This is a genomic window from Streptomyces sp. NPDC107581, assembly GCF_055657175.1.
This window is the reverse complement of record NZ_JBVKBH010000018.1, coordinates 1-115,343: the sequence shown is the minus strand read 5'-3', so window position 1 is coordinate 115,343 and position 115,343 is coordinate 1. Positions and strand designations below refer to the sequence as shown.

Below are 115,343 nucleotides of genomic sequence, written 5' to 3'. Positions count from 1 at the left end.
GAGGCGTCCGGTCTGCTGAGGGGACTCATGGACGCGGCGGAGCACTTCGGCCACCGGCTTCCGGAGATGTACGGCGGGCAGCAGCGCTCCGCCGGGAGTGCCCCCCTCCCGCACCCGGCGGCCTGCCGCCCGGCGGCGACGGCTGCGGCCTCCGCCGTCCTGGTTCTGACCACGCTCGCGGGTATCCGCCCCGACGCTCCCGCCCGCACCGTCACCCTGCGTCCTGTACGCGGCGCCCCCCTCGGCGAGATCACCCTGACCGGCCTGCGCGTGGTGGGCGCTCCCTTCGCCGTGCGGGTCAGCCGGCTGGGCCTGGCCATGGTCGAGGACGCGGCGGACGGCCTGCAATTGGGGGTGTGACCTCGTACGACGTAATCGGAGTCATGGACGGGCGCCGCCCCTGCGCTCCGTTCTGGACGAAGTGGATCCGCCATCGATGCGGACGGCGAAGGGAGTGTTTATCGTCAGGCAGACGACTATGATCGCCGCATGCCCTACGACCCGTCAGCCTTTCCGCCCTTCGCCGTCACCGTGGATCTGGTCGTGCTGACCGTGCGCCGCCATGCCCTGTGCGCGCTGGCGGTCCGCAGGGGTGAGCCGCCGTTCCAGGGGCGCTGGGCGCTGCCCGGCGGCTTCGTGCGGGCCGACGAGGACCTGTCCCAGGCGGCAGCGCGTGAGCTGGCCGAGGAGACCGGGCTGCGTGCCCACGATCCCTCGGTTCCCGTCCAGGACAACGGCGCCCACCTGGAACAGCTCGCCACCTACGGCGACCCGAAGCGGGACCCGCGGATGCGTGTCGTCAGCGTTGCACACCTAGCCCTCGCCCCGGACCTGCCCGCGCCCCGGGCCGGAGGCGATGCGAGCAATGCGCGCTGGGCACCGGTCGAGGAACTGCTCCAGCAGGGTGGATACGGGCGTGACGGCGAGCCGGTGGCACCCCTCGCCTTCGACCACGCCCAGATCCTCGCCGACGGAGTCGAGCGGGCGCGATCCAAGATCGAGTACTCCTCGCTGGCCACCGCGTTCTGCCCGCCCGAGTTCACCGTCGGAGAGTTGCGCAGGGTCTACGAGGCGGTGTGGGGCGTGGCTCTCGACCCGCGCAACTTCCACCGCAAGGTCACCGGAACCCCGGGATTCCTCGTTCCGACGGGCGGCACGACCACCCGTCAGGGGGGTCGGCCGGCCCAGCTCTTCCGGGCCGGCGGAGCCACTCTGCTCAACCCTCCGATGCTCCGTCCCGAGGTCTGAGGGGTTCTGCCACCCGCGGCACCTGGCTGCCTGAGCCGAGGGCATGCGCCGGTGCCCGATCCGTCGAATGGCGGACATGAGCCCTCCTGGCTCGGACGCCACCGCGCAGCAGGTCGGGTTATACCGGAAAAACCGGACATTGCGCGCTATCTTGCTGCAGGTGATCCAGGCCTTCGGACTGACCAGCAACGCCCGCAAGGCGCACCCGCCCGCTGTCGACGACGTCTCCTTCGAAGCGCGCGCCGGCCGTGTCACCGCGCTCCTCGGGGCGGCGGGCGCGGGCAAGACGGCCGTGCTCAAACTTATGCTCGAACTCCAACAAGGTCGAGGCATCACCCATTTCAGGGGCCGGCCCCTGCACTGCATCCCGCATCCGTCGCGGGAAGTCGGCGTGCTCCTCGGTGACGTGCCCGGTCATCCGGCCCGCTCGGTCCGTGGTCACCTGCGCATGCTGTGCGCGGCGGCGGGCGTCTCCGCCCGGCGCGCCGACGAAGTCCTCGAAGTGGTCGGCCTCGTCAGCCTCCGCGAGGAACGCCTGGGCACCCTCTCGCGCGGCATGGACCGCAGGCTGGGGCTGGCCTGCGCCCTGCTGCCCGACCCGCACACGCTCGTGCTGGACAACCCCACCGGTGGACTTTCGGCCCGCGAGGCGCGCTGGTTGCACGGCATGCTGCGGGCACACGCCGCCCAGGGCGGCACCGTGCTGTTCACCACGGCCGACTCCAAGGAGGCCGCTCGCACGGCCGACCGGGTCGTCACCCTCGGCTGCGGCAAGCTTGTCGCCGACCAGGCGGCCAGGGAGTTCGCCCGCACTCGCCTGCGTCCGCGGGTGGCCGTACGCAGCCCCCACGCCGCCCGCCTCGCGGCCCTCCTTGCCAAGGAGGCACGTACCGCCCAGCGCTCCGTCGAGGTCGTACGGGAGGGCGGCAACCGCCTCTCCGTGTACGGCAGCACAACGGCCGACGTCGGCGAGACCGCGTTCCGCAACGGCATTCTCGTCCACCAACTCGCCGACGAGGTGGGGGACATGGGGCCGGGTGCGGGAGAGGGGTCCGGGGACGAGGCGGAGGTGTGCGACGAGGCGATGGCGGCCGGACGGGAGCAGCCCGCTCCGGACTGCGTGCCGGACGGGGCTCCGCACAGGGCAGGCGGGCGCCTGCCGGAGGAATGCGCCTCGGAATCCCCGGAGGCGGCGCCCCACCACTCGGACGAGCAGCGGGAGCCGGTGCAGGCCGTGTCCGGCGTCTCGGCGCCGGACACGGAGGAGGCCCTCGGTGGCGAAGGGCCGTCGCGCGGTGGTGCCCGTCTCCGCCTGTCCGGGCCGGACCACGAGGAGATCACTGGCGGCGCCGTCGCCGCAGAGACGTCCAAGGCCGGCACGGCCCCGGAAACCGACCGCACGTCCTCTGACACCGCTGCTCGTGCCGACGCGGCAGACGGCGACGACGGTGCTTCTCCCGTCGGCGCAGCGGTCGCCGTCGGCAGCCGGCCCGCCGCATCCGCGGCGGAGGCCGGTCTCCCGGGGGCCGCTGAGCCGGAACCGCGGCCCGGGGCGACGCGCACCGCCGTCGATGCCAGGGCCGCCGGTGCGACCGTTCCCGGTGCCCGCGTTCCGGATGCCCGGAATGCGGGCGACCGTCAACCTCAGGCTGGGCAGCCCTCGCGCCCCGAAGCCACACGTATCCTCGACGACCTGTCCCCCCTCCCGCCGCCCATCTCCGTTCGCCCGGCCCACAGTCCTCTCCGTCCGCTGCGCTACGAACTGCGGCGTGCCACCGGAATCGGCGCCGGATTTCTCACGTGCGCGGCCGTGCTGGTGGTGTCCGCGATCACCGCCGTAGTCCTGGCGCGGGTCGGGCACACACAGCAGGCACGGCTGTTCGCGGCGTGGCCACGGGAGCTGCCGCTGCCGCCCGCGGCGCTCGCGGCGGGGCTGCTCGGGGCGCTGGCCTTCGGGGACGAGTTCCGCCACCCCGCGCTGGCGGCGGACCGCGGCACCGTGCCCCGCCGGCTGGGGCTGCTCACCGCCAAGCTTCTCGTCTCCGGAGCCACGGCCGTGATGCTGGCCTTCCTCACCGTGGGCTGCGACGCCGAGATGCTCTACCTCGTCTACGGACGGGAGCTCACGCAAGTTCCCTCGGACTGGCTTCCACTGAGCGTGAGTTGGTTCGGGCTGGTGGTCGGCTGTGCCTGGGCCGGGGTCCTCGCGGCCGGCGTCTTCCGGTCCACCACGGCGGGCCTCGCCGCCGTCCTCGCCGTACCCGTTCTCGTCGTTCCCCTCGTGCACGAGGCGCTGCAAGGGCAGGCCGTGCCCATGGCGGCCGGCCTGCCCCTGCGGATGCGGGAGGTGTTCCTCCTGCAGTGGCCCTTCGGAGGGGAGCGCTACCTGCTCGGTGTGGCCCGGGTCGTCGCCCAACCCGTCGGAGGTGCCATGACGTTGTCGCTCGGCGCGCTGCTGTGCGCGTATGTGCTCACGACACTGCGAACCAGGGCCCGATGAAGGCTGTCCGCACGCTTCCGGACCCGCTGTGTGCACAACTCCCCGGAGAAAGCCCGTTTCTTTCCGATAAGGCGTCAATTGCGATGCGGTGAGCGATCACCCTTTCGTGTGCTTTTCACCAAAGACCTCAAGGGAGTTGAAGGGGGCGCCGACAAAGGATCCGTGAGTACCCTTGCGCACACCATGATGACCGCCGCCCGCTCCGCAGACTCTGGTCTGTCCGGCCCGGGCGAACTCGACCGCTACCCCTACGCCGAGGCCCCGGTGGCCGACCGCGTCGGAGCGCCCGCCTGGGAGGGAGCGGACCCGGAGCTGGGCCGCGTGGGCCGGCGTGCCGCGGGCAGCCGCGGACGCGGACTGCACGGCCAACTCGTCCAGCAGCTGGGTCAGATGATCGTCTCCGGCGACCTCGGGGCGGACCGCCCGCTGGTACCCGAGGAGATCGGCCAGCGCTTCGAGGTCTCCCGGACGGTCGTCCGCGAGTCCCTCCGCGTCCTGGAGGCCAAGGGCCTCGTCAGCGCGCGCCCGAACGTCGGCACCCGCGTGCGGCCCGTCAGCGACTGGAACCTCCTGGATCCGGACATCATCGAGTGGCGGGCCTTCGGGCCGCAGCGCGACGACCAGCGCCGCGAGCTGAGTGAGCTGCGCTGGACGATCGAGCCCCTCGCCGCCCGCCTCGCCGCCGGGCACGGACGGGAGGAGGTGCAGCAGCGTCTCTCCGACATGGTCGAGATCATGAGCCACGCCATGGCGCAGGGCGACGCACTGACCTTCTCGCGCGCCGACACCGAGTTCCACACCCTGCTCATCCAGATCGCGGGCAACCGCATGCTGGAGCACCTCTCCGGGATCGTCTCGGCCGCCCTCCAGGTGTCCGGCGGCCCGGTCACCGGCTGCGACCGACCGAACGAGAGCTCCCTCGCGCATCATGCGCGGATCGTCGACGCGCTCGGCACCGGCGACGGTGCGGCTGCGGAGACGGCCATGCGCCAGCTGCTGACGGTCCACCCTGAGGTGGAACGAGTGGTCCCCGCCCCGCGCGAGCACTGAGCCGTACCGAAAGCGGTGTGGTCGCCGGTGTGCCGCGTTGTGGTGGCTTCTCGTGGCGGCGCCGGGCCAGGGAACCGGCCGTCGCCGGGCCCCACCGGATCCTCGGAATCCGGTGGGGCCCGGCGACGCGGCAGGCCGCCGCGGTGGGCGGAGCGGCTTCGGTCGATCCATTGGTGATCTATTTTGTCCACACCTGACCGTTTATGGCCGCTTACGGGGTGTGACTCGGGCCACGCAGATTGGGCGTAACGCTCGTGGGAACAACGCGATGACCTAAGAGGTGACAGCCGCGGAGGGAATACGGACGCCATGACAGGCGCTGTGAATCTCCCCGGCCCCGCCCGTTCCGTCGGCCCATCCCCAGGCCGGTGGTCGGCTCCTGTCCGCTGTGGACGGGGCCGGAAGCCGTTTTCCAACGTTCCGAGAGGTTGTTCGTGTCGGCCAGCACATCCCGTACGCTCCCGCCGGAGATCGCCGAGTCCGTCTCTGTCATGGCGCTCATTGAGCGGGGAAAGGCTGAGGGGCAGATCGCCGGCGACGATGTGCGTCGGGCCTTCGAAGCTGACCAGATTCCGGCCACTCAGTGGAAGAACGTACTGCGCAGCCTCAACCAGATCCTTGAGGAAGAGGGTGTGACGCTGATGGTCAGTGCAGCAGAGCCCAAGCGCACCCGAAAGAGCGTCGCAGCGAAGAGCCCGGCGAAGCGCACCGCCACCAAGACGGTCGCGGCGAAGGCGGTGACCACCCGGAAGGCCACCGCCACCACGGCCGCCCCGGCTGCGCCCGCAGCTTCGCTGGCGGACGATCCCGCCGAGGAAGCCGCACCGGCCAAGAAGGTCGCCGCCAAGAAGACGACCGCGAAGAAGGCGGTCGCGAAGAAGGCCGTCGCCAAGAAGACGGTCGCCAAGAAGACCACGGCCAAGAAGGACGACGCCGAGCTGCTCGAGGAAGAAGTCCTCGAGGAGACCAAGGTCGCCGACGAGCCCGAGGGTGCCGAGAGCGCCGGCTTCGTGCTGTCCGACGAGGACGAGGACGACGCGCCTGCCCAGCAGGTCGCCGCCGCCGGTGCCACGGCCGACCCGGTCAAGGACTACCTCAAGCAGATCGGCAAGGTCCCCCTGCTCAACGCCGAGCAGGAGGTCGAGCTGGCCAAGCGCATCGAGGCGGGCCTGTTCGCCGAGGACAAGCTCGCCAACTCCGACAAGCTCGCACCGAAGCTCAAGCGCGAGCTGGAGATCATCGCCGAGGACGGCCGCCGCGCCAAGAACCACCTCCTGGAGGCCAACCTCCGTCTGGTGGTCTCGCTGGCCAAGCGGTACACCGGCCGCGGCATGCTCTTCCTGGACCTGATCCAGGAGGGCAACCTCGGTCTGATCCGCGCGGTGGAGAAGTTCGACTACACCAAGGGCTACAAGTTCTCCACGTACGCCACTTGGTGGATCCGCCAGGCGATCACCCGCGCCATGGCCGACCAGGCCCGCACCATCCGTATCCCGGTGCACATGGTCGAGGTCATCAACAAGCTCGCGCGCGTGCAGCGCCAGATGCTTCAGGACCTGGGCCGCGAGCCCACCCCGGAGGAGCTGGCCAAGGAGCTCGACATGACCCCCGAGAAGGTCATCGAGGTCCAGAAGTACGGCCGTGAGCCCATCTCCCTGCACACTCCGCTGGGTGAGGACGGCGACAGCGAATTCGGTGACCTCATCGAGGACTCCGAGGCCGTCGTCCCGGCCGACGCCGTCAGCTTCACGCTTCTGCAGGAGCAGCTGCATTCCGTTCTGGACACCCTGTCCGAGCGCGAGGCCGGCGTGGTCTCCATGCGTTTCGGTCTCACCGACGGTCAGCCGAAGACCCTCGATGAGATCGGCAAGGTGTACGGCGTGACGCGTGAGCGCATCCGCCAGATCGAGTCCAAGACCATGTCGAAGCTGCGCCACCCGTCGCGTTCGCAGGTGCTGCGCGACTACCTCGACTAGGTCCCGGTCGCACCAAGGCGAAGGCCCGGTTCTCCTCGCGGGAGCCGGGCCTTCGTGCTGCGCGCAGCAGCCCTGTGGATGACTCTGGGTGTCCCAGCACCACCCCAGAGTGAGGAGCTTGCATGCGCCGTTCCGTTGTCCGGACTCTGATCCGGCCGCTGGCCCTGGCGGCCGCCATGACCGCCATACCCCTGATGGGAGCGGCCCCGGTGACCGCCGACAGTGTGGTCGTCGGGGGGTTCCCGATCGACGTCTCCCAGGCCCCTTGGACGGTGGCACTGTCCAGCCGTGCCCGGTTCGGGGGTACGCGGGCGGGGCAGTTCTGCGGTGGCGTGGCGGTCACGCGGACCACCGTGCTCACCGCGGCCCACTGCCTGGCCGAGGAGGTCCTGGGGGCGCCACCGAACCGTGTGCGTGACCTGAAGGTCATCGCGGGCCGTACCGACCTGCTCGCGGAAGGAGGCTCGGAGATCGCCGTACAGGACGCCCGGACCAATCCGCGCTACGACGCCGCGGCCAATTCAGGTGACTATGCCGTACTCACGCTCGCCGAGCCGCTGCCGCAGAGCGCAGTCGTGGCCACGGCGCCCGCGGGCGACCCGGCGTACGCAGCCGGAACGGACGCCCTGGTCTCCGGCTGGGGTGACACTACCGGTGGTGGCGCCTACGCGCGCCGGCTCTATGGAGCACATGTCCATGTGCTGGACGACGGTCTCTGTGCCCGCGCCTACCCGGGCGGCCCGGAGGGCACCTATCGAGCCGACACCATGCTCTGCGCCGGAGAGATCGCCGGCGGTCCGGACTCCTGTCAGGGCGACAGCGGAGGCCCTCTGGTCGCCTCCGGGCGGCTGATCGGCCTCGTGTCCTGGGGGAGCGGCTGCGGACGGCCGGGCAGCCCTGGCGTGTACACGCGCGTCTCCGACGTGCTGCGCGCCTTGCCGGCAGCCGCCGCGGGTCCCCAGCGGCCCCGGAAGGAGCCCTGAGGGGCTGTACGAGGGCACGAGCACGGGCGGCCGCTCCTGGCGAGGAGCGGCCGCCCGTTCACCGGCCTGTGCCGGGGCTGGCTCGTCGTGGGTGCGAGATTCAGCGCTCTTCTTCGGAAGTGATGCCGGGAACGGACGTAAGCCGCTCCGTCTCGTCCTGTATCTCAGCGGCGATCTTCTTGAGTTCCGGCTCGAACTTGCGTCCGTGGTGGGCGCAGAAGAGCAGTTCTCCGCCGCTGAGCAGCACGACGCGCAGGTATGCCTGGGCGCCGCAGCGGTCGCAGCGATCGGCGGCCGTCAGGGGGCTCGCGGGGGTCAGAACAGTAGTCACGTCGCCTCTTCTCTAGCTCGACGAGCTGTCGTACCAGGGTCAACATCCAACCAGCCCGAAAACGTTCCCGCTCGTGGCTTTTCCTCGAAAAATCTTTCCGGGGCGGCTGTCTGCTGCCGGTTGGCGGCGAATGTGCCGTAGTACGTGTGGTGTGTGCTTACGGGTTCGCGCTGTCTTCGGTTCACATCCTCCCGGCCGGGTTGCCGGTTGTTCATGAGGACGTGCCCGGAGCCTAAATGGTTCATGCCTCCAAGGGAACGTGATATGTACTTCACTCCATCGAGGGATCGAACGTGTATACGAGTCTGGACTAGGCTGAGTTCCTGACGAGGGTGGCGTTACAACGGCTCTACCAGGCCTCGGTACCCTCTGAGCGGCGACCGAAGCCGCCCCCTTACCCACAGGGGGGTCATCTGAAATTCAGCGAGGAGCGAACCGCGTGACCGCCGATACGTCCGTGCCGTCCACAGCGCTGCTGGCAGGAGCAGACCGGGACGGTTCCAACTACACCGCGCGGCACCTCCTCGTCCTCGAGGGCCTCGAGGCCGTGCGCAAGCGCCCGGGCATGTACATCGGCTCCACCGACAGCCGTGGCCTGATGCACTGCCTGTGGGAGATCATCGACAATTCCGTGGACGAGGCCCTCGGTGGCTATTGCGACCACATCGACGTGATCCTCCACGACGACGGCTCTGTCGAGGTGCGAGACAACGGCCGCGGCATCCCCGTGGACGTGGAGCCGAAGACCGGTCTGTCCGGCGTCGAGGTCGTCATGACCAAGCTCCACGCCGGCGGCAAGTTCGGGGGCGGCTCGTATGCCGCCTCCGGCGGCCTCCACGGAGTAGGTGCCTCCGTGGTCAACGCGCTCTCCGCTCGACTCGACGTCGAGGTGGACCGCAGCGGCCACACCCATGCCATCAGCTTCCGGCGCGGCGTGCCGGGCGCCTTCCGGGGGGACGGGCCGGACGCCAAGTTCGAGTCCGGTAGTGGCCTGGCCAAGGCCAAGAAGATCCCCAGGACCCGCACCGGCACGCGCGTGCGGTACTGGGCCGACCGGCAGATCTTCCTCAAGGACGCCAAGCTCTCCCTCGAGACGCTTCACCAGCGCGCGCGGCAGACCGCGTTCCTGGTGCCGGGACTGACGATCGTCGTCCGCGACGAGTTCGGGCTCGGCGAGGGCGGCAGCAAGGGTGAGGAGTCGTTCCGCTTCGACGGTGGCATCAGCGAGTTCTGCGAGTACCTGGCGAATGACAAGCCGGTCTGCGACGTCCTCCGCTTCTCGGGGCAGGGCACCTTCAAGGAGACCGTCCCGGTCCTGGACGAACACGGCCAGATGACCCCCACCGAGGTCACGCGCGAGCTGGTCGTGGACGTGGCGATGCGCTGGGGCACCGGCTACGACACCACCCTGCGCTCCTTCGTGAACATCATCGCCACGCCCAAGGGTGGCACCCATGTGGCCGGTTTCGAGCAGGCCGTCGCCAAGACGATGAACGAGATGGTGCGCGCCAAGAAGCTGCTGCGCGTGGCCGAGGACGACATCGTCAAGGACGACGCACTTGAGGGCCTGACCGCGGTCGTCACCGTGCGTCTGGCCGAGCCGCAGTTCGAGGGACAGACCAAGGAGGTGCTCGGCACCTCGGCGGCCCGCCGCATCGTGTTCAACGTGATCTCCAAGGAGCTCAAGGCGTTCCTGACGAGCACGAAGCGGGACGCGGCGGCGCAGGCGCGGGTCGTGATGGAGAAGGTGGTCGCGGCTGCCCGCACGCGCGTCGCGGCCCGCCAGCACAAGGACGCCCAACGGCGGAAGACCGCACTGGAGTCCTCGTCCCTGCCGGCCAAGCTCGCCGACTGCCGCAGTGACGACGTCGACCGCAGCGAGCTGTTCATCGTCGAGGGTGACTCCGCGCTCGGTACGGCGAAGCTCGCGCGGAACTCCGAGTTCCAGGCGCTGCTGCCGATCCGGGGCAAGATCCTCAACGTGCAGCGGTCCTCGGTGACCGACATGCTCAAGAACGCCGAGTGCGGGGCGATCATCCAGGTCATAGGAGCCGGGTCGGGCCGTACGTTCGACATCGACGTGGCCCGCTACGGCAAGATCATCATGATGACCGACGCCGATGTGGACGGCTCCCACATCCGGTGCCTGCTGCTGACGCTGTTCCAGCGCTACATGCGGCCCATGGTCGAGGCCGGCCGGGTCTTCGCCGCGGTGCCGCCGCTGCACCGTGTCGAGATCATCCAGCCGAAGAAGGGCCAGGACAAGTACGTCTACACGTACTCGGACCGTGAGCTGCGCGACAAGCTCATGGAGTTCCAGGGCAAGGGCATCCGGTACAAGGACTCCATCCAGCGCTACAAGGGTCTGGGCGAGATGGACGCCGATCAGCTGGCCGAGACCACGATGGATCCGCGCCACCGCACCCTGCGCCGGATCAACCTCGCCGACCTGGAAGCCGCCGAGCAGGTCTTCGACCTGCTCATGGGCAACGACGTCGCCCCTCGCAAGGAGTTCATCTCCAGCTCGGCGGCGACGCTGGACCGGTCCCGCATCGACGCATAGCCACGACGCCGGCTCGGGCCGACCTGACTGCTCACCAGGCGTAGGCAGGTCGGCTGGCGGGCGTCGGAGGCGGTCCCGTGCGGTGGTCGGTCGCGTGAGCAGCCAGCGGTGCTGGGGACTTGCCGGTGGTTGAGGCCTGCTGTCGTGCGGGGCCTGCGGTGGTTCGGGCTGTGCTGACACCTTCGGGCTCGGCTTTCCCTGCACCGGTTGCGCGGCTGGCCGGGACGATTCGGCAGGAGCGGGGCCCGTCTGGCAGGCTCACGGCTGACCCGGTGGGTTCACGGCTGCCCCCATGGGTCCGCGGCTGACCCGATGGGTCCGCGGCTGACCCCATGGGCTCGCGGCCGACCATACGGGTTCGCTGCCGGCCGCATGGGTTCATGACCGAGCGCGGGGGATCGACCGCGCCGAGAGGGGCTCGGGTGGCGGGAGCCGATGCGTCTTCTTCGATCTCGAGTGTTCCGTCCACCCGTGGGTGGAGGCGTGCCGTCTCTGAGGTTCCACCCGCGATCCACCCTCGCTGCGATCTCCTGACCTGCGATTTTCCGTAGCTTCGAAGCTGTCGGGCAGCGCTCGCTCCCGACACCCCCTTCTCGCTCACGGAGGCTGTCATGTCGGGGCTCGTCAACGCGTTGGTGATCGTGGCCGTAGCCGCCATAGTGATCGCGCGCCAGTTCCGTGCGCGGGCGATCGACACCGACCGGCGCTGGTGGCTGCTGCCCCTGATCCTCGGGGCCATGGCGCTGCGCGAGCCCGGCATGCTCGACGCCCACCACCGCGTCGAATCCGCTGCGCTGCTCGCCGTGGAGGTGCTCATCGGCCTGGCCATCGGCGCAGGCTGGGCCTGGACCACCCGCATCTGGACGGCACCGGACGGGGTCGTGTGGACCAAGAGCAGCAAGGCGAGCGTGGCTGTATGGGTCGGCGGCATAGCCCTGCGGGCCGGTCTCTTCGGTCTCGGCACCGTGCTCGGCGTGCATCAGGGCAGCTCGGCACTGATGCTCGGCCTGGCCGGCACCCTGCTCGTCCGGTCCGGGATCCTGGCCTGGCGGGCGCAGTCCCTCGGCTCCGCGAGCCGTCCGGCCCCGGCGTACGGTGACGACATGGGCCCGGCGTGGAAGGAGCGCGTGTGACGGAGAACGCCTGGTCGCGCTGGCCGTCACGGGAGGCGCTCGGCCGCGCGGGAACCCCACTGCCCCGCCGCCTGCTCGCCTGGGGCATCAGGGTGCTGGTGCTCGCGCTGCTCCTCTGGGGTGCGTTCAGCCAGAAACACGTCGGCGTCTGGGGCGCGCTCGCTGCTGTGGCCGGAGTCCTGCTGACCGGTCTCCTCTCCTGGGCCTTCTTCCGCAGTACCTACGAGCACCGGCTGGTGCGCTCGATGGCACTCATGGGTGTGCTCCTGGGCATCGCGGTCGCGGCCCAGGCCACGGGGTTCAGGGGACCGGCCCTGGTGATCTGGTGCGGCTGCGGGATCTCCGCCCTGGAGCGGATGCCCCTCGGGGCTGCCGTGCCCATGACCTCGGTGGCGCTGGCCTCGTACTCCGCGTTCAACAACGACGTGTGGCTGACCACGGCCGCCACGGTGGCGGGCATGGCCCTTGCCGGATACGTCCTTCGGCTCGACGCGGAGGCCCGGGGAAGCGCGCAGCGGCTGCTCGCCCAGGAGCGGGCCGCGAGCGCCGCCGAAGCAGAGTCGGCGGCGCTGGCCGAGCGGGCGAGGATCGCGCGGGAGATCCACGATGTGCTCGCCCACAGCCTCTCGGCGCAGCTGGTGCACCTGGAGGCGGCCCGGCTGCTGATCGAGCGCGGCGCCGACCGGGACCAGATCCTGGAACGGGTGGTGGCTGCCCGGGGCATGGCCCGCGACGGCCTCGCCGAGACTCGGCAGGCGCTGTCCGCGCTGAGGGGGGAGCTGACGCCCCTGGAGGACTTCCTGACCGAGCTCGTCAGGACGGGCGACGGCGCCGAGGTCACCGTCACGGGTGAGCGCAGACCCCTGCCGGCCGAAGCCTCACAGGCCGTGCGCCGGGTGGCGCAGGAGGCGCTGACGAACGTCCGCAAGCACGCCCACGGCGCCAAGGTGCACCTGCGCCTCGACTACGGCGAGCAGGAAGTGACGCTGGACGTCAGGGACTCGGGCGGTCGGCCGGGCGAACTCACGGGAGCGGGCGGCGGGTACGGTCTGCTGGGAATGCGGGAGCGCGCCGAACTGCTGGGCGGCTCGCTGGACGCAGGGCCGGACGAGGAGGGGTTCGTGGTGACGTTGAAGGTGCCCGTATGACGGAGGCGGAGGGGGAGAAGAAGCCCGCGCGCGTGGTGGTCGCCGACGACCAGACCGTGGTCCGGGAGGGCATCGTGATGCTGCTCGGGCTGCTGCCCGGTGTGGAGGTCGTGGGTTCGGCGGGGGACGGCGAGGAGGCGGTGAAGCTGGTCGGGGAGCTCGCGCCGGACGTGGTCCTGATGGATCTGCGGATGCCCCGCTGCGACGGTGTGGAGGCCACCCGGCGGATCCGGGCGGAGTACCCGGGGACCCAGGTCGTGGTGCTCACCACGTACGCGGACGACGAGTCCCTGTTCCCCGCGCTGCGTGCCGGGGCCCGGGGCTATCTCACCAAGGACGCGGGCGGCGACGAGATCGTCCGTGCGGTGGAGAGCGTCCTGTCGGGGGAGGCGGGACTGTCTCCGAGTGTCCAGCGCCGGCTGCTGGAAAGACTGTCGGAGCCCGACCCCGGGCCCGCACCGGCGGCCGAGGCGCCCGACGGACTGACCGCGCGGGAGACCGAGGTGCTGGTGCTGATCGCCGAGGGCCTGAGCAATCAGGAGATCGCCCGTGCACTGCATGTCTCCACCGCGACCGTGAAGACCCACATCAACAACCTCTTCGCCAAGACGGGCCTCAAGGACCGGGCGCAGGCCGTGCGTTACGCCTATGGGAAGGGGCTGGTGCGGCCGCCCGCGGAGTGAGTCACCTGATGGGGTGAAGAGCCGGGGGAAGAAGAGTCAGGGATCTTCCCGATCTGTCCATCCTTGGGCATGCAGTCAAGCGATGGTCGTTCCCGTGGAGCCGGGGATGGTCCCGGGAGTTCGGGCGGCAAGAGGGAAGACCACGGCGGGGCCTCTCGTGACGCGAGGTACGAGGACCCCTGGTACGACGCGTTGGCCACCGGCTGGGGCGAGTCGTACGGCACCGGGACGCCGGCACGGGCCGTGCCGTCCGCGCGCGGGGAGCAGCACGGCGCGGCGACTGTTCGTGCCCGTGACGTGTATGTCGAGGTGCAGCGCAGTGAGGCCTTCCAGGAGGTGCGCAGAAGGTACCGGAGGTTCGTGGTGCCGGGAGTCGCCGCCTTCCTCGCCTGGTACGTGGCGTATGTGGTCGCCGCGACGACAGCACCGGCACTCATGGCCCGTCCCGTGGCCGGGGCGGTGAATGTGGCGATGGTCGCGGGGCTCGGGCAGTTCCTCACCACGTTCGTCCTCACCTGGGCCTACGCCTGGCATGCGCGGCTGCGTCGGGACCGGGCGGCGCTGGAGCTGCGCTGGGACACGCAGGAACTGACCCGCGGAGTCCAGGGGGGTGCCTCGTGACCGGTGAGCACCAGATGCTGGCGCTGCTGCTGTTCAGCGGGTTCGTGGCCGTGACCTTGGGGATCACGACATGGGTGAGCCGCAGGCGGCACGGTTCGGCGGAGGAGTTCTATGCCGGCGGGCGGCTCTTCTCCCCCATGGAGAATGGTTTTGCCATCGCGGGCGACTACATGTCGGCGGCCTCCTTCCTCGGGGTCACGGGGCTCATCGCGCTCTACGGCTATGACGGGCTGCTGTACGTGGTGGGCTTCCTGGTGGCCTGGCTGGTCGTGCTGTTCCTGGTGGCGGAACTGGTGCGCAACTGCGGGCGGTTCACCCTGGCCGACGTGGTGGCCGCGAGGATGAGCGAGCGGCCGGTGAGGATCGCCGCGGGAACTTCCTCGGTCACGGTGTCCGTTCTGTATCTGGTGGCGCAAATGGTGGGCGCGGGCAGCCTCGTGGCGCTGCTGCTGGGTCGCACGAGCGGGGCGGCCCAGGCCTGGACGGTCATCGGGGTCGGTGCCCTGATGGTGATCTATGTGTCGCTGGGAGGGATGCGGGCGACCACCTGGATCCAGATCGTGAAGGCGGTTCTGCTGCTCAGCGGGACGGTCGTACTGACCGTGCTGGTGCTGGTGCACTTCCATGGCGACGTCGACCGGCTGCTGGTGGCGGCAGCGGACCGCAGCGGTCATGGGAGGGCGTTTCTGGCACCGGGTCTGAAGTACGGCGGGAGCTGGACCGCCCGTCTCGACTTCATCAGCCTGGGGCTCGCACTGGTGCTGGGCACGGCGGGGCTGCCGCACATCCTGTCCCGCTTCTACACCGTGCCGACCGCGCGAGCGGCACGCCGTTCGGCGGTGTGGTCCATCGGACTGATCGGCGGCTTCTACCTGATGACGATCGTGCTCGGGTTCGGTGCCGCCGCCGTGGTCGGGCCGCAGACCGTGCAGGGCTCGAACGCGGCAGGGAACACCGCGGTGCCCCTGCTCGCCCTCGACCTGGGCGGCGGTGCCGGCTCCACAGGTGGAACGGTTCTGTTCGCCATCGTGGCCGCCGTCGCCTTCGCCACGATCCTCGCGGTGGTCGCCGGGATCACGCTCGCCTCTTCGGCATCCGTGGCCCATGACCTGTATGCGTCCTTGCGGCGGCCGGACGCCCGGGCGCGCAGCGAGGTGGCGGTGGCGCGCGCCGCGGCGGTCGGCATCGGGGTCGTCGCGATCGCGCTGGGCCTGCTGGCCCGCGACCTCAACGTCGCCTTCCTGGTCGGCCTCGCCTTCGCGGTGGCCGCGTCGGCGAACCTGCCGGTGCTGCTGTACTCACTGTTCTGGCGCGGCTTCACGACGCGCGGTGCGGTGTGGGCTGTGTACGGCGGGCTGATTCCCGCGCTCGGGCTGGTTCTGCTCTCGCCCGTGGTCTCCGGCAGCCCGGACTCGCTCTTCCCGGATGTCGACTTCCAGTACTTCCCCCTGCAGAACCCGGGCATCGTCTCCATCCCGCTCGGCTTCCTCGCGGGCTGGCTGGGCACGGTCACCTCGGACGAGGTCGCCGACGAGGCCAAGTACGCGGAGACCGAGGTGCGGTCACTGACCGGCGCGGGAGCCGTGTAACCGGTTCGGAGGGGCGTGTGGCCGGTTCGGAGGGGCGTAGGGGGGAGGGACCGGGCTCAGGGTGCCACCCACGCGTAGCGGTGTTCCGGGCGGCCGGTGTCGCCGTACTTCAGGGAGAGGCGGAGGCGGCCCGCCTGTTCCAGGGTGCGCAGGTAGCGCTGGGCCGTGGAGCGGCTCAGGCCGGTCTCCGCCGCGACCTCGTGGGCCGACAACGGATGGTCCGCGCGGTGCAGGACGCCGCAGATGAGGTCGGTCGTGGGTTCCGACTGGCCGCTGGGCAGGCCCGGCGCGGACGGTGCGGAGGCCGTGCGCAGAGCCCCGAAGATCCGGTCGACCTGCTCCTGGCCCGTCAGCCCCCGGCCGCCCACCCGGTCGACGGTGCGGCGCAGCGCGGCATAGGAATCCAGACGGGTGCGCAGGGCGGCGAAGGTGAACGGCTTGACCAGGTAGTGCAGGGCGCCCAGGCGCATCGCCCGCTGAACGGTCGTCACATCACTGGCCGCCGTGATCATGATGACATCGGTGCCGTGGCCCTGCTCCCGCATACGGTGGACGAGTTCGAGGCCGGTCCGGTCCGGCAGGTAGTGGTCGAGCAGGACCAGGTCGATGGCGCCGCGTTCGACGGCGGCCAGGGCCTGGGCGGCGCTGTGCGCGCGGGCGGCCACCCGGAAGCCGGGAACCTTTCCCACGTACTTGGCGTTTATCTCTGCGACGCGGAAGTCGTCGTCCACGACCAGGACGTCAATCATCAGGCCTCTCCTTCAAGGCCGGCGAGCGTTAAGCCCGTGTTTCGTGCTCCGCAGTTGTAGCGCGAGCAAAACGAGCACAACAGGCTCTTGCGAGCAAAAGAACAGCTTGTGCTCACAAGACTGCTGCTGTGGCCGGGGCCACACCTACCGTCCGGCCCATGAGCGCAGACACCAGCCCCGCCATCGAGCTACGGGGCGCGAGCAAGACCTTCAGGACCCCGTCGGGGGGTCTGCACACCGCCGTCCGGGATCTGGACCTCAGGGTCGGCCGCGGTGAGTTCGTGGCCGTCGTCGGCCCGACCGGCTGCGGCAAGTCCACCACGCTGACCTTGGTCAGCGGGCTGGAGGAGCCCACCGAGGGGGAGGTGCTGGTGGCCGGGGAGCCGGTCGCCGGCGTCGGCGGCAAGGTCGGTTTCGTCTTCCAGCAGGACGCCACCTTCCCCTGGCGGACGGTCCTGTCCAACGTCATGGCGGGCCCGCGATTCCGGGGCGTGCCCAAGGCGGAGGCCAAGCAGAAGGCCCGCGAGTGGCTGGCCCGGGTCGGTCTCGCAGCGTTCGAGGACCGTTATCCGCACCAGCTCTCCGGCGGCCAGCGCAAGCGTGTCGCCCTCGCCGCCACCTTCGTCAACGACCCCGAGATCCTGCTCATGGACGAGCCGTTCTCGGCGCTGGACGTACAGACCCGGGCGCTGATGTCGGACGAGCTGCTGGAGCTGTGGGAGGGCACCGGTGCCTCCGTCGTCTTCGTCACGCACGACCTGGAGGAGTCCATCGCGCTGGCCGACAAGGTCGTTGTGATGACCGCCGGACCGGCGACCGTGAAGCAGATCTTCGACATCGACCTGCCCAGGCCGCGCAAGGTCGAGTCGGTGCGTCTGGAGCCGCGGTTCATCGAGATCTACCGCGAGATCTGGGAGTCCCTCGGCGAAGAGGTCCGCATCACCCGTGAAAGAGGTGTCGCTCATGTCGCCTGAGGTCCTCAGCACTCCGGTCGTCGAGACCGCCAAGACCGCGCCGGACCGCGCCCGCAGCCGAGCGCAGGCCGCCCGTCGGCGCAAGATCGTCGTCATTGCCGCACGCATGCTGCTCCTGGTGGCCGTCCTCGGGTCGTGGGAGGGGCTGTCCCGGGCGAAGGTCATCGACCCGTTCAACTTCTCCATGCCCTCCAAGATCTGGGACCAGATCTACACCTGGGTGACGCACGGAACCGCGCTCGGCTCCCTCGGGGAGCAGATCTGGTACACGCTGTACGAGGCGTTGCTCGGCTGGGTCATCGGTGTGATCGCCGGTGTCCTCCTCGGTATCGCGCTCGGTCGGATCACCTTGCTCGCCGAAGTTCTTGGTCCATACATCAAGGTGCTCAATTCGATCCCCAGGATCGTCCTGGCGCCCATCTTCCTGATCTGGTTCGGGCTCGGGCCGTCCTCCAAGGTCGCCTCAGCCGTCGTGCTCGTCTTCTTCCCCGTGTTCTTCAACGCCTTCCAGGGCGCCCGCGAGGTGGACCGCAACCTGGTGGCCAACGCCCGCATCCTGGGCGCGAGCGATCGCAGGGTGACCCTTCAGGTCGTCATCCCGTCGGCGACCTCCTGGATCTTCACCAGCCTGCACGTCAGCTTCGGCTTCGCCCTGATCGGCGCCATCGTCGGCGAGTACATCGGCGCCACCAAGGGCATCGGCCTGCTCGTCGCACAGTCGCAGAACACCTTCAACGCGGCCGGTGTGTACGCCGCGATGGTCATCCTCGCGGCCGTCGCCCTGGTCGCCGAGGGGCTGCTGACCTTCGCCGAGCGCCGCATCTTCCGTTGGAAACCCGCCGGTTCCGACAGCTGACCCGCCTGCCCCGCGCACTCGATCCTTCCCCGCACCGCCCTCTCACAAGGACGTGAACCGTCATGCGCAAGACCGCCAGACACGCCGCGCTCGCCGTCGCCGGCCTGCTCGCCCTCTCCTCGCTCACCGCCTGCGCCAATGACGCGGCCGGCTCGGCCGTCGACGCCGGCAGCGGCGGGGGCGGCGGCAAGGGCGAGACCGTCAAGATCATGGTCGGCGGCCTGGACAAGGTCATCTACCTGCCCGCGATGCTCACCCGGCGCCTCGGCTACTTCCAGTCGGAGGGCCTGAACGTCCAGCTCCTGAGCGAGCCCGCCGGAGTCCAGGCCGAGACCGCGCTCGTCTCCGGGCAGGTGCAGGGGGCGGTTGGCTTCTACGACCACACGCTCGACCTTCAGGTGAAGGGCAAGCCCGTGGAGTCGGTGGTGCAGTTCTCGCACGCACCCGGTGAGGTGGAGGTCGTCTCCGGCAAGGCAGCGGGTGACCTCACCTCGCCCAAGGACTTCAAGGGCCGGAAACTGGGCGTGACCGGCCTTGGTTCCTCGACCGACTTCCTCACCAAGTACCTCGCCGTCAAGAACGGTGTGAACGTCAGCGAGTTCACGCCGGTCGCGGTGGGGGCGGGCCCGACGTTCATCGCGGCGCTCCAGAAGGGCGCGATCGACGGCGGCATGACCACCGACCCGACGGTCGCCACGATCCTGGACAAGAAGGCCGGCAAGGTTCTCATCGACATGCGCACCCCCGAGGGTTCGCAGCAGGCGCTGGGCGGTCCGTATCCGTCGTCCAGTCTGTACATGCAGACGGACTGGGTGAACGGGCACAAGGACACGGTCCAGAAACTGGTCAATGCATTCGTCAAGACGCTCAAGTGGATGTCCACCCACAGCGCCTCCGAGATCGCGGCCAAGATGCCCGCCGACTACTCCCAGGGCAACAAGACGCTCTACGCGCAGGCCATCAAGAGCACGCTGCCGATGTTCACCGACGACGGTGTCATGCCCCAGGGCGGCCCCGAGACCGTCGAGAAGGTCCTCAAGGCGTTCAACCCCAACATCAAGAACGCCAAGGTGGACCTGAGCAGGACGTACACGACCGAATTCGTCGACAAGGCCGCCAAGTGACCACTCGCCGAGGCCGCCGAATGACCACCGGCCGAGGCCGGCGGGTGACCGCTCACCAAGACCGGCGGGTGACCGCTCGCTGAAGCTCGGTCAGGCGCGGGTCGCCCACACGTAACGGTGTTCAGGGCGGCCCGCGTCGCCGTATTTCAGGGTCAGCCGAGCCCGTCCGGTGCGCTCCAGGAGCTTCAGATAGCGCTGGGCGGTCTGGCGGCTCACCCCCGTCCGCTCGGCGATCTCCTGGGCGGACAGCGGCCCCTCGGCACTCATCAGCGACTGGCGCACCGACTCGGCCGTGGCGGGGGAGTGTCCCTTGGGCAGTCCGGGCTCCGACGGCGCGGACAGGGCGCCGAAGATGCGGTCCACCTCCGCCTGCTCGGCCTCGCCGCCGCCGTCCAGCGTGCGACGCAGCTCCGCGTACGCCTCCAGCTTGGCGCGCAGCCCGGCGAAGGCGAACGGCTTCACCAGGTACTGCAGTGCGCCGTGCCGCATGGCCGCCTGGACGGTCGACACGTCCCGTGCGGCCGTCACCATGATCACGTCGGTCTGGTGGCCACGGCGGCGCATCTCCTGGACGACCGAAAGCCCGGTGCCGTCGGGCAGATAGTGGTCCATGAGGACCAGGTCGGGCCGTGGCAGCGTCTCCAGCCGGTGCAGCGCCTCGGCCGCGCTGTGCGCCTCCCCGGCCACGTGGAAGCCGGGTACTTTCTCGACGTAGGCGGCGTTGACCCGGGCGACCCGGGTGTCGTCGTCCACGACCAGGACCTCGATCATCGCGCCTCCTCCTCGGCAGCGGTCGGGGCGGGTGCAGGGGCAGGGGCCGTCGTTCCAGGCTCCCCGAAGGGCTCCAGGGATCCGGTGAGCGCGGGCTCCGGTTCCGGCTCGGTCAGTGCCTCCGGCAGGACGACGGTGAACTCGGCGCCCCCGCCGTCCGCCGCGCCCACCTTCGCGCTTCCGCCCTGCCGCTCGGCGAGCCGGCGCACCAGCGAGAGCCCGAGGCCCCGCTTGCCGTGCGCGGGCGGCTCCTTGGTCGACCACCCCTCCGTGAAGATCAACTCCTGCTGGTCCTGGGGGATTCCGGGCCCGGTGTCGCGTACCCGGAGGACGACCGTACGTCCCTCGGCGCGCAATTCGACCTCCACGCGCGCGTGGAGGGTGCCCGCGACCGCGTCGAGCGCGTTGTCCACGAGGTTGCCCACGACCGTGACCAGCCCCCGGGGGTCGATCAGCCGGTCCGGGAGGCGGGTGCGTTCCGACACCCACAGGGCGACGCCGCGCTCGGCCGCCACGGTCGCCTTGCCGACCAGAAGGGCGGCGAGCAGGGGGTCCTGGATCTTCTCGGTGACCTGTTCGGCGGTGGCCCGGTGGTCCCCGACGACCTCGCCCACGAACTCCACGGCGTCGTCGTACATCTCCAGCTCCAGCAGACCGAGCAGGGTGTGCATGCGGTTGGCGTGCTCGTGGTCCTGGGCGCGCAGGGCGTCGATCAGACCGTGCGTGGAGTCGAGTTCGCGGCCCAGCTGCTCCAGCTCCGTACGGTCACGCAGGGTGGCCACGGCGCCGCCGTCGTCCGTGGGCATGCGGTTGGCGACCAGGACCCGCTGCCCGCGCACGGTGAGCAGGTCCGTACCGGTCACCCGGCCGGTCAGGACGTCCGTCGTGCGCCCGGCGCCGAGTGCTTCGTCGGGGGACTGCCCGACGGCTTCCTCGCCGATGCCCAGCAGCCGCCGTGCCTCGTCGTTGAACAGGCGGATACGGCCGCTGCGGTCGAGGGCGACCACGCCCTCGCGGATGCCGTGCAGCATCGCCTCGCGCTCCGCGAGCAGCGCCGAGATGTCGGAGAAGGCCAGGTCCCTGGTCTGCCGCTGGACCCGGCGCGAGATCAGCCAGGCGGCCAGAGCGCCCACCGCGAGGGCACCGCCGGCGTACGCGAACAGCCCCGGGATGGCGCTGATCAGCCGGGCGCGCACGCTGTCGTACGCGATACCGACCGAGACGGCCCCGACGATCCGGTGACCGGCGTCGTACAGGGGCACCTTGCCGCGGGCCGAGCGGCCCAGGGTGCCCTTGTCGATCTCCATGACCTCCCGGCCGGCCAGGGCGGCCCTGGGGTCGGTGGAGACGGGGCGGCCGATCTCCCCCGGGGTGGGGTGCGACCAGCGCACCCCCTGTCCGTCCATCACCACGACGTACTCGGCGTGGGTGGCGCGCCGGATCCGCTCGGCCTCCTTCTGCACCGGGCCGTTCCTGGCCGGCGGGGTGTGCTGGACGCCTTCGGCGATCTGCGGGTCCTGGGCCGTCGTCTGCGCGATGGCCAGGGCGCGGCGCATCGCCTCCTGGTCCAGCTGTTTGCTCAGCGGCGCAAGGAAGAGCCCGGTCGCGAGCACGGCCACCCCCGCGGCGATCGTCACCTGCATCAGCAGCACCTGCGAGAAGGCCCGCCGCGGCAGACCGAGGCGCAGGCGGCGTGCGGGGGCTGTGCGGCTCATGCACACGACGGTACGGGGGCGGACGGCCGCCGTCGTAGGGGGTGTGGCGGGGATCTCTTGACCAATTCTTGAAGAAGTGGGCGCGGACGGCTTCGGCTCAGCTCGCCAGCGCCGTCGCCCGCAGCTCGCGGACCGCCACCACGTCCATGCGCGCCGGCGTGCCGAGCACGGCCGCGCCGCAGCTCTCGGGGCGCGGGGGCAGGGACGCGCCCTGCGCCACCGTGACCCGCCAGCGGCGTCCGTCGGCGTGGGCGACGGTGATCTCCCAGCGGGGTGCCCTGCCCTCGGTCCGTACGACGTTCAGCGCGCCCGCCGCGTACTCGTGCGCCACCGACCGCACGGCCAGCTCGGCCGCCTGGCCGGGCCGTTCCCATGCGGAGCACCCCCGGCACCCCTCGACCACCACGCGCCCCTCCTGGACGGCGTGCAGGGCCTCCTTGACGGTGTGCGCCTCGGCGCGGCCGTACGCGTAGCCGTACGGCAGGACGAGCACCGTCGGCGAGAAGCGATGACCACCCAGATGGGTGACCTCCCAGACGCCCCGCACACCGGACACGGCCAGCTCGGTGGCGAGGGGCCGGCCCAGCAGGGCGCAGCAGCGGTCGCGTTTGCCGTTGGTGCACACGAGTGCGAGCGGGTCGCCCGTGTGCGGCCGGCCGCCCAGCGCCGCACCGAAGGAACGGTGGTCGCCCGCACCCAGGGCGGCGAGATCGAGTCCGAGCAGCCGGCCCGGATCGCGGGTGGTGGCGCTGTGCAGCCACACGTTTCCGGGAACGGTGTGGGCCGCGTACACGTGCCGCGGCGCGGGCATGCCGGGGTCCGCGTGGCGGCCGGGGCGCCGGATGAGCGCGACGCGGACACCGGTTCCCTCGGCGGCGGCCTCCAGGGCGCGGCCCAGCCCGGGGTCGAGATGGCTCGAAGTGAGTGCCTTGGCACCCCATGGGCCGGCCTGTTCCAGCAGCAGCCACGTCGTCGCCGTGGCAGCTGTGCCGGAAACGGGCTCCTCAAGGCTCTGGGAGACGGTCGCGCACCTACTCACAGAGGTGAGCCTAACCTGACTCCGCTCAGGGTGACTTCCGGCCCCGTCCGGGTTCTAGCCCGGGAGGGGCTGCGGAGGCCGCGGACCGACGTAGTGCCCGACGGGGCGCATGCGTAGCGGGCGCTCGCCGTACTCCTCCAGGGCGTGGGCGATCCAGCCCGCCGTCCGGGCGACGGCGAAGATCGTCTCGCCGGCGGTGGCGGGCATGCCGCTGGAGGCGGTGAACACGGCCAGCGCCAGGTCGACGTTGGCGTGCAGAGGCGTGTGGCGGGCGGTCGTGGCGACGATGTCGCGGGCCGCGAGCAGGGCGGGCTCCGCACCCGGGACCTGCTCAAGGAGGCCGAACAGCACCCGCGCGCGCGGGTCTTCGCCGACGTAGAGCCGGTGGCCGAGTCCGGGGATGCGGCGGCCCGCGCGCAGCTCGTCCGCGATCACCGGGACCGCGGTCCCCTGGTCGAGCACGTCGAGCAGCATCCGGTGGGCCAGTCCGCTGGAGGCGCCGTGCAGCGGGCCCTCCAGGACGCCGAGCCCGGCCGAAACGGCCGCGTAGGCGTGCGCCCGGGCCGAGGCGGCGACCCGGACGGCGAGCGTGGAAGCGGCCAGGTCGTGGTCGGCGAGCAGGGCGAGGGCGGTGTCCAGGACGCGCAGCGACGCCTCGTCGGCGGGGCGGCCGGTGAGCCGGGCCCACAGGCGGTGGGACAGCGGGCCGGCGTCCTCGTGGGTGGGCCGGGCGGGTGGCAGTGCGGCCACCAGGGTGGGGATGAGAGCCCGTGCCGTGTTCAGCACGGCCTCCTCGGACAGGTCGAAGCGCAGCGGGTCCTCGGCCGAAGCGGCGATCGCCGCCACCCGCAGCCGGTCGGTGGGGGAGGTGTGCTCGGGCAGGGCGTTCACGGCGTGCCGGGCGACCTCGACGGTGGCCCCGGGCGCGGTGAGGGTCACGCCGGTGGTCAGGCGGCCCGTCCACAGCCACTCCGCGACCTCCTCGTAGGAGTGGCGGGTGGCCAGCTCCGTGGCGTCGACGCCGCGGAAGTAGTACCGGTCCTTGTCGATCAGCGTGATCCGGGTCCGGACGGACAGATCGCCGCCGGAGCCCGGACTGCCCGCGGCTTCGCGTCGGTTGCGCCGGGCGAGGGCCTCGACCTCCTTCGCGTCGAAGGTGCTGGCGCGGCCGCCGGGTTCGCGCCTGCTGCTGAGCAGGCCGCGGCTCACGTAGGCGTACACCGTCTCCGGCTTCACGCCGAGTGCTTCGGCGGTCTCCTTGGTGCTCAGCCTTCGCCCGGGGCCGCCGGGAGCGGGTTCGTGATCGCGCATGGAGGTCACCGTAGCCGCCCTGCACACATTGATGACTGCACATTGATCCAATCAACGTTGACAATAATTGAGTCAAGCATGGACAGTCGGATCAAGTCCAGGGAGGAACAGCATGTCCATCAACAGGACCGCACCCGTTGTCGACGTACCGCGCGGCCTCGCCGGAGTCGTCGTCACCGACACCGAGATCGGAGACGTCCGGGGGCTCGAGGGCTTCTACCACTACCGCCAGTACTCGGCCGTCGAACTCGCGCGGACCCGCGGCTTCGAAGACGTCTGGCACCTCCTCGTCCACGGCGCGCTCCCGGATGCGCAGCGCCGTGCCGCCTTCGCCGCCGAGACCGCGGCGCTGCGCCGGCTGCCCGAGGAGGTCGGGGCCGCCCTTCCCGCCCTCGCGCGGGCCGGCCGCACCTCGGGCCCGCTCGCCGGGCTGCGCACCGCGCTGTCGCTGCTCGGTGCGGCGAAGGGGTTCCGGCCCGTGTACGACCTGGCTGCCGACCGGCGCCGTGCGGACACCGTCGCCGCCTGTGCGGCCGTACCCACGCTGCTCACCGCGCTGTACCGGCTCGGGCAGGGGCTCGACCCCGTGGAGCCGCGCGGGGACCTGTCGTACGCGGCCAACTATCTCTACATGCTCACCGGCGAGGAACCGGAGCCGCAGCGGGCCAGAGCGGTCGAGCAGTACCTGATCTCAACCATTGATCACGGATTCAATGCATCAACCTTCACCGCCCGGGTCATCGCATCCACGGGTGCCGACGTGGCCGCATGTCTCGTCGGGGCCGTGGGCGCGCTGTCCGGACCGTTGCACGGCGGGGCGCCCAGCCGCGCCCTCGACACGCTGGACACGATAGGAACGCCGGACCGGATCGACCCCTGGATCCGGGAGCGGGTGCTCGCGGGCGACCGCATCATGGGTTTCGGGCACGCGGTCTACCGCACGGAGGACCCCCGTTCGCGGATGCTGCGTGAGATCGCCCTCGGGTTCGGGGGACCGCGCGTCGCCTTCGCCGTCGAGGTGGAGCGGCAGGTCGAGGCGATCCTCGCCGAGCTGAAGCCGGGCCGTGAACTGCACACGAACGTGGAGTTCTACGCGGGCGTGGTCATGGAACTGTGCGGCCTGCCCCGGGAGATGTTCACCCCCACCTTCGCGGCGGGCCGCGTGGTGGGCTGGAGCGCCAACATCCTGGAACAGGCGGCGGATTCGAAAATCATCCGTCCGGCGGCACGGTATGTGGGACCTCCGCCGCCGGTGGCGGTGCCGGCCCAGCCCTGAGGGACGGAGCAAGGCCCCCCGGCTCGCCCCCCCGCCCGGCGACGGGCCCCGACGGGCCCCGCTCCCGGGCGCAGGCCCCGGCGCGCCCCTCTTGTCGGCGCCCGCTCTTATCCTGGTCCGGCAGTAGGTCCACGTAAGAGAGGGCGCCCGTTGGGCAACAGCCGCACCCCGCAGCAGATCCCCGTCGTCGTACTCGCCGGATTTCTCGGATCCGGCAAGACCACGCTCCTCAACCACCTCCTGCACCGCAGCGGAGGCAGTCGTATCGGTGCGATCGTCAACGACTTCGGGGCCATCGAGATCGACGCGATGGCCGTCGCCGGAGCCCTCGGCGACTCGACCGTCTCGCTCGGCAACGGCTGTCTGTGCTGTGCCGTCGACGCGAGCGAACTCGACCTCTACCTGGAACGGCTCGCCGCGCCCGCCGCCGGCATCGACGTCATCGTCATCGAGGCCAGCGGGCTCGCCGAGCCGCAGGAACTGGTGCGGATGGTCCTCGCCAGCGAGCATCCCGGCATCGTCTACGGCGGCCTCGTCGAGGTCGTCGACGCCGCCGAGTTCGACGGCACCCGGGCCCGGCACCCCGAGATCGACCGTCACCTCGCCCTCGCCGACCTCGTCGTGGTCAACAAGCTGGACCGGGCGCCGGACGCCGGCCGGGTCCTCGGCCTCGTCCGCTCGCTCACCGACCGTGCCGCCGTCGTCCCCGCCACCTACGGCCGCGTCGACCCGGAGTTCCTCTTCGACTGCCGGCCGAGCGAGGAGCGCATCGGTCAGCTGTCCTTCGACGACCTGCACGCACACGGCGACGACGGCCTCGACCACGCCGGTCATCTGCACACCGGCTACGACAGCCTGTCCTTCACCGCCGACCTGCCGATGGAGCCCCGCAGGCTGATGCGGTTCCTGGACAGCCGTCCGGAGGGGCTGTACCGGATCAAGGGATATGTCGACTTCGGACCCCACGACACCGTCAACCGGTACGCCGTCCATGCCGTCGGCCGGTTCCTGCGCTTCTACCCCGAGCCGTGGCCGCCCGCCCACGCCCGCCTCTCCCAGCTCGTCCTGATCGGCTCCGGCATCGACGCGGGCGCCCTCGGCAAGGAACTGGAGGCGTGCAAGAACGACGCCCCGCACACCGACGAGCACGGCATGTGGGGCGTCCTGCGCTACGTACAGGGCCCGGACGGGGCGGACCCGGAGGATCCACCCGCCTGGAGCCCGGAGGATCCATCCGCCTGGAGCCGGGAGGAACCGCCCGCCCGGACCCCGGAGGGGCCGACGGCCTGGACCCCGGAGGATCCGTCCGCCTAGAACACCGGTCCCGCGACCACCGCCACCGTCTTCGGCAGCGAGGTGCCCGAGCCGTCGCGGCGCGGGTCCAGGTCCGGCAGCTCGACCGGGGTGCCGTTCTTCTGCGCGGCCCGGGCCGGGACAGGGCCCGCCCAGCCCAGCGACAGACAGTCCTCGCCCTTCAGGAACCGCTGGCAGCGCACGCCGCCCGTGGCCCGTCCCTTGCGCGGATACTGGTCGAACGGGGTCGCCTTGGCGGTCGTCTGGACCGAGTCGTCCAGCGTGCCGCGCGAGCCCGCCACCGTGAAGACCACCGCGTCGACCGCCGGGTCGACCGCCGTGAACGAGATGACCTTCGCGCCCTCGGTGAGCTTGACGCCCGCCATACCGCCCGCCGGGCGGCCCTGCGGACGGACGATGGAGGCCTGGAAGCGCAGCAGCTGCGCGTCGTCCGTGATGAACACCAGGTCCTCCTCGCCGGTGCGCAGCTCCACCGCGCCGACGATGCGGTCACCGTCCTTGAGCGTGATGACCTCCAACTCGTCCTTGTTGGACGGGTAGTCGGGCACCACACGCTTGACGACGCCCTGCTCGGTGCCGAGCGCCAGACCCGGGGACGATTCGTCCAGAGTGGTCAGGCAGACCAGTGTCTCGGCGTCCTCCAGGGACACGAATTCCGTGAGCGGCGCTCCTCCGGAGAGGTTCGGCGGGGCCGCGGTGTCGGGCAGCTGCGGCAGGTCGACCACGTTGATCCGCAGCAGGCGGCCGGCCGAGGTCACCGCGCCGATCTCGCCCCGCGTGGTTCCCGGGACCGCCGAGATGATCACGTCGTGCTTGGCGCGGTGGACGTCGGCGTCCTCGGCGAACGGCTCGGCGTTCGCCGTGCGGGCCAGCAGGCCCGTGGACGACAGCAGCACCCGGCACGGGTCGTCGGCGACCTGGAGCGGCACGGTCGCGACCGGGGCGCCGGCCGACTCCAGCAGGACCGTGCGCCGGTCGGTGCCGAACTGCTTCGACACCGCGGCCAGTTCGGCCGAGACCAGCTTGCGCAGCTCCGCGTCCGACTCCAGGATCCGGGTCAGCTCCTCGATCTCCGTGGTGAGCCGCTCCTTCTCCGCCTCCAGCTCGATGCGGTCGTACTTGGTGAGCCGGCGCAGCGGCGTGTCGAGGATGTACTGCGTCTGGACCTCGCTCAGCCCGAAGCGCTCCATCAGGCGTTCCTTGGCCTGCGCGGAGTTCTCGCTGGACCGGATCAGCCGGATGACCTCGTCGATGTCGACCAGCGCGGTCAGCAGGCCCTCGACCAGGTGCAGCCGGTCGCGGCGCTTGCTGCGGCGGTACTCGCTGCGGCGCCGCACCACCTCGAAGCGGTGGTCGAGGTAGACCTCCAGCAGCTCCTTGAGGCCCAGGGTGAGCGGCTGGCCGTCGACCAGGGCCACGTTGTTGATGCCGAAGGACTCCTCCATCGGGGTCAGCTTGTACAGCTGCTCCAGGACCGCCTCCGGCACGAAGCCGTTCTTGATCTCGATGACCAGACGCAGGCCGTGCTCGCGGTCGGTGAGGTCCTTGACGTCGGCGATGCCCTGGATCTTCTTGGCGTTGACCAGGTCCTTGATCTTGGCGATCACCTTCTCCGGACCGACCGTGAAGGGCAGTTCGGTGACGACCAGGCCCTTGCGGCGGGCGGTCACGGTCTCGATCGCGACCGTCGCGCGCATCTTGAAGGTGCCGCGGCCCGTCGCGTACGCGTCCCGGACGCCGTCCAGGCCGACGATCCGCCCGCCGGTGGGCAGGTCGGGGCCCGGGACGTGCTTCATCAGCGCGTCCAGGTCCGCGTTCGGGTGCCGGATCAGATGGCGGGCGGCCGCGATGACCTCGCGCAGGTTGTGCGGCGGCATGTTCGTCGCCATACCGACCGCGATGCCCGAGGAGCCGTTCACCAGCAGGTTCGGGAAGGCGGCGGGCAGCGCCACCGGCTCCTGCTCCTGGCCGTCGTAGTTGGGTGTGAAGTCGACCGTGTCCTCGTCGATGGACTCGGTCATCAGGCTCGTCGCCGAGGCCATCCGGCACTCGGTGTACCGCATGGCGGCCGGCGGGTCGTCGTTGCCCAGCGAGCCGAAGTTGCCGTGGCCGTCGACCAGCGGGACGCGCATCGAGAACGGCTGGGCCATGCGCACCAGGGCGTCGTAGATCGACGAGTCGCCGTGCGGGTGCAGCTTGCCCATGACCTCGCCGACGACCCGGGCGCACTTCACATAGCCGCGCTCGGGGCGCAGGCCCATCTCGTTCATCTGGTAGACGATCCGGCGGTGCACCGGCTTGAGGCCGTCGCGGGCGTCCGGCAGGGCGCGCGAGTAGATGACCGAGTACGCGTACTCGAGGTAGGAGCCACGCATCTCGTCCACGACGTCGATGTCGAGGATCTTCTCCTCGTACGCATCGTCGGGCGGCGGGGTCTTCGTGCTGCGGCGGGCCATCGCTGCCTGGCTCCTTCTGATCTGGTCGCTCGCCTACGGGGCGCTCATGTCGGTGTCGAGAGGGCGACCGTGCTCACCCCTTCGGGCCTCCGCGCGCTCGCCCTCTCGACACCGACGCGCCCCTCCGGCTCGCTCTTGCTGAAGCGTTTGACGGATCTGACGCCGACCATTGTGGACCGAGGTACTGACAACCCGTGTCACGACCCGGTCGCTGCGGGCTTCGCCGGTGCGCGTGAGGCATCCGCGGACGGGTCGGACGCAGGTTACGCGATCCGCTGTGGGCGTACGCCCGGCGGGAACTTCGCCGACGGCTCGCACGCTTGCATACAGTGGCAGGACCGGCAGGAAATCCGCGGTTTCGACGACCGCTTCCGCTCGCGAAGGGACGTACATGCCCATGGGTCACACGACCACAGCCGAGGCAGGCTCCGGGGGCCTGACAGCGACCGAGCACCGCCTGGCCAACGGTCTGCGCGTGGTGCTCTCCGAGGACCACCTGACCCCGGTGGCGGCGGTCTGCCTCTGGTACGACGTCGGCTCACGCCACGAAGTCAAGGGACGCACCGGCCTGGCTCACCTTTTCGAGCACCTGATGTTCCAGGGCTCGGCACAGGTCAAGGGCAACGGCCACTTCGAGCTGGTGCAGGGCGCGGGCGGCTCGCTCAACGGCACCACCAGCTTCGAGCGCACCAACTACTTCGAGACCATGCCCGCCCACCAGCTGGAGCTCGCCCTCTGGCTGGAGGCCGACCGCATGGGCTCGCTGCTCGCCGCCCTGGACGACGAGTCCATGGAGAACCAGCGGGACGTCGTCAAGAACGAGCGCCGCCAGCGCTACGACAACGTCCCCTACGGCACCTCCTTCGAGAAGCTGACCGCGCTCATCTACCCCGAGGGGCACCCGTACCACCACACGCCCATCGGCTCGATGGCGGACCTGGACGCGGCCACCCTGGAGGACGCACGCCGGTTCTTCCGCACCTACTACGCGCCCAACAACGCGGTGCTCTCCGTCGTCGGCGACATCGACTCCGCGCAGACCCTCGCCTGGATCGAGAGGTACTTCGGGTCGATCTCCGCCCATGACGGCAAGCCCGAGCCCCGCGACGGCTCGCTGCCCGAGACCATCGGCGAGCAACTGCGCGAGGTCGTCGTCGAGGAGGTCCCCGCGCGGGCCCTGATGGCCGCCTACCGGCTGCCGCACGACGGCACCCGCGCGGCGGACGCGGCCGACCTCGCCCTCACCGTCCTCGGCGGCGGCGAGTCCTCCCGCCTGTACAACCGGCTCGTGCGCCGTGACCGTACGGCCGTCACGGCCGGCTTCGGCCTGCTGCGACTGGCCGGCGCGCCCTCCCTGGGCTGGCTGGACGTGAAGACCTCCGGTGACGTCGAGGTGCCGGTGATCGAGACCGCCATCGACGAGGAGCTGGCCCGGTTCGCCGAGGAAGGCCCCACTCCTGAGGAAATGGAGCGCGCTCAGGCCCAGTTGGAGCGCGAGTGGCTGGACCGGCTCGGCACGGTCGCCGGCCGCGCCGACGAACTGTGCCGGTACGCCGTCCTGTTCGGCGACCCGCAGCTCGCCCTGACCGCCGTCCAGCGCGTCCTGGAGATCACCCCGGAGGAGGTCCAGGAGGTCGCCAAGGCCCGCCTGCGCCCCGACAACCGCGCGGTGCTCGTCTACGAGCCGAAGTCCCCCGAGACCGTCGAGGACGCCGACGTGCCCGAGGACCCGGAGCAGGAAGCCACCGTAGAGGCCGGTAACGACAACGAGGAGACGGCCAAGTGAGCGATCTCGCCACGATGGACTTCCACCCCCAGCCGCAGGCCGGCGAGGCCAGGCCCTGGGCGTTCCCGGCCCCCGAGCGCGACAGCCTGGACAACGGCCTGACCGTGCTGCGCTGCCACCGCCCCGGCCAGCAGGTCGTCGCCGTGGAGGTGCTGCTGGACGCGCCCCTGGAGGCCGAGCCGGCCGGCCTGGACGGCGTCGCCACGATCATGGCCCGGGCCTTCTCCGAGGGCACCGACCGGCACTCGGCGGAGGAGTTCGCCGCCGAGCTGGAGCGGGCCGGCGCCACGCTCGACGCGCACGCCGACCACCCCGGCGTCCGTCTCAGCCTGGAGGTCCCGGCCTCCCGCCTGGCCAAGGGCCTCGGCCTGCTGTCCGACGCCCTGCGCGCGCCCGCGTTCGCCGAGAGCGAGGTCGAGCGGCTGGTCCGCAACCGTCTGGACGAGATCCCGCACGAGCTGGCCAACCCCGCCCGCCGGGCCGCCAAGGAGCTCTCCAAGGAGCTGTTCCCGGGGACCTCGCGCATGTCGCGCCCGCGCCAGGGCACCGAGGAGACGGTCGAGAAGATCGACGCGGCGGCCGTACGCGCCTTCTACGACCGCCATGTGCGGCCCGCCACCGCCACCGTGGTGGTGGTCGGCGACCTCACCGACACCGACCTGGACGCGCTGCTCACCGACACCTTGGGCGCCTGGACGGGCACCCCGGGCGAACCGCGGCCCGTGCCGGCGGTGAGCGCCGACGACACCGGCCGCGTCGTCATCGTGGACCGGCCCGGCGCCGTCCAGACACAGCTGCTCATCGGCCGGATCGGCGCCGACCGGCACGACCGGGTGTGGCCCGCCCAGGTGCTCGGCACGTACTGCCTCGGCGGCACCCTCACCTCGCGCCTGGACCGGGTTCTGCGCGAGGAGAAGGGCTACACGTACGGCGTGCGTGCCTTCGGGCAGGTCCTGCGCTCGGCGCCGGACGGCACCGGCGCGGCGATGCTCGCCATCAGCGGCTCCGTGGACACCCCGAACACCGGTCCGGCGCTCGAGGACCTGTGGACGGTGCTGCGTACGCTCGCGGCGGATGGCCTGACCGACGCCGAGCGCGACGTCGCCGTGCAGAACCTCGTGGGGGTGGCGCCGCTGAAGTACGAGACGGCCGCGGCCGTCGCGAGCACTCTGGCGGACCAGGTCGAGCAGCACCTGCCCGACGACTTCCAGGCGACGCTGTATCAGCAGCTCGCCTCCACGGGCACCGTGGAGGCCACCGCGGCGGTCATCAACGCCTTCCCGGTGGACCGCCTGGTGACCGTCCTCGTCGGTGACGCGGCCGAGATCAAGGCGCCGGTCGAGGCGCTGGGCATCGGCGAAGTCACCGTCGTGACGGCCGAGTAGCGGCCGACGGCCCTACGCGCGCGTGGAGCCCGTTGCCGACGACGAGCCCGGTGCCGACGACCGGACCGGTATCGAGGCGACGGCGGTTCCACGCGCGCGGGGGCCCTGGTGACCGACGGGTCATCAGGGCCCCTTGCCGTGCGGCGCTCTTCTCCAGGTACCCAGGTACCCAGATGGCCAGATGTCCGAATTGGGGCAGAGGTGCGCGTCTGGCCTGTGGGATGCACTACAAAAGCCCGGATCCGTTTGGGGATCGAAAGTCGGGCCCTTTAGCGTCTTCCGGGCTGTTCGTCAGGCAGTGCGCCGCGCCCGCGGCACCGGACAGTCATCGCCGAGTCCCCGTACGGCGCGAGCCAGGGGAGCCGGGGACCCATCGCAGTCCCTGGGGTGAATCGGACGCCCGCGCACGAGCGAGGGGGTCCGTAGGAGACCTTCCTGCTCCGAACCCGTCAGCTAACCCGGTAGGCGAGAGGGAAGGAAAGGACCAGCCACTTCATGGCGTTCATATGCGCCACCGGGAAGCACCGCAAGCCCGGCCGGGTCAAGCGCACCACCGCCCAGGCGGCCGGTATCGCGGCCCTCACCGGCACCGGTGTCATCGGCAGCCTCGCGGCCACCCCGGCGATCGCCGCGGAGAACTCCGCCGAGCAGACCGGTCTCACCCCGGTGATCACCGTGAGCGACACGCTCGCGGAGCAGATCGACGAGCAGGCCAGCGCTCAGAAGGAGGCCGCCGAGCAGAAGGCGGCCGAGGAGGCAGCGGCCAAGGCGGCTGCCGAGAAGGCCAGGAAGGACCGCGAGGCCCACGCACGTGCCGCCCGCGAGGCCGAGCGCAAGCGCCTGAACGCCTTCGTAGCCCCGATCGCGAACTCGTACGTCTCCACGGGCTACAAGACCGGCGGCTCCCTGTGGTCCTCCGGCTCCCACACCGGCATCGACTTCCACGCGGCCAGCGGCACGCCCGTCCACGCGGTCGGCTCCGGTACCGTCGTCTCCACCGGCTGGGGCGGCGCGTACGGCAACCAGATCGTGATCCGGATGGCCGACGGCATGTACACCCAGTACGGCCACCTGTCGTCCATCGGCGTCACCGTGGGCCAGAAGGTCACCCCGGGCCGGCAGATCGGCCTGTCCGGCGCGACCGGCAACGTCACCGGACCGCATCTGCACTTCGAGGCCCGTACGACCCCCGAGTACGGCTCGGACGTCGACCCCGTCGCCTACCTCCGCAAGCACGGCGTGAACGCCTGACCGCGAGTACGGCGCATCGTCCGACCGCGAGCGCGGCGCATCGTCCGACCGCGAGCACGGCGTGAAGGTCCGACGACCGCGCGCACGGCACCCCAAGCCCCGGCTCACACGCCGGGGCTTTTGCCGTTTTTCACTGCGCCCGTCGCACCGGCTGTCCAAAAAATATCCATGGATTCAGGCCTGCCGTCGGAAATTCCGACTCATTGCAATAGAGTCACGGAACACACGTCCATGTCGACGTTTCACGGGGATTAAGGCGGAGGTCGGTCATGCGTATTCCGGCGCAGTCGGTGTGTACGGCGATCCGGGACGACATCGTCTCCGGTGTCTACAAGCGCGGCAGCCGGCTCACCGAAGAAGTCCTGGCCCGCCGCTACGGCGTCTCGCGCGTCCCCGTCCGCGAGGCTCTGCGCACCCTGGAGGCGGAGGGTTTCGTGGTGACCCGGCGGCACGCGGGCGCCTGTGTGGCCGAGCCGACCGAGCAGGAGGCCGCCGACCTGCTGGAGATGCGGATGCTCCTGGAGCCCCTCGGTGCCTCCCGGGCCGCTCATCGGCGCACCGAGGCCCACCTGAAGGTGCTGCGCGGTCTGGTCAGGCTGGGCCAGGAGCGGGCCAGGCGGGGCAGCAGCGAGGATCTGCGCTCGCTCGGCGGCTGGTTCCACGAGACGCTCGCGCAGGCCTCCGGCAGCCACTCGCTGACCTCGATGCTCACCCAGCTGCGGCACAAGATCGCCTGGGTCTACGCGGTGGAGGTGCCGCCGAGCCCGGTGGAGTCCTGGGCGGAGCACGGCGCGATCGTGGACGCGGTGGCGCGCGGCGACAGTGAGCGCGCGCGGGCGATCACGGCGCTGCACGCCGAGCGCGTGACGGCCGCGCACCGGCTGCGGTTCGCCTCCGCGGGCGACCGCGCGGAGCGTGTGAGGAACTCGCAACACGCCGTAAACACGCCGAGCCTGCGGTATTAACAAGGGCGCCGTATACAAAGAGTGGATATTCGGTGGACGTGTATTTTCGCTGCCGTTTTCCGGCGTGCCGTGAATTCGCGACAGCGTGCTGCCGGCGTGCCCGCGGTGAATTCATCCGGCCGGCCACTCAAAAGGGTCGGCCGTGCCAAAAGAGTCAGCCGTCGACGAAGAGTCGGCCGTCAATGAACGGTCAGTCGTCGACGCAGGGGCAGTCGTCGACCAAGGGTCAGCCGTCGACGAAGGGCCGGCCGTGAATGAAGGGCCGGCCGCCAACGAGGAGTCGGCCACCGAAGAGGAAGAGGCCGTCCGTCGAAGAGGGACCCGCTGTCGAAGCGGGGCCGACTGCCGGAAACGCGGAAGCCGCGTCACCCGGAACAGGTGACGCGGCTTCCCGGTACGGCTCAGACGGTCTCGGGCAGCTCTTCCAGGCCCTCGGCGACCAGCTTGGCCAGACGGTCCAGGGCGGCGTCCGCGCCCTCGGCGTCGGAGGCGAGGACGATCTCCTCGCCGCCCTGGGCGCCCAGGCCGAGGACGGCCAGCATGGAGGCCGCGTTGACGGGGTTGCCGTCAGCCTTGGCGATCGTCACCGGGACGCCTGCGGCCGTGGCGGCTCGGACGAAGATGGAGGCGGGGCGGGCGTGGAGACCCTCGGCCCAGCCGACGTTGACGCGGCGCTCAGCCATGTGTTGCTGCCCTTCACTGTCTCAGGGTTGTCTAGACCAGTTTCCCATATCGCGAAGCGTGCCCGGAGCGGGCCCTCGCCCTGCCCCGGTGCGGCGCCGGACCGCGGCCTCGGTCCGGCATCCGTCCTCCACAGACTGCCTCGCGCCGTTGTCGTACGCGAGCCGTACTCTGGGGCCCATGCAGAGCCCGGCGGACCGGCGCGACCGGCACGAGTACCCCGCCCACTGGGAGGCGGACGTGGTGCTGCGCGACGGGGGCACCGCGCGCATCCGGCCCATCACCGTTGATGACGCCGACCGCCTGGTCAGCTTCTACGAGCAGGTCTCGGACGAGTCGAAGTACTACCGCTTCTTCGCGCCCTACCCGCGCCTGTCCGCCAAGGACGTCCGCCGCTTCACGCACCACGACTTCGTGGACCGGGTGGGACTCGCGGCCACCATCGGCGGCGAGTTCATCGCCACCGTACGCTACGACCGCATCGGCGCCGACGGCATGCCCGCGCCCGCGCCCGCCGACGAGGCCGAGGTCGCCTTCCTGGTGCAGGACGCCCACCAGGGCCGCGGGGTCGCCTCCGCCCTCCTGGAGCACATCGCGGCCGTCGCCCGTGAGCGCGGCATCCGGCGCTTCGCCGCCGAGGTGCTGCCCGCCAACTCCAAGATGATCAAGGTGTTCACGGACGCCGGTTACACCCAGAAGCGCAGCTTCGAGGACGGCGTCGTACGCCTGGAGTTCGGCCTCGAACCCACCGACCGCTCCCTCGCCGTGCAGCGCGCCCGGGAGCAGCGCGCAGAGGCACGGTCCGTACGGCGGCTGCTGGCACCGGGCTCCGTCGCGGTGGTGGGTGTCGGCCGCACACCCGGCGGCGTGGGACGCAGCGTCCTCGGCAACCTCCGCGACGCCGGCTACCCCGGCGGCCTGTACGCCGTGAACCGGGCCTTCCCCGAGGATCTCAAGGAGATCGACGGAGTGCGGGCCCACCGCTCGGTGCGGGACATCGACGGACCGGTGGACCTCGCCGTCGTCGCCGTACCGGCCGAGCACGTGCCCGCGGTGGTCTCCGAGTGCGGCGAGCACGGCGTCCAGGGTCTCGTCGTGCTCTCCTCCGGGTACGCCGAGAGCGGGCCCGAGGGGCGTGAGCGGCAGCGGGCCCTCGTCCGGCACGCGCGCGCGTACGGCATGCGGATCATCGGCCCGAACGCCTTCGGCGTCATCAACACCGCGCCCGACGTCCGTCTGAACGCCTCGCTGGCCCCCGAGATGCCGCGCCCCGGCCGCATAGGGCTGTTCGCGCAGTCCGGGGCCATCGGCATCGCACTGCTGTCCCGGCTGCACCGGCGCGGGGGAGGGGTCACCGGGGTCACCGGCATCTCCACCTTCGTGTCCGCCGGGAACCGGGCCGACGTCTCCGGCAACGACGTCCTGCAGTACTGGTACGACGACCAGGAGACCGACGTCGTCCTCATGTACCTGGAGTCCATCGGCAATCCGCGGAAGTTCACCCGCCTGGCCCGGCGCACGGCCGCGGCGAAGCCCCTGGTGGTGGTGGAGGGGGTCGGCTCGGCGCCGCAGGGCCACGCGGTACGGGCGACACGGCTGCCGCACGCGACCGTCTCCGCCCTGCTGCGGCAGGCCGGGGTGATCCGGGTCGACACGATCACCGAGCTGGTCGACGCGGGCCTGCTGCTCGCCCGGCAGCCGCTGCCCGCGGGGCCCCGCGTGGCGATCCTCGGGAACTCGGAGTCGCTGGGCGTACTGACGTACGACCGGTGCCTCGCGGAAGGACTGCGGCCGTCGCGTCCGCTGGACCTGACGACGGGAGCGACCGCGGGGGACTTCCACCGGGCGCTGGCGCGGGCGCTGGCGGACGAGACGTGTGATGCGGTGGTCGTCACGGCGATTCCGGCGATCGGGGAAGGGGCACCGGGGGACGCGGAGCTGGCGGAGGCGCTGAGGTCGGCCGCGGCGGGGGTGCCCGGGAAGCCGGTCCTCGTGGTGCATGTGGAGCTCGGGGGGCTGGCGGAGGCCCTGTCGGCGGCGGCCAGTACGTCACCACAGGCTCTTTCGAAGGCACCCGGCGCCGAGGACGGCAACCCTCTTCCCCTGCTCCCGGCCCCACCCGGGCGGCAGGGCCCCCGTCCCCCCGCGGAACACCTGCCCCCCGGGGAACACCCCCCCACCGCGGGAGCGTCTCCGCAGGGCCTTCCGCCGGAAGGAACCCGCCTCATCCCCGCCTACCCGGCCGCCGAGCGTGCCGTGCGGGCGCTCGCCGAAGCGGTGAAGTACGGACAGTGGCGGCGCGAGGCCGCGGACCCGGGCAAGGTGCCGGAGTACGACGACATCGACGAGAAGGGGGCCGCCCAGCTGATCGCCGGGCTGCTGGAGCGCGGCCAGGGGTTCACGATCGGGCAGGCGGAGACCTGCGAGCTGCTCGGGAAGTACGGCATCCAGGTGCGCAGGGCACTGCCCGCACCCGCCCCGGACGCCGCCGCCGAAGCCGCCCGCTCCCTCGGCTATCCCGTGGCCCTCAAGGCGACCGCCCCCCACCTGCGCCACCGCGCCGACCTGGGCGGCGTACGGCTCGACCTCGCGGACGAGGAACAACTGCGCCGCACCTACGCCGAGTTGACCGGACTGTTCGGGGAGCCCGAGGAGCTGCGGCCGGTGGTGCAGTCGATGGCGCCCCGGGGAGTGGACACCGTCGTCCGCGCGGTGATCGACCCGGCCGCCGGGGCCGTGCTGTCCTTCGGCCTGGCCGGGGCCGCCTCGCAGCTGCTCGGGGACATGGCGCACCGGCTGGTGCCGGTCACCGACCGGGAGGCGGGCGCGCTGGTGCGGTCCATCCGGACGGCACCCCTGCTGTTCGGGTGGCGCGGCTCGACGCCGGTGGACACGCCCGCGCTGGAAGAGCTGCTGCTACGGGTGTCCCGGCTCGTGGACGACCACCCCGAGGTCGTGGCCGTCACCCTGGAGCCGGTCGTCGTCGCCCAGCAGGGCGTGAGCGTCCTCGGCGCCACCGTGCGGCTCGCGCCGCCGCCCGCCCGCGACGACCTCGGCCCGCGCACGCTGCCGGTCTACTGAGCGGGGTGGGGGGCACATGGAGATCGCCGGGCGGGCACTGCCCGAGGGCAGCTGGTGGGACTGGGAGGTGATCGTCTGGGACGCCGGGCAGCTGCGGCTCGCCACCGGACCCGACCTCACGTACCACCACGGCCTGGAGCTCGTCTTCGTCGCCCCGGCCTTCGTGTCCTGCCCGCCCGCCTTCCAGGACCCCGTCTTCCGCCCGCCCACGACTGCGGAGACGGCGCGTCTCGCGCGGACGCTCGGCGAATCACCGCCCCTCGTGGTCGCGTTCGAAGCGGACGCCGGCGGCCGCGAACCGGTCTCCTGTCTGGTCGCCGCCGAGCGGCTGGACATCCTGCCGGGGTTCGTCCCGCGGCGGCCGCACGCCGGTGCCGAAGCCGCTCTCGGTACGCGCGACTGGCCCGGACCTCCCTTGCCCACGGATTAAGATGGACGCCATGGCCAAGACCAGTACGACGACCCAGGGGCTGCGCGCGGCGATCGAGCGCAGCGGCTACTACCCGGCCCTCGTGGCCGAGGCGGTGGAGGCCGCTGTGGGCGGCGAGCCCATGCGGTCGTACCTGGTCCACCAGGAGACCACGTTCGACCAGAACGAGGTGCGCCGGCATGTGACCGTCCTGGTCCTCACCGGCAACCGCTTCATCGTCAGCCACACCGACGAGCAGGCCGCCGACAGCACCTCCCCGACCCCGTACGCCACGACGTCCACCGAGTCCGTGAAGCTCGGCCGGATCTCGTCGGTCGTGGTCAGCAGGGTGGTCGCGAACCCGGAGCAGTACACGCCGGGCACCCTGCCCCGCGAGGTCGTACTGACGATCGGCTGGGGCGCGGTCAGCCGTATCGACCTGGAGCCCGCCGCCTGCGGCGACCCCAACTGTGAGGCGGACCACGGCTACACGGGCAGCTCCACGGCGGACGACCTCAGCCTGCGCGTCAGCGAGGCCGGGGACGGCCCGGAGACGGTGCGCCAGGCGCTCGCCTTCGCGCAGGCCATCTCCGAGGCGACCGCGGACATCACGCGCTGATGTCCCAGCTCTCCTCCTGGGACCACCCGGAACCGCTGGCCCTGGACTCCGCGCCGCTGCCCGAGTACGGCACCGGCTCGCTCGCCGACCTGCTGCCCACCCTGGCCGCCGGCCTCGGCGTCCCCGGCATGACCGCCACGATCACGGAGCTGACGCCGGCCGACCGCGTCTGCGTCTTCCTGATCGACGGGCTGGGCTGGGAGCAGCTCAGGGCACACCCCGACGAGGCGCCCTTCCTGTGCTCGCTGCTCGCAAGCTCGCGCGGCGGCACCGGACGCCCGCTCACCGCCGGCTACCCGGCGACGACCGCGACCTCCCTCGCCTCGGTCGGCACCGGTCTGCCGCCGGGCGCCCACGGCCTGCCCGGCTACACCGTCCGCAACCCGGCCACCGGCGCGCTGATGAACCAGCTCCGCTGGCAGCCGTACACCGAGCCGCGCCCCTGGCAGCCGTACCCCACGGTCTTCCAGCTGGCCCACAAGGCCGGCGTACATGCCGCCCAGGTGTCCTCGCCCGCCTTCGAGCACACCCCGCTCACCAAGGTCGCGCTCAGCGGCGGCACCTTCCACGGACGGCTGACCGGCGAGGACCGCATGGACCTCGCCGCCCGGCAACTGGCCGCGGGGGACCGCTCCCTGGTGTACACGTACTACGCCGAGCTGGACGGCGCGGGCCACCGCTACGGCGTCGCCTCCGACACCTGGCGCGGACAGCTGATGTACGTCGACCGGCTCGCCCAGCGCCTCGCCGAGCAGCTCCCGCCGCGCAGCGCGCTGTACGTCACCGCCGACCACGGCATGGTCGACGTCCCGTTCGACGAGCAGCACCGCATCGACTTCGACGAGGACTGGGAGCTGCGCGCCGGCGTCGCCCTGCTCGGCGGGGAGGGACGGGCGCGGCACGTGTACGCGGTGCCGGGCGCCGAGTACGACGTACTGACCGTCTGGCGCGAGGTGCTCGGCGAGCAGTTCTGGGTGGCCTCGCGGGACGAGGCGATCGCGGCGGGCTGGTTCGGGCCGCCGGGCGCGTTCGACGAACGCGTGTACGCACGCATCGGTGACGTGGTCGCGGCCGCGCACGACGACGTCCTGGTCATCGCCTCCGAGCGGGAGCCCAAGGAGTCGGCGCTGGTCGGCAACCACGGTTCGATGACCCCTGCCGAGCAGCTGGTCCCGCTGCTCGAAGTACGCTCCTGACGCCCCTGCCCCCACCCCCTTGCCGAAAGGTGCTCAACTCCTCATGCCCGAGCTGGTGTTCTTCTCCGGAACGATGGACTGCGGGAAGTCGACGCTGGCGCTGCAGATCGAGCACAACCGCTCCGCGCGCGGTCTGGCCGGCGTGATCTTCACCCGGGACGACCGGGCGGGCGAGGGCAAGCTGTCCTCCCGGCTGGGCCTGGTCACCGACGCGGTGGAGGTCGAGGACGGCCAGGACCTCTACGCGTACCTGGTGGAACAGCTCTCCCAGGGCGGGCGCGCGGACTATGTGATCGCGGACGAGGCGCAGTTCCTCGCGCCCGGGCAGATCGACCAGCTCGCGCGCGTGGTGGACGACCTCGGTCTGGATGTCTACGCCTTCGGGATCACCACCGACTTCCGTTCCAAGCTCTTTCCGGGCTCCCAGCGGCTGGTCGAGCTGGCCGACCGCATCGAGGTGCTCCAGGTCGAGGCGCTGTGCTGGTGCGGCGCCCGCGCCACGCACAACGCCCGCACGATAGGCGGCGAGATGGTGGTGGAGGGCGCCCAGGTGGTCGTCGGCGACGTCAACCAGTCCGCGGGCGAGGTCGGCTACGAGGTGCTGTGCCGCCGCCACCACCGGCGCCGGATGACCGCCGCGTCGGCCCGCGCGGCGGCCCTGTCCCCGGACGTCCTGCCGGTGTCCACGGCCTGAAGGCCGCCCGTGCGCGGCTCAGCGCGGGTTCTGGATCACCGAGAAGACCGCACCCTCCGGATCCGCCACCGTGCCGACCCGGCCGTGCTCGCTGTCGTGGGCCTGCCGGAGTACCCGGCCGCCCAGGTCGGGGACCTGCCGTAGCGTCCGGTCGACGTCCGCGACCTCGAAATACGTCAGCCAGTGCGGCCCACGGTCCCGGGGCAGCCCGTGGCCGATGCCGTGGACACCGGCCACCGGGCGGCCCCCGACGTCCAGGGTCACGTAGTCGAATCCGGCGGAGAGCACGGGCTCCTCGCCGTATCCGAACACGGTCTCGTAGAACTTGGTGACGCTCTCGGTCTCGAAGGTGAGCAGCTCGTTCCAGGCCGGTGTGCCGGGCACGCCGCTGATCGTCGTGCCGAGGTGGGCCACCCCCTGCCAGATCCCGAACACCGCTCCGGAGGGATCGGAGGCGATGGCCAGCCGCCCGGCCTCGGCGGCGTCCAGCGGTCCGACGGCCACCGTGCCGCCGCACAGCCGTACGGTGTCGGCTGTCCGGTCGACGTCGTCGGAGGCGAAGTAGGGCGTCCAGGCGACCGGCAGCCGGCGGTCCGGCGGCAGCTGGCCGATGCCCGCCACCTCGTGCCCGTCCAGGAGCGCCCGCACATAGGGGCCGAGCTGCTGCGGACCCGGCCGGAACTCCCAGCCGAACAGCGCCTCGTAGAACTTCTCGGTCGCGCCCAGCTCGTGCACCATCAGGCTCACCCAGCTGGGCGTGCCGGGCACGCGCCGTGCGTGTGGACCGGCCGACTCCCGTGCCTCGGTCATCGATCACTCTCTCCCCGGCCCCTCACGGTGGCCGTGTCGCTTCCGCTCCCCGGAGGCTGTGCCGCTGGTGCGTGCACGCCTGTGCCGGTACCCGCATCCTCCGGTGTGCCGCATGCCGTGCCGCGCCGTTGCCTGGGCGGTACCCCCGGGAGGATGTCCGGTCTGCCGTCTTACGCGGCTTCCTGACGATGGACGACGGGTGTCCGTCAGCCGTACAGCGTGTGCCCGATCCCGTACGCCTCGTGATCAACCCTGTACGGCGGAGCAGAGTAGCCGGACCTGGACGCCGCGGCCACCCCTGGCGTAAGGATGGACGTCATGACAGCCATCATCACCGCAACAGAACTGGCCCAGGACCTGACCGCGCAGCGCCCGCCCGTCCTGCTGGACGTCCGCTGGCAGCTGAGCATGGCGAAGGCGGCGGGCGCCCCGGCCTTCGACGGCCGGGCCGAGCACGCGGCGGGGCACATCCCCGGTGCGGTCTTCGTCGACCTGGACCGGGAGCTGGCCTCGGCCCCCGGGGAGCGTGGCCGGCACCCGCTGCCGGACGTCGCGGAGTTCGGCGCGGCCATGCGCCGCGCGGGCGTGTCGGCCGCCCGGCCGGTCGTCGTCTACGACGGCGGGCAGGGCTGGGCGGCCGCGCGCGCCTGGTGGCTGCTGCGCTGGACGGGTCACCCGGACGTGCGGGTCCTCGACGGCGGATTGCCCGCCTGGGAGGGCCCGCTGTCGACGGACGTCCAGGCTCCGGCCGAGGGCGACTTCGAACCGGCGCCGGGCGCGGCCGGGTTGCTCGACGCGGACGGTGCGGCCGCCCTGGCCCGCGCGGGCGTGCTGCTGGACGCGCGCGCGGGGGAGCGGTACCGCGGCGAGGTGGAGCCGATCGACCGGGTGGGCGGGCACATCCCGGGCGCGGTGTCGGCGCCGACGAACGAGAACGTGGGTCCGGACGGCCGCTTCCTGCCTTCGGCGGAACTGCGGGACCGCTTCAAGGCCCTGGGTGTCTCCGATGACGCGGAGGTCGGTGTGTACTGCGGTTCGGGCGTCTCGGGCGCGCACGAGGTGCTGGCCCTGGCGGTCGCGGGCATCCCGTCGGCCCTCTACGTCGGCTCCTGGTCGGAGTGGTCCTCGGACCCGTCCCGTCCGGTCGCGGTGGGCGCTGATCCGCAGTAGGCAGCCGGAAACGGAAAGTGGGGGCACGTACGCGTGCCCCCACTTCATACGGACGTACGGCCGGTTTACTCCTGTTTCTTGCGCCGGGTGCCGAACACGATCTCGTCCCAGCTCGGCACGGCGGCCCGGCGGCCGGGGCGGACACCGTCGGCCTCGGCCTGGCGGTCGGTCGCGCCGATGAGACGGTCGCGGTGGCTGCCGACCGAACGGGGCATCAGGACGTCCGCGTAGGCCGAGCCGGCCGAGGCGGCGGGCGCCGGGGGCTCCTCCGTCCCGGGTTCGTCGGCGGGCTCCTCCACGGTCTCCGACGGCCGTTCCGGGACCACCAGGTCGCCCCGGAAGCTCGGCACCGCCTCCAGGAGGCTGGTGAGCGAGTCGCGTTCGCCGGTGCTCTCCTCGGCGGGCTCGGAGGGCTGCGCCGGCAGGCTCGGCCGTTCCCGGTCGCCCCGGTCGAGGGCACGGTCCATCGAACGGTCGCGCGGCAGCCGGGCGATGCGCGGGACGAACGGGAAACTCGGCTCCGGCACCGCGAGGTCGTCGGACTCGCCGATGAGCGAGCGCGCCTCCTCGTCGACCGCCTGGACGAGCCGCCGGGGCGGGTCGTAGGTCCAGCTCGCCGAGTGCGGTTCGCCCGCGACCCGGTAGACGAGGAGGACCTCCCAGGTGCCGTCGTCGCGGCGCCAGGAGTCCCACTGCACGGTGTCCTTCTCGGCGCCGCGCAGCAGCAGCCGCTCCTGGACGGCCTCGCCGAGCAGCGGGCCGGAGTTCTCGCCGGGCCTGCGGACCGGGGTCTTGCGGGCCCGCTCGGCCATGAAGGCACGCTCGGCCAGCACGGGGCCCTCGAAGCGCCGCACCCGGTCCACGGGGATACCGGCGAGCTGGGCGACCTCTTCCGCGGTGGCACCAGCACGTATACGGGCCTGGATGTCGCGGGGGCGGAGATGGCTCTCCACCTCGATCTCGATCTGGCCGAGGCGGGGCCGGTCGCCGCGCACGGCGGCACGCAGCCGCTCGTCGATCGGAAGCGTGTACTCCGTGGAGTCGGCAGCTTTCAGCACCAGCCGTGTGCCGTCATTCGAGACGGCCACGACACGCAGTTCGGGCATGGGGACCTCCCGGGTGGTGCCTGCCGACGTCACGTGCGTCGCTGCTTCCGCTAGTCGAGTGTGGCCTGCCCGGGTGCAGCCTGCCACAACCTTGCCGAGTTGCCCGGCGTGTCGGGCACGGGCCCTGGGTCGCCGTTATGGCACGGTTACCTATTCGCAACGCTAAGTGACCAACACCGTCACCCTGTGCAACTAGCCCCCCTCCCGGCGGTCCTGCAAGGCCGCGGACACCCTGGTGGGAGACCGGACCCAGGGCTCGCAACAGTACTCCATTTGGGCCACGTGCGTGGATCGGCGCGCCGCCCAAGTTCTGGCAAGGCGTGCAACTCGGCCGTCCGTCAACGGGTTTCGGTGATCACGAACGTGGTGAACTTCACGCAATCCCCAGAAACGGAACTAATGGTTTCGTTCGCACGTCCCTTTCTCGTGCGGGCGGTCGACCGATATCGCTCAAGTACGGGAAAGGGAGGCAAGTTCCGGGTATGCGTGAATCGCCCGACGCGGGTCGCAGGAGGATCGACCTGAACGTCCCCCAGGTCGCGGGAGGTGCCCTGGCGGCGGTCGTGGCGGCCAAACTGGCCTCGTACTTCGGGGTGTACGGCACGATCCTCGGGGCCGGCGTCGTCAGTATCGTCGCCACCTGTGGAGGCAGCCTCTTCCAGCACTTCTTCCGGCGCACCGGGGAGCAGCTCCGGGAGGCCACGGTCGTCGGCCGGCCGAAGGAGCAGGAGTCCGGGGAGCCGCAGCCGAGCCGGCAGGAGCCGAAGGGGCTGGAGTCGAAGGGGTGGGAGCCGAAGGGGCTGGAGTCCGGAGGGCAAGTGCCTGCGGCTCCGGGTCAGTTCACTGCCGGGACCGTCTACCGCGCGCGCGTGAAGAGCTGGAAGCGGCCCTTCCTCGCGGCCGGCCTCGTCTTCGGCGTCACCATGGCCGGCATCACGACGTACGAGCTGGTGTCGGGCAACAGCTTCAGCGGTGGCAGCGGGACGACGGTCAGCGACGCGGTCACCGGCCGGGGCTCGGCACCGTCGAAATCCGGTGAGGACAAGCCCTCTTGGTCCCCTTCGGACCTGCCCGCGAGCGGCGGCGCCCCGTCCGGCGACGGCGGCGCCTCGCACCCGTCGACGCCCACGCCGGGTGACTCCACCGATGACCCGGGTGACTCGACGGGCGATTCCCCGGGCGGGTCGACGGGCGATTCCCCGGGCGGGTCCCAGGGCGGGGGAGCGAGCGGTGGCTCGGCCACCCCGGCCCCCACGCCCAGCGGGTCCGCGGCGACGCCTACGCCCCCAGAACCCTCCGCAAGTAGTCGTTCTGGAACAGCCGTTCCGGGTCAAGGCGGTCCCGCAGCGCCGTGAACTCCTCGAAGCGCGGGTAGACCTCCGCGAAGTACTCCGCGTCCCGGGTGTGCACCTTGCCCCAGTGCGGCCGGCCCTCGTGCGCGGTGAAGATGCGCTCGGCGGCGGTGAAGTAGGCCTGGTAGGGCGTTCCGCGGAACATGTGGACGGCCACGTACGCGCTGTCCCGGCCGGAGGCGGTGGACAGGGTGATGTCGTCGGCCGGGGCCGTGCGCACCTCGACCGGGAAGCTGATGCGCAGCCCGGAGCGCTCGACCATGGCCTTCAGCTCACGCAGCGTCTCCACCAGGGCCGCGCGCGGGACGGCGTACTCCATCTCCACGAAGCGCACCCGGCGCGGCGAGGTGAAGACCTTGTAAGGGATGTCCGTGTACGTCCGCGCGGACAGCGCCTTGCTGGAGATCCGGGCGATGGCCGGAACGCTCGCGGGCGCCGCGCGGCCGACCCACTGGGCCACCTGGAAGACGCCGTTGGAGAGGAACTCGTCCTCGAACCAGCCCGCCAGCTGCCCCACCGGCTGCTCGGGCCCCGCGCTGCGGTTGTTGCGCTTGGTGTTGGTGTTGCCGGTGTGCGGGAACCAGTAGAACTCGAAGTGCTCGTTCTCGGCCCACAGTTGATCGAACTCGGCCGTCACCCGTTCGAAGGGCATCGGCTCCTCGCGCGCGGTGAGCAGGAAGAGCGGCTCCACGGCGAAGGTGATCGCGGTGACGATGCCGAGGGCGCCGAGGCCTGTGCGGGCGGCCGCGAAGACCTCCGGATTCTCCTTCTCCGAACAGGTGAGCACCGAGCCGTCCGCCGTCACCAGTTCGAGCCCCCTGATCTGGGTGGCCATGGAGGCGGAGTCCCGGCCGGTGCCGTGCGTGCCGGTGCTCGTGGCACCGGAGACGGTCTGCTCCATGATGTCGCCCATATTGGTGAGCGAGAGACCCTCGCGCGCCAGGGCCGCATTGAGTCGCTTGAGCGGGGTGCCCGCCTCGACCGTGACGGTCATGGCCGTCCGGTCGATGTTGCGGATCCCCGTCAACAGTTGAGGGCGGATCAATACACCGTCGGTGGCGGCGATCGAGGTGAAGGAGTGCCCGGTCCCGACCGCCTTCACCTTCAGGCCGTCCTCGGCGGCCCGGCGCACCGCGGCGGCCAGATCCTCCACCGACGCCGGCATGACCTGCCGTGCGGGGCGGGCGGCGACATTGCCGCCCCAGTTACGCCAGGTTCCGTTCTTCGCGCTCGCTGTGGTGCTCAACGGTGCCTCCCCGACCCGCGGCCGGCCTGCGGAGCCGGCGGTACCCGAGGAAACCGACCGCGACCGCGACGGCTCCGGACACGGCCGGAACCCCGTACCCGGCGCGCGCCCCGGCTGCGTCGATCACCCAGCCGGCCGCGGAGGAGCCGAGCGCGACCCCGACCGCGAGGCCGGTGCTCACCCAGGTCATGCCCTCGGTGAGCTTCGCGCGAGGTACGTGCTCTTCGATGAGGGACATCGTCGTGATCATCGTCGGTGCGATGGACAGCCCCGCAACGAACAGCGCCACGGCCAGAAGCGGCAGGTTTCCGACCAGTAGGAGGGGGATCATACTCACGGCCATCGCCGTCACGCCCAGCAGCCAGCGACGTTCCGGTGCCCCGGCGAACCGCAGCAGCCCGAAGACCACGCCCGCGACACAGGATCCCGCCGCGTACAGCGCCAGCACCACGCTCGCGGCTCCCTTGTGGCCGCGCTCGTCGGCGAAGGCGACGGTGACCACGTCGACCGAGCCGAAGATCGCCCCCGTGGCCACGAAGGTGGCCACCAGCACCTGGAGTCCGGCCGAGCGCAGTGCGCTGCCGCCGTCGTGCCGCTCGCGCGGGTGCGGCTCCGGCTCGGTGGCGCGCTGGGCGGTCAGCCAGAAGACACCGGCGGCCAGGAAGCAGGCGGCCAGCAGGGGGCCCGCCTCGGGGAACCAGGCCGTGGACAGGCCGATGGAGATGATCGGTCCGAAGATGAAACACACCTCGTCGACCACCGACTCGAACGAGTAGGCGGTGTGGAGCTTGGGCGTGCCCCGGTACAGGGCCGCCCAGCGGGCCCGGATCATCGCGCCCAGGCTCGGCACCGAGCCGATGCCGGCCGCACAGACGAACAGCACCCAGTCGGGCCACCGCAGATGCGCGGCTAGCAGCAGCCCGGTGGCGGCCAGGAGCGCCACCAGGGTCGCGGGGCGCAGCACCCGGCTCTGGCCGTGCTGATCCACGAGCCGGGATATCTGCGGTCCGATCGCGGCGGCGGCCAGCGCGATGGTGGCCGACAGCGCGCCCGCGAGGCCGTAGCGCCCGGTGAGCTGGGAGACCATCGTGACCACGCCGATGCCCATCATCGACAGCGGCATCCGGCCGAGAAAACCGGCGGCGGAGAAGCCCTTGGTGCCGGGCTCGGCGAACAGGCTGCGGTAGGGGCTGGTCACGTGGTCTCCGGGGCGGGTCGTAAGGCGCGAAGGCTGCCGATACAGCTTACGAGTTAGGTGACCCTAATTGCATCGGGAAGCGCAGCGGGAAATACCGGACTAAACCCACTGGAACTCGACTCTTCACCCCGCTGTTGCCCCGCTGTCGGAGCCGGGTGGCAGGATCGAGTCATGCCAGACGCGCTCGATGCCACCCCGTACGACGCCCTGCTCCTGCTCTCCTTCGGCGGCCCCGAAGGCCCGGACGACGTGGTCCCGTTCCTGGAGAATGTCACGCGCGGGCGCGGCATTCCCAAGGAACGCCTCAAGGAAGTCGGGCAGCACTACTTCCGGTTCGGCGGGGTCAGCCCCATCAACGACCAGAACCGTGCCCTGCTGGACGCCCTGCGCAAGGATTTCGCCGAGCACGGCCTGGACCTGCCGGTCTACTGGGGGAACCGCAACTGGGCGCCGTACCTGACGGACACCCTGCGCGGGATGGCTGCCGACGGCCGCCGCCGCATCCTGGTCCTCGCCACCAGCGCCTACGCCTCCTACTCGGGCTGCCGCCAGTACCGCGAGAACCTCGCCGACGCGCTGGCCACCCTCCAGCAGGAGGGCGTCGCACCCCCGAAGGTCGACAAGCTGCGGCACTACTTCAACCACCCCGGCTTCGTCGAGCCCATGATCGACGGCGTGCTGCGCTCCCTCGCCGACCTGCCCGAGGACGTCCGCGGCGGCGCCCACATCGCGTTCACCACCCACTCCGTCCCGGACGCCGCCGCCGACACCTCCGGCCCCGTCGAGGCCCACGGTGAGGGCGGTGCGTACGTCGAACAGCACCTGGACGTGGCCCAGATGATCGCCGAGGCCGTCCGGGAGCGCACCGGCGTCGACCACCCGTGGCGGCTGGTCTACCAGTCCCGCTCCGGCGCCCCGCACATCCCGTGGCTGGAGCCGGACATCTGCGACCACCTCGAGCAGTTGCACGACGCGGGTGCCCCCGCCGTCGTCATGGCGCCCATCGGCTTCGTCTCCGACCACATGGAGGTCCTCTACGACCTCGACACGGAGGCGACCGCCAAGGCCGGGGAGCTGGGGCTGCCGGTGCGCCGCTCGGCCACCGTCGGCGCCGATGCGCGCTTCACCGCCGCGATCCGTGAGCTGATCCTGGAACGGGCCGCCGTGGAGCGCGGCCAGGAGGTCACACCGTGCGCCCTGGGCGCGCTCGGCCCGAGCCACGACCTCTGCCCGGTCGGCTGCTGCCCGGCCCGTTCCCCCCGCCCGGCCGCCGCGGGCGCCGACAGCCCCTACGCGTGAGGAGACCCGTGACCGACACCCTGCACAGGGAACTGCTCGACCTGGCCCAGGAGGCGGCGCGCCGTGCCGGTGAGCTGCTGCGGGACGGCCGTCCGGCCGACCTGGCGGTGGCCAGGACCAAGTCGAGCCCGATCGACGTCGTCACCGAGATGGACATCGCGGCGGAGAAGCTGATCACCGATCTGATCTCCGGCCACCGCCCCGCCGACGGCTTCCTCGGCGAGGAGGGCGCCGACACCGAGGGCACCAGCGGCATCCGCTGGGTGATCGACCCGCTCGACGGCACGGTGAACTACCTGTACGGCCTGCCGACCTGGGCCGTGTCCATCGCGGCCGAGCACGACGGCGAGAGTGTCGTCGGGGTGGTCGCGGCCCCGATGCGCGGCGAGACATACCACGCGGTACGCGGCGGCGGCGCCTGGGCGACCGGCGCGTGGGAGGGCGAACGCGCGCTCGCCTGCCGTCCCGCGCCCCCGCTGGAGCAGGCGCTGGTCTCCACCGGCTTCAACTATGTCGCCGAGGTCCGCGCCCACCAGGCCGAGGTGGCCGGGCGGCTCGTGCCGCTGCTGCGCGACATCCGGCGCAGCGGCTCGGCGGCGGTCGACCTGTGCGACGTGGCCTGCGGCCGGCTCGACGGGTACTACGAGCGCGGCCTGAACGCCTGGGACTTCGGCGCGGGCGACCTGATCGCCCGGGAGGCGGGCGCCCTGACCGGCGGACGGCCCGGAGAGCGGCCGTCACGCGATCTGACGGTCGCCGCTTCCCCCGGGGTCTTCGAGCCCCTCCAGCAGCTGCTGGAGGGCTTCGGGGCCTGGCACGACTGAGCGGAGCCGAGCCGCCGGACGGCAGCCCTGCAGGCGGGGGCCGCCATACGGCAGCTTTGCAGGCAGGGGCCAGCGAGCGGCAGCTTCGCAAGCGGGGGTCACCGGACGGCAGCTTCGCAGGCGGGAGCCGCCGGCCGGAGGCTCCGGACGCGGGCGGAAAAAACAGGACCCCGGCGCTGGATTCGCCGGGGTCTTGTCCTGTGCTGCGGGTTGATCGGATCAGACGCGTGACGCGCCGACCTCCACACCGTGTTCGGCAGCGAGACGGCGCAGGTCGTCGAGCTCGGCCTGCTCCACCTCGACGAGGAAGTCGTCGCCCTCGTCACGAGCCCGCGACAGGTCGGACTCGGTCGCCCTTATGCGCTGCAGAAGTCCTGCGGTGAATGCGTCCATGCTGCGCCCCCTCGTCCTGGGTCGTGGGTCGGTGGCACGGGGGTGTGCCGGTTCGGGAGGGGCGATCACGTCTCCTGCGGGTGCCCAGCGCTGCCCTGCCGGGCGGCGACGGTGCCGGACACCCACGTCCGCTCTGCAGAAGCGGAACGAGTAGTACCGCATGGTGTTGCGGCACATGCAGAGCGTGATCGCGGGGTGTAAAGCCGTCCTCCCCCCGCTCCCTTCCGCGGAAACCTAACCGGAAGAGAAAATCTCGCATTCCCGCTCCAGTGCCCGGATCCCTGCGGCCAGGACCCCGCCTTACAGCCGACTTATGGCCGAAAAGGGCAGGATGGAGGTCACCATCCCACGGACACTCCTGCCCGCACGCGCTCACTGCGCGCTACGCGGGTGGACACAGGAAGGACAAGCGACGTGCGCGTACTCGTCGTCGAGGACGAGCAGCTGCTCGCCGATGCGGTGGCCACCGGACTGCGCCGGGAGGCCATGGCCGTCGACGTCGTGTACGACGGTGCGGCCGCCCTGGAGCGCATCGGCGTCAACGACTACGACGTGGTCGTCCTCGACCGCGACCTCCCGCTCGTGCACGGTGACGACGTCTGCCGCAAGATCGTGGAGCTGGGCATGCCCACGCGCGTGCTCATGCTCACCGCGTCCGGTGACGTCAGCGACCGCGTCGAGGGGCTGGAGATCGGCGCCGACGACTATCTGCCCAAGCCCTTCGCGTTCAGCGAGCTGATCGCCCGCGTGCGTGCGCTCGGCCGCCGTACCAGCGTGCCCCTGCCGCCGGTCCTGGAGCGCGCCGGCATCAAGCTCGACCCCAACCGCCGCGAGGTCTTCCGCGACGGCAAGGAGATCCAGCTCGCGCCCAAGGAGTTCGCGGTGCTGGAGGTGCTGATGCGCAGCGAGGGCGCGGTCGTCTCCGCCGAGCAGCTGCTGGAGAAGGCCTGGGACGAGAACACCGACCCGTTCACCAACGTGGTGCGGGTGACGGTCATGACGCTGCGCCGCAAGCTCGGCGAGCCGCCCGTCATCGTCACCGTGCCCGGCTCCGGCTACCGGATCTGATCGCCATGGCCGCGACACCCGTGCCGCCCCAGGCGCCCCCGAAGCCCACCTGGGACCCCCGCAGGCCACAGCCTCCCTTCCCGTGGCTGCGCCCGACCATCCGGATACGGCTCACGCTGCTGTACGGCGGCATGTTCCTGATCGCCGGCATCCTGCTGCTGTCGATCATCTACCTGCTCGCCGCGCAGGCGATCAGCACCGGCAACCAGCCGCTGTTCAAGATCGTCAGCGGCTCGCAGATCCGGGTCTCCAGCGACAACTGCCCCGCGATCACCGCGATCAACTCCAGCACGCTGCCGCTGTCGGACTTCAACGACGCGATCGCCCACTGCGTGGACCAGCAGCGTCAGACGGCCCTGGACGACCTGCTCAGCCGCTCGCTGCTGGCACTGCTGGGCCTCGCCGTGATCGCCTTCGCGTTCGGTTACGCGATGGCGGGCCGGGTGCTGTCCCCGCTGGGCCGGATCACCCGCACCGCCCGCCAGGTCGCCGGCTCGGACCTGTCCCGCCGGATCGAGCTGGACGGGCCGGACGACGAGCTGAAGGAGCTGGCGGACACCTTCGACGACATGCTGGAGCGCCTCCAGCGGGCCTTCACGGCCCAGCAGCGCTTCGTCGGCAACGCCTCCCACGAGTTGCGCACCCCGCTCGCGATCAACCGCACGCTCCTGGAAGTGCACCTGTCCGACCCGAACGCGCCGGTGGAGCTGCAGCAGCTAGGCAGGACGCTGCTGGCCACCAACGAGCGCAGCGAGCAGCTGGTGGAGGGCCTGCTGCTGCTCGCCCGCAGCGACAACCAGATCGTCGAGCGCAAACCCGTAGACCTGGCCGAGGTGGCCACCCAGGCCATCGACCAGGTGCACGGCGAGGCCGAGGCCAAGGGCGTCAAGATCCGCGGTGAGCGCAAGCCCGCGGTGGTGCAGGGCAACGGCGTGCTGCTGGAGCGGATCGCGCTGAACCTCGTCCAGAACGCGGTGCGCTACAACGTGCCCGAGGGCGGCTGGGTCGAGGTCGCCACGGAGGTCGAGCACCACCAGGCGGTGCTCACGGTGTCGAACACCGGGCCGGTCGTGCCGGCGTACGAGATCGACAATCTCTTCGAGCCCTTCAGGCGGCTGCGTACGGAGCGCACCGGCAGCGACAAGGGCGTGGGCCTCGGCCTGTCCATCGTCCGCTCCGTGGCCCGTGCGCACGGCGGGCACATCGCGGCGCAGCCCCGAGAGGGCGGGGGCCTGGTGATGCGCGTCACCCTGCCGCTGTGACGAGGGTCCGACACGCACAGAGGATGTTCGCTTCGCGCGGAATTTTCTGACCGCCCTTTGCGGTTGTTCCTGTGTGATCAATCACATGGGCGGATTTCCAGCCATGTACTCTCCGTGATCATGACAGGAGTCGTAAAGCCGGGAAAATCCTGGTTTTCAGGGCTCTTGATCACGGGAAGTACACGGTGAGGCGCCTTTGAGGTGCGACATTGGAACCGTGTACGGTCCTCACCGCCATCCAAGCCGATCACTCTTGAGGAGTCGGGTTGGGTGTCGATTGAGTAACAGACCTTGATGTGAGGCAAAATCTCCGCCTCAGGTCGGGCACAAGTCCGGCCTCTCACGCGTTACGTGCGCTGGAGACACCGCAGACACCCAGAGGGGGAGAGCGACATGGCAACCGATTACGACACTCCACGCAAGACCGACGATGACGTCGACTCGGACAGCCTGGAAGAGCTGAAGGCTCGCCGGAACGACAAGTCCACCTCGGCGGTGGACGTCGACGAGTTCGAGGCCGCAGAGGGCCTCGAGCTTCCGGGCGCCGACCTCTCGAACGAGGAGCTGGCCGTCCGTGTGCTGCCGAAGCAGCAGGACGAGTTCACCTGCATGAGCTGCTTCCTGGTCCATCACCGCAGCCAGCTGGCCCGCGAGAAGAACGGCCAGCCGATCTGCCGCGACTGCGACTGAGGACGGGTCGGCCGTGACTGGCTCGACCCCTCCACGGAAGCGCCGCTTTCCCCTGCCGGGAGCGGACAAAGGGCCGTCCAGCGGCCCGTACGGCGCGCGTGACGACGGGCGGGGCTCACCGGATCCGGGAGCCTCGCTCGAGTCGGCGTCCGGCCCGGGCGGGCCGGTGACGCCGACGGAACAGGCCGCGCCCGTCGCACGGCGACGGGCCGCGGTGATCCGTGACAAGGCCCGGCAACTGGCCCGGGAAGGCGCCCGTAGGGGCGGCAGCCGCGCTCGGGCGGGGCTGGCGTACCTCGCGGACCGGATCATCGAGATCGCCCCGCGTATCCCCGTACGTGACCTCGCGACGCTGCGCAGGCAGTTCCCGGGCCTCGGACCCGAGGAACTCGCCGACAAGCTCGTGGCGGGCGCGGCCGGCGCGACCTCCACGGTCGGGGCCGGGGTCGGGGCGGCGGCGATGCTGCCGGTGCCGCCGGCCATGCCGACGGAGCTGGCAGCGGAGATCACCGGAGTCGCGGCGATCGAGCTGAAGCTCATCGCCGAGCTGCACGAGGTCTACGGCGTGCGGCCACCGGGCAACGTGAAAGCCCGCAGCACCGCGTATCTGTCCTCCTGGTCGGGGGAGCGCGGGATCGACGTGATGAAGCCGTCGACGATCAACACGGCCCTCGGCGGCCAGATGAAACGCGAGCTGCGCCAGCAGATCATGAAGCGCATGGTCCGGGACCTGCCCAACCTCATGCCGTTCATGGTGGGCGCGGCGGTGGGAGCGGTCATGAACCGCCGCGACACGAAGAGACTCGCCGCACGGATCCGCGCGGACCTGCGGAAGATCCAGGTGCCGTGGGACGCGCTGCCGCAGCTGCCGCCCCTGGAGAAGCCGGCGGACGCGCTGACGATCGCCGAGCTTCCCGAGGAGCGTTGGGACTGAGCTCCGCCGAAGTCCCCGGGGAGAAGCGTTCTACGCCTGCTCGGCCTTGGCCGCCTCGATGGCGGCCGCCAGTCGTTCCGGCTCGCGGGTCGACAGGTACAGGTACGGCGTCGGGTCCTGCGGGTCGGTGACCTCGACGCGCAGGGCCATGGGGATGTACGAGCGCAGCAGCAGGAAGGCGCGGGTGTCGGCCTTGTACGTGCGCCAGGCCCGGGCCTCCTCCGGGTCCAGGATCTCGGACGTGCCGAGCGCCGACACCGGGATCTTCGCCTCGCCGGCGATCAGGGAGTCGCCGACCACGCGGATGCGCAGGGAGCCGTAGGAGCTCGCGACCACCGCGGCCGCGGCCGTGCCGCCCACCAGGCCGCCGAGCAGCGGCAGGGTGCCGAAGGGGAGCAGGATCAGGGCGAACGAGACACCCACGAGAAAGCTGATCAGCCACCACGAGCGGGGGGCGGTGAGGCGTTCTTCGTAGGGGGTGGCGGAGAGCTGCATGAGGCCAAGCTTGGCACGGTGGCGGGATACGGCCCGAGTCGGGGCGGCCGGGGGCGGGGCGCTGTCGGACAGGGCGGTGGTGAGGGACGGGCGGGCGGGTAAGGTCTGCGGCTGTGAGTGGTAGTTCCGCAGCTCTTCAGCCTCCCGCCGACGCCGTGACACCGGTGCGGCACCCCGATGCCCCCGCGCCCGGCGAGCTTCTCGGTGCCCACTACGAACAGTGTTTCGGTTGTGGCCACGAGCAGCCGCACGGGCTGCACCTGGAGGCCCGGGCCGGCGAGGGTGTCTCGCTGACCGCCGAGTTCACCGTGCAGCCCGCCCACCAGGGCGCTCCGGGCCTCGCGCACGGCGGAGTGCTGGCCACCGCCCTCGACGAGACCCTCGGCTCGCTGAACTGGCTGCTGCGCACCATCGCCGTCACCGGACGGCTGGAGACCGACTTCGTGCGGCCGGTCCCGGTGGGCACCACGCTGTACCTGGAGGCCGAGGTCACGGCCGTGGCCGGGCGGAAGATCTACTCCACCGCCACCGGGCGCATCGGCGCCCCCGACGGGCCCGTCGCCGTGCGTGCCGACGCCCTCTTCATCGAGGTGAAGGTCGACCACTTCATCGACCACGGCCGCCGGGAGGAGATCCAGGCCGCGATGAGCGACCCGGACCAGATCCGGCGGGCCCGCGCCTTCGAGGTGAACCCGTGAGCCCCGACAGCCCCGTGAGTCCCCGAAACAACCCCGTGAGTGCCGACAGCCCTGTGAGCGCCGACCATCCCGTGAGTGCCGACAACGCCATGAGTGCCGACAACGCCATGAGTGCCGACAACCTTGTGCGCCCCGAGGAGTTCCCGAGCCCCGTGCGCCGGGATCCCCTGAACGTGCTGATCCGCCGCGTCGACCCGGACGTACCGCTTCCGGCGTACGAGCACCCGGGGGACGCCGGGGCCGATCTGCGCACCACCGAGGCCCGTGAGCTGAAACCCGGTGAGCGGGCGGTGTTGCCCACGGGTGTGTCGATCGCCCTCCCGGAGGGGTACGCGGCCTTCGTGCACCCGCGCTCGGGCCTCGCCGCCCGCTGCGGTGTCGCGCTCGTGAATGCCCCGGGGACGGTTGATGCCGGGTACCGTGGGGAGATCAAGGTGATCGTGGTGAATCTCGACCCGCGCGAGGCCGTGCGGTTCGAGCGCTTCGACCGGATTGCCCAACTGGTCGTCCAGCAGGTCGAGAAGGTCCGCTTCCAGGAGGTCGCGGAACTTCCCGGCTCGGTGCGGGCCGAAGGGGGCTTCGGGTCCACCGGCGGTCATGCCGCGGTGGGCGGCGAAAGCGGCTCAAACGGTCCGGCCGCCATGGGCGGCAGGACGGGTGGGAATCGATACGCTTCGGTCGTATCCGACCGGGAAGGACAGTGACGTGTTCGGACGTCGCAAGAAGAAGGGTGCCGCCGAGGACGCGGCCGGCGAGGCCGAGCAGGTCGTCGACAGCGTCGACACCGAGGCGGACGAGGAAGAGGACGAGGCCGGGCGCGAGCGCGTCCGGCTGGAGCCCGTGCCCCGGCCCGACGGGCCGTGGGACAGCACCGAGGTGCGCGACCCGGCCGAGGGGCGTGTAGACCTCGGCGGTCTCTTCGTGCCGGGCGTCGACGGCATGGAGCTGCGGGTCGAGGTCGCCGGTGACGCGATCGTCGCGGCGACCGTCGTGCTGCGCGACAGCGCCGTTCAGCTGCAGGCCTTCGCCGCGCCCAAGCGCGAGGGCATCTGGGGCGAGGTCCGCGAGGAGATCGCGGGCGGTATCACCCAGCAGGGTGGCATCGTCGACGAGGTCGAGGGCCCGCTGGGCTGGGAACTGCGGGCCCAGGTCCCGGTGCAGCTGCCGGACGGCACCGGCGGCTTCCAGGTCGTGCGCTTCGTCGGTGTGGACGGTCCGCGCTGGTTCCTGCGCGGTGTGATCTCCGGCCAGGGTGCCGTGCAGCCGCAGGCTGCCGGTCTGCTGGAGCAGATCTTCCGGGACACGGTCGTGGTCCGCGGTGAGGGCCCGATGGCGCCCCGCGACCCGATCGTCCTGAAGCTGCCGAACGACGCCCAGATGGTTCCCGAGGGCGTCCAGCAGGAGGAGGGCTCGCGCTTCTCCGGCGGCATGGGCCAGCTGCAGCGAGGGCCGGAGATCACCGAGGTCCGCTGAGCACACCGCTCGACCGAGCAGTACGAGGGCCGCACCCCAGTCCCGGGGTGCGGCCCTTTCGCGTGCGCTCGTGTCCCGGTCCCGGGGGTGCGGCCCTTCTGCATGCGGTCGTTACGACGCCGCACGCCGCACGCCGCACGCCGCACGCCGCACGCCGCACGCCGCACGGTCCCGGGGAGGCGGCCCCTTCGTGTGCGGCCGTAGTCCGAGTCCCGAGGCGCGGCTCTTTCGTCTGCGCGACCCCTTGACGGGCCATTGGTCTGTACCTACGGTCTCCGGCCAACGCCTGCGTTCATGAAGGCGCTCAACGTTCACATAGAAGAACGGAGTCGCTATGCGCCGAACCGGCCTCCTGGCCACGGTCGCCGCCCTCGCCCTCACCGTCCTCGCCGTTCCGGCACACTCCTCCGCCACCCCGGCGCGTTCCGCCGCCGCCCCCGCCGCGTTCGTCCACCCGGGAGTCACCGTCTCCCAGGCGCAGCTGGACTTCATCCGCGGCAAGGTGCTGGCCGGCGCGCAGCCCTGGAAGGGCGCGTACGACCGGATGATGGCGAGCCCGTACGCCGACCTGAACCGCACGCCCAAACCCCGGGCCACCGTGGAGTGCGGCCCCTACTCCGACCCCAACCTCGGCTGCACCGACGAGCGCGAGGACGCGATCGCCGCCTACACCGACGCCCTCGCCTGGTACGTCACCCGCGACGCGCGCTACGCCCAGAAGGCCATCCAGATCATGGACGCCTGGTCGGCCACCATCACCGGCCACACCAACAGCAACGCGCCCCTGCAGACCGGCTGGGCGGGCTCCTCCTGGCCCAAGGCCGCCGAGATCATCAAGTACACGTACACGGGCGGCTGGACCAACGCCGGCCGCTTCTCGACCATGCTGCGCAACGTCTACCTCCCGGTCGTCCTCAAGGGCTCCAACTCGAACGGCAACTGGGAACTGACGATGATGGAGGCCGCCGTCGGCATCTCCGTCTTCCTGGACGACAAGGCGTCGTACGACACCGCGATGGCGAAGTTCCGTACCCGCACGGCCGCCTACGTCTATCTGGCCTCCGACGGCGGCCTGCCGAAGACCGTGCCCAGCCAGAACCTGAACACCCGCGACAAGATCGTCTCCTACTGGCAGGGCCAGTCCACCTTCGTCACCGGGCTCACCCAGGAGACCTGCCGGGACTTCGTGCACACCGGGTACGGCATCTCCGCGATCTCGCACGTCGCCGAGACCAGCCGGATCCAGGGCCAGGACCTCTACGGCACCGACGTCGGCGAGCGGCTGCGGCAGGCGCTCGGCTTCCAGTCCAAGTACCAGCTCGGCGCCGCCGTGCCCGGCTGGCTGTGCGGCGGGTCCCTCAAGCTCGGGCTCGGACCGGTCACCGAGGTCGGCTACAACGCGCTGCACAACCGCCTCGGCATCGCCATGACCAACACCCAGGCGCTGACCCTGGACAACCGTCCGGCGGGCAGCAACAACCTCTTCGTCGCCTGGGAGACGCTCACCCACGGTGACAACCCCAGCTGAACCGTTGAACGGCCGGGCGCCCGCGGCGATACTTGGCGCCCGGCCCACGGGGGCATGGGGACGCGCGGACACCGGGACACGGGGACGCGCGGACACGGGGGAGGCGGCATGAGCCGGGTGCTCACCGGGACCATGGTGCGCGTCGAGGACGTGCACAGGTCCTACGGGCGCGGCGCCGCAGCGGTCCACGCCCTGCGCGGAGTCTCCTTCGAGGTCCCGCGCGGCGAACTCGTCGCCCTCAAGGGGCGCTCGGGCTCCGGCAAGACCACCCTGCTGAACATCGTCGGCGGGCTCGACACCCCCGACCGGGGGCGGGTCGAGGTCGACGGGCAGGACCTGGCCGGGCTGGGCGAGAGCGGGCTGCTGGAGCTGCGCCGGGACCGGATCGGGTTCGTCTTCCAGTCCTTCGGGCTCATTCCGATCCTCACCGCCGCCGAGAACGTCGGCGTACCGCTGCGGCTGCGCCGGGCCGACCCGCGCGAGCGGGAGGAACGCGTCGAACTGCTGCTGTCCCTGGTCGGGCTCGCCGACCACACGGCGCAGCGGCCGGGCGAGCTGTCCGGCGGCCAGCAGCAGCGGGTCGCCATCGCCCGGGCTCTCGCCAACCGCCCCGCGCTGATCATCGCCGACGAGCCGACCGGCCAACTGGACGCCGAGACCGGCCACGGCGTCATGGAGCTGCTGCGGGCCGTCGTCCACAGCGAGCGGGCCACCGCTCTGGTCGCCACGCACGATGCCACCCTGCTCGATCTGGCCGACCGGGTGCTGGAGCTGCGCGACGGGGAAATCGTCGCTCACTGAGGCCGCCCGATGCCGTCAGAGTTGTGTCAAAGACCCCTGTTGACCGGGCCCTCGTCCCGTTTGTCCGCATCGTTGGCCGTAAGGTCGACGCTGCGTATGCAGCAGTGACGGGAAGACAATGGGGCCATGGCACGCGGCAAGCTTCGGATCTACCTCGGCGCGGCACCGGGCGTGGGCAAGACCTACGCCATGCTGTCCGAGGCGCACCGCCGTATCGAGCGGGGCACCGACTGTGCCGTGGGCTTCGTGGAGCACCACGACCGGCCCCGCACCGAGGTGATGCTGCACGGCCTGGAGCAGATCCCGCGCCGGCACCTGGAGTACCGGGGCGGCACCTTCGGCGAGATGGACGTCGACGCGGTGCTGCGCCGCGCCCCCGCCGTCGCCCTCGTGGACGAACTCGCCCACACCAATGTCCCCGGCTCCCGCAACGCCAAGCGCTGGCAGGACGTCGAGGAGCTGCTGGCCGCGGGGATCGACGTCGTCTCCACCGTGAACATCCAGCACCTGGAGTCGCTCGGCGACGTGGTCGAGTCGATCACCGGGGTGCGGCAGCGGGAGACGGTGCCCGACGAGGTCGTACGGCGGGCCGACCAGATCGAGCTGGTCGACATGTCGCCCGAGGCGCTGCGCCGCCGGATGGCGCACGGCAACATCTACAAGCCCGACAAGGTCGACGCGGCGCTCTCCAACTACTTCCGGCCCGGCAACCTCACCGCCCTGCGCGAGCTGGCGCTGCTGTGGGTGGCCGACCGGGTCGACGAGTACCTGACCGAGTACCGCAGTGAACACCGGGTCTCCCGGATCTGGGGTTCGCGCGAGCGGATCGTCGTGGGCCTGACCGGCGGTCCCGAGGGCCGCACCCTGATACGACGGGCCGCCCGGCTGGCCGAGAAGGGCGCCGGCGGCGAGGTCATGGCCGTCTACATAGCCCGCAGTGACGGCCTCACCGCCGCCTCCCCGAAGGAGCTGGCCGTCCAGCGCACCCTCGTGGAGGACCTCGGCGGCACCTTCCACCATGTCGTGGGCGACGACATACCGGCCGCGCTGCTCGACTTCGCACGCGGCGTCAACGCCACCCAGATCGTGCTGGGCTCCTCGCGCCGCAAGGCCTGGCAGTACGTCTTCGGGCCCGGCGTCGGCGCCACGGTCGCCCGGGAGTCCGGACCCGACCTCGACGTGCACATCGTCACCCACGGCGAGGTCGCCAAGGGCCGGGGGCTGCCCGTCGCCCGGGGTGCGCGGCTCGGCCGGGCCCGGATCATCTGGGGCTGGGTGGTCGGACTGGTGGGCCCGACGATCCTCGCGGTGCTGCTGAACACCATCGATCTCGGCCTCGCCAACGACATGCTGCTGTTCCTCGCCGTCACGGTCGCGGCGGCCCTGCTCGGCGGTCTGCTGCCCGCCCTGGCCTCGGCGGCCTTCGGCTCCCTGCTGCTGAACTACTTCTACACCCCGCCCCTGCACCGGCTGACCATCGCCGACCCGAAGAACATCGTCGCCATCGCGATCTTCTTCGGGGTCGCCGTGTCCGTGGCCTCGGTGGTCGACCTCGCCGCCCGCCGCACCCACCAGGCGGCCCGGCTGCGCGCCGAGTCCGAGATCCTCTCCTTCCTCGCCGGGAACGTGCTGCGCGGCGAGACCGGCCTGGAGGAGCTGCTGGAGCGGGTCCGGGAGACCTTCGGCATGGAGTCGGCGGCCCTGCTGGAGCGGGCGGGCGACGTCGAGCCGTGGACCTGCGCGGGACGGGCCGGGTTCGGACCGCCCCTGGAGCGGCCCGAGGACGCCGACGTCGACGTGCCGGTCGGCGACCACATGGCGCTGGCCCTCACGGGCCGGGTGCTGCCCGCCGAGGACCGCCGGGTGCTCGCCGCCTTCGCCGCCCAGTCCGCCGTCGTGCTGGACCGCCGGCGCCTCCAGGAGGAGGCGGACCGGGCCCGCACGCTCGCCGAGGGCAACCGCATCCGCACCGCCCTGCTCGCCGCCGTCAGCCACGATCTGCGTACCCCGCTCGCCGGCATCAAGGCCGCCGTCTCCTCGCTGCGCTCCGACGACGTGGCCTGGTCCGAGGAGGACCGGGCGGAGCTGCTGGAGGGCATCGAGGAGGGCGCCGACCGGCTCGACCACCTCGTCGGCAACCTGCTCGACATGTCCCGCCTGCAGACCGGCACCGTCACCCCGCTGATCCGCGAGATCGACGTGGACGAGGTGGTCCCGATGGCCCTGGTCGGCGTACCCGAGGACAGCGTCGAGCTGGATGTCCCCGAGACGCTGCCCATGGTGGAGGTCGACCCCGGGCTGCTGGAGCGGTCCGTGGCCAACCTGGTGGAGAACGCCGTCAAGTACAGCCCGCCGGGACAGCGTGTCCTGGTGGCCGCCAGCGCCCTGGTCGACCGGGTCGAGGTGCGCATCGTGGACCGCGGACCCGGGGTGCCGGACGTGGCGAAGGACCGCATCTTCGAGCCCTTCCAGCGCTACGGCGACGCCCCGCGCGGGGCCGGGGTCGGTCTCGGCCTCGCGGTCGCCCGCGGCTTCGCCGAGGCCATGGGCGGCACCCTGAACGCCGAGGACACGCCGGGCGGCGGGCTCACCATGGTGCTCAGCCTCCGCGCGGCAGGATCACGTCCCGAGTCGCTCCCCCTCGGGGAGTCCAGCACAGAACCAGAAAGGCAGGCCCTATGACCCGGGTGCTCGTGGTCGACGACGAGCCGCAGATCGTGCGCGCCCTCGTGATCAACCTCAAGGCACGCAAGTACGAGGTCGACGCGGCTCCCGACGGCAGGACCGCCCTCGAACTCGCCGCCTCCCGCCACCCCGACGTGGTCGTCCTCGACCTGGGCCTGCCCGACATGGACGGCGTCGAGGTGATCAAGGGGCTGCGCGGCTGGACCCGGGTGCCGATCCTGGTGCTGTCCGCCCGCCACTCCTCCGACGAGAAGGTGGAGGCGCTGGACGCGGGCGCCGACGACTACGTCACCAAGCCCTTCGGCATGGACGAGCTGCTGGCCCGGCTGCGGGCCGCCGTGCGCCGGGCCGAGCCGGTCGGGCCCGGCGACGATGATGTGACGACCGTGGAGACCGAGGGCTTCACCGTCGACCTGGCCGCGAAGAAGGTCAACCGCTCCGGCAGGGACGTCCGCCTCACCCCGACCGAGTGGCACCTGCTGGAGGTGCTGGTCCGCAACACCGGCCGCCTGGTCAGCCAGAAACAGCTGCTGCAGGAGGTGTGGGGGCCGTCGTACGGCACGGAGACCAACTACCTGCGCGTGTACATGGCCCAGCTGCGCCGGAAGCTGGAGACGGATCCGTCGCACCCGAAGCACTTCATCACGGAGCCGGGGATGGGGTACCGCTTCGAGAGGTGAGGGGCGGGGCGGCCGGGGTCCGCGGGGCCGGGAGTCCGCGGTGCCGGGGGCCCCGTGCTCCCGGGGATCCGGGAGCACGGGGCCGGGGTCGGCGCCGGCGGCTCGGGAGGCGACGGGCAGGCCGGTCCGGGAGGCGACGGGCGGGGCGGTCCGGGAGGCGACGGGCAGGCCGGTCCGGCAGGCGGCAGGCAGGGCGGTCCGGGAGACGGCGGGCGGGGCGGTCCGGAGGCGACGGGCAGGCCGGTCCGGGGATCGAAGTGAGCTGCGCTACGGCGCCGTGGGTGTGCCCCGGTACGCTTCACGTATGAGTGCTGTTCCTCGTTCCGAAAAGCCGGCCGGCCGGTTCCGGCGGATGCTCGACCGGCTCTCCTCGTCGCAGGAGGACCTGGAGTCCGAGGAGCTGCGGGAGGACGCCGAGACGGCGGGCTGTACCCGGATCGGTGACTGTCTGGACCGCCAGATCGTCACCGTAACTGGTACCTTGCGCACGGTCACCCTGCGACCGCGTGCCGGAGTCCCGGCCCTGGAGGCGGAGCTGTTCGACGGTTCCGCCGCGCTGGACGTGGTGTGGCTCGGCAGGCGCTCCATCGTGGGCATAGAACCGGGGCGCAAGCTGATCGCATCGGGCCGGATCTCGATGAGCCGTGGCCGCCGGGTGCTCTTCAACCCGAAATACGAACTGCGACCCCTCGGACGGGAGTAGCCGGTGACGTCCCTCGACAAGCCGACCGAAGACACCGAACAGGCTCGGGCGCACGACGCCCGAGCGGTCACCGAGGCCGCGCTGTTCGAGGCGTTCGGCGGTGTCCGTGGCATGGTCGAGACGGTCCTGCCCGGTCTCCTCTTCGTCGCGATCTTCACGGTCAACAAGGACCTGCATGTCTCGGCGATCGCCGCACTGGCCGTGTCGCTGGTGCTGGTCGTCGTCCGGCTGGTGCGCAAGGACACCGTCAAGCACGCCTTCAGCGGTGTCTTCGGCGTGGCCTTCGGTGTGGTGTTCGCGATGTTCACGGGCAACGCGAAGGACTTCTACCTCCCCGGCATGCTCTACACGCTGGGTCTCGCGCTGGCCTACATCATCACGACCCTCGCGGGTGTGCCCCTGATCGGTCTCATCCTCGGCCCGGTCTTCAAGGAGAACCTCTCCTGGCGCACCCGCAACCCCGGCCGCAAGAAGGCCTACGCGAAGGCCAGTTGGGCCTGGGGCCTGATCCTGCTCGCCAAGTGCGCGATCCTCTTCCCGCTGTACTGGTGGGCCGACACGGCCCAGCTCGGCTGGGTGCTGGTGACGCTGAAGATCCCGCCGTTCCTGCTGGCCGTGTGGCTCACCTGGGTCTTCCTGGCGAAGGCGCCCGCGCCGATCGACGTGTTCGCGGAGATGGAGGCCGAGGAGAAGGCCGAGGAGGAGCGCAAGGCGGCGCTGGCCGCCGAGGGCGGCGAGAACACCGGCGGACGGCACCGCCGGGAGGCGTAGACAGCCGTCGTACGACCGAAGACAGCCGTCGTACGACGAGAAGGGGCGCCCTTGTCGCCAAGGGCGCCCCTTCTCGTGGAACCGGCTCTCGAACTCGTGGAATCAGCTCTCGCGCCGCACCGACAGCAGTTCCTCCAGCTGCTCCTCACGGGCCTGCGCGGCCACGAAGAGGAGCTCGTCGCCCGGCTCCAGGGAGTCCTCCTTGGAGGGGGTCAGGACGCGGGTACCGCGGATGATCGTGACCAGGGAGGTGTCCTCGGGCCACTCCACATCGCCGACCTGAGTGCCGGCCAGGGCCGACTCCTCGGGCAGGGTCAGCTCCACGAGGTTGGCGTCGCCGTGGCTGAAGCGGAGCAGGCGGACCAGGTCGCCGACGCTCACCGCCTCCTCGACCAGGGCGGACATCAGACGCGGGGTGGAGACGGCCACGTCCACGCCCCAGGACTCGTTGAAGAGCCACTCGTTCTTGGGGTTGTTCACACGGGCGACGACGCGCGGAACGCCGTACTCCGTCTTCGCCAGCAGCGAGACGACCAGGTTGACCTTGTCGTCGCCCGTGGCGGCGATGACCACGTTGCAGCGCTGGAGCGCCGCCTCGTCCAGGGAGGTGATCTCACAGGCGTCGGCCAGCAGCCACTCCGCCTGCGGCACCCGCTCCACCGAGATGGCGGTCGGGGCCTTGTCGATGAGCAGGATCTCGTGGCCGTTCTCCAGCAGCTCGCCCGCGATCGAGCGGCCGACGGCGCCGGCTCCGGCAATGGCGACCCTCATCAGTGACCGCCCTCCTCTTCCGGGCCTCCGGCGAACGCCGCCTCGACCTTGTCGACGTCGTCCGTCCGCATCATCACGTGCACGAGGTCGCCCTCCTGCAGCACCGTCTGCGAGGTGGGCAGGATCGCCTCGCCCAGGCGGGTCAGGAACGCCACGCGGACGCCCGTCTCGTCCTGCAGCTTGCTGATCTTGTGCCCGACCCACTTCGGGGAGGCGTGCACCTCGGCGAGCTGGACACCACCGGTGGGGTCGCGCCACAGCGGCTCGGCGCCCGAGGGCAGCAGGCGGCGCAGCATCTGGTCGGCCGTCCAGCGGACGGTGGCCACGGTGGGGATGCCCAGACGCTGGTAGACCTCGGCGCGGCGGGGGTCGTAGATCCGGGCGGCCACGTTCTCCACGCCGAACATCTCGCGGGCCACGCGCGCGGAGATGATGTTGGAGTTGTCACCGCTGGAGACGGCGGCGAAGGCGCCGGCCTCCTCGATGCCCGCCTCGCGCAGGGTGTCCTGGTCGAAGCCGACTCCGGTGACCCGGCGGCCTCCGAATCCCGGGCCCAGCCTGCGGAAGGCGGTGGGGTCCTGGTCGATCACAGCGACCGTGTGCCCCTGTTGCTCCAGGGTCTGGGCAAGAGCGGAACCCACTCTTCCACAGCCCATGATGACGATGTGCACGACCGTCCTTCCGGTGTCCAAAAAGTTGCTGCTCAGCATCAGGGTCTCAGACCGACGCCCAAAGCTACACACGTGCACTTCGGGGCGGGCACCCCTGTGCGGGGGTTTCCGGGATCACCGGAGCCGGTCCCCGTCGGCGCGTGATGCTGCGCACGCTGCACAGGGTCAGGATTCCGAGGCCGAGGAGGGCGGCCGTCGCCCCGATCAGCTCTGCGGTCGCGGGCATGGGACCTCCGAAGGGCAGTGACAGGCGGGGTCTGCCATCTAGACACGGAGTGCGCGCGGACCACGGAATCCGCAGTTCCGTGCGCCGTCGATTTCACTCGTGAGGCAGATCTCAGACACCGGGTGGGCGACTCCGCGCGTTAAGCCCTACGATCCTCTGTCGTGTCCAAACTGACCGACGTGCCCAAACGGATTCTGATCGGGCGCGCTCTGCGCAGTGACCGGCTGGGCGAAACGCTCCTGCCGAAGCGCATCGCACTCCCCGTCTTCGCCTCCGACCCGCTGTCCTCCGTGGCCTATGCGCCGGGGGAGGTTCTGCTGGTCCTGTCCGTCGCGGGCGTGTCGGCGTACCACTTCAGCCCCTGGATCGCGGTCGCGGTCGTGGTGCTGATGTTCACGGTCGTCGCCTCCTACCGGCAGAACGTCCACGCCTACCCGAGCGGCGGCGGCGACTACGAGGTGGCCACCACCAACCTCGGCCCCGCGGCCGGCCTCACCGTGGCCAGCGCCCTGCTCGTCGACTACGTCCTGACCGTCGCCGTCTCCATCGCCTCCGGCATCGAGAACCTCGGCTCCGCGGTCCCCTTCGTCGTCGAGCACAAGGTGCTCTGCGCGGTCGCCGTGATCGTCCTGCTGACGCTGATGAACCTGCGCGGCGTGAAGGAGTCCGGCAAACTCTTCGCGATCCCGACGTACGTCTTCGTCGGCGGCGTCTTCATCATGATCGCGTGGGGCGCCTTCCGCGGCCTGGTCCTCGGCGACAGCATGCACGCCCCGACGGCCGACTACCACATCAAGGCCGAGCACCAGGGCCTCGCGGGCTTCGCCCTGGTCTTCCTGCTGCTGCGGGCCTTCTCCTCCGGCTGTGCCGCGCTCACCGGCGTCGAGGCGATCTCCAACGGCGTCCCGGCCTTCCGCAAGCCCAAGTCGAAGAACGCGGCGACCACGCTCGCGATGATGGGCCTGCTGGCCGTGACCATGTTCTGCGGCATCATCGTCCTCGCCATGTCGACCAAGGTCCGCATGGCCGAGAACCCGGCCACCGACCTGATCCACAACGGCGTCCCGCTCGGCTCCGGCTATGTCCAGAACCCGGTGATCTCGCAGGTCGCCGAGGCGGTGTTCGGCAAGGGCAGCTTCCTGTTCATCGTGCTCGCCGCCGCGACGGCCCTGGTCCTGTTCCTCGCGGCGAACACGGCGTACAACGGCTTCCCGCTGCTCGGCTCGATCCTCGCCCAGGACCGCTACCTCCCGCGCCAGCTGCACACCCGGGGCGACCGCCTCGCCTTCTCCAACGGCATCGTGCTGCTCGCCGGCGCGGCGATGCTGCTGACCGTCATCTACGGCGCCGACTCCACCCGTCTGATCCAGCTGTACATCGTCGGCGTGTTCGTGTCCTTCACGCTCAGCCAGACCGGCATGGTCCGGCACTGGAACCGCCACCTGGCGGTGGAGAAGGACCCGGCCAAGCGCCGCCACATGGTCCGCTCCCGCGCGATCAACGCGTTCGGCGCGTTCTTCACCGGCCTGGTGCTGGTCGTCGTCCTGGTCACCAAGTTCACGCACGGTGCCTGGGTCGCCCTGCTGGGCATGTGCATCTTCTACGCGACGATGACCGCGATCCGGAAGCACTACGACCGCGTCGCCGAGGAGATCGCGGCCCCCGAGGGCCCGAGCGACGACAGCGTCCGGCCCTCCCGGGTCCACTCGGTCGTCCTCATCTCCAAGATCCACCGCCCCACCCTGCGCGCCCTGGCCTACGCCAAGCTGATGCGCTCGGACACCCTGGAGGCGGTCACGGTCAACGTCGACCCGGCGGAGACCAAGGCGCTGCGCGAGGAGTGGGAGCGACGCGGCATCGACGTACCCCTGAAGGTCCTCGACTCGCCGTACCGCGAGGTCACCCGCCCGGTGATCGAGTACGTCAAGGGCCTGCGCAAGGAGTCCCCGCGCGACGCGATCTCGGTGATCATCCCCGAGTACGTGGTCGGCCACTGGTACGAGCACCTGCTGCACAACCAGAGCGCCCTGCGCCTGAAGGGCCGCCTGCTGTTCACGCCCGGGGTGATGGTGACCTCCGTGCCCTACCAGCTGGCCTCCTCCGAGGCGGCCCGCAACAGGGCCCGCAGGCGGCAGGAGTGGAGCGCGCCGGGCGCGGTCCGGCGCGGTCCGGCGGCCGAGCGGCCCAAGGAACCGTCACCGGCCAACGACTGAGCCGGGCGGGAGAGGCCGTAGACTGGTGGGCTGTTGTCAGGCCCACCGGTCGCGGCCGCTTCCCTTCCCGAACCTCTCTTCCCGATCTGGAGCCACCCCACCATGCAGGCAGAACCGACCCAGTCTCTGGTGGGTGAGGAGTACGAGGTCGAGATCGGCCCCGTCGCCCACGGCGGCCACTGCATCGCCCGTACGTCCGAGGGCCAGGTGCTGTTCGTCCGGCACGCGCTGCCCGGCGAGCGGGTGCTGGCCCGGGTGACGGAAGGCGAGGAGGGCGCCCGCTTCCTGCGCGCGGACGCCGTCGAGATCCTGGAGGCCTCCAAGGACCGCGTCGAGGCGCCCTGCCCCTTCGCCGGCCCCGGCCGCTGCGGCGGCTGCGACTGGCAGCACGCCAAGCCGGGCGCCCAGCGCCGGCTGAAGGGCGAGGTGATCGCCGAGCAGCTCCAGCGGCTCGCGGGCCTCACCCCCGAGGAGGCGGGCTGGGACGGCACGGTCATGCCGGCCGAGGGCGACAAGCTGCCCGCGGGCGAGGTGCCCCAGTGGCGGACCCGGGTGCAGTACGCGGTGGACGCCGACGGCAACGCCGGACTGCGCCGCCACCGCTCGCACGAGGTCGAGCCGATCGACCGCTGCATGATCGCCGCGCCCGGCGTCACCGAACTCGGCATCGAGGACCGGGACTGGGCCGGCATGGCGTCCGTCGAGGCGATCGCCGCGACGGGATCCCAGGACCGCATGGTGATCCTGGAGCCCCGGCCCGGCGCCCGGCTGCCGCTCGTCGAGCTCGACCGGCCCGTCTCCGTCATGCGCGTCGACGAGAAGGACGGCGGCATCCACCGTGTCCACGGCCGCGCGTTCGTGCGTGAGCGCGCCGACGACCGCACGTACCGGGTCGGCAGCGGCGGCTTCTGGCAGGTCCACCCGAAGGCGGCCGACACCCTGGTGAAGGCGGTCATGCAGGGCCTGCTGCCCCGCAAGGGTGAGATGGCCCTCGACCTGTACTGCGGCGTCGGCCTCTTCGCCGGCGCCCTCGCGGACCGCCTCGGTGAGAAGGGCGCGGTGCTCGGCATCGAGTCCGGCAAGCGGGCGGTGGAGGACGCGCGGCACAACCTGGCGGACTTCCCGCGGGTCCGCGTCGAACAGGGCAAGGTCGAGTCGGTCCTGCCGCGTACCGGTATCACCGAGGTCGACCTCATCGTCCTCGACCCGCCGCGCGCGGGCGCGGGCCGCAGGACGGTCGAACACCTCTCCTCCCTGGGCGCCCGCCGCATCGCCTACGTCGCCTGCGATCCCGCTGCGCTGGCCCGGGACCTGGGGTACTTCCGGGAGGGCGGCTACCGGGTGCGGACGCTGCGGGCGTTCGATCTGTTTCCGATGACGCATCATGTGGAGTGCGTTGCCATCCTTGAACCGGCCGCGAAGGGCGCCTGACCTGCGACTTCGTGCGTGCGCACGATGTGTGTCGCGGGCGTTGCGGGCGATGTCCTGACGCTGAAACGACGCTCGTGACGCTCAAACGACACCTGTTCTGACGGAGCGTCACCTGACTGATCGTGCGGGTCGTGCCAGGTGGAAGGGCGCGGGCCGCGTTGCGGAACCTCGCCATCGGGGCGCTTCACCTGCACGGACGCGACGACACCGCCGAGGCCACCCGCCGGGCAGAACACCCGTTCCACATACCCGGACTCACATCATGATGTGGGAACGGCCGTGCTTGCGGACCACTGCACGCGGAGCGGGCCGGGAATGGTCTGCGCGGCGTTGTCTCGCCGGCGAGACAGGCGCAGCATGGGAAGAGCCTGCGAGGGTATTCACGTGCCGCGGCGAAGTGGTGTCGGCCGCCGTTCGGATGTCGGGTGTCGGATTGTTTGCACAGGAGAGTCATGGCGAACCCAGTTCGAGGATCAGGGAGATGGCCGATGAGTCGCGGCAGAGAGGCGGCGGGCAGGTGACGATCGGCATCGGTGACGGCGGCCTGGCCGTCCGCGGCTATCTCGACGGGCTGATCCGGGCGCGACTGACCAGCCCGTTCAGCTACGACGTCCCGTTGGTCTCGCTCGGGTTCGACTCGCTCGCGGCCATCGAGCTGTGGAGCCGGCTGCGGACCGACCTCGGTGTGGACGTCCCGGCCGGCGAGCTGCTGGACCTCACCCTGGATGGCCTGACGGCGCGAGTGCGGGAGGAAGGTGGGTCTGTCGCCGCGTCCGCGTCCGCTGCCGGACCGGTTGCCGGCGGACCCGCCGGGGCAGACCTCGACGACACCTCTCCGGAGGCGGCCGCGCAGCTGCTGGCGACCCTCGACGGCCTGGACGACGCGGGGATGGAGCGCCTGGCGGCCGGACTCGGACCCGGATCCGAGACGACGCCCGCGGACTGAGCTCGGCCTCCCCGACACGGGCCGTCCATCGTTCGTGCCGGCCGACGACCTGTGCGGTGATCGAGGCTCTACTGGTGAATCTCATGATCGGTGACACGCGCTGCGAGGGGAGTCCGCTCTTGAACGGCCTTCTCACAACCGTTGAACGCCGGGTCGCCCCTTTGGCACGGTAGGCACGTGATCGGCAAAGCCGAGGACGCGATTCCCAAGAAGTCCCTGTGGTACAACCGAGACTTCATGCTCTTGTGGAGTGGGCAGGCCGCCAGTGAACTCGGCTCGTCGGTCTCCCTCCTGGCGATCCCGCTTGCCGCGAGCCGATGATGTGTGCGACATCGGTCGCCTGCTGCTGCTGACCCCGATCCCGCCGGCCACGCTGCCCGGATTGCACCTCACCTTCGCGCGGCTTCTGATCGTCTCGCCGCTCAGCGGGGTTCCAGCGGTCTTCTTCGACATCGCTGTACGAGCTACGTCCCGGTGCTGCTCCCCGGCGACGAGCGAATGGACGCCAACGGGAAGCCGGGCACGACGGCGTCGTTCGCAGAATTAGCCGGGCCGTCGATCGGTGGCGGGCTCGTGCGCTTCATCCCCCGGGGCTGGATGCCGGTCGGCGTGGTCGTCGGCGGCATGCTGGGCACGGCGGTGGGGTGCGTGAGACGCTACGGGTCTCGGTGATCGGTTGCCGGTGTGCGGGGTTGTAGGTGTCCTTCTCGCTGCTGCGGAGGACGCGGGACCCGGACATGATCGAGGAGGCCCGGTCGGACGAATCGGCGGCGGATGCCGGGCCCGAGGCCGAGCCGGCCACCGACGAAACTCGACCGACCAAATACACATCCCGTTGTGGAGCCTCGATGAGTTCCTCCTCTGTCTTCCTGAGCGGACCGCAGTACGTGCTGGGGGAGATCGCGTCGCACCATACCGAGACTCCGGATCTGGAGGCGCGGGCCGGTGAACTAGGGCTGCCGTATGCCCCGGAGCTCTGGGGCTGGGGCCATGTGCACCGGAGCCACAAGTCGCTGGAGGACCTGGCGGTCGAGGCGGGCAAGGCGACTCTCCGCGCCGCCGGCGTCGACCCCACCTCCGTCGACGCACTGGTGCTGTGCTGTACCAGTTTTCCAGGGGGGCCGGACAGCCACGGCAGTTTCGTGCGGACCATCTCGGAGGGGTTGGGAACGCGTGAGACCGACTTCCTCGGCATCACGCTCGACCGATGCACGAACCTGCTGGCGGGCCTGCGAGTCGCCGAGGCCTTCGTAACTGCCGGAACCCATCGGCGGGTCCTGGTCATCACCACCGACAGAGTCACTGTCGAGGCGGAAAGACTGGCCAAGTTCGCCCTGTTCAGCGATGGCGCGGCCGGTGTGCTGGTGTCGGACACCGACGGGGAGTACGAGATCGTCGCAAGTGCCGCAGCGCACGAGCTGAAGGACCTGGACTGGTCGAACCAGATCAGTCCGGACCTCTCCCGCCGCGTGAACACGCAGCTGATGAAACGTGCATCCATCGGAATCGACCAGGTCGACATCCTCATGCACGCCAATATCTTCGAAGCCATCATCGTGATGAAAGAGCTTCAGGCGGGATTTGACGCAGCGCAGTTGTACACAGACAACATCGCACGGGTAGGCCACTGCTTCGCCGCTGACCCGATCATCAATCTGACGGACCTCGCAGCAGCCGGTCGCCTTCGCGACAACGGCCACTACCTGCTGGCCGCCTCGGTTCCTGGAGTACGGTACGGAGTTCTGCTCCGCAAGCAGACGCGCTAGCACTCGAACCGGCATTTTCGGAATGGTCGGCGGGAGCGTTGTCTCGCTGGCGAGACAGGCGTCGGCCGGCATGTCGCAGCAGGCTCATGGCGAAGACGGCAGGCAGAGCGCGGATGCTGCGGTCGTACGGTTTCCGACACCAGACGATCATCAGGTTCCGTGCCTTCTTGTCGAATCCCCGCCACGAAGTGATCAACCGACATCGGCGAAGTGAAGATGCGCCTGGTGATCCACGGTTTTCGCCGTCCGTCATGCCCGTGAGTCCGCGACCATCGTCGTCTCCTGATGGGGAGGAGGCCCGTCATGGCGCCGACATCGGCGTGGTGCCGCGAGAGGGCGGCGGATTCTGGCGGGGCCGCGCTTCGGGCGCGTAGGTTTCACCGAGCATCGCCTGATCAAGGTGCCGCCGGGCTCACGGCCGTCCCGACCGATGCTGACCTGCGAATCTGAAAGGGCGACATGACTTACGCGCTGTTCACTGGTCTCGATGAGGGCATCCTGGCGTTGCCGTTCTACGAGGAGCAGCACCGCACGTTGGCCGTGGAGCTCGCCGACTGGTGCGCCGGCCACGCCGGCCTGTGGTCACGTCCTCTGGAGCAGACCCCGGAGAAGGCCGGCAGGGGGATCCTGAGCGCGCTCGGCTCCGCCGGATGGCTGGGATTCCTCGATCCCGCGAACGGGTCCGCCGCCGGTGACCACCGCTCGATCTGTCTGGCCAGGGAGATCCTTGCGTACGCCGACGATCTGGCGGACTTCGCCTTCTCCATCCAGGCGCTGTCGGCGACCACGATCGTCCAGTACGGAAACAGTGAGCAGCAGCTGGAATATCTGCCGCGAATGGCGTCGGGCGAGGTGGCGGGATCGTTCGCGATCTCGGAGGAGGAGGCCGGCTCCGACATCTCGGCAGTCGGTCTGACTGCCGACCGAGTGTCCGACGGCTATCTGTTGAACGGCCGAAAGGCCTGGATCGCCAATGCCGGCATCGCGGATCTGCACTGCGTGATCGCGCGAACGGGTGGGGGACCCGGTGCGCTGGGGCTCACGGCGTTTCTGGTGCCGGCGCGAACGCCTGGAGTCCGGGTGCTGGAGGAGGTGCGGTTGGTTGCTCCGCGCTCGTTCGGACACCTGGCCTTCGAAGACTGCCTGGTTCCCGAATCGAGCGTCCTCGGACGCCCCGGACAGGGGTTCGTGGTCGCGACGGACCTGCTGGAGCGATTCCGGATGACGGTGGGGGCGGCCGCGGTGGGGTTTGCGCGGCGCGCTGCCGACTCGGCAGTCCAGCGGGCCCGTGAGCGGCGGATCCACGGCGGCAGGCTGATGGACCTTCAGCTGGTGAAGGGTGCGCTTGCCGACATGGAAATAAAGCTGAACTACTCTGCGATGCTGGTCGCGCGGGCTGCGTGGGAGCTCGACCACGGGAACCCCGGCTACGCGAAGCACTCGAGTATCGCCAAGTTGGCCGCCACCGAGGCCGCACAGGAGATCGTCGACGCTGCCGTCCAGATCCACGGGGCAGCCGGCCTGGTTGCCGACAGCGTCCCCGAGCGCTTGTACCGGCAGGTCAGGTCCCTGCGTATCTACGAGGGAGCGTCCGAGGTCCAGAAGATGATCATCGCGGACGCGCTGGGACGACGGCCGCACGCGGGCCGATCCCGAGCAGCATCCGGACGCAGTGCAAGTCAAGTGGAGCGCTGACTTGTCCTCCCCTGTCGTAGCAATGACATGGGCAGATCCGTACCCATACATCCTGGCTCACCCTGGCTGCCGGGTACGGAAAGACATTTGATGCATACACGGGGAGAGCCATGAATGACCAACAGCACTACGAGTGTGTCGGCGTCGGCGTCGGCCCTGCGAACCTGAGTCTTGCATCTCTGTTGCACGGTTGTCCGGGGCTGCCGAATCTCTTCCTTGAGAAGCGTGAGGAGTTCAGTTGGCATGATGGACAGCAGATCCCCGATGCGACCCTCCAGGTGTCCATTTTCAAGGATCTGGTGAGCCTGTCGGACCCGACCAGTCCCTTTTCGTTCCTGTCCTACCTGAAGGACAAAGGGCGGATCTACCACTTCATCAATGCTCAGTTCAGCGCGGTGCCGCGGCAGGAGTTCCGCAACTACCTGGAATGGGCGAGCCGGCGCAACCAGAACGTGGTGTTCGGCGAGGAGGTCGTGTCCGTCGACTTCGATGGCGTATTCGTTCTGCGTACCAACCGGCGCACTGTCACGGCGAACAACGTGTCGATCGGCATCGGCAGCCATGCCTGGGTGCCGGCGGCGGCCCGTGACCACCTCGGCCTCACTCAGTTCCACGTCAGCGAATTCGTGCCTCTCAGCCGCGACTTGGCGGGAAAGAGGGTCTGCGTGGTCGGCGGCGGCCAGTCGGGCGCCGAGGCGTTCCTCGACCTCATCTCGCGGCCGTCCGCCGAGCGGCCGCGCCGGGTCTCGTGGGTGTCGCGCCGCCGCAACTTCTACCCCATCGACGACTCGCCCTTCACCAACGACTTCTACATGCCCGGCTACTCGGACTACTTCGCCCGGCTGGACCAGGGGACGCGCGAATCGTTCAACCGGGAGCACGTCCTCACCAGTGACGGCATCTCCGAGAGCACACTCCGCGAGATCTACCAGCGTATCTACGCCGAGCGGTTCATCCACGGCAACACCGACCTGGTCTCGCTGTACCCGAACCGGAACGTGATCGCGGTCGCCGCCTCCGACAACGCGTGGTCGTTGAAGCTGTCCAACAGCAACCATCCGGCGGTCCTCGGGCAGGTCGACGCCGACGTGGTGGTCTGGGCGACCGGATTCCGCACCGCCGCGCCCGACTTCCTCGCGCCGATCGCGGACCGACTCGAGCGCGAGGGCGACGAGTACCGCATCGACAGTGATTTCGCCGTGAGATGGGACGGTCCTTCGGACCGAAGCGTCTTCCTCCAGAACGCGGCACTGCGACAGCGCGGACTGGCGGACAAGAACCTCAGCCTGCTCGCCTGGCGGAGCCAGCGGATCATCGACCGCGTTCGATGCGTGCGCAGCGACGATCCGGCACCTTCGTTCATCGAATGGTCGGCGAAGCTCAGCCCGGACGAGAGCGTGGGCTGAACCATGACACATGTCGACTTCGCAGTCGTGGGCGGCGGAATCATCGGGTGCACGATCGCACGGGAGCTGGTGCTTCGGGCTCCGAACGCCTCCGTGCTGGTGCTCGACCAGGACGCCGTCGGATCCGGAGCCAGCCGCCGCTCGGCCGGTCTGCACTTCCCCCGTGGCGCGACGGAGCGTGTCCGCCGCATGTCCGGCTACAGCCAGGCCTGCTACCGGGCTCTGCTGGACGCTGATCCGACTCTGCCGATCCACCCGGTTCCCATGCTGGTGGTGTCCGACCGCGCGAGCGCGGGCCAGGTGGAGGCGGCCTATCTCGACGAGGCCCGGATGTCCCGCGTGGACGCGCTGCCGGACTGGCTGCCGCCACTGTCGGACGAGACGGCGGCCTGGAAGGGCGAGGGCTGCCAGTACGCCGACGTCGGCGCACTGGCCCGAGCACTGGCCCGGTCGCTACGGCCGGGGACGAGTTTCCGGGACGGGGTCTGCGTCGCCGCCCTGGACCAGGCCGGGAACGGATACGAACTCGCGCTCGGCACCGGAGAACGCGTCACGGCCGACGCGGTCGTGCTCGCACCCGGCCCGTGGCTGGCCGCACCGGCCTGGCGGGAACGGCTCGCGCCCCTGGACGTCAGAGTGAAGAAGGTCGTGGCGCTGCACATCGAACAGCCGCCCGCGGCCGAGGACGGAGTCGTCGTCTTCCACGACGAGGACGCGTTCCTGCTCCCACTCCACGAGCAGCGGCGCTGGCTCTTCAGCTACACCAGCCAGGTCTGGGACGTCGACCCCGACCGGCTCACCGGCAGCGTCTCCGCGTCGGACCTCGCCGAGGCCCGAGAGGTGCTGATCCGCCGCGCCCCCCGCCTGGCCGACTCCGCCCGCAGCGGACGGGTGTTCTGCGATGCGTACAGCGCGGATCGGGAGCCTCTGGTGCGCGCACTGGACGAGGAGGGCCGACTGGTGTTCGCGGGTGCTGCCAACGGCTCCGGCTACAGGCTCGCACCCGCCATCGCCGCGGAAGCAGCACACCTGCTCCATACGGCCGTTCAGAACGTTTCCGAGCAAGGGAGCCACCCATGAACGTGAGCGTCTTCGCCACCGAGGAACTGCACCAGGCATTCGGCATCGAGATGAGCTCCGTGGAGTCGATGAGTGCCGGAGCCGGCTGGGGCCGGGTCGCTCCGGGCGGCACCTCCGATCCGCACCAGCACGACGAGACCGAGATGTTCGTCGTCGTCGCCGGAACCGGATGGGTGGCCTTCGACGGCCGGCGCATCCGGGTGGAGCCGGGAACGGTGTGCCAGTTCGAGCCGTTCGAGACGCACGTCATCGAGAACGACGGCGATGTCGACCTGGTCTTCTTCGACCTGTACTGGCGCGACCCGGCGCTCGCCGCCCGGACCGCGGCCGCGGGTGCCGCGCGCCGCCGATTCCCCGAGCGGCCGGTCTTCGTCTTCTCGACCCCGCCCACTCCCAACGGCGACCTCCACCTCGGCCATCTGTCCGGCCCCTACCTGGGAGCGGACGCCTACGTCCGGTTCCAGCGCATGCAGGGCACCGAAGCATGGCACCTGACGGGGAGCGACGACTTCCAGAGCTACGTGGTCGAGTGCGCCCGCCGCGAGGAGCGCGAACCGGCGCGGACCGCCGGGCACTACAGCGCCGAGATCGCCGCGACGCTCCGTCTGATGGACATCGAGGTCGACCAGTACACCGTGACCAACGAGGATCCCGGCTACCGGGACGGCCTGCGTGGGTACTTCTCGAAGCTGGTCGACTCGGGTGCGGTCGCCGTCCGGCAGACGGCCGCCCTGGTGGACGCGGAGACGGGCGCCTACCTCTACGAGGTGGACGTCTCGGGCGGTTGTCCCGGATGCGGCGGCGGCACCAGCGGCAACATCTGCGAAGAATGCGGCGAGCCGAACGTCTGCGTCGACCTGGTCGACCCGCGGAGCAGCCGGTCGGAGGCGCCGTCGAAGCAGCAGCCGGTCTCCCGCTTCGTCCTGCCGCTCCACGAGTTCGGCAAGGAGGTCGCCGATCACCACCGCCTCGGCCGGGTCCCGGCCCGACTCCGCGAACTGGCGGACCGGGTGTTCGCGCGTACCAGCCTCGACATTCCCGTGACGCACCCTTCGGACTGGGGCGTCGCACCCGCGGAGACGACCGTGGACGGGCAGGTGATCTGGGTCTGGCCTGAGATGTCCTACGGCTTCCTCCACGGCATCGAAGCCCTCGGCGGGCGTCTGGGCCGTGACTGGCGAGCCGTCGCTCCCGAGCAGGACTGGAAGTTCGTCCACTTCTTCGGCTACGACAACAGCTTCTACCATGCTGTGCTCTACCCGGCGCTCTACCGGTCGGCGTACCCGGCGTGGAATCCCGACATCGACTACCACGTCAACGAGTTCTACCTGCTGGAGGGCGGCAAGTTCTCCACCAGCCGACGCCATGCCGTCTGGGGCAAGCAGATCCTGCGCCCGGAGACCGTGGACGCGGTGCGCTACTACCTGTCGCTCACACGTCCGGAGCAGCAACGGACGAACTTCGAGCTCGAGGCGTACACGGAGACCGTCCAGAGGGTCCTGGTGGACGGCTGGCAGAGCTGGCTGAACGACCTGGGCGCACGGATCGCCGGGCAGTACGGCGGGATCGCCCCCGACGCCGGCGTCTGGACTCCCGAGCACACGGCGTTCCTCAACCGCCTGGGAATACGGCTCGCCGCTGTCGCCGACAGCCTCGGACAGGACGGATTCTCGCTGAACCGTGCGGCCGCCGAGCTGGACGGGATCGTCGTGGACGCTCGGCGGTTCGCCGAGGCAGAGGCACGGACGGCGCTGATCGCCGACTGGCACGACGAGGCCCGAACGGCCGTCGCGCTGGAACTGGCCGCGGCACAGCTGCTGGCACGCGCGGCCGCGCCGGTCATGCCGCGATTCGCCGCCCGACTCGCCGAGGCGCTCGGGACGGCCGACCTCTCGTCCTGGCCCTCCCAGGTCGAGCTGGTCGCGCCCGGGACCCGGATCAGCCTTGAGGACCAGTCCTACTTCGCGGCTCTGCCGTCGGACTGGCCGCTCGCCGCGGAGACCACGGGATGACGGACTCTGTGATCAACCGCGTGGTGGCGGGGCCTCCGGCTCCCGGCCACCGGATCTCGTTCCTCCGGCTCGGCAGCCGCAGGACGCTGGACCTGACCGAACTGTACGAACAGTCGGGCCGTGTCGCCGCCTACCTTCGGAGCCTCGGCGTCGAGTCCGGGGACCGGATCGGGATCCTGGCGGCCAACAGCCTGGAATGGGTCCTGCTGGACCTTGCCGCGCTGCGGCTCAAGGCCGTGGTCGCGGGTTTCGAGCCGGGCAAGTTCGCCGACGCCGGAGAGCTGGTGGCGCGCTACGGGCTCAAGGCTCTGTTCACCGACCAGGACGTGCCGGCGGGCGCGCCGGCGGCGGTCCGAGCCTTCGCCGACGTCACCGAGGCCGCGGGACGGACATGGACGGAGCTGCCCGAGCCCGTCGTGTACGAGCCCGAGGAGGTGACGACGATCAAGTTCACCTCCGGCAGCACCGGCGTGCCGAAGGGGCTCGGGGCCACCGTCGGCAGCATCGACGCGTCGATGCAGGCCGTGCAGGAGATCTTCGAGCACCGGGGCGGTGACAACCTCTTCGTCTTCCTTCCGCTGTCGCTGCTGCAGCAGCGGTACTGGGTCTACTCCGCCCTCTGCTTCGGCCACGATGCGACCGTCACCACGTACGAGGCGGCCTTCGCCGCGCTCGCGACGGCCCGGCCGACCGTGGTGATGGGTGTGCCGGCGTTCTTCGAGGCCGCCAGGCAGCAGATCAGCCAGGACGCCGCGCGCGCGGACGGCGTCACGCCGGACGCGGCGCGCCGCGCGGCCGCGCGGCGGCTGTTCGGCGATCGGATCCGCTACCTGTGGACGGGATCGGCACCGGCGGACCGGGAGGTGCTGCGCTACCTCACCGACGCGGGCCTTCCCATCTATGAGGGCTACGGGCTGAACGAGACGTGCATCGTCAGCAAGAACCACCCCGGTGCCCACAAGGAGGGCAGCGCGGGGCGGGTGCTGCCGGGGAAGCAGGTGCTGTTCGACGAGGACGGCGTGCTCCTGGTCCGCAGCGAGCATCCGGTGAACCGGCGCTACGAGTTCGCCGAGCCCGGCGACTCCGAGCGGATGTTCGTCGCGGACGGGGTGGTGCGCACCGGCGACCTCGGCTATGTGGACGAGGACGGCTTCCTGTTCATCCAGGGGCGCGCCGACGACGTCATCGTGCTCGGAAACGGCAAGAAGGTGATCGTCCGGCCGATCGAGGAGCACATGCGGACGAGTCCGGCGATCGAGGAGTGCGTGGTGTTCTGCCCCGCGCAGACGTCCCTGGTCGCGGTGGTCTCGCCGTCCTCCGACACGCCCGACCTCGAGGCGATCGCCGACCAGCTGGCCCGCACCAACGCCTCGTTCGGCCGTGACGAACAGATCCGCAAGGTCGTGGTCGCGAGCCCCCGGCCCAGCATCGCCAACGGAATGCTCACTTCGCAGTTCAAGCCGAGACGTCAGGCCATCTTCGCCGCCTTCCAGGCGGAGATCACGAACAACCAGGACGGTATCCATGCCCAGTGACATCGAGACCATCGCGCGGGAGAACCTGTCGGCCGCGCTCCAGTCGGCCGCGGATCCGCACGGGATCGACCCGGACGTCGCGTTGACCGACCACGGACTGACCTCGCTGCAGAAGGTCCTGTTCCTGACCCGGCTCTGCGAGGACCTCGCGGTCGACCTCGCGCATCTGACCGAGCGCGACGTCGCCGAGATGCGCACCCTCCACGACGTCGTCGACACCCTGTCGCGCTACGCGGGAAAGGCTGCCTAGAGTGAGTTGGGCGGAGCTGGCAGCGGCCACGCTGGAGAACGACCACGTGAGGCTGCGTCCGATCAGTCCCGAGGACCGCGAGTCGATCCACGGCATCGCGATGGACCCGGTGATCTGGCGCTACTTCGTGAGCCTCGTCGAGACCGAGGCGGACTTCGACGCCTTCTTCGAGGGCATGGTCGCCGACCACGCGGCGGGCAGGCGCGTGGTCTTCCACATCACCGACAAGACGACGGGGCGCTGCGCGGGGAGCATGAGCTTCGGCAACCTCTCGGAGGCGGACTCGCGCCTGGAGATCGGCTGGTCCTGGCTGGGCGTCGACTTCCAGGGCCGCGGCATCAACCGCTGGGCCAAGTACCTCCTGCTCGAGCACGCCTTCGAGACCCTGGGTGCCGAGCGCGTGGAGTTCAAGACGGACCGGCTCAACGTGCAGGCCCGAGCGGGCCTGCGCAACATCGGCGCGCTGGAGGAGGGCGTCTTCCGCAGCTTCAACCCGATGCCGGGCGGCAGGCGCCGGGACGCGGTCTACTACAGCGTGGTGCGCGGCGAGTGGCCCTGGCTCAAGGGCGAGCTGGCCGCTCACGCGAAGGTGACCCGTCAGGACATGGTGGTGTGACCGGCGGAGCGGGCATCACCCATCTGCGTCTCCGCGGCGATCCGCACGAGGTCGGCCGACAGCACGGCGCTGCTCTCGCAGGTCCGTTGCGCGGCTTCGTCGACGACTCGCTCTGCCGTCTCGACCTGCTTCTGGACGAACAGGTCACGATGTCCGGGCTCGAACCGGTGCTGTCCGCGTTCGACAAGGTGATCACGGCGGAGCTGCCACGGCTCGCGGACGAGATCACCGGACTCGCCGACGGGATCGGAATCCACCGCGACCAGGCGCTGCTGCTGCAACTGCGCCGGGAGATCCTGGGCTACCGGAAGATCCCGGCGCGAGGCGACTGCACCACCTATGCGAGGGCCGGTTCCCATCCGGTCCTGGCCCAGACGGTGGACCTCAACGGCGACCTGGACGATCAGATCAGCGTCCTCGACGTCCGGCTCACAGGTTCCCCGCGCGGGGTCCTGGTGCTCAGCTTCGCGGGCCTCCTCGGCTATCTGGGCGTCAACAGCGACGGCCTGGCCGTGGGCCTCAACCTGGTCCTCGGCGGCGACTGGAAACCCGGAGTCCCGCCGTACCTGGCCATTCGCCACGTGTTGGACTCGGCTGCCACCGTCGATGAGGCGGTCGAGTGCCTCCGCGGTCTCCCGTTGGCCAGCTCACGGTCGTTCATGCTCTGCGACGCGGGCAAAGCGGTCTGGGTGGAGGCTCTGGACGGCGGGTTCCGGTGCTTCGAAGCCCAACAGGCCGAGCACACCAACCACTTCCTGCACCCCGAGTTCGAACCCTTCGACGAGATCAACGTCTTCGCGCGGAACTCCTCACGCCGAAGGCTGGAGGCGTGCCGCGCCGGTCTCGCCGCGATGGCACCGGCCGCAGGGGTGGAGGAGCATTTCGCTTTGCTCTCGGTCCCTCCCATCCGAGTTGTCGGAACCGGTGACATCCGGTACGAGCGCACCGTGGCTGCGGCCGTCGCTCTGCCGGGGAGCGGCCGGTTGTACATCAGGCCGGGTGATCCCGCCGCATCTGTCACCAGGGAGTTCACCTTTGCGGACCCGGACCGCCGCACTGACGGCTCTCCCCGAGCGGGCGCAGATGATGCGGGGTGACGCCGAGGGTGCCGAGATGTCGGTCCCTCTTGATCTTTTCGAACTCCGACGGGCGGGAACATGAACGTGCTCGATGACGAGAACGGGCGATTCGTCGTCCTTGTGAACCACGAGGATCAGCTCACGACAGCCCTCGAGGGACGCGCGTCAGAAGCTTTTCCGGAAGGGAACCTGTCATGAAAGCAGGTACTGCCATCAGCGTCGCCGGGATCGATGCCGGGATCGACGTCGACGATCTCTCCAGCCTGCTGATGATCAGGCACTTCGAGCAGACCGTGCTGGACCTGTTCGCGCGCGGGCTGCTCAACGGCACCACGCACACCTGCCTCGGCCAGGAGTACGTGCCCGTGGCCCTGGGGCCGCTGCTGGCCCCGGACGACTTCGTGTTCAGCAACCACCGCGGCCACGGACACTACCTGGCCCGCTTCGACGACCCCGAGGGCCTGCTGGCCGAGATGACCGGCCGCGAGGGCGCCGTCTGCTCGGGCGTCGGCGGCAGCCAGCACATCTTCCGGGGCACCTACCTGTCCACCGGGGTGCAGGGCGAGAGCCTGCCGGTGGCCGTGGGCACGGCCTTGTGGTTCCAGCGGACCGGCAAGCCCGGGATCGCCGTGGCCTACATCGGCGACGGCACCTGGGGCGAGGGCGCCGTCTACGAGGCGTTGAACCTGGCCGCGCTGTGGCGGCTGCCGCTGCTGGTGGTCGTGGAGAACAACGGCATCGCGCAGACCACGCCGACCGCGCGCGCCATGGCCGGCGACATCGCCGGGCGGGCCGCGGCGTTCGGAATCGCCCATGTGTCCGTGACCGGCAGCGACGTCGCCGCGATCCGCGCGCGCCTGGCACCGGTGGTCGAACGGACGCGCGCCGGCGGCGGGCCGGTCGTCGTGGAGTTCGCGACCCACCGCCTCGGCCCGCACAGCAAGGGCGACGACACGCGCTCCGCCGCCGAGGTCGCCGCCGAGCGGGAGCACGACTGGCACGACGCCTATCGGCGCCTGGACCCCGACCTGTTCGCCAAGGTCGAGGACGAGCAGCGGACGCGGATCGCCGAGGCCGTGGACCGGGTCCTGGCCCGTCCGGCCTCGGTGTGGGAGAGGGGCTGAGCCGTGGAGCGTGTCGCTGAGAACCTGAACCGGGCGCTGCACGCGGCCTTCGCCGCCGACCCCGACCTGTTCCTGCTGGGGGAGGACGTCGCCGATCCGTACGGCGGCGCCTTCAAGATCACCAAAGGGCTGTCGTCGGGCTACCCCGACCGGGTCCTGAGCACGCCCATCAGCGAGCAGTCGCTGGTGGGCGTGGCCAACGGGCTGGCGCTGTCCGGCGGGCGCGCCATCGTCGAGATCATGTTCGGCGACTTCGCCACCTTGGCCTTCGACCAGATCGTCAACTTCGCGGCCAAATCGGTCGCGATGTACGGCCGCCGCGTCGAGGTCCCGGTGATCGTGCGCTGTCCCACCGGCGGGCGGCGCGGGTACGGCCCGACCCACAGCCAGAGCCTGCAGAAGCACTTCATCGGCGTGCCGCACCTGTCGGTGCACGAGATCTCGCCGTTCCACGACAGCACGGCGCTGCTGGCCGGCCTGCTCGCCGATGGCGAGCCGGCCGTCCTGTTCGAGGACAAGGTGCTCTACACGCAGCCGATGCACGAGCCGGGGACGGACGGGCCGTTCGTCGCCGATTTCCCGTTCGGAGCCGCCGGCCCGGCACGGCTGCGGGCGTCGGACGGCGACGACGCGGCCGACTGCGTGATCATCGCGCCCGGCGGCGTGGCCCGGCGGGCGCTGGCGGCGGCCGGGACGCTGTTCGCCGAGCACGAGATCACCTGCGAGGTGATCGTTCCGACCCGGTTGTACCCGTTCGACGTGGAGCCACTGCTGCCCGCCCTGGCCGGCACCGAGGTCGTGTGCCTGGTCGAGGACTGCGCCGCCGGCGGCACCTGGGGCTCGGAGGTCGCCGCGCGCGTCTATGCGCGGCTGTGGGGCCGGCTGCGGCGCCCGGTCGTGCTCTGCAGCGCCGAGGCCGAGGTGATCCCGACCGCCGCACACCTGGAACAGACCGTGCTCCCCCAAGCTTCTGACATCCACCGCGCCATCTGGGAGGCGTTGCATGCGTGAACTGCTGCTGCCGAAGTTCAACAACAACGACGAGGGCTGCGTCCTGGTCGGCTGGACGGTCGACGACGGCGCCGCGGTGTCCGCGGACGCGGTCGTCGCCGAGGTCGAGACTGCCAAGGCCCTGGAGGAACTCGTCGCGGACGCGGACGGCGTCCTCCACCGGCTCGTCGAGGCCGGAGCGCGCTGCGAGTTCGGGCGGCCCGTGGGGCTGCTGTTCGACAGCCGCCAGGAACGGGACGACTACCTGGCGAGCCTGGCGGCCGCCGTCGTGACCGCCGCACCCGAGGGCGAGGGCGAGGACCGCGATGGCGGCCCGGACCTGATCCTCAGCGACGCCGCGCGCACCCTCGCCCAGGATCGCGGCATCCGGACCGAGCAACTGCGTACGCTCGGCAAGCGGGTGGTGAAGGCCTCCGATGTCCAGCGGCTCATCGACCAGGGGGTCATGGACCAGGGGGCGGCGTGCGCGGCGGCTGGGGCGTCCGCGGCGTCCGCGGACGCCGTCGTCGTCAGCCTCAGTCCGCGCCAGCGCGCGGTGGCCGCCGTCGTCAGCGAGGCGCACCGCACGATCCCGGCCGCCTTCGCCGCGATCGCGGTCGACCTGACAGCGTTCCGCGCCACCCGCGGCGGCGCCCCATACGGACTGGTCGAGCTCCTGGTCAAGGCCATTGCCGCCCGCCACGCCGACTTCCCGCTGTTCTTCGCCACGCCCGGTGCGGACCACACCCTCTCCCTCGCGTCGGCCGCCAACGTCGGGGTCACCGTCGACGTCGGGACCGGGCTGTTCATCCCGGTGCTCAAGGACGCCGCCCGCCGTCCGATCGGCGACCTGGCCGACGACCTCATGGACTTCCGAGTCAGCGCCCTGCGGCAGAACTTCCGCGGGGACGCGTTCGCCGACGAGGCCATCACCCTCTCGCTGCACAACGATCCGGACATCATCCTGGCCGCGCCGATCGTCCATCCGGGCCGCACCTGCGTCGTGACCTTGTGCGCCGAGCGGAGCGAAGTCGCGCTGACCGAGGACGGTACGCCGTTCACCCGGCCGGTCACCACGGTCGCGGCCACCTACGACCACCGCTATCTCAACGGCCGTGACGCGGTCCGCTTCCTCACCGCGGTGAAGCAGGACCTGGAGACCGCCGACGGCATCGCCCGGCTCGCGGGCTGACGGGAGGACGACGATGCCACTGCCGCTCGTCGACGCCCCTGTGGACCTCCGCGCGCTGCGCGCCGCCTACCAAGCAGCCGACGACCCGGCGTCGGCCGGTTGACGGATCGGGATCGCGGCCGGCTACACAGCCGACCCGATCCTGCCCTACCTCGGCGCGGCGCTCGCCGGGACGCTCGGCTGCCCGACGTTCCACGTCGCGCCGTACGATCAGATCGTCCGTGCGTGCCTCGACCCGGGCAGCGGGCCGGCCGGGGCCGGTCTGGACGTGCTGGTGGCCCCGCAACGCCTGGAGCAACTGCAGGACGGTGCTCGGACCGACGGACTGCTCGACGTCGGCTGTCCTGGTCGAAAACTCCATCACCGGCCCTGACCAGGTGGTTCATGCAACTGGTTCGTCGTCGGATCCGGTCGGCCGGCGAGGGGAACGGGATGACGTTCGCCTCGCCGTTCCATGCGCGGAGCCTGAGCCCTTCGCCTTGGTGGCTGCGCCCGGCGTTGTCGTGCTCGACATACTCGCCCAGGACCAGGCGCAGATGGCGTTTCGCTACAGCCGCGCCCGGAAACGGGCCGGTACCAGCCAAAACAAGTTGATCAAGAAAGGCCGTAAACTCCCGCTCGGCGTGGGTCGGCCACTCGGCCGACAGCCGGCATTTCGGCGGGTCGGCCCCGGCGCGGGCACGGTGGATCCGCACCCTGGCCGGACGACCGCGGCGGCATGGGAAGGACCAGGGTCAGATCGTGCGCCGGTCCGGCGCGTCGGCGCCGCACGCGTCCTGCAGTCGCTTGAGATAGGTCAAGCCGGTCATGACCTCGTCCGTCGGCAGTCCGAAGTCGATGAGACACGCGATCTCGTCCACGCCGAGCTCCGCGAGCCGCGCCACGACCTGCTCGCCCTTGTCGACCGAGCCGAGCAGGCCGACGTTGTCGAAGTAGTGCTCGAAGGCCCGCTCGACGAGCATGTCGATCTCGTCCGGCTCCAGGTCTCCGGTGCTGAGGTCCGACGTCAGGATGAGCCCGAGTGAGCTGCGCATGTAGTCGCTCAGCGACGGCCGGACCAGCTCTCGGACCCTGTCGGTGTCCTCGCCGAGGTACGTGTGCACCATCACCGCGACGTGGCCCGGCCAGCCGGCGTCGGCCGCGGCCTTCCGGTACTCGGCGATGTTGTGCGCCAGCTGTTCGGGACTCTGGCCGAGCAGGTGGGTGAGGAGCCCGGCTCCGATCCGGCCGGCGCTCCGGAAGGTCTCGACGTCGCCGACACTGGCGATCCAGATCGGCAGGTCGGTCTGGACCGGCGGCGGGAACGACCGCACCTGCACCGGGTTCCCCGCGCCGTCGGTGACCTCGATCGCCTCGCCGCGCCACAGGGCACGCACCTGCTCGATCCGCTCGTACATCTCCGTCCGGCGGTTCGTGTAGGCGGCCGGATTCAGGGCGAAGTCGACGGCGTGCCAGCCGGAGGCGAAGGACACCCCGACTCGGCCCCGGGAGATGTTGTCCACCACAGACCACTCCTCGGCGATCCGCAGCGCGTGGTGCAACGGTGCCACGACGCTGCCCGCCCGGATCTTGACACGCTCCGTCGTCGCGGCGATCGCCGCACTGGTCACCGAGGGGTTCGGATAGGTCCCACCGAAGGGGTGGAAATGGCGTTCCGGGGTCCACACCGCCGCCAAGCCGTTCTCGTCGGCGAAGCGGGCGCCTTCGAGCAACAACCGGTACCGGTCGGCCTCGGCGCCTCCGCTGTCGTTGGCAAAATAGAAGAGGCTGAGATCCATGGTGCGTTCTCCCCAGCGGATACGGTTCGGAGTCGGGGGTGTGTGGCGAATATCGGTCAGTAAATGCGCCCGCTCCTGATTCATAGCACCCTCGTTCTACGCGGACACACTCACCGCGGACCGCGGTGGAAAACGGCCGACGGAGTGTTGTCTCGCCGGCGAGACAAGCGCACGATGGACACGTCCTTCGGGAAATCAGGTTTCGTTCACACAGGAGAGCCGTGGCCAATCCGTTCGAAGACGAGGAAGGCGTTCATCTGGTCCTGGTCAACGGCGAGGAGCAGTACTCGCTGTGGCCGGCGTCCCATGCCGTGCCCGCCGGCTGGTCGGTCGCGCACGACGCGGACACGCGGGCGAACTGTCTTGAATACGTGTCCGCACACTGGTCGGACATGCGGCCTGCCAGCCTGCGAGAGCTGACCGATGAAGTGCGAGAGGTGGACAGGTGACGGTCGAGAGCGGGTTCCGTAACCCCATGGACGAGCTGGTGGTCGGCAAGGTGCGGGAGCTTCTGGGGAACCCGGACATCGGCATCGGTGACGACTTCCTGGCCGTCGGCGGCAACTCCATCATCGCCGTCCGCCTCGGCCAGGCCCTCCGCCAGGAGCTCGGGATATCCCGGATCACGGGCGTCATCCTCAAGCACCCGCTGCTCAGCGACCTCAGCGACGTGCTGAGCGAACTGGTCGGCGAGGCGTCCTGACCATGTCGTGACCGTCGCGTTTGGGCGGTGTCCCGGGTGCGACGCCGCCGTGACGCGACCGACGGCGCGCGTGGCTTCGGGACGGAACGTGGATCCGCCGCTACCCCGGTGACTGGGTTCTGGGGTTCGATTCCTCGTGCCAGGCAAGTCGCATCAGCATCAGGAGACCGAGACGGAAAGCCTGTCTCGCCGGCAAGACATCGAGCCGATGTCACCTTGCGGTGGACGGTGTCCCGGCCCATATGTTCATGGTTCGGTGATAGCGCCCTCGGTCAACGGCGCTTCGACCTCTTCTGGAAATCGGCGTCATCTTATTCCAGCCCGTTGGATGTCGTCGCGGGCTCACGTGGCTGACTTTTTCCAGACTTGATAGATCGGTTGGAGTTCCTTCGTGCCCGGAATGCCGTACAACAATGTTCAGGTCATGTCGGATTCGGACGGTGATTCCTCGACCGGAGGTCATTCCCGAACGGTCGCCGCATCGTGGGCGCAGCGACGGTTGTATTTCTCCCGGATCCTGCGACCAGATGACACCGCCGACATCCGGAAGGCTGTGCTGAGCGTCGGTGGCGACCTCTCCATCGACCGCCTCGAGCGGGCGCTCATGGTGCTGTACCGCCGGCATGGCACGCTCCGCACGACGTACCTCGAGCGGAACGGCGAAGTCCTTCAGGTGGTGCCAGACGGCGACGCATGCCGCGTCGCGGTCGAGGTCGTCGAGGCCGAGCTGCTCGACGCCTTCCCGATCACGGCGAACGGCAAGTCGGATCGCCGGGCGTCGGCGGAGCGGATGGCGTCGAGCGATCAACCGGCGGCCGTCAAGCCGTCGGGTGCCGGGCCGTCGAGCGCGGAGGCTGCCGTCGCATCGCCGGCCGACACTCGGGGCCGGCAGCTGTGCGAGATCGTGGCCGATGTCCTGGACCTGCCGGAGGCGGGTCTCGACGACGACTTCTTCGCCCTCGGCGGGACGCCGCTGCTCGCCATGCAGCTGACCAGCCGGGTCCGCAGCGTCATGGGGTGCGAGTTGAGCGTCCGCGTGGTCTTCGACGCGGCGTCGCTGCGGGACATCGCGGCGCGGCTCGGGGCCGCCGAGAGCAGTGCCCGGCCGGCGCTGCGGCGCAGGGGGGCCTCGTGACGGCGGCCGGAACCCGGCCGCGGACCGGGTTCCTGTTTCCAGGGCAGAGCTCTGAGTACGTCGGCATGGGCGTCGAGCTCCATCGCGAGCACCCGTTGTTCCGCGCGGCCATCGACCGGCACGCCGATCAGTTCCGACGGCTCACCGGCGTCGGTCCGCTCGACGTGTTCGCCGACCCGGCCGCCCAGACTCGGGCCGAGCTGCTCCAGCCCGCGGTCTTTCTGCTGCAGGTCGCGTTGGCGGAGTTCTGGGCCTCGTGCGGGGTGCGGCCGGACGCGGTGGTCGGCCACAGTGTCGGCGAATACGCGGCCGCCTGTGTGGCGGGGGTGTTCGGCGTCGAGGAAGGGCTCGAACTCGTCAGCGCCCGCGGCCGGGCCTTCGCGGCCGTGCCCGGCGCCGGCCGGATGGTCGCCGTGGGCGGTCCTGACCCGGCGGAGCTGGAACGCCTGGTCGCGGCACACGGCGGCGCGGCGTCGGTGGCCGCGTACAACGCTCCGGAGCGGATCGTCGTCTCGGGAACCGACACGGCGATGGGGGAGTTGGCGGCCGCGTTCGAGCGGCGAGGCTGGCTGACGATCCCGCTGGAGACCACCCATGCCTTCCACTCGACGCTGGTCGCCCCGGCCGTCCCGGAGCTGGTCGCGGCGGCGGGCCGGATCCGGCACCGGACCCCGGCCGTGCCGCTGGCGCTGAACCTCACCGGGGGCTGGGCCTCGGGAGGGGAGCTCGGCGCGGAGTACTGGGGCCGGCAGCTCACCTCACCGGTCAGGTTCATGGCGGGAGTCCGGGCACTGATGGACGGCGGCTGCACGGTCTTCCTGGAGGTGGGGCCCGGACGGACGCTGACCACGGCCGGCCGGGCGCAGAGCGACGGGAGTGAGCTCTGGCTGGCGGGGTTGCCGCCTCGGACACCGGATTCGGTGACGGTCTTGGAGCACCTGACTCGGTTGGAGGAGGCGGGGATCCCGGTCGACTGGGTGAGGTATCACGCGCCGTTCCGTGCGATGGGGCGGACGGTCGGTGATCGGCCGGGAGCGGATCGGCCGGCTCCGGCGCCGTCCACCGAGCTGCCGTTCCGGATCGAGCGGGTCGTGATCCACGAGTCGGCGAGCGCTGCGGGGTCGGGAGTCGCGGTGGTCCGGCACCGGGTGGGTGAGACGGCGCGAGAGGTCGTCGACGTCTCGGTCGTCGACGACGCCGGCCGGCCGGTCGTCGAGGTCTTCGGGCTCGAGCTCGGGGCGGGGACCGGTGAGGAGGCGGGCGGGCCGGACCAGCTCTCGCCCGAGGAGTTCGGAGCGGCTGTGGGCCTCGCTCGCCACGCTGACCGAGGACCAATTGCACGCCCTCCTGCCTCTGTGGGCAGGCCCAGGCGCTTCCACACCCGTCGGATCGACCGAGGAGTGACACCCATGACTGACCACGACCTCCGGAAGAAACTGGAGGCGGCGCTTCGGGCACGGGCCGGACAGGCGCGCACCGAGCATCCGCTCTCGTACGCGCAGAGCTCGATGTTGATGCTGCATCAGATGGACCCGGACAGCGCGTCCTACAACGTCGCCCTCACCGCACGGTTCACCGGCGGATTCGACTCCGCCGCGTTCCACTGCGCGCTGCAGTCGCTCGTCGGGCGGCACGCGGCGCTGCGCACCACCTTCAGCCGGGCGGGCGCCGACGACGGGGACGGCCCCGCGGGCCGTCAGACCGTCCACGGCTGGCTCGAACCCGACTTCGCCGAGCTGGACGCGCATCAGTGGACTGACGGAGAACTCCAGGAGGCGGTGCGAGCCGCCTATCGCGAGCCGTTCGCCCTCGTGACCGGGTCTCCCCTTCGAGCGCGGGCATACCGGGTGGCGCCCGGAGAAGCGGTCGTTCTGCTGGCAGCCCACCATGTGGTGTGCGACTTCTGGTCGCTCGGCACCATGCTGGCCGAACTCGAGCAGCTCTACGCCGCCGAGGTCGAACGGCGCCCGGCGGGGCTGTCGGGGCGCAACAATCCGTACAGCGACTTCGTCGCGTATCAGCGTGAGCTGATCGCCGACGATCGGGGTGCCCGGGCCCGCGCCTACTGGCACTCCCAGCTGTCCGGTCAGTTGGAGCTGGCCGAATGGCCCCGGTTCGATCTGGACCCGGCGGACGCCGACGGCGGCGATCAGCTCGTGTTCCCCATCCCCGCGGACCTCGCCGCCGACGTGTTCGCGCTGGCCAAGGCGGAAGCGGTCACGCCCTACGTGGTACTGCTGACGGCCTTTCAGGTCCTGGTCGGCCGCTACACCGGCCGGCGTGACGTGCTCGTCGGGAGCCCGTTCGCCGGCCGCACCGACCCGGCGCTGGCCGAATGCGTCGGGAACTTCGTCAACTCCGTCGTGCTGCGCGCAGACCTGAGCGACGCGGTCTCGTTCCGCGAGCAGCTCGGCCGGACCCGCCGTACCGTCGCCGAGGCGTTCGAGCACCAGGACTATCCGTTCGAGCTGCTCGTCAGCGAGCTGGCGCCGCGCCGGGCGGACGGCCGCAATCCGATCTTCCAGGCGATGTTCATCTACCAGAAGTCCGGCCGGCATCCGGCGCACGCCGCCCTCCACGTGGCCGACGAGGGCGCGTCCCCGGCCGCCTGGGCCGGACTGTCCACGGCGCCGTTCCCGCTGGCCAAGCAGGACGACCAGTTCGAGCTCACCCTCGAGGTCGTCCACGACGGCGACCGGCTCGTCGGAGTGCTCAAGTACCGCAAGTCCGTCTTCTCCGCCGCCGCGGCCGGCCGTGCCGCCGAGCACTACGCGACGCTGTTGCGGGCCGCGGTCGCCGGCCCGGACCGCGGTGTGGCGGAGCTGCCGATCCTGACCGAGGCCGGGCACGACGCCGACCGGCACCCCGTGCCGGTGTCCGTCGCACCGGACGACAGCCTGGCGGCCCGCTTCCGGCAGGCCGCGGAGCAGCACGCCCATCGAACGGCAGTGCGCTGCGATGGCGACCAGCTCACGTATGCCGAGCTCGACGAGCTGGCCGGGCGCTGGACGGCCCGGCTGCGGGCCGAGGGCGTCGGGCCGGGCAGCCGGGTCGCCCTCCTGCTCGCGCCCTCCCTCGACACGGTGGCCGCGATCGTCGCGGTCCAGCGGGCCCAGGCGGCCTACGTGGTCCTGGACCCGTCCTGGCCCGCGGCATGGTGCCGGACGGTGCTCGAGGACAGCGGAGCGCACGTGGTGCTCACCCAGCCGGACCTGGCCGGTCTGCTGGACGGTGCCGCGGTGCCGGTCCTGGTCATGCCGGAGACCGAGCTGCCGCCGGCCGGCGAGCCCGGCGATCTGCCGCGAGCCGGCGACGTGGCCTACACCGTCTACACCTCCGGCTCGACCGGGACGCCCACGGGGATCGACGTCGAGCACGGCAATGTCCTGACGCTGCTGGAGTCGATGCGTGAGCACGTCGTCATCGACGAGACCGCGGTCGGGGCGTTCTTCCACCCGGCCGGTTCCGATCTGTCGCTGTGGGGCACCTTGCTGGCCGGGGCGTGCCTGGTCGTCGTGCCGTCGGGGGCGGCCCGATCGCCTGACCTCTTCCACACGCTGCTCGTCGAGGAACGGGTCACACACATGGTCCAGGCCCCCTCCGCCCTGCACGGCCTGTCCGCCGTGGTCCGGCGGACCGGGACCCAGGGTCTGGCGCTGAGGCACGTCTTCTCGTGTGGCGAGCCTCTGCCCGCGCCGCTCGCCCGGACCGTCCGCGAGTGGTGCGGGACGCTGTGGAACATGTACGGCCCGGCCGAGACCACGGTCTGGGCCACCGCGCAGCCCGTCCGGCCCGAAGACTGCGCGGGAACCAGCGTGCCGGCCGGACTCCCGCTGGCCAACGCCCGGGTCCACGTCCTCGACGAGCACGGGCAGCCCGTGCCGCCGGAGTTCACCGGCGAACTGCACATCGGCGGACAGTGCGTCAGCCGGGGTTACGTCAACCAGTCGCAGCTGACGAAGGAACGCTTCCTCGACAGCCCGCTCGAGCCGCAGGGCCGGCTGTACCGCACCGGCGATCTGGCGCGGGTCAACACCCGGGGGCAACTGGAAATCCTGGGACGTGTCGACAACCAGGTGAGGATCAGCGGGTTCCGGGTCGAGCTGGAAGGCGTGGAAGCCCGGCTGGACGAGGTGCCCGGTGTCAGAAGGTCGACGGCGTTGGTCGTCGGCGCGGGCGTCGACGACAGCCGCCTCGTCGCCTGCGTGATTCCCGAGCCGGGGTGGAACTTGACGGAAAGCGCCCTGAGAGCGGAGTTGCGTTCCACGCTGCCGCCTTACATGGTGCCCACCGCGATCGGGTTCTTCGACGCGTTCCCGCTCGACGCCGGTCAGAAGGTCGACCGCGTGCGACTGGCCGAGCAGTTCGCGAGCGTGGCCGCTCGAACCGGCGCCGCCGTGGCGCCGAGCGACCGCGAGCGCCGGGTGACGGCCGTCTGGCAGCAGGTGCTGCAGCGCCAGGACATCGGCCGCGAGGACAACTTCTTCGATCTCGGCGGAAACTCCATGCTGCTGCTGCAAGTCTACGAACTGCTCTCCGGCGACGCCGCGGACCCGCCGTTGAAGGGGTCCGAGCTGTTCCGCTATCCGACCGTGGCCAGTCTGGCCGCGCGCCTCGGCCGGGCCGATGCCGCGCCCGCCGCCGTCGGCGGCGGCGGGGGCCGCGACCGGGATCGGACGTCGAGCCGACGCATCCGACTGGCGGACGACACGGTCCGCGGCGCGCGCCTGCGGGCCCGGGAACGGGGAGGGAAGAATGCCTGACGCCGACGAGATCGACGTGACGATCCGGTCGAACGACGTGGCCGTGATCGGGATGTGCGGCCGGTTTCCCGGCGCCCCCGACCTGGACGCGTTCTGGAGCCGGCTGCGGGCCGGGGACGAGCTGCTGACCACCTGCACCGACGACGAACTCGTCGCGGCCGGTGTGCCCGAGCGGGTACTCCGCGATCCGCGTTACGTCCGGCGAGCGGCCATCCTGCCCGACGCCTTCGACTTCGACCCCGAGTTCTTCGGCTATACCCGGCGCGAGGCGAAGCTGATCGATCCCCAGCAGCGGATCATGCTGGAGGTCGCGTGGGAACTGCTCGACACCATCGGCTACTCCGGCGGGGCCGACGGTCAGGCGGTCGGGGTGTTCGCCGGCGCGGCGATGAACACGTACCTGACGAACGTCGTTGCCCGGTCCTGCGACCTGCTGACCTACGACGGCATCGAGCTCATGGTCGCCAACGACAAGGACTATCTGACCACGCGGATCTCCTACAAGCTGGGCCTGAAGGGGCCGAGCGTCGCCGTGCAGACCGCCTGTTCGACATCGCTGGTCGCGGTGCACGTGGCCGCGCAGAGCCTGATCGCGGGGGAATGCGACATCGCGCTGGCCGGCGGCGTCTCGGTGATCGCCAACGCGTATCCGGGCTATGTGTACCGCGAGGGGATGATGTTCTCCCCGGACGGCCGGTGCCGTCCCTTCGACGCGGACGCCGACGGCACCACGTTCGGCGACGGCGTCGGCCTGGTGGCCCTGAAGCGGCTGGCCGAGGCGATCGAGGACGGCGACCGGATCCTGGCCGTGCTGAAGGGATCGGCGGTCAACAACGACGGGTCCGACAAGATCGGCTACACCGCCCCGAGCGTCGAAGGGCAGCGGGCGGTGATCGGCGAGGCGCACGCGGTCGCCGGGGTGGACAGCGGCACCATCACGTACGTCGAGGCGCACGGGACCGCGACCGCCCTGGGCGACCCCATCGAGTTCACCGCTCTCAGCGAAGCCTTCGCCGACGGCGGCGCCCAGCCCGGGCAGTGCGCGCTGGGCTCGGTCAAGGCGAATGTCGGGCACCTGGCCGCCGCCGCCGGGATCACCGGGTTCATCAAGACGGTGCTGGCCCTGCGGCACCGGGAGATCCCCGGCCACCCGACCTTCACCCGGCCCAACCCGGAGATCGAGCTGGCCGGCAGCCCGTTCCACATCAACACTCGGCCGATGGCATGGCAGCCGGGCCCGACCCCGCGGCGGGCCGCGGTCAGCTCGTTCGCCATCGGCGGCACCAACGTGCACGTCGTGCTGGAGGAGGCGCCACCGCTGCCCGCGCGGCCGACGCCGGACGCCGGTCCCCGGCTGCTCGCGGTGAGCGCCAGGAGCGACCGGGCGCTGCGTGAGCTGGCCGGCCGGTTGGCCGACGTGCTGGCGCGGCCGGACGCCCCCGACCTCGCCGACGCCGACTACACGCTGCTGGCCGGCCGGCGCGGGTTCGCGCATCGCCGCGCGGTCGTCGCGGACGACCACGCCACCGCCGTGGCCGGACTGCGGGCGATCGCCGCGGGGGCCGCGGCGGCGCCGACGGCGGAGGCAGCCCCGGCCGTGTCGTTCCTGTTCGGCGAGGTCCCGGTCGAGGATTTCCGGGTGCTGGCCGAGCGGGTGCCGGCCGTGGCCGACATCGCGCAGCGGTCCATCGACGGCGCCCTGATCCGTGCGCAGAGTCCGCCGGCCGCGCGGGTGACCGCCGGACTGGTGCTCGCGACGCTGTGGGCCGAATCCGGCGCGCGGCCCGACGCGGTCGGCGGCGCCGGAGCCGGTGAAGTCCTCGCGGCCTGCTTCAGCGGGGTCCTCGACGAGACCGAGGCGCTGGCCCTGCTGTCCTGGCGGGCCGGGCTGCTCGACGGCCCGCCGGAGGTGCGACCGCGGGTCCCGCGCGTCCCGATCCTGTCGGCCGTCGTGGGCGGCGAGCTGCCGGAGTCGCGAGCCCTCGACCCGCTGCACTGGACTCGGGACGTGTGGGAGGGCGGCCGGCTGGCCGAGGCCTTCGGGGGCCGGACCGCGGACGGGGCGACGGTGGTCGTCATCGGAACCCCGGCTGAACCGCTGCCGGGGGACTTCGGCCCGGACGGCGGCTCCGAGTCGTCGCCGGTGGCGCGGCTGCTCCACGACGCGGCCCGACTGTGGACGGCGGGTGTGCCGGTGGACTGGTCGGACTGGTCCGGCCAGGAGCCCCACCGGGTCCCGCTGCCGGCACATCCGCTGTATCGCAGCAGGCTGCGGCTGGACGAACCGGACCAGGCGCCGCCGGCGGCCCCCGCCGGCCCGCCGCGCGGCGAGGAGCTGAAGCGGCTGCTGGCGAAGCTGTGGACCGAGGTGCTGCGCACCGAGGTCGACCGCTACGACCAGAGCATCTTCGACATCAACGACGACTCGGTGCTCGCCGTGCGGCTCGCCCGCCGGATCGGGACGGAGCTCGGCGTCCCCCTGCCGACGATCGATCTGCTGAAGAACCCGACGATCGACCGCCTGGCGGCGCACCTGGCCAGGGTCGGCTGACGTGAATCACGAGGAGAACACCGTGGAGCCACTGCTCCCAGAGGTCGTCGCGATGGTCGGCGGCTATTTCGACATCCGGCCGGACGCGCTGGATCCGGACGTCTCGTTCGCCGAACTCGGTGCGGACTCGATGGCGCTGCTCGGCATGCTGCGGCTGGTCGAGGAACGCTTCGGCTGCAAGGTCTCGCTCCGGCAGCTGCTCGGCGACATCCAGACGCCTGCGGCGCTGGCGGCGCACCTGGCGGCGAATGCGTCGGCCGGGACGCCGCCGGAGGCTGCGGCGACCCCGGCCACCGGTGCTGTGATCGCCGCGGCCGTCGACGTGCCGCAGACCCTCGCACCCGCGCCGGTGGCGCCGGTTTCGGCCGACACCGTGTCGGCGCCCGGAACCACGACGGCAGTCGAGCGGCTGATCACCGAACAGTTGGCCGTCATGCGAAGCCAGCTCGAACTCCTGGCGGGCGGTGCCGCCTCGGGCGCCGGACCGGTCGTCGTCGAACCGGCGCCCGCAGCCCGGCCGGCAGGGCGACCGGCCTCATCCCGGCCGGCCGCCCCGCTCGCACCCGGTGCGCGCGGCGGAGCCGGCCTGGCGGAGTCGGAAGAGCGTGCCCGGTATCTCAAGGTCCTGGCCGAGCGGTTCGGCAGCAGGACGAAGGGCTCGAAGGAGTTCGCCCAGCGGTTCCGCCCGCTGATCGCCGACAGCCGCTCGTCCATCGGATTCCGGCCGACGACCAAGGAGATGCTGTACCCGATCGTCGCCGAACGCGGGCAGGGCGCGCGGCTGTGGGACATCGACGGCAACGAGTACGTCGACCTCACCCTGGGTTGGGGCGTCCACCTCCTCGGGCACAACCCGCCCGCCGTCATGGCGGCCCTGCGCGAGCGGCTGGACCTCGGCTACGTCATCGCCTCGCGCACCGAGGTGGTCGAGGAGGTCGCCGCCGGCCTGATCGAACTCACCGGCATGGAGCGGGTCGCCTTCCTGAACACCGGCACCGAAGCGGTCATGACCGCCCTGCGCATCGCCCGGACCGCGACCGGCCGCGACGACGTCGTGGTCTTCTCCACCGCCTACCACGGTCACGCGGACAGCGTGCTGGCCGCGGCCTCCTCCGAGAACGGTGTGCGGACCACCCGGCCGATCACCTCGGGCATCCCGGCGCGCGCGGTGGAGAACGTGCACGTGCTCGAATTCGGCACCGACGAGGCCCTGGAGTTCATCGACAGGCACGGTCCGCGGCTCGCCGCGGTGATGACCGAGCCGGTGACCCTCCGCACCCCCGGAGTGCAGAACCCCGAGTTCCTGCGCCGGGTTCGGGAGATCACCCGGCGGCACGGCACGAAGCTGATCTTCGACGAGATGGTGACCGGTTTCCGCTGCCACCCGGCCGGTGTCCAGGGGCTCTACGGCATCGAGGCCGACCTGGCCACGTACGGCAAGATCATCGGCGGCGGCATGCCGATCGGTGTGATCGCCGGCCGGGGCGGGATCATGGACACGATCGACGGCGGCGTGTGGGACTTCGGCGACGACTCCCGCCCGACCGCGGAGTCCACCTTCTTCGCCGGCACGTTCAGTCAGCATCCGATGACCATGGTGGCGGCCCGGGCGGTTCTGGACCACCTTCGCGGCGAGGGCCCGGCCCTGCAGCGGGACCTCGATCGCAAGACCGAGGTGTTCGTCGACCGGCTGAACGCCGACTTCCGCGAGCTCGACGTGCCGATCGGGGTCCGCCGGTTCTCCTCGTTCTTCCGGTTCGAGCACGAACAGAACATGGACCCCCTGTACTTCAACCTGCTCGACCGCGGAGTGTTCGTCTGGGAGCTGCGTAACTTCTTCCTGTCCACGGCGCACGAGCAGGCCGACCTCGACCACATCCGGGCAGCGGTCCGCGACTCGGTCACCGAGCTGCGGGAGCACGGTGTGCTCGGCCCCGGCCGGGCGGCCCCGGCCGGGGCCGTGGTGCCGCCGCCCGCGCCGCGCAGCACCCTCGCGCAGCGGCAGCAGGCGGCACTGGACGAGGGCGGCGTGCCGGCGTACCAGATGTCCGTCGGCTTCTGGCTGGACGGCCGGCTGGACCGGGACGCGCTGCGCGGCGCCGTGCAGGGCCTGGTCGAGCGGCACGAGACCTTGCGGACCACGCTCGCTGCCGACGGCGTGACGCTCGTCGTGCATCCTGCCGCGGAGACGGTGCTGGACGAGGTTCTGACCGAACACGTCTGCCCGGATGACGACGACCTCGACCGCTTCCGGCAGTCCTGGGCCGAGCAGCGGCTCGACCTCGCGGCCGGGCCGGTGTTCCGCGCCGCGATCGTGCAGACCGCTCCGGAGCGGCATCTGCTGCTGATCTCCGGGGCGCACGCCGCGGTGGACGGCTGGTCGTTCAGCGTCCTGGTCGACGACCTCGTCGCGCTGTACAACGCCGGCTGTCAGGAAGTCCGGCCCCTGCTGCCGCCCGCGGCACAGTTCCGGGACTACGCCGCGTGGCACGAGCGGGTCGTCGGCGGCCCCGACGCCGCCGAGCACCGGGACTACTGGCGCACTCTGCTCCAGGGCGCGGCGGCTCCGGAGCTGCCCGGGTCCGGAACGTCCGGGCCCTTCCCCTACAGGGCCGTGCGGCACAGCGTCCGGCTCGACTCCGAGTTCTGCGACCGGATGCGCGACACCGCCCGAGAGCAGGGCGCGACGGTGTTCGCCTACCTGGTCGCGGCCTGGGGCGCCGTGCTGCACCAGGTGACGGGGCAGGACGACATCGTCGTCCCGGTCCTGGCCGCCCGCCGCCCGCCGGAGCTGGACCAGGTGGTCGGGTACTGCTCGAACCTGCTGCCGCTGCGTCTGCGACGGACGGCGGACGTCCTGGCCGCGGACTACGTGGCCGAGGTCATGGAACACCTCGTGACCGGGCTCGAGACCCAGGACCATCCGTTCGCCGACCTGATCGTGGAGCTCGCGCCCGGAAGCGGCTTGCGCGCCGACCTGCTCGCGACGTCCATCTCGTTCTACCGCCGCGTGGCGGCGCCCCCGATGGACGGGCTCACGGTGTCGGATGCCGACCCGCTGCCGGTCATTCACACCGGCCACCCCCTGGCGCTGAACATCATCGAGGGCGCGGACGGCTTCCGGTGCGACTTCGAGATCGCGACGGACGTCGTCGCCCCCGACCTCGCCGCCGACGTCGCGCGCCGCTACCAGAACCTGCTCGCCGGCCTGGTCGCGCACGGCGAGCGCCCACTGGCCCAGCTGGACCGGACCGACCATGACGACCTCTGAGCACCACCTCCGACACGACCACATCAGCCCTCGGACATACGGGAGCCGCAAGACCATGATCACAGCAGGCCTGAAGCTCACGCAGAGCGGCGGCATCGCGATCCTCGACGAGGACCGTCTGGTGTTCAACGTCGAGATGCAGAAGATCGCCAACGGCGCCCGGTACAGCAACGTCGACGAACTCGACGACCTGGTCGGCGTCATGGACAAGTTCGGCCTCAAGGTCGGCGACGTCGGCACATGGGCGTTGGACGGCTGGGACGGCGCCGCCAACGGCCGCGTCAAGGTGCTCGCCGGCGGGATCCGGACCGAGGTCCTGGTCGCCCCCTACCGGGAGACCGACCTGGTGCCCGACCCGGCGCTGCCGGGCCACCGCGGCCGGATCGTGATCGGCGGCCAGGCGCTGGACTACGACAGCTACGTCCACGTCGCCGGCCACCTGGCCTCGGCCTACTGCACCAGCCCGTTCGCGCGCCGCGGCGAGCCGTCGATGGTGCTGGTCTGGGACGGCGGCTGCTTCCCGCGGCTGTACTGCGTGGACGCCGACGGCCGGATCGAGGCCGGCGGCGAGGCGTTCCCGCTCATCGGCCACACCTACTCGATGACCTCGCAGTACTGGGGCCCGTTCAAGCGGCAGAACAAGTCGAAGAACGTCGACGACCTCTCCGTGGCCGGGAAGATGATGGCGTACATCGCCCTGGGCACCTCACAGGAGCAGATCAAGCAGGTCTTCCGCGAGGAGTTCTTCGAGTTCTTCGACGCCGACTCGCCGCGGGTGCGGGAGTACCGGCGGGCCATCATCGGGTGCGGCAGCACCGGTGAGCAGTCGCACGCCTACGTGCACCAGTTCCTCTCCGCCGTGCAGGCCCGCACCGCCGCGCTCGGGGTCTCCGACGAGGACGTGCTGGCCAGCGTCCACACGTTCCTCGAGGAACTGCTGATCGACCGGGTGACCAAGAAGATCCAGGCGTGGAAGGGCGGCGGCGCCTGGAACCTGTGCTTCGCCGGCGGCTGCGCGCTGAACATCAAGTGGAACAGCGCCCTGCGCTCCCACCCGACGATCAAGGCCATGTGGGTGCCGCCGTTCCCGGACGACTCCGGCGTCGCCATCGGCACGGCCTGCCTGGCCGCGGCCGGCGGCTCCGGGCTCCGGCCGATCCAGTGGGACGCCCGGCTGGGCCCGGCTCTCGAACCGACGCCGGACGTGCCGCGCGGCTGGAGCACGTCGCCCTGCACGCCGGAGGAGCTGGCCCAGATCCTGCACACCTCGGGCCAGCCCGCGGTCGTACTCGACGGCCGTGCTGAACTGGGTCCCCGCGCGCTCGGCGGACGCAGCATCATCGCATCGGCGGTCGAGGCGTCGATGAAGAGGCTCCTGAACGACGTGAAGAGCCGGGAGGGTTACCGGCCGGTCGCGCCCATATGCCTGGAAGAGCATGCCCCGACCGTCTTCGACCCGGGCACGCCGGACCCGTACATGCTGTTCGAACACTGGGTCCGTCCCGAGTGGATCGACCGCGTCCCGGCCGTCATGCACCTGGACGGCACCGCACGGCTGCAGACCGTCAACGCGTCCGACGACCCGAACCTGCACGCCATCCTGCGCGAGTACTACAAGTGCAGCGGCATACCGGTCCTGTGCAACACGAGCGCGAACTACAACGGCCGCAGCTTCTTCCCCGACGTCGCGTCGGCGATCGAGTGGGGCCAGCTCGACCTGGTGTGGAGCGAGGGCGTCCTGTACCGGCGGGAAGACCCGGCGTTCTGAGCGGGCGTTTGATCTGGGCAGTTTGCCGTTCATGCCTCAGTAGGTCCCTCGCCGGGCGGGTGTCGTCTCGTCCGTCATGCGCCTGGTGAGGTTGCCGACCGAGGCGATGTGGATCACGGCTTCGGAGCTGGTGGTGAGGGTCTCGTAGTCGCGGGCGAGCCGGCGGTGCGTCATGATCCGTCCGATGCTTCGCTCCACTGCCCAGCGCCTGTTGAGAACGTGAAAGCCGCGGTGATCAGAGGGGAGGGCGGGGAGCGTTGTGCGAGGGCCCGGCGGCCGAAGGCCGCCGGGCCCTGATGATCGGTAACGGTGCGGCGGGCCGCGCCGCAACGGCGACCAGATGCCTTCCACTGCGTTGAAGTCCGGTGCATATGAGGGCAGTTGAACGATGGTGAGCCAGTCGTGTTCGGCTGCATCCTCGCGCATCCCGGCGACCCGATGGGTGTTGAGACTGTCCCAGATCAAGGCGATAGGAGTTTGAGCTGGAGGTGCGCGCGTACGACCGGGTCGCTCAGCGTTCCGATCCGGGCCGTAGTCCAACGCCGGTCTTCCCCGCCGTACTCGGCCGGCTCCAGGGCCAACTCCTTCTCCGGCTCGGCGAACTGGCCATCGGACAGCTTGGGAAGTTTCGGCGGTCCCGCCGAGGCGAGAGCATCCAACCCACCCTCCCGCCAGGCACGGCGCCGGTGTTCCACCGACCGCTCACTCACCCGCAGATCCTTCGCGATCAACACGGTCTTCTCATTGCGAGCGAACCGCTCGCCTGCCTCGTACCGGATCCGTTCGCGTGACCGCCGTCGATCGGCGGTGAGTCCGCCACCCTGCGCATGCCGCATACCACCGGCCTACCGCAGGGATCAGCACACGTCACCCCGACAACACTCCGAAGAGCTCAGCAGGTGAGCTGGGCGCGTTCGCTGTCCTCCAACTGGTCGCTGACACCGCCCGCACCCGCACCCGCTCGCAGCGCGAGCGACGTCACACAGCTGCTGGCTTCCCGCCCCGAGCCGCTGGACGAGGGCCGGCGCGTCTTCGTCAAGGACGTGCTGGAACGCCGGCGGCGCTCGGCGGGTCGTTCCGGCGACGTCGGTGGCGCGCAGCATCTCGTACGGCAGCGGGAAGCTGAGCCACGCGCGGCTGTGGTGGAAGGCGTCGAGCCGGTCGGCGAGCTCGGCGAAGCGCTGGGGGACGAGTCGGAGTCGGGGCTCTCCCGGATCGCCGGCCCCATCACTGTCCGGCGGGTGTCGGGCTGCGACAGCCGTACGAGGCAGTGGACCGTGACCGGGGTGCGGTGCAGGAGTCCGTCGAGGAGATGGGCGCCGAGGAAGCCGGTCGCGCCTGTCAGCACGACCGCCTGCGGTGCTCCCGTCCGGGGCCGGGAGGCCCCGGACGGGAGCACCGGATCAAGCGGGTGTCGACGCGGCGAGGTCGACGCGGCGGGCCAGCTCCTCCACCGTCGTCGCCGCGAACAGGGTGATCAGTGGCAGGTCCACGCCGAAAGCTCGGCGCAGTGCGAACAGGATCCGCAGCGCCAGCAGGCTGTCTCCGCCGAGCTGGAAGAAGTCGTCCTCGGCGGTGACCACGTCGGCCCCCAGCGCCTCTGACCAGATCCGCGCTACGCGCTCCTGCGTCGCGGTGGCGAACCCGGCGGCAGGCCGCTCGACCGCGTCCGCCACGGGCGCCGGAGCGGGCAGAGCCCTGCGGTCGTGCTTGCCGTTCGCGTTCAGCGGTATCCGTTCGAGCAGCGTGATGGTGGACGGCACCATGTAGTAGGGCAGTTGGGTGCGCAGGTACTGCAGAAGAGCGACCGGGTCGGGGCTGCGTCCCGCTCGCGGCTCGACATAGCCGGCCAGGCGCCGCTCACCCAGGGCGTCCTCCCGGACGATCACGGCGGCGTCCTGGGCGTCCGGGTGCTGGCCGAGGACCGACTCGACCTCCTCCAGCTCGATCCGGAAGCCGCGCAGCTTGACCTGCCGGTCCACCCGGCCCAGCACCTCCACGTCACCCGTGGGAAGCATCCGCGCCAGGTCGCCGGTGTTGTACAGCCGGGCTCCCGGCCTCTCCGAGAAGGGGTGTGCAAGGAACCGCTCGGCGGTGAGCTCGGGGCGCCCCACGTAGCCGCGGGCCAGGGCCAGGCCGCCGATGTAGAGAGTGCCGTTCACTCCGACGGGCACCGGCTGGAGCCGGTTGTCGAGCACGTAGAACTGGGTGTTGGGCAGCGGGCGTCCGATCGGCACCGGCTCCTCGTCACCGCGCTCGGGCATCGGAGTCTCGAACAGGCCGCTGTCCACGGTCGATTCGGTGATGCCGTACGAGTTGACCAGACGGGTGCGGGGAGGACAGAGCTTCGCCAGGTTCCAGTAGTCCTGCATGAACCAGATGTCCGCGCCGACGGCCAGCACCTTGAAGTTGTCCAGCATCCGCCCCTGCTCGGCCACATAGGCGCTGAGCCGGCGGATGACGACCGGGACGAGGTCGGCGAAGTCGATCCGCTCCCGCTGGAGCAGCGTGTACAGCCGCGCCGGATCCAGCAGCGCTTCACGGTGGCAGAGCACCAGCGTGCCGCCGGAGCACAGCGCGCGGACCATGTCGCCGGTGAACACGTCGAAGGCGATGTTCGCGGCCTGGAGATGCCGGCGCACCACCGTGCCCAGGCCGTAGACCCGCTCCCAGGAGCGGAAGGCGCTCATCAGGGCACCATGGGTGAGCATCGCGCCCTTGGCCCGGCCGGTCGAGCCCGAGGTGTACACGAGGAACGCCAGGTTGTCCGCATTCGGTTCGGCGTGCCGCACCGGCGGGACGGCGGCCGGCTCGTCCTGCGCCGCGTCGGCGCCCTCGCCCTCGGCGAGCCAGTCGTCGACGTAGCCGACGCTCACTCCTTCGGTGAGCCCGGGTACCGAGGCCGCCACGTCGTGGCGGGTCAGGAGCAGGCGTACGGAGGCGTCCGAGAGCACGTAGCGCAGGCGGTCCACCGGGTGGGCCGGATCGAGCGGCACGTACGCGCCGCCCGCCTTGAGGACGCCGAGCAGGGCCGCCACCGAGTCGGGGCAGCGTGGCGCGCAGAGCCCGACTCGGGACTCCGGGCCGACGCCCAGCGCGCGCAGCCGGGCGGCGATGATCCCGGCCCGCCGGTCGAGTTCGCGGTAGCTGACCCGGTCCTCGCCGTCCACCACCGCCACGGCGTCGGGGGTGGCGCGGACGTGCTCCTCGAACAGGTGGTGCACACATGTGTCGGGGGCGACCTCGACGGAGATCAGGTTGTCCCGGTTCAGGAGCTCGGCCCGCTCCGGCTCCGAGAGCAGCGGCAGCAGGGACAGCGGCAGATCGGAGTCCGTCACGGCGCCGAGCAGCAGCCGTTCGAAGTGGGCGGCCATCCGCTCGATGGTGGCGTCGGCGAACAGGTCGACGTTGAACTCCCATTCGCAGCGGAGCCGGTCGCCCTCGTCGACGACGTGCAGGCTCAGGTCGTACAGCGCCGTGGTCCGGCCCTCGCCGCTGAACGGGCTGACGCGCAGCCCCGCCGGGTCCGGCGTGGGCCGGGGGGCGTCGTGCAGCGACAGCATCGTCTGGAACAGCGGCGCGCGACTGAGATCGCGGTCCGGCCGCACCTCCTCGACCACACGCGCGAAGGGAACGTCCTGATGGGCGAAGTCCGCGATGCACGCCTGCCGGGTACGCGCGAGCAGCTCGCGGAACGTCGGGTCGCCCGCCAGGTCCGTGCGCAGGGCCAGGGTGTTCGCCAAGAGGCCGACGAGCGGTTCGGTCTCCGGCCGGTGACGGCCGGCCACGGACGTGCCCACCACGATGTCGTCCTGGCCCGAGTAGCGGTGCAGCAGGGCCGCGTATCCGGCGAGCAGCGTCATGAACAGGGTGGCGTTCGCGGCGCCGCCCAGCTCCCGCAGCCCGGCGGTCACCTCGGCGGACAGGGTGAAGGACCGGGTCCGGCCCGCGTACGTCTGCACGGTCGGCCGGGTACGGTCGGTCGGGACCCGCAGACTGGGCAGCTCGCCGCTGAACCGCTTACGCCAGTGCGCCGGCCCGTGCGCCACCCGGTTCGCCGCACCGCCCGTGAACTGCTCGCGCTGGCAGTGGGCGTAGTCGGCGTACTGGACGGCGAGCGGCGGCAGCGGATCGGCGCCGCCGGTGCGGAAGGCGTCGTACAGACGGCAGAACTCGTCCGTCAGCACCGTCATCGACCAGTCGTCGGTGACGATGCGGTGCAGGTTGATCAGCACGACGGTTTCCCGCTCGGTGAGCGCCACCAGCGTCACCCTCAGCAGTGGACCCCGGCCGAGGTCGAACGGCGCCCGCGCGTCCTGCGCCGCGAGCCGCCGTGCCTGCTCCTCGGCGTCGTCCGCGCCGCGCAGGTCGACGACCCGGGGCTCCCAGACGTGGGTCTTCGCCGGGGCGATGGTCTGCGCCGGCTCTCCGTCGACCGAGGGGAAGGTGGTCCGCAGTGTCTCGTGCCGCCGCACCAGGGCCTGGAAGGCCCGCACCGCCGTGTCCAGGTCGACCGGGCCCGACAGCCGCAGCGAGTACGGCAGGTTGTACGCCGCGTTCCCGGGGCCGAGCTGGTCCAGGAACCACAGGCGCTGCTGTGCGAAGGACAAGGGGGCGCCCGTGCCCGCCGGCCGTCTGGTGATCCCGCCCGGTGCCGCCGCGGTGCGCTCCTCGAGCCGCCGCGTGTGCAGGGCGTTCTGGGCGGGGGACTGCTCGCGCAGCCGCTCCGAGGTGTCGCTCATGCCGTCCTACCTTCGTGAGTGCGTCCCATGCATGCGCGACTTGTGCTATTCGGCACGGGTGCCGTCCTGTGCACGGGCCTTCCGGCCGTTGGCGGCGGCCTCCTTGGCGATGGCGCGGAAGAACTGCGGATAGCTGGGGGAGGTGTGCTTCGCGTACGACAGCGTCAGGTCGTGGCGCTCGCGGAGCTGGTTGATCGGGACGACCATGGCCGCGTGGTGCTCGATGTGCAGGTTGTTGCCGTTGGTGTACCAGGTGCTGAACCAACTGCCGGTGATGGAGCGGGTGTTGGTCAGCACGTCGGTACTGGAGTTGTCGCACATGATGTGCTCGGGCAGTTCGACGAGGAAGTGCAGGGGCACCGCGACCAGCAAGGGCAACAGCCATACCCACAGCACCAGTTCGCCCTGGCCGAGCACGGTGAGCGCGACGGCCGCGAGGATCGGCAGGCTGAACAGCCGGTATTCGGCGACCACTTCACGCCTGCGGGCCGGTGCTATCCGGCCGGAGTCGTAGGTCCAGGAACCGGTCCAGGCGCGCACGACGTCCGCGACCGCGCCACCCAGCCGGCCGAAGGCCAGGGCCTCGCGGGCCAGCGCCCCCCAGGTGACAGGCTGACGCGAGTCGAAGCCGAAGAACTCCGAGTCCTGGTCGGTGCCCAGATAGCGGTGGTGCTGCAGATGCAGGACGCGGTAATGGCTGTACGAGACCAGCATGGGCACGCCCAGCGGGACGCCGGCGATCCGGTGCCGGCGGGCGCGCCGGAATGCCGAGTGGTGCAGGCACTGGTGTTGCAGTTCCAGCCAGTGTGCGTACATCGCGCCGATCAATACGACGCCCAGCACCCGCAGCGGCCACAGCCCGGCCAACAGCGCGAGCGCCACGCCGAGCGCCCAAAGGGCGTACGCGACAAAGAGTTTGAAGATGAACGTCCGCTCGTCGACGGCGTTCACCTTGGCCCGTCGGAACAGGCCCTGTGGCGACGCCGTGCTTGCGTCGGAAGTCATTTTTGGCACCTTCCCCTGTGGCAGCCTCCCGCGAGATCGCTGCGGCAGCCGGGCAGGCATCAGCGACTTCGTGTGGATGAGGCACGAAGTTTGGAAGTGGCGCCCTTCGGCCCCCGAAAGACGGGGGAGGGAGGGCGGGTGGATGAAGAAGTGTCGAGCACTCCGCTCGCGTGGCAAGGCGAGGCAACGCGGCGGGGCGCCGGGATACGCGCCGCGGCTGTGGTGAGGTCAGGCCTTTTCGCCGGCCAGATCGCTGAGCGCATCGCTGAGGTCTCTGAGCACTAGATTCTTGAAGATGGTGCGGACAGTGCGGGGTATTGCAAGTTTTTCGCTCAGGATCTACCCGAGGCGGATGGCGACAATGGAATTTCCGCTGATTTCCAGGAAAATGTCGTCGATGCTGGCGCTCGTACTGTCCAAGAGGGCCCGCACGCTACTGACCACCAGTGCGTCCATAGGGTTGCGGAACTCGTTGTCTGTCACCACGTACCCCGTACCTCTCTACCGCGGTTCATCGCCCATCGCCCTGATCAGGCTGGCCGGCCTCATGTCCGTCCAGTGGGCGGAAACGTATTCAAGGCAGTTCTTGCGAGTTTCCTGGCCGTACACCACCTTCCAGCCGGCCGGTGCCGCGCTGAAGGCGGGCCACAGCGAATGCTGGTTCTCGTCGTTCACCAGAACCAGGCAGGCGCCTTCTTCATCGTCGAACGGATTCGCCACGGATTCTCCTGATAAATCGATCAAACGGCCGTCAGCGTAACAGTGACGATAATCAGCCGTCACTGTTGTGGCAGCTGAATTATTGGCCTCGCATGGGGCGTGTCTCGCCGGCGGGACACCGGTGTCGGCGTAATGGGATATCGCTGTTCCGGATCGCCGCCGGAACGAAGGCAGGCGGCGATGGCGGCGCGGCGAACTGCTGACTGCCGCGCCACTCAGGTGATCCGCGCCTGGAGTTTCGAACCGCTCAGCTCATGGCAGGCACGGCCCCGCCGGTCATGTCGCCGAGCGCCACCACGATCTTCCGCGGCCCGGTGAAGGGACTGCGTGAGTGCGCGACCAGCATGTTGTCGATGACGAGGACGTCACCCTCCTGCCAGGAGAAGGCGACCGATTCCCGGTCCATCAGGTCGCGGACCTCGTCCACCAGGGCGTCGTCGATGACAGTGCCGTCGCCCCAGAAGACGTTGCGCGGCATCCCCTGATCGCCGCAGTTCTCCAGCAGCGAGGAGCGCGTTTCCGGGTCCAGCGACGACGGGTGGTGCAGCGCCAGCTGGTTGAAGAACACGGCCTCGCCGGTCGTCGGGTGGCGCAGCACCGCCTCGGCCTGACGCGAGGTCCGCAGGCCTCCGTCCGGCGTCCACTCGAAGCTCGTCCCCTCCGCGGCGCACTTGCGCTCGACCTCGGCGGGATCGTCGGTGCCGAAGAAGCGCGACCAGCTGACGTCGACGCCTTCGATGAAGTTGCGGACATAACGGAGCTTCTTGGTGGCGAAGAGCTCGGCCAGTTCCGGACGCATCCGGGCGAGAACCGTCCGGCAGTCGACGATCGGCGTCTGACCACCGGACTGCGGGGCCACGATGCACGAGAAGAACTGCCGCATCGGCCACTGCGGCAGATGCGAACTCTCGTTGTGGAACAGGATCGAGAGGTCTTCCGGATACGGCGTCGACTTGTATACGCGGGCCGACTCGCCCTCCCGCGGAAGGTCCCCGTATTCAGGGAAGAGGGTGCCGCAGATCGCCGAGGCGGCCTGTTCGAACTTCTCCACCGAACCGGCGTGGAACCCCCGGAGCAGGACCGCGCCGTGCCGCAGCAGCCGTGCTTCGAGTTCTTCCCGGTTCGCGCGCAGCCAGCCGGGCAGGTCGACGCCCGGACCGGCCGGCGTGATGAGGACGGGGGTGGTCGGTGACTCCGGCAGGAAGCCGATATTCACCGAATCTCTGCTGGGTATCCGCACCTGCCGCCGAGTCGCGCCCAGAAGGGAGCGCGGACCCGGTGTCCTGGAAGTCGCTTCGTTCATGTCCCGGTCCTCATTTCCTCGGCGCTGAACCCGGCCGTGCTCCGTGTCATGCGTCGATCTCCCGTCGGATCAGCTCGGCGAGTTCCTCCACCGCGGGCTGTCGCATGATGCCGTGGTGGGTCGTTGCCACCGAGGCGAAGCCGAGCTCGGGCCCGACCACCGATCCCCAGCCCCACGTACGGTCCGGATCCTGCGGCTCGTCGGCCGGCTCGGCGCGCACCAGCAGCACCGGGAAGTCGGCTCGGCCGAGTTCGGCCTGCTCCTGCACGAAGTAGCGGTCCAGAGCGGTCATGTTGGTCATGTAGACGTCCAGCAGGTTCCGCAGCTCCGCCTCACCGGAGTCGGGGGGCAGCCGCCCGACGTCCTGCATGGCCTTGAGCAGTTCCTGATGACCGAGATGACCGAGCGGCCCCTCCGGCAGGTCCAGCTGGTAGTGGAAGGCGAAGCGGCGCAGCAGATAGTCGGCGGGCTGCCGCGCCAGGGCGTTCTCCGGGTCACCGGGGACGCCGCAGTTGACGATGATCAGCTGCGCCACCTCGCGCCCGGAACGGCGCAGCGCCTGGGCCGTGGCGTAGGCCATGATGCCGCCGAAGCACCAGCCGATGATCACGGGAGCGGCATCGCCGACGGCCGCGATGTTCGCCGCGTACCCCTCGGCCATGGCGGCGAAATCGTCCTGCGGCGGTCTGCCGTGCAGACCCCAGGCCTCGATGCCGTAGACCGACCGGTCCGCCGGTATCAGCCGGGCCAGCTCCCAGTAGCTGAGCGTGTTGCCGCCGCCGGGGTGGACGCAGAAGACCGGGGCCTGCTCATGCGGTCCGCGGGCGGCGCGCAGCGGGACCAGGTTGGAGTCCTGGACGTCGCTCCTGCGCACCAGCTCCGCCATCGCCGCGACGGTCGGGGCGCTGAACACCGCGGACATCGGCAGGCGCAGGCCGAAGGCGTTGTTGATCTGGGCCATGAGCTTGATCGCACGCAGCGACTGTCCCCCGAACTCGAAGAAGTCCGCGTCGGGGGAGGAGATGTCCTGGTCGAGGACCGAGGACCAGATCGCCAGCAGACGCTGTTCCACCGAGTCGCGCGGCCGGCCGGCCCGGGCCTTCGGCGGCGCGATCGGTGCGAGGGCGCGGCGGTCGAGCTTGCCGTTGCGGGTCAGCGGGAACCGCTCCAGCACCTGCCACCCGGTCGGCACGAGGGCGGCCGGGAGGTGCAGAACCACGGCTGCCCGGACGTCCTCGACGGAGATGTCCACTCCGCCGGCGGCGGTGAGGTAGGCGTCCAGGTGCGTGACGAGTCCGTCGGCGTCCGCGCGCGCCACGACCGCCGCGGCGCCGACGCCCGGCCGATCCGCCAGCAGCGTCTCGATCTCGCCGAGCTGTACGCGGTATCCGCGCAGCTTCACCTGGTCGTCGATCCGGCCGAGGATCTCGATGCCGTTGCCGGGCACCAGGCGGCCGAGGTCACCGGTCCGGTGGGCGTCCGCGGTGTCCGCCGTACCGAAGCCCGACCCGCCTTCGCGCAACCGCGCGAGGTAGCCGAGGCCCACGCCGGGCCCGCTGATCAGCACCTCACCGGGGCACCAGGGCGGCAGCGCGGCACCCCCCGCGTCGACCACCGTCAGGACGTTCCCCCCGAGGCCGGAGCCCACCGGGATCGAGGAACAGCGTTCATCGATCGAGGCGTCCAGCGGGAGGCATGCGGCACCCACCGTCGACTCGGTCGGGCCGTAGTGGTTGTACAGACGCAAGGACGGCGCGATCTCTCGCAGCCGCTCGTACAACGGACGCGGCAGCAGTTCGCCGCCGAGCACGAGCACCTCGCTCGGCAGAAGCGCGAGCGGATCGGCGGCCTCGGCCAGCAGCGCCGAGAGGTGCGAGGGGACCAGCTTCATCGCGGCCGCTGGGCTCCCCCGGAACCACTCGGTGAGAGCCGCGGGGCTCGTGGCGGTCTCGGTCGGGACGATCTGGACGCAGCCACCGCCGGCCAGGGTCGGGAAGACCGCCGTGTAGGCCAGGTCGGCGGCGAGGGTGGAGACCGCCGCGAACTCGGCGCCCTCGGACAGGGCGAGCGTCTCGCCGATCGCCGAGGCGTAGTGCGACAGCTGCTCGTGCCCGATGACGACGCCCTTGGGAAGCCCCGAGGTGCCCGACGTGAAGATCACATAGGCGGCGCCCGTGGCCGCCGCGCCGGAAGTCACCGCGCGCCCCGGGTCGACGACCGCGTCGGCCGTGCACACGATGCGGACGGAGGCCTGGTGATCGGCCTTCGGATCGGGGGTGAGCAGCAGCGCGGGGTCGGCCTCCCGCAGGATCGTCTCGATCCGCTGCTGCGGCCACGTGGGGTCGAGGGGGACGAACGCCGCGCCGGCGAGCCAGACGCCGAGCATCGCGACGACCGTTTCCGCCGAGGCAGGAACGAACAGCGCGACCCGCTGCCCGGCCCGCACGCCGTGCTCGCGCAGCAGGTGCGCCACCGCGTCCGCGCCCTGCGCCGCGTCCCGGTAGGACACGACGGTCTCGCCGCAGCGCAGCGCGGGCTGCGCGGGCGTGCGCTCCGCCTGCGCGAGGAAGCGGTCGAGCACCGAGGCGTCCGACGCACGGGGCCCGGCCTCGGCGTTCGGCGCGTTCGGCGCGGTGAGGCGCAGGCCGCCGACGGCGCGCTCCGTGCCACCGGACAGCAGATCGGTCAGCTGATGTCCGAACGCCTCCGCGACGAGGTCCAAGTCGGCCTGGGCCACGCGGCCCGCGCCGCCGACGAAGGTCAGGCGCAGGCTCCGCGACCCGCGCACGCAGTCGAGGTGCAGCGCACCAGGAGCTTCGTGGACGGACGCACCGGCCGAGAGTTCCTCGGCCCACCGGTCCAGGCGGTGCCGGTAGGAGAGCGGGCAGCCGTCCGCCGCATGGTGTGCGGAGGCCGCGGTCCCCGGGTCGATCTGGTTCTCGATCGCCGCTACGGAGCGGAGCGCGTCCTGCGACGCCTGGAGCGCGTCGGCGACCGGGGCGTCCGCGCCGATCTCCAGCCGCACCGGTACCGGACGCTCCAACAGGCCGAGCACGTTCTCCAGGCCTTCCGTGGACCGGCCGTCGGCCAGGACCAGCACATGGTCGTCGGCGTCGCGGCAGTACCGGCCGTACAGCGAGCGCCAGAGAGCCAGCAGCACCGCCGCCTCGCTCACGCCGCACCGTCCGGTGAGTTCGTCCAGCCGTTCCAGAGCCGGCCCCTCGACGACGGCCGAGGCGCTCACCGGCTCGGCGGCCGCGTCCCGGAGGGCGACGGGAGTGAGGAAGGGCAGCGTCGAGGACGGCTTCGACGACTGCCGCGCCGCCTCGTCGGCCACCGGCGGCTGCGCCGACTCGTCCAGCACTTCACCGAGCCAGGCGGCGACATCGGCGTACTGCAGCACCGTCTCCCCGGCCGCGGCGACCGCGTCCTCCAGCAGCAGGCCGACAAGCCGGGTCCAGGAAGCGTCGTCGACGCTCAGCCGCGGCAGGGTGAGAACCAGCCGCGTGCCGTCCGGACCGAGTTCGTGCTCGACGGTCAGCGCGCCGGCCCGGAACACGGTGCGATCCGTTCCCGACTGCTCGATCGCGACCGGGCCGACCGCATCCACGACCTGGACGAGCGTGGGCAGCCCCGCGAACTCGGTGTACCGCGTACGCAGGCTCTCGTGCGTCGCGACCGCCGTCGCGATCCGGGCCTCCAGGTCCGGCACCGGTATCCGTGTGGCGGTGCGGACGGTGCGCACCGCCGTGCTCCGGGCCTCGCCCAACCGGGCGAGCTGTTGCGGGGAGAGCTGATAGCCCTCCTCCTGCCAGGTCTCGACGCTCGTCATGATGTCTGCTCCTGAATGGTCATGCGGGCTCCGGCACGGCGGCCGAGTCGGCATCGGTGGCGGGCGCCTCAAGGCGGCGTACTGTGCGCACGGGTGAGAACAGCAGGGCCAGGGAGGCCAGGAACGTCCCGCTCGCGGCCAGCACGATCGCCGTCCGCAGCCCGGTTCCGGAGGCGAGCGCACCGCCGAGCAGCGAGCCGAGCGAGAACGCGCCCAGCGCGCAGGTACGGGCCGTGGCGTTCACCCGCCCGAGCAGCTCGTCCGGGGTGGAGACCTGCCGGAAGCTGATCACCGTCACGTTGAAGACGGGAATGCTGAGCTGGACGAGGAAGGAGGAGACCGCGACGACGGCGATCGCCGCCAGTGAGTGGCCGTGTACGGCCGCGAGGACGAGGTATCCCAGCCCGGGCAGCGCCATCGTCAGAATCAGTGTCGGGCCGGCGCCGAACCGTCCGGTCAGTGGGCCGACCAGGAGGACGCCGACCAGGGCGCCGACGCTGCCGACCGCGACGATCAGGCCGACCTGCTTCGAGCCCATGTCGAGCACCCGGAGCAGATAGAGGAAGAACACCGACATCAGGGCTCCGGAGAACAGGTTGATGATCAGCGCGGCCGTGGTGAACCAGCGCAGCAGCGGGTGCCGCACGATCGCGGCGAATCCCTCACGGATCGAGGCACGGACCGAGAGGCTCTCCGCTCCGGGCTGACGCTTCGGCCGCTCGTCGGCGGGCAGTCCCGCCACCGTGATGAAGGACAGGACGTAGCTCGCCGCGTCCACCGCGATCGCCACCGGTGCGCTGAGCGCGCTGATCAGCAGGCCCGCCGCGCCCGGCCCGACGACCTGCGCCATCGAGTCCGAGAGTTCCAGCTTCGCGTTCGCCTCGCCGAGCCGGTCCCGGCCGATCAGACCGGGTGTGTAGGACTGGTGCGCGAGGTCGAAGAACACGGTCATCACGCCGACGACGAAGACCACGACGAAAAGCTGACCGATGTTCAGCACGTCGAGCCCGTGCGCGACGGGGATCCAGGCGAGGGCCGCGGCGCGCACGACGTCGGCGACGATCATCACGGAACGGCGCGCCCGGCGGTCCAGCATCACGCCGACGAAGAGGCCGAAGAGCAGGAACGGCAGCGTCTCGAGGGCGACGAGCACGCCGGCTTCCATCGGCGTCGCGTGGAGCAGCAGGACCGCGGTCAGCGGCATCGCGACGTAGGTGATCTGGGAACCGAGGATCGAGGCCGACTGACCTGTCCACAGCAGCGCGAAGTTCCGCTGGCGGAACAGCGAGGCCGGCTTCTTCCCGGCGCTCGCGGCATCCTCGCTCATGGGCGCCACACCGCCTCACGGATCTCGGCTCCCGGTCGGGAACGCAGGGTCTCGGCGCGTTGGTCCATCACAGTCTTCCTATCGGGTCGAATTCGCCGCACGGGTGATCGAGGACGTGCCGGGCGGTGCGGGGGCGTGCCTGGACTTCCCCCGGGCACTCAGTCCGCGGCTCCGCCGAGCGGCTGTCCCAGCGGAAGACCGGGACGGGCCAGCACCCGCCGCCTTCCGGGGCCGAGCCCCGGCCGGGTCTCCAACCGGTCCGGTTTCGCGTTCCGTTGAGCCATGTCCAGGACTTCGACCTTGCCGATCGGCTGGTCGGGGTCGGAGGTCAGTTCTCCGAGCAGGTGGTTGAGCCGCTCGGCCCATGCCTGGACCGTGTGGTGGTCGAACAGGTCGGTGGCGTACGCGATGATCCCCGTGATCCCGGTCGGTCGCCCGTCCGGCTCGTACGACCCCCGCAGCAGGAAGTTCAGGTCGAATTTGGCTGTTTCGTGTCCGGGGATCTCGAATTCGCTGGTCTTGAGTCCGGGGAGGTCGAAGGCGGCTTCGGTGTTGGTGTCGAAGGACAGCATGACCTGGAAGAGGGGGTGGCGTGCCGCGGTTCGTGGTGGGGCGATGATTTCGACGAGGCGTTCGAAGGGGAGGTCCTGGTTCTCGAAGGCGGCGAGGTCTGTTTCCCGTACTCGGGTGAGGAGTTGGGTGAAGGTGGGGTTGCCGGAGACGTCGGTGCGCAGGACGAGGGTGTTGAGGAAGAAGCCGATCAGGTCGTGGAGGGCTTC

Annotated in this window: 92 protein-coding genes, 3 pseudogenes and 1 riboswitch (1 of these 96 running past the window's edge); of the genes and pseudogenes, 66 read left to right on the top strand and 29 right to left on the bottom strand. The window is 70.8% G+C overall.

The annotated features are described in order from the left end of the window. The 6 genes from ACZ7P3_RS35430 to ACZ7P3_RS35405 all read left to right on the top strand — a co-directional run. Positions 1-360, top strand: partial view of a glycogen debranching N-terminal domain-containing protein gene (locus tag ACZ7P3_RS35430; RefSeq protein WP_472088014.1) — the end only. The gene continues 1,851 nt to the left of window position 1, outside the view; the window shows 360 of its 2,211 coding nt (coding positions 1,852-2,211); its start codon lies beyond the left edge, outside the window; it ends in the stop codon at positions 358-360. 129 nt (positions 361-489) lie between these two features. Further along, complete coding sequence (locus tag ACZ7P3_RS35425; protein WP_472088012.1) at positions 490-1,248, top strand: NUDIX hydrolase; 759 nt, start codon at positions 490-492, stop codon at positions 1,246-1,248. A gap of 160 nt (positions 1,249-1,408) precedes the next feature. Further along, positions 1,409-3,748 (top strand): ATP-binding cassette domain-containing protein, encoded by a 2,340-nt coding sequence (locus ACZ7P3_RS35420; RefSeq protein WP_472088010.1) that lies wholly within the window; start codon positions 1,409-1,411, stop codon positions 3,746-3,748. A 162-nt stretch (positions 3,749-3,910) separates the two neighbouring features. Beyond that, positions 3,911-4,798: a FadR/GntR family transcriptional regulator gene (locus ACZ7P3_RS35415; protein WP_472088008.1), complete on the top strand. Its 888-nt coding sequence runs from the start codon at positions 3,911-3,913 to the stop codon at positions 4,796-4,798. 434 nt (positions 4,799-5,232) lie between these two features. Then, on the top strand, positions 5,233-6,774 hold the full coding sequence (locus ACZ7P3_RS35410; RefSeq protein ID WP_472088006.1) for an RNA polymerase sigma factor: 1,542 nt from the start codon (positions 5,233-5,235) through the stop codon (positions 6,772-6,774). A 122-nt stretch (positions 6,775-6,896) separates the two neighbouring features. Continuing rightward, positions 6,897-7,757, top strand: a complete 861-nt coding sequence (locus ACZ7P3_RS35405) for a serine protease (protein WP_472088004.1) — start codon at positions 6,897-6,899, stop codon at positions 7,755-7,757. A 100-nt stretch (positions 7,758-7,857) separates the two neighbouring features. Here the strand turns inward: ACZ7P3_RS35405 and ACZ7P3_RS35400 are convergent, their stop codons facing one another. Continuing rightward, the gene (locus ACZ7P3_RS35400) at positions 7,858-8,088 is read right to left on the bottom strand and encodes a DUF7455 domain-containing protein (RefSeq protein ID WP_472088003.1); all 231 of its coding nucleotides are present in this window, start codon (positions 8,086-8,088) and stop codon (positions 7,858-7,860) included. A 439-nt stretch (positions 8,089-8,527) separates the two neighbouring features. On the opposite strand from ACZ7P3_RS35400, the gene ACZ7P3_RS35395 reads away from it, so the two are divergent. From ACZ7P3_RS35395 to ACZ7P3_RS35370, 6 genes are all read left to right on the top strand, one after another. After that, positions 8,528-10,651 (top strand): DNA gyrase/topoisomerase IV subunit B, encoded by a 2,124-nt coding sequence (locus ACZ7P3_RS35395; protein ID WP_472088001.1) that lies wholly within the window; start codon positions 8,528-8,530, stop codon positions 10,649-10,651. A gap of 611 nt (positions 10,652-11,262) precedes the next feature. Further along, entirely contained in the window at positions 11,263-11,784 is a 522-nt protein-coding gene (locus ACZ7P3_RS35390; RefSeq protein ID WP_472087999.1) for a DUF1453 domain-containing protein, read from the top strand. Continuing rightward, on the top strand, positions 11,781-12,932 hold the full coding sequence (locus tag ACZ7P3_RS35385) for a sensor histidine kinase (RefSeq protein WP_472087997.1): 1,152 nt from the start codon (positions 11,781-11,783) through the stop codon (positions 12,930-12,932). The genes ACZ7P3_RS35390 and ACZ7P3_RS35385 overlap by 4 nt, the downstream gene beginning before the upstream one ends. After that, the gene (locus ACZ7P3_RS35380) at positions 12,929-13,615 is read left to right on the top strand and encodes a response regulator transcription factor (protein ID WP_472087995.1); all 687 of its coding nucleotides are present in this window, start codon (positions 12,929-12,931) and stop codon (positions 13,613-13,615) included. The genes ACZ7P3_RS35385 and ACZ7P3_RS35380 overlap by 4 nt, the downstream gene beginning before the upstream one ends. 69 nt (positions 13,616-13,684) lie before the next feature. After that, entirely contained in the window at positions 13,685-14,236 is a 552-nt protein-coding gene (locus ACZ7P3_RS35375; RefSeq protein ID WP_472087993.1) for a DUF485 domain-containing protein, read from the top strand. Further along, positions 14,233-15,825 (top strand): solute symporter family protein, encoded by a 1,593-nt coding sequence (locus ACZ7P3_RS35370; RefSeq protein ID WP_472087992.1) that lies wholly within the window; start codon positions 14,233-14,235, stop codon positions 15,823-15,825. Before ACZ7P3_RS35375 ends, ACZ7P3_RS35370 begins: the two co-directional genes overlap by 4 nt. Before the next feature lie 56 nt (positions 15,826-15,881). On the opposite strand, the gene ACZ7P3_RS35365 is transcribed toward ACZ7P3_RS35370, so the two are convergent. Beyond that, positions 15,882-16,574 (bottom strand): response regulator, encoded by a 693-nt coding sequence (locus tag ACZ7P3_RS35365; protein WP_472087991.1) that lies wholly within the window; start codon positions 16,572-16,574, stop codon positions 15,882-15,884. A gap of 158 nt (positions 16,575-16,732) precedes the next feature. On the opposite strand from ACZ7P3_RS35365, the gene ACZ7P3_RS35360 reads away from it, so the two are divergent. The 3 genes from ACZ7P3_RS35360 to ACZ7P3_RS35350 all read left to right on the top strand — a co-directional run bounded on the left by ACZ7P3_RS35360 (position 16,733) and on the right by ACZ7P3_RS35350 (position 19,528). Beyond that, positions 16,733-17,548 (top strand): ABC transporter ATP-binding protein, encoded by an 816-nt coding sequence (locus ACZ7P3_RS35360; RefSeq protein ID WP_472087990.1) that lies wholly within the window; start codon positions 16,733-16,735, stop codon positions 17,546-17,548. Next, on the top strand, positions 17,538-18,404 hold the full coding sequence (locus ACZ7P3_RS35355) for an ABC transporter permease (protein ID WP_472087988.1): 867 nt from the start codon (positions 17,538-17,540) through the stop codon (positions 18,402-18,404). Before ACZ7P3_RS35360 ends, ACZ7P3_RS35355 begins: the two co-directional genes overlap by 11 nt. 62 nt (positions 18,405-18,466) lie before the next feature. Beyond that, entirely contained in the window at positions 18,467-19,528 is a 1,062-nt protein-coding gene (locus ACZ7P3_RS35350) for an ABC transporter substrate-binding protein (protein WP_472087986.1), read from the top strand. Positions 19,529-19,618: 90 nt separating this feature from the next. On the opposite strand, the gene ACZ7P3_RS35345 is transcribed toward ACZ7P3_RS35350, so the two are convergent. The 4 genes from ACZ7P3_RS35345 to ACZ7P3_RS35330 all read right to left on the bottom strand — a co-directional run bounded on the left by ACZ7P3_RS35345 (position 19,619) and on the right by ACZ7P3_RS35330 (position 24,364). After that, on the bottom strand, positions 19,619-20,299 hold the full coding sequence (locus ACZ7P3_RS35345) for a response regulator (RefSeq protein WP_472087985.1): 681 nt from the start codon (positions 20,297-20,299) through the stop codon (positions 19,619-19,621). Continuing rightward, positions 20,296-22,014: an ATP-binding protein gene (locus ACZ7P3_RS35340; protein ID WP_472087984.1), complete on the bottom strand. Its 1,719-nt coding sequence runs from the start codon at positions 22,012-22,014 to the stop codon at positions 20,296-20,298. The genes ACZ7P3_RS35345 and ACZ7P3_RS35340 overlap by 4 nt, the downstream gene beginning before the upstream one ends. A 97-nt stretch (positions 22,015-22,111) precedes the next feature. After that, positions 22,112-23,053 carry a sucrase ferredoxin gene (locus ACZ7P3_RS35335; RefSeq protein WP_472087982.1) on the bottom strand — a complete coding sequence of 314 codons (942 nt, stop codon included), beginning with the start codon at positions 23,051-23,053 and terminating at the stop codon, positions 22,112-22,114. 54 nt (positions 23,054-23,107) lie between these two features. Beyond that, complete coding sequence (locus tag ACZ7P3_RS35330; RefSeq protein WP_472087981.1) at positions 23,108-24,364, bottom strand: citrate/2-methylcitrate synthase; 1,257 nt, start codon at positions 24,362-24,364, stop codon at positions 23,108-23,110. A gap of 112 nt (positions 24,365-24,476) precedes the next feature. Here ACZ7P3_RS35330 and ACZ7P3_RS35325 point away from each other — a divergent pair, with 112 nt between their 5' ends. Continuing rightward, positions 24,477-25,640 (top strand): citrate synthase/methylcitrate synthase, encoded by a 1,164-nt coding sequence (locus ACZ7P3_RS35325; protein ID WP_472087979.1) that lies wholly within the window; start codon positions 24,477-24,479, stop codon positions 25,638-25,640. 150 nt (positions 25,641-25,790) lie between these two features. Next, complete coding sequence (locus tag ACZ7P3_RS35320) at positions 25,791-26,954, top strand: CobW family GTP-binding protein (protein ID WP_472087978.1); 1,164 nt, start codon at positions 25,791-25,793, stop codon at positions 26,952-26,954. On the opposite strand, the gene ACZ7P3_RS35315 is transcribed toward ACZ7P3_RS35320, so the two are convergent. Next, positions 26,951-29,410 carry a DNA gyrase/topoisomerase IV subunit A gene (locus ACZ7P3_RS35315; protein ID WP_472087977.1) on the bottom strand — a complete coding sequence of 820 codons (2,460 nt, stop codon included), beginning with the start codon at positions 29,408-29,410 and terminating at the stop codon, positions 26,951-26,953. The two genes, ACZ7P3_RS35320 and ACZ7P3_RS35315, sit on opposite strands and share 4 nt — an antisense overlap. A gap of 391 nt (positions 29,411-29,801) precedes the next feature. Between ACZ7P3_RS35315 and ACZ7P3_RS35310 the strand changes: the two genes are divergently transcribed. The 4 genes from ACZ7P3_RS35310 to ACZ7P3_RS35295 all read left to right on the top strand — a co-directional run bounded on the left by ACZ7P3_RS35310 (position 29,802) and on the right by ACZ7P3_RS35295 (position 34,797). Next, positions 29,802-31,196, top strand: coding sequence for a M16 family metallopeptidase (locus tag ACZ7P3_RS35310; RefSeq protein ID WP_472087975.1), 1,395 nt, complete (start codon positions 29,802-29,804; stop codon positions 31,194-31,196). Continuing rightward, positions 31,193-32,581, top strand: a complete 1,389-nt coding sequence (locus tag ACZ7P3_RS35305; protein WP_472087974.1) for a M16 family metallopeptidase — start codon at positions 31,193-31,195, stop codon at positions 32,579-32,581. Before ACZ7P3_RS35310 ends, ACZ7P3_RS35305 begins: the two co-directional genes overlap by 4 nt. Positions 32,582-32,900: 319 nt before the next feature. After that, positions 32,901-33,064: riboswitch (cyclic di-AMP (ydaO/yuaA leader) on the top strand. A 12-nt stretch (positions 33,065-33,076) separates the two neighbouring features. Next, positions 33,077-33,832: a M23 family metallopeptidase gene (locus ACZ7P3_RS35300; protein WP_472087972.1), complete on the top strand. Its 756-nt coding sequence runs from the start codon at positions 33,077-33,079 to the stop codon at positions 33,830-33,832. Positions 33,833-34,101: 269 nt separating this feature from the next. Further along, positions 34,102-34,797 (top strand): GntR family transcriptional regulator, encoded by a 696-nt coding sequence (locus ACZ7P3_RS35295; protein ID WP_472087970.1) that lies wholly within the window; start codon positions 34,102-34,104, stop codon positions 34,795-34,797. Between the two features lie 401 nt (positions 34,798-35,198). On the opposite strand, the gene ACZ7P3_RS35290 is transcribed toward ACZ7P3_RS35295, so the two are convergent. Then, on the bottom strand, positions 35,199-35,480 hold the full coding sequence (locus ACZ7P3_RS35290; RefSeq protein ID WP_030021209.1) for an HPr family phosphocarrier protein: 282 nt from the start codon (positions 35,478-35,480) through the stop codon (positions 35,199-35,201). 178 nt (positions 35,481-35,658) lie between these two features. On the opposite strand from ACZ7P3_RS35290, the gene ACZ7P3_RS35285 reads away from it, so the two are divergent. From ACZ7P3_RS35285 to ACZ7P3_RS35265, 5 genes are read left to right on the top strand one after another with little or no spacing between them, the layout of a single operon-like run. Beyond that, entirely contained in the window at positions 35,659-38,559 is a 2,901-nt protein-coding gene (locus ACZ7P3_RS35285; protein WP_472087969.1) for a bifunctional acetate--CoA ligase family protein/GNAT family N-acetyltransferase, read from the top strand. A gap of 16 nt (positions 38,560-38,575) precedes the next feature. Continuing rightward, the gene (locus ACZ7P3_RS35280; RefSeq protein ID WP_472087967.1) at positions 38,576-38,989 is read left to right on the top strand and encodes a hypothetical protein; all 414 of its coding nucleotides are present in this window, start codon (positions 38,576-38,578) and stop codon (positions 38,987-38,989) included. A gap of 1 nt (position 38,990) precedes the next feature. Continuing rightward, the gene (locus tag ACZ7P3_RS35275) at positions 38,991-39,587 is read left to right on the top strand and encodes a DUF5998 family protein (protein WP_472087965.1); all 597 of its coding nucleotides are present in this window, start codon (positions 38,991-38,993) and stop codon (positions 39,585-39,587) included. Beyond that, a complete protein-coding gene (locus ACZ7P3_RS35270; RefSeq protein ID WP_472087964.1) occupies positions 39,587-40,783 on the top strand; it encodes an alkaline phosphatase family protein in 1,197 nt (398 codons plus the stop codon). Before ACZ7P3_RS35275 ends, ACZ7P3_RS35270 begins: the two co-directional genes overlap by 1 nt. A 43-nt stretch (positions 40,784-40,826) precedes the next feature. Further along, positions 40,827-41,477, top strand: a complete 651-nt coding sequence (locus ACZ7P3_RS35265) for a thymidine kinase (RefSeq protein ID WP_472087963.1) — start codon at positions 40,827-40,829, stop codon at positions 41,475-41,477. An 18-nt stretch (positions 41,478-41,495) separates the two neighbouring features. Here ACZ7P3_RS35265 and ACZ7P3_RS35260 read toward each other — a convergent pair whose 3' ends face one another. After that, positions 41,496-42,287, bottom strand: coding sequence for a VOC family protein (locus ACZ7P3_RS35260; protein ID WP_472087962.1), 792 nt, complete (start codon positions 42,285-42,287; stop codon positions 41,496-41,498). 318 nt (positions 42,288-42,605) lie between these two features. Between ACZ7P3_RS35260 and ACZ7P3_RS35255 the strand changes: the two genes are divergently transcribed. Then, positions 42,606-43,457, top strand: a complete 852-nt coding sequence (locus ACZ7P3_RS35255; protein WP_472087960.1) for a sulfurtransferase — start codon at positions 42,606-42,608, stop codon at positions 43,455-43,457. A gap of 65 nt (positions 43,458-43,522) precedes the next feature. Here the strand turns inward: ACZ7P3_RS35255 and sepH are convergent, their stop codons facing one another. Then, the gene (sepH, locus tag ACZ7P3_RS35250; RefSeq protein WP_472087958.1) at positions 43,523-44,563 is read right to left on the bottom strand and encodes a septation protein SepH; all 1,041 of its coding nucleotides are present in this window, start codon (positions 44,561-44,563) and stop codon (positions 43,523-43,525) included. Between the two features lie 482 nt (positions 44,564-45,045). Here sepH and ACZ7P3_RS35245 point away from each other — a divergent pair, with 482 nt between their 5' ends. Further along, complete coding sequence (locus tag ACZ7P3_RS35245; RefSeq protein ID WP_472087956.1) at positions 45,046-45,918, top strand: hypothetical protein; 873 nt, start codon at positions 45,046-45,048, stop codon at positions 45,916-45,918. Here the strand turns inward: ACZ7P3_RS35245 and ACZ7P3_RS35240 are convergent. Together ACZ7P3_RS35240 and ACZ7P3_RS35235 are read right to left on the bottom strand one after the other, a co-directional pair. Further along, on the bottom strand, positions 45,842-47,161 hold the full coding sequence (locus ACZ7P3_RS35240) for a D-arabinono-1,4-lactone oxidase (RefSeq protein WP_472087954.1): 1,320 nt from the start codon (positions 47,159-47,161) through the stop codon (positions 45,842-45,844). The two genes, ACZ7P3_RS35245 and ACZ7P3_RS35240, sit on opposite strands and share 77 nt — an antisense overlap. Next, a complete protein-coding gene (locus tag ACZ7P3_RS35235; protein ID WP_472087953.1) occupies positions 47,121-48,359 on the bottom strand; it encodes an MFS transporter in 1,239 nt (412 codons plus the stop codon). Before ACZ7P3_RS35235 ends, ACZ7P3_RS35240 begins: the two co-directional genes overlap by 41 nt. Positions 48,360-48,530: 171 nt before the next feature. Between ACZ7P3_RS35235 and ACZ7P3_RS35230 the strand changes: the two genes are divergently transcribed. Next, positions 48,531-49,658, top strand: a complete 1,128-nt coding sequence (locus ACZ7P3_RS35230; RefSeq protein ID WP_472087951.1) for a ferrochelatase — start codon at positions 48,531-48,533, stop codon at positions 49,656-49,658. An 8-nt stretch (positions 49,659-49,666) separates the two neighbouring features. Beyond that, complete coding sequence (locus ACZ7P3_RS35225) at positions 49,667-50,482, top strand: inositol monophosphatase family protein (protein WP_472087949.1); 816 nt, start codon at positions 49,667-49,669, stop codon at positions 50,480-50,482. Between the two features lie 219 nt (positions 50,483-50,701). Here ACZ7P3_RS35225 and ACZ7P3_RS35220 read toward each other — a convergent pair whose 3' ends face one another. Continuing rightward, positions 50,702-50,875 (bottom strand): hypothetical protein, encoded by a 174-nt coding sequence (locus ACZ7P3_RS35220; RefSeq protein WP_023546087.1) that lies wholly within the window; start codon positions 50,873-50,875, stop codon positions 50,702-50,704. A 414-nt stretch (positions 50,876-51,289) separates the two neighbouring features. Here ACZ7P3_RS35220 and ACZ7P3_RS35215 point away from each other — a divergent pair, with 414 nt between their 5' ends. The 4 genes from ACZ7P3_RS35215 (at position 51,290) to ACZ7P3_RS35200 (ending at position 54,829) form a co-directional block, all read left to right on the top strand. Beyond that, positions 51,290-51,943, top strand: a complete 654-nt coding sequence (locus ACZ7P3_RS35215; protein WP_031165802.1) for a response regulator transcription factor — start codon at positions 51,290-51,292, stop codon at positions 51,941-51,943. 5 nt (positions 51,944-51,948) lie between these two features. Then, the gene (locus ACZ7P3_RS35210; RefSeq protein ID WP_472087947.1) at positions 51,949-53,205 is read left to right on the top strand and encodes a sensor histidine kinase; all 1,257 of its coding nucleotides are present in this window, start codon (positions 51,949-51,951) and stop codon (positions 53,203-53,205) included. A 393-nt stretch (positions 53,206-53,598) separates the two neighbouring features. Beyond that, entirely contained in the window at positions 53,599-53,895 is a 297-nt protein-coding gene (locus ACZ7P3_RS35205) for a DUF4193 domain-containing protein (RefSeq protein WP_005481602.1), read from the top strand. Positions 53,896-53,908: 13 nt separating this feature from the next. Further along, complete coding sequence (locus ACZ7P3_RS35200) at positions 53,909-54,829, top strand: hypothetical protein (protein WP_472087945.1); 921 nt, start codon at positions 53,909-53,911, stop codon at positions 54,827-54,829. 30 nt (positions 54,830-54,859) lie between these two features. Here the strand turns inward: ACZ7P3_RS35200 and ACZ7P3_RS35195 are convergent, their stop codons facing one another. Beyond that, positions 54,860-55,324 (bottom strand): DUF3093 domain-containing protein, encoded by a 465-nt coding sequence (locus ACZ7P3_RS35195; RefSeq protein ID WP_472087943.1) that lies wholly within the window; start codon positions 55,322-55,324, stop codon positions 54,860-54,862. A 113-nt stretch (positions 55,325-55,437) separates the two neighbouring features. Here ACZ7P3_RS35195 and ACZ7P3_RS35190 point away from each other — a divergent pair, with 113 nt between their 5' ends. From ACZ7P3_RS35190 to ACZ7P3_RS35150, 9 genes are all read left to right on the top strand, one after another. After that, positions 55,438-56,022, top strand: coding sequence for a PaaI family thioesterase (locus ACZ7P3_RS35190; protein ID WP_472087942.1), 585 nt, complete (start codon positions 55,438-55,440; stop codon positions 56,020-56,022). 152 nt (positions 56,023-56,174) lie between these two features. Further along, positions 56,175-56,726: a dUTP diphosphatase gene (gene dut, locus ACZ7P3_RS35185; protein WP_472088156.1), complete on the top strand. Its 552-nt coding sequence runs from the start codon at positions 56,175-56,177 to the stop codon at positions 56,724-56,726. Between the two features lies 1 nt (position 56,727). Further along, on the top strand, positions 56,728-57,495 hold the full coding sequence (locus ACZ7P3_RS35180) for a DUF3710 domain-containing protein (RefSeq protein ID WP_472087940.1): 768 nt from the start codon (positions 56,728-56,730) through the stop codon (positions 57,493-57,495). Between the two features lie 334 nt (positions 57,496-57,829). Then, positions 57,830-59,023 (top strand): alginate lyase family protein, encoded by a 1,194-nt coding sequence (locus tag ACZ7P3_RS35175; RefSeq protein WP_472087938.1) that lies wholly within the window; start codon positions 57,830-57,832, stop codon positions 59,021-59,023. A gap of 108 nt (positions 59,024-59,131) precedes the next feature. Then, positions 59,132-59,824 carry an ABC transporter ATP-binding protein gene (locus ACZ7P3_RS35170; RefSeq protein ID WP_472087936.1) on the top strand — a complete coding sequence of 231 codons (693 nt, stop codon included), beginning with the start codon at positions 59,132-59,134 and terminating at the stop codon, positions 59,822-59,824. A gap of 126 nt (positions 59,825-59,950) precedes the next feature. Beyond that, complete coding sequence (locus tag ACZ7P3_RS35165) at positions 59,951-62,506, top strand: DUF4118 domain-containing protein (RefSeq protein WP_472087934.1); 2,556 nt, start codon at positions 59,951-59,953, stop codon at positions 62,504-62,506. Further along, the gene (locus tag ACZ7P3_RS35160) at positions 62,503-63,189 is read left to right on the top strand and encodes a response regulator (RefSeq protein WP_472087932.1); all 687 of its coding nucleotides are present in this window, start codon (positions 62,503-62,505) and stop codon (positions 63,187-63,189) included. The genes ACZ7P3_RS35165 and ACZ7P3_RS35160 overlap by 4 nt, the downstream gene beginning before the upstream one ends. 304 nt (positions 63,190-63,493) lie before the next feature. After that, positions 63,494-63,892 (top strand): OB-fold nucleic acid binding domain-containing protein, encoded by a 399-nt coding sequence (locus ACZ7P3_RS35155; RefSeq protein WP_472087930.1) that lies wholly within the window; start codon positions 63,494-63,496, stop codon positions 63,890-63,892. Positions 63,893-63,895: 3 nt separating this feature from the next. Next, positions 63,896-64,663, top strand: coding sequence for a DUF3159 domain-containing protein (locus ACZ7P3_RS35150; RefSeq protein ID WP_472087928.1), 768 nt, complete (start codon positions 63,896-63,898; stop codon positions 64,661-64,663). Between the two features lie 102 nt (positions 64,664-64,765). Here the strand turns inward: ACZ7P3_RS35150 and ACZ7P3_RS35145 are convergent, their stop codons facing one another. Together ACZ7P3_RS35145 and ACZ7P3_RS35140 are read right to left on the bottom strand one after the other, a co-directional pair. Further along, positions 64,766-65,434 (bottom strand): potassium channel family protein, encoded by a 669-nt coding sequence (locus ACZ7P3_RS35145; RefSeq protein ID WP_472087926.1) that lies wholly within the window; start codon positions 65,432-65,434, stop codon positions 64,766-64,768. Next, positions 65,434-66,105 carry a potassium channel family protein gene (locus ACZ7P3_RS35140; protein ID WP_189983967.1) on the bottom strand — a complete coding sequence of 224 codons (672 nt, stop codon included), beginning with the start codon at positions 66,103-66,105 and terminating at the stop codon, positions 65,434-65,436. The genes ACZ7P3_RS35145 and ACZ7P3_RS35140 overlap by 1 nt, the downstream gene beginning before the upstream one ends. A 387-nt stretch (positions 66,106-66,492) precedes the next feature. On the opposite strand from ACZ7P3_RS35140, the gene ACZ7P3_RS35135 reads away from it, so the two are divergent. The 16 genes from ACZ7P3_RS35135 to ACZ7P3_RS35060 all read left to right on the top strand — a co-directional run bounded on the left by ACZ7P3_RS35135 (position 66,493) and on the right by ACZ7P3_RS35060 (position 85,666). Continuing rightward, positions 66,493-68,544 (top strand): APC family permease, encoded by a 2,052-nt coding sequence (locus ACZ7P3_RS35135; RefSeq protein WP_472087924.1) that lies wholly within the window; start codon positions 66,493-66,495, stop codon positions 68,542-68,544. Between the two features lie 102 nt (positions 68,545-68,646). Beyond that, positions 68,647-69,975 carry a class I SAM-dependent RNA methyltransferase gene (locus ACZ7P3_RS35130; protein WP_472087922.1) on the top strand — a complete coding sequence of 443 codons (1,329 nt, stop codon included), beginning with the start codon at positions 68,647-68,649 and terminating at the stop codon, positions 69,973-69,975. Between the two features lie 481 nt (positions 69,976-70,456). After that, positions 70,457-70,921, top strand: coding sequence for an acyl carrier protein (locus ACZ7P3_RS35125; RefSeq protein WP_472087920.1), 465 nt, complete (start codon positions 70,457-70,459; stop codon positions 70,919-70,921). Between the two features lie 177 nt (positions 70,922-71,098). After that, a complete protein-coding gene (locus ACZ7P3_RS35120; RefSeq protein WP_472087918.1) occupies positions 71,099-71,242 on the top strand; it encodes a hypothetical protein in 144 nt (47 codons plus the stop codon). Between the two features lie 416 nt (positions 71,243-71,658). Continuing rightward, complete coding sequence (locus ACZ7P3_RS35115) at positions 71,659-72,687, top strand: 3-oxoacyl-ACP synthase (RefSeq protein ID WP_472087916.1); 1,029 nt, start codon at positions 71,659-71,661, stop codon at positions 72,685-72,687. Positions 72,688-73,146: 459 nt separating this feature from the next. Next, on the top strand, positions 73,147-74,382 hold the full coding sequence (locus tag ACZ7P3_RS35110; RefSeq protein ID WP_472087914.1) for an acyl-CoA dehydrogenase family protein: 1,236 nt from the start codon (positions 73,147-73,149) through the stop codon (positions 74,380-74,382). Positions 74,383-74,492: 110 nt separating this feature from the next. Further along, positions 74,493-75,788, top strand: a complete 1,296-nt coding sequence (locus ACZ7P3_RS35105; protein WP_472087913.1) for a lysine N(6)-hydroxylase/L-ornithine N(5)-oxygenase family protein — start codon at positions 74,493-74,495, stop codon at positions 75,786-75,788. 3 nt (positions 75,789-75,791) lie between these two features. Next, positions 75,792-76,868 carry an NAD(P)/FAD-dependent oxidoreductase gene (locus ACZ7P3_RS35100; RefSeq protein ID WP_472087911.1) on the top strand — a complete coding sequence of 359 codons (1,077 nt, stop codon included), beginning with the start codon at positions 75,792-75,794 and terminating at the stop codon, positions 76,866-76,868. Next, entirely contained in the window at positions 76,865-78,880 is a 2,016-nt protein-coding gene (locus ACZ7P3_RS35095) for a class I tRNA ligase family protein (RefSeq protein WP_472087909.1), read from the top strand. The genes ACZ7P3_RS35100 and ACZ7P3_RS35095 overlap by 4 nt, the downstream gene beginning before the upstream one ends. Beyond that, complete coding sequence (locus ACZ7P3_RS35090) at positions 78,877-80,415, top strand: AMP-binding protein (protein ID WP_472087907.1); 1,539 nt, start codon at positions 78,877-78,879, stop codon at positions 80,413-80,415. The genes ACZ7P3_RS35095 and ACZ7P3_RS35090 overlap by 4 nt, the downstream gene beginning before the upstream one ends. Further along, complete coding sequence (locus ACZ7P3_RS35085) at positions 80,405-80,665, top strand: phosphopantetheine-binding protein (protein ID WP_472087906.1); 261 nt, start codon at positions 80,405-80,407, stop codon at positions 80,663-80,665. The genes ACZ7P3_RS35090 and ACZ7P3_RS35085 overlap by 11 nt, the downstream gene beginning before the upstream one ends. A 1-nt stretch (position 80,666) precedes the next feature. After that, the gene (locus tag ACZ7P3_RS35080) at positions 80,667-81,281 is read left to right on the top strand and encodes a GNAT family N-acetyltransferase (RefSeq protein WP_472087905.1); all 615 of its coding nucleotides are present in this window, start codon (positions 80,667-80,669) and stop codon (positions 81,279-81,281) included. Further along, positions 81,278-82,378: a C45 family autoproteolytic acyltransferase/hydolase gene (locus ACZ7P3_RS35075; protein WP_472087904.1), complete on the top strand. Its 1,101-nt coding sequence runs from the start codon at positions 81,278-81,280 to the stop codon at positions 82,376-82,378. The genes ACZ7P3_RS35080 and ACZ7P3_RS35075 overlap by 4 nt, the downstream gene beginning before the upstream one ends. Before the next feature lie 176 nt (positions 82,379-82,554). Next, positions 82,555-83,484 (top strand): thiamine pyrophosphate-dependent dehydrogenase E1 component subunit alpha, encoded by a 930-nt coding sequence (locus ACZ7P3_RS35070; protein ID WP_472087902.1) that lies wholly within the window; start codon positions 82,555-82,557, stop codon positions 83,482-83,484. Positions 83,485-83,487: 3 nt separating this feature from the next. After that, positions 83,488-84,495, top strand: a complete 1,008-nt coding sequence (locus ACZ7P3_RS35065; RefSeq protein ID WP_472087901.1) for an alpha-ketoacid dehydrogenase subunit beta — start codon at positions 83,488-83,490, stop codon at positions 84,493-84,495. Then, positions 84,488-85,666 carry a 2-oxo acid dehydrogenase subunit E2 gene (locus tag ACZ7P3_RS35060; RefSeq protein ID WP_472087900.1) on the top strand — a complete coding sequence of 393 codons (1,179 nt, stop codon included), beginning with the start codon at positions 84,488-84,490 and terminating at the stop codon, positions 85,664-85,666. The genes ACZ7P3_RS35065 and ACZ7P3_RS35060 overlap by 8 nt, the downstream gene beginning before the upstream one ends. A gap of 734 nt (positions 85,667-86,400) precedes the next feature. On the opposite strand, the gene ACZ7P3_RS35055 is transcribed toward ACZ7P3_RS35060, so the two are convergent. Then, positions 86,401-87,528 carry a MupA/Atu3671 family FMN-dependent luciferase-like monooxygenase gene (locus tag ACZ7P3_RS35055; RefSeq protein WP_472087899.1) on the bottom strand — a complete coding sequence of 376 codons (1,128 nt, stop codon included), beginning with the start codon at positions 87,526-87,528 and terminating at the stop codon, positions 86,401-86,403. A 137-nt stretch (positions 87,529-87,665) separates the two neighbouring features. On the opposite strand from ACZ7P3_RS35055, the gene ACZ7P3_RS35050 reads away from it, so the two are divergent. From ACZ7P3_RS35050 to ACZ7P3_RS35020, 7 genes are all read left to right on the top strand, one after another. Then, on the top strand, positions 87,666-87,893 hold the full coding sequence (locus ACZ7P3_RS35050) for an MbtH family protein (RefSeq protein ID WP_472087898.1): 228 nt from the start codon (positions 87,666-87,668) through the stop codon (positions 87,891-87,893). Next, positions 87,890-88,147, top strand: coding sequence for a phosphopantetheine-binding protein (locus ACZ7P3_RS35045; protein WP_472087897.1), 258 nt, complete (start codon positions 87,890-87,892; stop codon positions 88,145-88,147). Before ACZ7P3_RS35050 ends, ACZ7P3_RS35045 begins: the two co-directional genes overlap by 4 nt. A 400-nt stretch (positions 88,148-88,547) precedes the next feature. Further along, positions 88,548-89,282, top strand: a complete 735-nt coding sequence (locus ACZ7P3_RS35040) for a phosphopantetheine-binding protein (protein WP_472087895.1) — start codon at positions 88,548-88,550, stop codon at positions 89,280-89,282. 65 nt (positions 89,283-89,347) lie between these two features. Next, positions 89,348-94,045 (top strand): amino acid adenylation domain-containing protein, encoded by a 4,698-nt coding sequence (locus ACZ7P3_RS35035; RefSeq protein WP_472087894.1) that lies wholly within the window; start codon positions 89,348-89,350, stop codon positions 94,043-94,045. Continuing rightward, the gene (locus tag ACZ7P3_RS35030; RefSeq protein ID WP_472087892.1) at positions 94,038-96,596 is read left to right on the top strand and encodes a type I polyketide synthase; all 2,559 of its coding nucleotides are present in this window, start codon (positions 94,038-94,040) and stop codon (positions 96,594-96,596) included. Before ACZ7P3_RS35035 ends, ACZ7P3_RS35030 begins: the two co-directional genes overlap by 8 nt. Before the next feature lie 22 nt (positions 96,597-96,618). Next, positions 96,619-99,867 carry an aminotransferase class III-fold pyridoxal phosphate-dependent enzyme gene (locus ACZ7P3_RS35025; RefSeq protein ID WP_472087891.1) on the top strand — a complete coding sequence of 1,083 codons (3,249 nt, stop codon included), beginning with the start codon at positions 96,619-96,621 and terminating at the stop codon, positions 99,865-99,867. A 55-nt stretch (positions 99,868-99,922) separates the two neighbouring features. Then, on the top strand, positions 99,923-101,635 hold the full coding sequence (locus ACZ7P3_RS35020) for a carbamoyltransferase N-terminal domain-containing protein (RefSeq protein ID WP_472087889.1): 1,713 nt from the start codon (positions 99,923-99,925) through the stop codon (positions 101,633-101,635). 36 nt (positions 101,636-101,671) lie between these two features. Here ACZ7P3_RS35020 and ACZ7P3_RS35015 read toward each other — a convergent pair. The 12 genes and pseudogenes from ACZ7P3_RS35015 to ACZ7P3_RS34960 form a co-directional block, all read right to left on the bottom strand. After that, a pseudogene (locus ACZ7P3_RS35015) lies at positions 101,672-101,872 on the bottom strand (transposase); the annotation flags it as partial. 78 nt (positions 101,873-101,950) lie between these two features. After that, a pseudogene (locus ACZ7P3_RS35010) lies at positions 101,951-102,471 on the bottom strand (transposase); the annotation flags it as partial. Between the two features lie 56 nt (positions 102,472-102,527). After that, positions 102,528-102,674, bottom strand: coding sequence for a hypothetical protein (locus ACZ7P3_RS35005; RefSeq protein ID WP_472088163.1), 147 nt, complete (start codon positions 102,672-102,674; stop codon positions 102,528-102,530). A gap of 252 nt (positions 102,675-102,926) precedes the next feature. Next, positions 102,927-102,983, bottom strand: a pseudogene (locus ACZ7P3_RS35000) (SDR family oxidoreductase); the annotation flags it as partial. Positions 102,984-103,038: 55 nt separating this feature from the next. Then, complete coding sequence (locus ACZ7P3_RS34995; RefSeq protein WP_472087888.1) at positions 103,039-106,377, bottom strand: non-ribosomal peptide synthetase; 3,339 nt, start codon at positions 106,375-106,377, stop codon at positions 103,039-103,041. 45 nt (positions 106,378-106,422) lie between these two features. Then, a complete protein-coding gene (locus tag ACZ7P3_RS34990) occupies positions 106,423-107,382 on the bottom strand; it encodes a fatty acid desaturase family protein (protein ID WP_472087887.1) in 960 nt (319 codons plus the stop codon). A 339-nt stretch (positions 107,383-107,721) separates the two neighbouring features. Further along, complete coding sequence (locus ACZ7P3_RS34985) at positions 107,722-107,865, bottom strand: hypothetical protein (RefSeq protein ID WP_472087886.1); 144 nt, start codon at positions 107,863-107,865, stop codon at positions 107,722-107,724. 18 nt (positions 107,866-107,883) lie between these two features. Then, positions 107,884-108,102, bottom strand: coding sequence for an MbtH family protein (locus tag ACZ7P3_RS34980; protein ID WP_472087884.1), 219 nt, complete (start codon positions 108,100-108,102; stop codon positions 107,884-107,886). Between the two features lie 247 nt (positions 108,103-108,349). Next, positions 108,350-109,318, bottom strand: a complete 969-nt coding sequence (locus ACZ7P3_RS34975; RefSeq protein WP_472087883.1) for a TauD/TfdA family dioxygenase — start codon at positions 109,316-109,318, stop codon at positions 108,350-108,352. A 133-nt stretch (positions 109,319-109,451) separates the two neighbouring features. After that, positions 109,452-113,237: an amino acid adenylation domain-containing protein gene (locus tag ACZ7P3_RS34970; RefSeq protein WP_472087881.1), complete on the bottom strand. Its 3,786-nt coding sequence runs from the start codon at positions 113,235-113,237 to the stop codon at positions 109,452-109,454. Between the two features lie 19 nt (positions 113,238-113,256). Then, a complete protein-coding gene (locus ACZ7P3_RS34965; protein WP_472087880.1) occupies positions 113,257-114,564 on the bottom strand; it encodes an MFS transporter in 1,308 nt (435 codons plus the stop codon). A gap of 158 nt (positions 114,565-114,722) precedes the next feature. Continuing rightward, positions 114,723-115,343: condensation domain-containing protein (locus ACZ7P3_RS34960; RefSeq protein WP_472087879.1), on the bottom strand; the 621-nt coding region annotated here is incomplete at its 5' end.

What these genes read in the sequence shown, in the direction of transcription:
- ACZ7P3_RS35055 (WP_472087899.1), bottom strand. Translation starts at nt 87,528, where the DNA reads ATGAATCAGGAGCGGGCGCATTTACTGACCGATATTCGCCACACACCC.
- ACZ7P3_RS35155 (WP_472087930.1), top strand. Translation starts at nt 63,494, where the DNA reads ATGAGTGCTGTTCCTCGTTCCGAAAAGCCGGCCGGCCGGTTCCGGCGG.
- ACZ7P3_RS35260 (WP_472087962.1), bottom strand. Translation starts at nt 42,287, where the DNA reads ATGACCGAGGCACGGGAGTCGGCCGGTCCACACGCACGGCGCGTGCCC.
- ACZ7P3_RS35115 (WP_472087916.1), top strand. Translation starts at nt 71,659, where the DNA reads ATGATCGAGGAGGCCCGGTCGGACGAATCGGCGGCGGATGCCGGGCCC.
- ACZ7P3_RS35105 (WP_472087913.1), top strand. Translation starts at nt 74,493, where the DNA reads ATGAATGACCAACAGCACTACGAGTGTGTCGGCGTCGGCGTCGGCCCT.
- ACZ7P3_RS35205 (WP_005481602.1), top strand. Translation starts at nt 53,599, where the DNA reads ATGGCAACCGATTACGACACTCCACGCAAGACCGACGATGACGTCGAC.
- ACZ7P3_RS35340 (WP_472087984.1), bottom strand. Translation starts at nt 22,014, where the DNA reads ATGAGCCGCACAGCCCCCGCACGCCGCCTGCGCCTCGGTCTGCCGCGG.
- ACZ7P3_RS35060 (WP_472087900.1), top strand. Translation starts at nt 84,488, where the DNA reads ATGCGTGAACTGCTGCTGCCGAAGTTCAACAACAACGACGAGGGCTGC.
- ACZ7P3_RS35090 (WP_472087907.1), top strand. Translation starts at nt 78,877, where the DNA reads ATGACGGACTCTGTGATCAACCGCGTGGTGGCGGGGCCTCCGGCTCCC.
- ACZ7P3_RS35290 (WP_030021209.1), bottom strand. Translation starts at nt 35,480, where the DNA reads ATGGCTGAGCGCCGCGTCAACGTCGGCTGGGCCGAGGGTCTCCACGCC.
- ACZ7P3_RS35085 (WP_472087906.1), top strand. Translation starts at nt 80,405, where the DNA reads ATGCCCAGTGACATCGAGACCATCGCGCGGGAGAACCTGTCGGCCGCG.
- sepH (WP_472087958.1), bottom strand. Translation starts at nt 44,563, where the DNA reads ATGCCCGAACTGCGTGTCGTGGCCGTCTCGAATGACGGCACACGGCTG.
- ACZ7P3_RS34995 (WP_472087888.1), bottom strand. Translation starts at nt 106,377, where the DNA reads ATGAGCGACACCTCGGAGCGGCTGCGCGAGCAGTCCCCCGCCCAGAAC.
- ACZ7P3_RS35330 (WP_472087981.1), bottom strand. Translation starts at nt 24,364, where the DNA reads ATGCGCGATCACGAACCCGCTCCCGGCGGCCCCGGGCGAAGGCTGAGC.
- ACZ7P3_RS35265 (WP_472087963.1), top strand. Translation starts at nt 40,827, where the DNA reads ATGCCCGAGCTGGTGTTCTTCTCCGGAACGATGGACTGCGGGAAGTCG.
- ACZ7P3_RS35280 (WP_472087967.1), top strand. Translation starts at nt 38,576, where the DNA reads ATGGAGATCGCCGGGCGGGCACTGCCCGAGGGCAGCTGGTGGGACTGG.
- ACZ7P3_RS35220 (WP_023546087.1), bottom strand. Translation starts at nt 50,875, where the DNA reads ATGGACGCATTCACCGCAGGACTTCTGCAGCGCATAAGGGCGACCGAG.
- ACZ7P3_RS35230 (WP_472087951.1), top strand. Translation starts at nt 48,531, where the DNA reads ATGCCAGACGCGCTCGATGCCACCCCGTACGACGCCCTGCTCCTGCTC.
- ACZ7P3_RS34970 (WP_472087881.1), bottom strand. Translation starts at nt 113,237, where the DNA reads ATGACGAGCGTCGAGACCTGGCAGGAGGAGGGCTATCAGCTCTCCCCG.
- ACZ7P3_RS35165 (WP_472087934.1), top strand. Translation starts at nt 59,951, where the DNA reads ATGGCACGCGGCAAGCTTCGGATCTACCTCGGCGCGGCACCGGGCGTG.
- ACZ7P3_RS35345 (WP_472087985.1), bottom strand. Translation starts at nt 20,299, where the DNA reads ATGATCGAGGTCCTGGTCGTGGACGACGACACCCGGGTCGCCCGGGTC.
- ACZ7P3_RS35245 (WP_472087956.1), top strand. Translation starts at nt 45,046, where the DNA reads ATGCGTGAATCGCCCGACGCGGGTCGCAGGAGGATCGACCTGAACGTC.
- ACZ7P3_RS35030 (WP_472087892.1), top strand. Translation starts at nt 94,038, where the DNA reads ATGCCTGACGCCGACGAGATCGACGTGACGATCCGGTCGAACGACGTG.
- ACZ7P3_RS35285 (WP_472087969.1), top strand. Translation starts at nt 35,659, where the DNA reads ATGCAGAGCCCGGCGGACCGGCGCGACCGGCACGAGTACCCCGCCCAC.
- ACZ7P3_RS35210 (WP_472087947.1), top strand. Translation starts at nt 51,949, where the DNA reads ATGGCCGCGACACCCGTGCCGCCCCAGGCGCCCCCGAAGCCCACCTGG.
- ACZ7P3_RS35035 (WP_472087894.1), top strand. Translation starts at nt 89,348, where the DNA reads ATGGGCGTCGAGCTCCATCGCGAGCACCCGTTGTTCCGCGCGGCCATC.
- ACZ7P3_RS35125 (WP_472087920.1), top strand. Translation starts at nt 70,457, where the DNA reads ATGGCCGATGAGTCGCGGCAGAGAGGCGGCGGGCAGGTGACGATCGGC.
- ACZ7P3_RS35380 (WP_472087995.1), top strand. Translation starts at nt 12,929, where the DNA reads ATGACGGAGGCGGAGGGGGAGAAGAAGCCCGCGCGCGTGGTGGTCGCC.
- ACZ7P3_RS35020 (WP_472087889.1), top strand. Translation starts at nt 99,923, where the DNA reads ATGATCACAGCAGGCCTGAAGCTCACGCAGAGCGGCGGCATCGCGATC.
- ACZ7P3_RS35170 (WP_472087936.1), top strand. Translation starts at nt 59,132, where the DNA reads ATGAGCCGGGTGCTCACCGGGACCATGGTGCGCGTCGAGGACGTGCAC.
- ACZ7P3_RS35295 (WP_472087970.1), top strand. Translation starts at nt 34,102, where the DNA reads ATGCGTATTCCGGCGCAGTCGGTGTGTACGGCGATCCGGGACGACATC.
- ACZ7P3_RS35040 (WP_472087895.1), top strand. Translation starts at nt 88,548, where the DNA reads ATGCCGTACAACAATGTTCAGGTCATGTCGGATTCGGACGGTGATTCC.
- ACZ7P3_RS35350 (WP_472087986.1), top strand. Translation starts at nt 18,467, where the DNA reads ATGCGCAAGACCGCCAGACACGCCGCGCTCGCCGTCGCCGGCCTGCTC.
- ACZ7P3_RS35325 (WP_472087979.1), top strand. Translation starts at nt 24,477, where the DNA reads ATGTCCATCAACAGGACCGCACCCGTTGTCGACGTACCGCGCGGCCTC.
- ACZ7P3_RS35175 (WP_472087938.1), top strand. Translation starts at nt 57,830, where the DNA reads ATGCGCCGAACCGGCCTCCTGGCCACGGTCGCCGCCCTCGCCCTCACC.
- ACZ7P3_RS35310 (WP_472087975.1), top strand. Translation starts at nt 29,802, where the DNA reads ATGCCCATGGGTCACACGACCACAGCCGAGGCAGGCTCCGGGGGCCTG.
- ACZ7P3_RS35195 (WP_472087943.1), bottom strand. Translation starts at nt 55,324, where the DNA reads ATGCAGCTCTCCGCCACCCCCTACGAAGAACGCCTCACCGCCCCCCGC.
- ACZ7P3_RS35300 (WP_472087972.1), top strand. Translation starts at nt 33,077, where the DNA reads ATGGCGTTCATATGCGCCACCGGGAAGCACCGCAAGCCCGGCCGGGTC.
- ACZ7P3_RS35390 (WP_472087999.1), top strand. Translation starts at nt 11,263, where the DNA reads ATGTCGGGGCTCGTCAACGCGTTGGTGATCGTGGCCGTAGCCGCCATA.
- ACZ7P3_RS35270 (WP_472087964.1), top strand. Translation starts at nt 39,587, where the DNA reads ATGTCCCAGCTCTCCTCCTGGGACCACCCGGAACCGCTGGCCCTGGAC.
- ACZ7P3_RS35315 (WP_472087977.1), bottom strand. Translation starts at nt 29,410, where the DNA reads ATGGCCCGCCGCAGCACGAAGACCCCGCCGCCCGACGATGCGTACGAG.
- ACZ7P3_RS35365 (WP_472087991.1), bottom strand. Translation starts at nt 16,574, where the DNA reads ATGATTGACGTCCTGGTCGTGGACGACGACTTCCGCGTCGCAGAGATA.
- ACZ7P3_RS35375 (WP_472087993.1), top strand. Translation starts at nt 13,685, where the DNA reads ATGCAGTCAAGCGATGGTCGTTCCCGTGGAGCCGGGGATGGTCCCGGG.
- ACZ7P3_RS34990 (WP_472087887.1), bottom strand. Translation starts at nt 107,382, where the DNA reads ATGACTTCCGACGCAAGCACGGCGTCGCCACAGGGCCTGTTCCGACGG.
- ACZ7P3_RS35145 (WP_472087926.1), bottom strand. Translation starts at nt 65,434, where the DNA reads ATGAGGGTCGCCATTGCCGGAGCCGGCGCCGTCGGCCGCTCGATCGCG.
- ACZ7P3_RS35110 (WP_472087914.1), top strand. Translation starts at nt 73,147, where the DNA reads ATGACTTACGCGCTGTTCACTGGTCTCGATGAGGGCATCCTGGCGTTG.
- ACZ7P3_RS35130 (WP_472087922.1), top strand. Translation starts at nt 68,647, where the DNA reads ATGCAGGCAGAACCGACCCAGTCTCTGGTGGGTGAGGAGTACGAGGTC.
- ACZ7P3_RS35405 (WP_472088004.1), top strand. Translation starts at nt 6,897, where the DNA reads ATGCGCCGTTCCGTTGTCCGGACTCTGATCCGGCCGCTGGCCCTGGCG.
- ACZ7P3_RS35095 (WP_472087909.1), top strand. Translation starts at nt 76,865, where the DNA reads ATGAACGTGAGCGTCTTCGCCACCGAGGAACTGCACCAGGCATTCGGC.
- ACZ7P3_RS35160 (WP_472087932.1), top strand. Translation starts at nt 62,503, where the DNA reads ATGACCCGGGTGCTCGTGGTCGACGACGAGCCGCAGATCGTGCGCGCC.
- ACZ7P3_RS35100 (WP_472087911.1), top strand. Translation starts at nt 75,792, where the DNA reads ATGACACATGTCGACTTCGCAGTCGTGGGCGGCGGAATCATCGGGTGC.
- ACZ7P3_RS34965 (WP_472087880.1), bottom strand. Translation starts at nt 114,564, where the DNA reads ATGAGCGAGGATGCCGCGAGCGCCGGGAAGAAGCCGGCCTCGCTGTTC.
- ACZ7P3_RS35070 (WP_472087902.1), top strand. Translation starts at nt 82,555, where the DNA reads ATGAAAGCAGGTACTGCCATCAGCGTCGCCGGGATCGATGCCGGGATC.
- ACZ7P3_RS35425 (WP_472088012.1), top strand. Translation starts at nt 490, where the DNA reads ATGCCCTACGACCCGTCAGCCTTTCCGCCCTTCGCCGTCACCGTGGAT.
- ACZ7P3_RS35360 (WP_472087990.1), top strand. Translation starts at nt 16,733, where the DNA reads ATGAGCGCAGACACCAGCCCCGCCATCGAGCTACGGGGCGCGAGCAAG.
- ACZ7P3_RS35255 (WP_472087960.1), top strand. Translation starts at nt 42,606, where the DNA reads ATGACAGCCATCATCACCGCAACAGAACTGGCCCAGGACCTGACCGCG.
- ACZ7P3_RS35275 (WP_472087965.1), top strand. Translation starts at nt 38,991, where the DNA reads ATGGACGCCATGGCCAAGACCAGTACGACGACCCAGGGGCTGCGCGCG.
- ACZ7P3_RS35355 (WP_472087988.1), top strand. Translation starts at nt 17,538, where the DNA reads ATGTCGCCTGAGGTCCTCAGCACTCCGGTCGTCGAGACCGCCAAGACC.